Origin of the sequence: Streptomyces sp. NBC_00237, assembly GCF_026342435.1 — a bacterium.
Classification (GTDB): Bacteria; Actinomycetota; Actinomycetes; order Streptomycetales; family Streptomycetaceae; genus Streptomyces.
The window spans coordinates 2,130,807-2,246,149 of record NZ_JAPEMT010000002.1 but is presented as its reverse complement, the minus strand read 5'-3'; the positions used below and the strand labels follow the sequence as shown (position 1 = coordinate 2,246,149).

The following is a 115,343-nucleotide window of genomic DNA, read 5'->3' as shown; positions in this document are numbered from 1 at the left end:
CGGACACACCTCCGTGCAGCACTTCGTGATGTTGCAGAACCCGAGTCCGTGGTCCTCCTGCGCGCTCCGCTTGCGGTCCAGCCCGCTCTCCGCCGCCGCGTCCAGCGGATGCATGTCCAGCTCCGCGACCCGCATCAGGAAGCGCGGCCCGGCGAAGGCGGTCTTGTTCTCCTCGTGGTCCCGCACCACGTGGCACGTGTCCTGGCACAGGAAGCACTCGATGCACTTGCGGAACTCCTGCGACCGCTCCACGTCCACCTGCTGCATCCGGTACTCGCCCGCCGCGACCCCCTCCGGCGGCACGAAGGCGGGCACCTCCCGCGCCTTCTCGTAGTTGAAGGACACGTCCGTCACCAGATCCCGTACGACGGGGAAGGCGCGCAGCGGCGTCACGGTGATCGTGTCGGACGGCGTGAAGGTCGACATGCGGGTCATGCACATCAGCCGGGGCCGCCCGTTGACCTCCGCACTGCACGAACCGCACTTGCCCGCCTTGCAGTTCCAGCGCACGGCGAGGTCGGGCGCCTGGGTGGCCTGGAGGCGGTGGATGATGTCGAGGACGACCTCGCCCTCGTTCACGGCGACCTTGAAGTCCTCCAGCTCACCGCCTTCCGAATTCCCGCGCCACACACGGAAGTTGGCCACGTATTTGGCAGATGGGCTCGTGGTCACTCGTACAGCTCCTCTTCGGCGAGGTACTTGACCAGCTCCTCCTTCTCGAAGAGGGCGAGCAGGTCCGGACGGATGGGCTCGGTCGTGGTCCGTACGAGCTCGATCTGACCCCGTACGGGGTCGGTGGCGGCCAGCCCCCCGGTCGGATCGGCGGGACGGCACAGCAGGTTCACGGCCCGCCAGGCGCGGTCCATGGCGGGGAAGTCCTCGCGGGTGTGCCCGCCACGGCTCTCGGTCCGCTCCAGCGCGGCACGCGCGACGCACTCGCTCACCAGCAGCATGTTCCGCAGGTCGAGCGCGAGGTGCCACCCCGGGTTGAACTGCCGGTGCCCCTCCACCCCGGCCCGCCGCGCCCGCACCCGCAGCTCGGCCAGCTTCTCCAGCGCCTGCTCCATTTCCCCCTCCCGCCGGATGATGCCGACGAGATCGTTCATGGTCTGCTGGAGTTCCTGGTGGAGCGTGTACGGATTCTCCGGCGGCCGCCCCGGCTCGTCGGACCCCGCCTCGGGACCCTCCGCGCTGAACGGGCGCAGTGCCTCGGCCGCCGCCGCGTCGATCTGGGCCTCGTCGATGGACGGCCGGGCGGCCCCCAGGTGCTCGGCGGCGTGCTGTGCCGCGTACAGCCCGGCCCGCCGCCCGAAGACGAGCAGGTCGGACAGCGAATTGCCGCCGAGCCGGTTCGACCCGTGCATGCCACCGGCGACCTCGCCGGCGGCGAAGAGCCCCGGCACGCCGCGCGTGGCGGCGGTGTCGGAGTCGACGGCGATGCCCCCCATCACGTAGTGGCAGGTCGGCCCGACCTCCATCGCCTCGGCCGTGATGTCGACATCGGCCAGCTCCTTGAACTGGTGGTACATCGACGGCAGCCGCCGCCGGATCGTTTCGGCGGGCATGCGCGTCGACACGTCGAGATACACCCCGCCGTGCGGGGTGCCGCGCCCCGCCTTCACCTCGGAGTTGATGGCACGCGCGACCTCGTCGCGAGGAAGCAGCTCGGGCGGACGCCGGTTGTTGTCGGGGTCCTCGTACCAGCGGTCCCCCTCCGCCTCCGACTCCGCGTACTTCTCCTTGAAGACGTCCGGCACGTAGTCGAACATGAACCGCTTGCCGTCCGAGTTCCGCAGCACGCCGCCGTCACCGCGCACGGACTCGGTGACCAGGATCCCCTTCACGGACGGCGGCCAGACCATCCCCGTCGGGTGGAACTGCACGAACTCCATGTTCAGCAGCGGTGCCCCCGCGAGCAGCGCCAGCGCGTGCCCGTCCCCCGTGTACTCCCACGAATTGGACGTCACCTTGAAGGACTTGCCGATGCCACCGGTGGCGAGCACGACGCTGGGGGCCTCCAGCACGAAGAAGCGCCCGGACTCCCGCTCGTAACAGAACGTCCCGGAAACCCGCTCCCCGTCCTTGAGCACTCGGGTCACGGTGCACTCCTGGAACACCTTCAGCCGGGACTCGTAGTCCCCCGTCAGCCGGAAGTCCTCCTGCTGAAGCTGGACGATCTTCTGCTGAAGGGTCCGGATCAGCTCAAGCCCGGTCCGGTCGCCGACATGGGCCAGCCGTGGGTATTCGTGCCCGCCGAAGTTCCGCTGCGAGATCCGCCCGTCCGCCGTGCGGTCGAAGAGCGCCCCCCAGGTCTCCAACTCCCATACCCGGTCCGGCGCTTCCCTGGCATGCAGCTCCGCCATCCGCCACTGATTGAGGAACTTCCCGCCCCTCATGGTGTCCCGGAAGTGCACCTGCCAGTTGTCCCCGGAGTTGACGTTCCCCATGGACGCGGCGATGCCGCCCTCGGCCATCACGGTGTGCGCCTTGCCGAACAGGGACTTGCAGATCACCGCCGTACGCGCGCCCTGCTCGCGCGCCTCGATGGCGGCCCGGAGCCCGGCCCCGCCGGCGCCGACCACGACGACGTCCCACTCCTGCCGTTCCAACTGAGTCATCTTTAGAAGAACCTCGGATCCTCGAAGGCGCCGGAAGCGACGAGATAGACGTAGAAGTCGGCGAGGGCGACGCTGATCAACGAGGCCCAGGCCAGCAGCATGTGACGGTCATTCAGCTTTCCGACCCACCCCCACAGCCGGTACCGCACCGGATGCTTGGAGAAGTGCTTCAGCCGGCCGCCGACGATGTGCCGACAGGAGTGGCAGGAGAAGGTGTACGCCCAGATGAGGACGATGTTGACGAGGAAGACCAGGGTCCCGAGACCCATGTGCCCCCACTCGTAGTGCGCGTCGCGGAAGGCGAGCACGGTGTCGTACGTCAGGATCCCGGCGACGGGGACGGCGGCGTAGAAGAAGTACCGGTGGATGTTCTGGAGGACCAGCGGGAAGCGGGTCTCCCCGGAGTACTTCTTGTGGGGCTCGGCGACGGCGCAGGCGGGGGGCGAGGCCCAGAAGCCGCGGTAGTACGCCTTCCGGTAGTAGTAGCAGGTCAGCCGGAAGCCGAGCGGGAAGATCAGGATCAGCAGCGCGGGGGAGAGGCCCCACCAGCTCCCGAAGATCTCCCAGTTGGGGCCGCCCTTCATGGGGATGCAGTTCTCGGCGAGGCAGGGGGAGTAGAAGGGGGAGACGTACGGGGCCGCGTAGTAGTCGCTGTTGGCGAAGGCGCGCCAGGTGGAGTAGACGACGAAGGCGAGGAGACCGGCGGCGGTGATCGCGGGGGCGAGCCACCAGGTGTCGGTGCGGAGGTGGCGGGCGGAGATCCTGGCCCGGGTCGGGCCGTGAACTCCGCTCTCCGTAGGGGTTCGAGGGTCGGTGCCTGTGGCCAACGGAGGCTCCAGGGGAGTCTGGACGGATGGTCGGGCCGAGCGGTAGCGGAGCGGCTGGGCGGTACCGGGGTGGGCCGGGGGAGGCTGCGAAGCAGTCCTCCAGGGGCGCGGGGCTGTGTCGATGTGCGGCTCCGCCGCGTGAGCGCGACCGGCCGCGACGCGCCCGCGGGGTTGCGGGACTGCCGCGCGGCGAGCGCTTGAGGTGAAGGGGCGGGACAGGGGCACACAGCCCGCCGGAGGCGGGCCCTGGGGTCCGGGGGCTGAGCCCCTGGACCCCAGGGCCCACCCGTCCGCACCCTGCCCCGCGCCCCCTCAGGGAGCCCGCCGATCCCTCGCCCCCAACCCCTCGTCATCCGAATCCGTCCACAACGCACTGTCGTACGGCGCATCCGGAATCGTGATCAGCTCAGGCCGGGGCGACGGCGACGGCGGCGACGACGAAGAGGAAGAGGCCCCCCTCCCCACCGCCGAAGCGCTCAGCATCGCCACGCTCTCCCTCAAATGCGCCGCATCCGTCCGCACCCGCCGCACATCCAGCGCATGGCTCTCCCCGAGCCGCCCCGTCATCCGCAGCACGGACCTCTCCAGACGGTCAAGACAGTCCTGAAGCTCCGTCAATTCCTCGTGCAGGGACATGAATTGCCCTCACTTCCGCCGAGCGGTCAGTAACGCGCTCACGCAACGCCCATGCGCCTGGAGTGTCGCGCGTCACATCCCCCCTTGTGAAGGGTGCGTGCGCCGGTGCGCGGAGCGCGCCCGCCCCGCGCGCCCCGTCCGCCCCCATCGGATTGGGCCGCACGGGTGCCCTTCCCCGAATGCCCGACGTGTCGTCACCACCCCCCGCGCGAGGTCCCTTTCAGTGACCCGGCAAGGACAACAAGTGTGATCACCTCAATAAGCCCCCAAATGTGAATCTAACGGCCCATTCCGGCAGGAATGGTCCGGGTCAGCCTGGAGGTACCAGCCATGTCCGACGTCGGCGTCCCCAACGGACACCCCCACGGGCTCCCCGGCCGGGAGCCAACTCGGCGGTCCCGGCGCGCCCTGCGCCCGGCGACCCTCCTGGTGTGCGGAGTGCTCGCACTGCCTTCGCTGACCGGCTGCGGCGGAGCCTCCGAGGAGGAGGCGGCGACGGGCGGAGCGGTCCCCGTCGCCGCCGACCTCAACGCCACCCACCGCGAGCAGGTGGCCGACGGCGGCACCCTCAACTGGGCCGTCGACTCCCTCCCCGCGACCTTCAACGCCTTCCAGGCGGACGCCGACACCACCACCGCACGCATCGCGGGCGCGGTGCTGCCCTCCCTCTTCGTACTGGACACGGCGGGCAAGCCGCAGCGCAACCCCGACTACCTGGAAGACGCCTCGATCGTCGAGCGCGAGCCCAAGCAAGTGGTCCTCTACAAGATCAACCAGCAGGCCGTCTGGGGCGACGGCCGCGAGATCGGGGCCGCCGACTTCGTCGCCCAGTGGCGGGCCCTGCGCGGCAGGGACTCCGCGTACTGGACCGCCCGCAACGCGGGCTACGAACGCATCGAGAAGATCGAACGCGGCGCCAACGACCTTGAGGTGAAGGTCACTTACGCCAAGCCGTACGCCGACTGGCGCTCCCTGTTCACGCCCCTGTACCCCAAGGAGGTCATGGGCACGCCCGACGCCTTCAACGAGGGCGCCCGTACGAAGCTGAAGTCGACGGCGGGCCCCTTCCGCCCGATGAAGCTGGACCGGGCGGAGGGATCGGTCCTCCTGGAGCGCAATCCGCGCTGGTGGGGCGAGGCCCCCAAGCTGGACAGGATGGTCCTGCGCGCCGTGCCGCGCGGTGAGCGCGCCGCCGCCCTCGCCTCGGGCCGGGTCGACATCGCCGAGATCGACCGGCAGGCCGCCGACCGCATCGCGCTGGCGGTCAAGGACGCGGGCAGGCCCCCCGTCGCGCACGGCCCCGGCTCCGCCACCTCCGCATCCGAGGCCCTCCGCTCCTGGGCGCGGGCGCACGGCGCGGTCGACGAGGAGACCGCCGAGGCCGAGACGCAGGCCCGCGAGAAGGTGCGGGCCGAGGTCCAGTCGTACGCCAAGGAGCAGCGCGCCCTCGGCGGTTTCACCGTACGGAAGTCACTGGAGCCCGCCTACACGCAGCTCGCGCTGAACGGGACCTCCGGGCCGCTCGCCGACGAGCGGGTGCGCCGCGCGGTGGCCCGTGCGCTGAACCGCCAGGAGCTCGCCGAGTCCGTGCTCGCCCCGCTCGGCCTGCCCGCGGCGCCGCTCGGCAGCCACCTGGCGCTCGCCGGGCAGGAGGCGTACACCGACGGCAGCGACGCGCTCGGCTCCCAGGACACCCAGGCCGCGCAGGCGCTGCTCGCCGACGCGGGCTTCACGCCGGGCGGCGCGGGCAGCCGCACGGCGGGCAGCAGCTCGCAGCGGAAGGCCAAGGACAGTGACAAGAAGAAGGACAAGGACGAGGCGTCCGACGACGGGATGTACATCGTCGGCGACGACAAGCCCGGCGACGGCCGGCCCGCCGCCGCGAAGCCCGGCGACGTCCGGCCCGCCGAGTACCGGGACCACAAGGACCGGGCCGACGGCAAGCGGAACGCCAAGACCGAGGCCCAGGAGAAGAAGAAGGGCGGCATGGCCGGGGCGTACGCCCCGCGCGGCACCGCCGCCCCCGTCGCCGCCGGGGCGGCCACCGCTCCCCGCCTGGTCGGCAAGAACGGCAAGCCGCTGACCCTGCGCTTCGTCCTGCCCTCCGACCCCGGCTCGGCGGCCCTGCGCACGGTGGGCGAGCGGATCTCGCGGATGCTGGAGTCCATCGGCGTACGCACCGAGATCACCAAGGTCGAGGACGAGAGCTACTTCAAGGACCACATCGCCTCCGGCGACTACGACCTGGCGCTCTACTCCTGGCCCGGCACCGCCTACCCCGCCACCGACGACCGGCCGATCTTCGCCAAGCCGGAACCCGCCGCCGACGGCTCCCTGTTCGTCGAGCAGAACTACACCCGGGTCGGCACCGACCACATCGACCAGCTCTTCGACCGGGCGGCGGCCGAGCTGGACGAGGAGGCGGCCCGCGAGCTGGTGAAGCAGGCCGACGAGCGGATCTGGGCGGCTGCCGGATCGATTCCGCTCTACCAGCGTCCCGAGCTGGTCGCGGTCAGGCCGGGGCTGGTGAACGCGGGCGCGTTCGGCTTCTCCGCACCCCGTTACCAGGACATCGGATTCAAGAAGCCCGATTCGGCCAAAGATGAGCGCAAGTAACGGGAAATAAGCGCTGCACCGCAGGTCAGAGGGCATCTCGCGATCTGAGAACCCAGCCCGATTCGGCCCCGATTCCTTGCCCGCCGAGCCCTCGGCGGGCAAGGTCGTTCCCGACTCCTTGACCCGGAATCAAGCGCTCCCACCACCCCGTTCCCCCGGTCCGCGCAGGTCGCCCCCCACCGTCGCGCGGGCCCGCTGAAGCGCACACACGATCGGCCCGGGAAGCCCGTCCCGGCTCCGCCCCGTACCATGGGGTAAGCCGTGGCGCGTCCGCCCGGTGGGCGTACGAGGAACGAGACGCCGCATCCCACGATCGAGAGAAGCGTTTAGCAACCCATGCCCACGCGCCACGACATCCGTAACGTAGCCATCGTCGCCCACGTCGACCACGGCAAGACGACCATCGTCGACGCCATGCTGAAGCAGGCCGGCTCCTTCGCCGCGCACGCCTCTGAGTCGCTCGACGACCGCATGATGGACTCGAATGACCTGGAGCGTGAGAAGGGCATCACGATCCTGGCCAAGAACACCGCGGTGAAGTACCACCCGAAGGATGGCGGCGACGTCATCACCATCAACATCATCGACACCCCGGGTCACGCCGACTTCGGCGGTGAGGTCGAGCGCGGCCTGTCGATGGTGGACGCGGTCGTCCTGCTCGTCGACGCCTCCGAGGGCCCGCTGCCGCAGACGCGCTTCGTGCTCCGCAAGGCCCTCCAGCAGCGCCTGCCCGTCATCCTGTGCATCAACAAGACGGACCGCCCCGACTCCCGGATCGACGAGGTCGTCAACGAGACGTACGACCTGTTCCTGGACCTGGACGCGGACGAGGACCAGATCGAGTTCCCGATCGTCTACGCCTGCGGCCGTGACGGCGTCGCCTCGCTGACCAAGCCCCAGGACGGCACCGTCCCCGCGGACAGCGACAGCCTGGAGCCGTTCTTCTCCGCCATCCTGGAGCACGTCCCGGCCCCCGAGTACGACGAGGCCGCCCCGCTCCAGGCGCACGTCACCAACCTGGACGCCGACAACTTCCTCGGCCGCATCGCGCTGCTCCGCGTCGAGCAGGGCGAGCTGCGCAAGGGCCAGACCGTCGCCTGGATCAAGCGTGACGGCACGGTCTCCAACGTCCGCATCTCCGAGCTGATGATGACCGAGGCGCTCACCCGCAAGCCCGCCGAGGTCGCGGGCCCCGGCGACATCTGCGCCGTGGCCGGTATCCCGGACATCACCATCGGTGAGACGCTGGCCGACCCGGAGAACCCGATCGCGCTGCCGCTGATCACGGTCGACGAGCCCGCGATCTCCATGACCATCGGCACCAACAACTCGCCGATGGTCGGCCGGGGCGGCACGGGCAAGGGCGCGGACGCCAAGTCCGCGGTCAAGGACCGCAAGGTCACCGCCCGCCAGGTCAAGGACCGCCTCGACCGCGAGCTGATCGGTAACGTCTCGCTGCGCGTCCTCGAGACCGAGCGCCCCGACGCCTGGGAGGTCCAGGGCCGAGGTGAGCTCGCGCTCGCCATCCTGGTCGAGCAGATGCGCCGCGAGGGCTTCGAGCTGACCATCGGCAAGCCGCAGGTCGTCACCCAGCTCGTCGACGGCAAGGTGCACGAGCCGGTCGAGCGCATGACGGTCGACGTCCCCGAGGAGCACATGGGCGCGGTCACGCAGCTCATGGGCGTCCGCAAGGGCCGGATGGACAACATGGCGAACCACGGCTCCGGCTGGGTCCGCATGGAGTTCGTCGTCCCGTCCCGCGGCCTCATCGGCTTCCGTACGGAGTTCCTGACGAACACCCGCGGCACCGGTATCGCCCACTCCATCCACGAGGGCCTGGAGCCGTGGTTCGGCCCGCTGGTGACCCGTAACAACGGTTCCCTGGTCGCCGACCGCGCCGGTACGGTCACGCCGTTCGCGATGATCAACCTCCAGGAGCGCGGTGTCCTGTTCACCGACCCCGGCACCGAGGTGTACGAGGGCATGATCGTCGGCGAGAACTCGCGCGCCGACGACATGGACGTGAACATCACCAAGGAGAAGAAGCTCACCAACATGCGTGCCGCTTCCGCCGACACCACGGAGAACGTGGTGCCGCCGCGCAAGCTGTCGCTGGAGCAGTCCCTGGAGTTCTGCCGCGACGACGAGTGCGTCGAGGTGACCCCGGAGGCCGTGCGCATCCGCAAGGTCGTCCTGGACGCCAAGGAGCGCGGTCGCACCGCTTCGCGCGCCAAGCGCTAAGCAGGCGAGCCCGGAGGCCCGACACTCGTCAGAGTGTCGGGCCTCCGGCATGTCCAGACAAGATCCAACTGCCGTGTACAGACCCGTCGGTCAAGTTGTTTTCATGGGCCATGTGTCCGGATATCGATCAACACTCTCCGGAAGTTGCGTTAACAGTCCGTTTCGGGCGTGTCTGTCTGGGCTCAGTTTGTCCGGATTTCGGTCAGTGGGTGGTAAGTGATGTTGTCAAAACGAGACCCTTTAAGTGTGGTTTACGGTCCGGACGTACTTAATAGTTGGCTCCATTGAGCTCGGGTCAATGGGTCATGCGCTGTGGGGAGCGCCGACTCACGAGCACACTGGGGCACCAGAACTTCTCGCCGTCAGGGGTGTCGGCGAGTGCACCTGTGCCCCCTCTTGCAGTTAACAAGTGGACTCATGAGGAGGAACCCATGCGCGGTGCCAAGAGCGCCAAGTGGGTCGCCATAGCAGGTGTCGTCGCTCTCACGGTGACGGCTTGTGGCGGCGGCAACAAGGATGGCGGAAGCGACAACGCGAACCGCACGGTCGACCCCAAGGGGATCGTCAGCTACGCCAATGGTGAGCCGCAGAACCCTCTGCAGCCGGCCAACACCATGGAGGCGTACGGCAGCGTCGTCATCAACTCCCTCTTCACGGGTCTCGTCAACTACGACAAGGCCGGCAACATCGTCAACGAGAACGCCGAGTCCGTCACGCCCGACGCGACGAACAAGGTGTGGACGGTCAAGCTGAAGGCGGGCTGGAAGTTCCACAACGGCGAGGCCGTCACGGCCAAGTCGTACGTCGACGCCTGGAACTGGGCCGCCAACCCGGCCAACGGCCAGCAGAACTCGGCCTGGTACCGCGACATCGTCGGCTACGACGCCGTGCACCCGGAGAAGGGCAAGGGCACCGGCACGACGATGTCCGGCCTGAAGGTCGTCGACGAGAACAGCTTCACCATCACGCTGAACAACGGCATCCCGTACTACGCCTACAAGCTGGTGTACTCGCCGTTCTTCCCGATGCCCTCCGAGGCGCTGAAGGACCCGAAGACGTACGGCGAGAAGCCGGTCGGCAACGGTCCCTACAAGTTCAAGTCCTGGGCGCACAAGAAGTCGATCCAGCTCGACGCCTGGGCGGACTACAAGGGCGAGGACAAGCCGAAGAACGGCGGCATCAACTTCAAGGCGTACACGACGCCGCAGTCGGCCTACAACGACCTGCGCTCGGACAACGTCGACACGATGCCGCTGGTCCCGGACAGCGAGCTGGCCAACTACAAGCAGGACTTCGGCAAGCGCGCCATCACGTCCGAGTTCTCGGCCATCAACACGATGAACCCGGCCTTCTACACCAAGCAGTGGAAGGACATCGACGTCCGGGTCCTCCAGGGCCTGTCGATGGCGATCGACCGCCCGACCATCGCCAAGACCACCTTCTACGGCAACCGCAAGCCGGCCACCGGCTGGGTCGCCAAGGGTGTGAAGGGCTACCAGGAGAACGCCTGCGGCGAGGTCTGCACGTTCAACCCGACCAAGGCCAAGGAGCTCATCACGGCCGGCGGCGGTGTCCCCGGTGGCGCGATGACCATCCAGTACAACGCCGACCAGCCTCACAAGGGCTGGGTCACGGCGGTCTGCAACGACATCACCAAGAACACCGGTGTCAAGTGCACCGGTGACCCGGTGACCGACTTCCAGGCCGACACCGAGATCCGGAACCAGAAGAAGGTCAAGTCCTTCTACCGCTCCGGCTGGACCCTGGACTACCCGTTCAACGGCAACTTCCTCGCCGACCTGTACGCCACGGGCGTCGACGGCAACAAGGGCGACTTCTCGGACAAGAAGTTCGACGAGCTCGCCAAGAAGGCCGACCAGGCCAAGACGATCGACGAGTCGGCGAAGCTGTACCAGGAAGCTGAGAAGCAGCTGGTCAACACGATGCCCGGCATCCCGCTCTTCTACAACCAGATCAACTCCGCGCACTCGAACAACGTGAAGGCAGTGGAGTTCGACCAGGCTGGTGACCCGATCCTGACGGACGTCGAGGTCTTCAAGAAGAAGTAGTCGTCGGAGAACCGTTCCCGAAGTGACGCCCGGCGATCCCGGGCGTCACTTCGGGCGGCTCCGAACACGGACGGAGGCACCAATGGGGCGCTACGTCGCTAGGCGACTGCTCCAGATGATCCCGGTTTTCATCGGGACAACCCTGCTCATCTTCCTCATGGTCAACGTGCTCCCGGGTGACCCGGTAGCGGCCCTCTGGGGAGACAAGCCGCCGGACCCGGCGCAGGTCGCGCAGATCAAGCACGACCGTGGCCTGGACCTCCCGCTGTGGCAGCAGTACCTGCACTACATGGGCGGGCTGTTCCAGGGGGACTTCGGCAAGACCATCTCGGGTGGCAGGCCCGTACTCGACGAGATCACGATGGCCTTCCCGACCTCGTTGCGTCTCGCCGCCATGGCGTGGAGCTTCGAGCTCGTCGTCGGCATCACCCTCGGCGTGATCGCGGGCATCCGCCGCGGCAAGATCATCGACACCGGCGTGACGCTGTTCACGCTGCTGGTGATCTCCGTCCCGATCTTCGTCGTCGGTCTCGGCATCCAGCTCTTCTTCGGCAACGAGCTCGGCTGGATCACTCCGTCCGTGCAGGACTCCGAGGACTGGGCACAGCTCGCGGTCCCGGCGCTGGTGCTCGGTCTGGTCGGTCTGGCGTACGTGGCGCGGCTCACCCGCACCTCGATCGCCGAGAACAAGTCGGCCGACTACATGCGTACGGCGGTTGCCAAGGGTCTGCCCAAGCAGCGGATCATCACCCGGCACCTGCTGCGCAACTCGCTGATTCCGGTGGTCACTTACCTGGGCACCGACATCGGCTCCCTGATGGGCGGCGCGGTCGTCACCGAGGGCATCTTCAACGTCACGGGCGTCGGCAACCTCATCTTCGAGGGCATCGCCCGCCGCGAGGGCCCGATCCTCGTCGGCGTCGTCACCGTGCTGGTGCTCGTGTACCTCCTCGCCAGCCTGCTCGTCGACCTGCTGTACGCGGTCCTGGACCCGAGGATTCGTTATGCCTGACCTCACCAAGACCGCTCATGAGGACGCGGCGAACGTCGTCAGCGGCACCCCCGTCTCCGTGGACCCGGCGGCGCCCAAGGGCGAGAAGCCGCGCAGTCTCGGCGCCGACGCCTGGCGCGACCTGCGGCGCAACCCGCTGTTCGTGGTCTCGGCGCTGCTGATCCTGCTGATGATCGTGATCTCGGCGTTCCCGAGCCTGTTCACCAACGCCAGCCCGACCATCGGCGACCAGGCGAACCACTTCCTGGGCAAGCCGGAGCTCGGCAGCCTCTTCCAGGCCGACTGGTGGGGCTACGACCGCACGGGCCGCAGCATCTACGCCCGTTCGATCTACGGCGCCCGCAACTCGATCATGGTCGGTGTCGGCGTCACGGTGCTCGTCACCGTCTTCGGCGGGCTGGCGGGCATGCTGGCCGGTTACTTCGGCGGGTTCTGGGACACCCTGATCTCGCGTCTCACCGACGTGTTCTTCGGCATCCCGTTCCTGCTCGGCGCGATGGTCGTCCTGAACGCCTTCACCGACCGCACCGTCTGGGTCGTCATGGGCGCACTGGCCTTCCTCGGCTGGACGTCGATCGCCCGCGTCATGCGCGGCGCGGTCATCACGACCAAGCACGCGGACTACGTGATGGCGGCCAAGGCGCTCGGCGCGGACACCAAGCGCATCCTGTTCAAGCACATCCTGCCGAACGCGATCGCACCGGTGATCGTCGTCGCGACCATCGCCCTCGGTACGTACATCGTCGCCGAGTCGACGCTGTCGTTCCTGGGCCTGGGTCTGGGCGGCGACTCCATCTCGTGGGGCGGCGACATCTCCGACGCCCTCTCGGACATCCGCAACAACCCGCACACCCTGATCTTCCCGGCCGGTCTGCTCAGCATCACCGTCCTGGCGTTCATCATGATGGGTGACGCCGTGCGCGAAGCCCTCGACCCGAAGCTGCGCTGAGGGAGGCGTACGTGACCATCATGGACAAACCAGCGAACGTGCCCGTCCTCTCCGGCGACGGTGAGAACGGCCCCCTGCTCGACGTGCGCGACCTGCACGTGGAGTTCCACACCCGCGACGGCGTGGCCAAGGCCGTCAACGGCGTCAACTACAGCGTCAACGCGGGCGAGACCCTCGCGGTGCTCGGCGAGTCGGGGTCCGGCAAGTCGGTGACCGCGCAGGCGATCATGGGCATCCTCGACATGCCGCCCGGCAAGATCCCCAAGGGAGAGATCCTCTTCCAGGGGCAGGACATGCTCAAGATGTCCAACGAGGAGCGGCGGAAGATCCGCGGCCGGAAGATCGCGATGATCTTCCAGGACGCGCTGTCCTCCCTCAACCCCGTGCTCTCGGTGGGCTACCAGCTCGGCGAGATGTACCGGGTGCACGAGGGCCTCAGCCGCAAGGACGCCAAGGCCAAGGCCATCGAGCTGATGGACAAGGTCAAGATCCCGGCGGCCAAGGAGCGGGTCAACGACTACCCGCACCAGTTCTCCGGCGGCATGCGCCAGCGCATCATGATCGCGATGGCGCTCGCCCTGGAGCCCGACCTGATCATCGCGGACGAGCCGACCACGGCTCTCGACGTGACCGTTCAGGCGCAGGTCATGGACCTGCTCGCGGAGCTCCAGCGCGAGTACAACATGGGGCTGATCCTGATCACCCACGACCTCGGCGTCGTCGCCGACGTCGCGGACAAGATCGCGGTCATGTACGCGGGCCGGATCGTCGAGACCGCTCCGGTCCACGAGATCTACAAGCGCCCCGCGCACCCGTACACCAAGGGCCTCCTCGAATCGATTCCGCGCCTGGACCAGAAGGGCCAGGAGCTGTACGCGATCAAGGGCCTGCCGCCGAACCTGCTGAAGATCCCGGCGGGTTGCGCGTTCAACCCGCGCTGCCCGCAGGCGCAGGACATCTGCCGCACCGACGTCCCCGCCCTGGTCCAGGTGACCGAGCGGGACGGCGCGGATCTGACCGGTCGCGGCAGCGCGTGCCACTTCTGGAAGGAGACGATCCATGGCTGAGCCGACCAAGAGCAGCAAGCCGGTGGACGCCACCCCGAACGTCTCCGAGGTCGAGGTCGTCGAGACGTCGTCCGAGACGCAGGCCGTCGCGGCACTCGACAAGACCGTCGAACGCGGCGAGCCGATCCTCCAGGTCCGCAACCTGGTGAAGCACTTCCCGCTCACCCAGGGCATCCTGATCAAGAAGCAGGTCGGCGCGGTCAAGGCCGTCGACGGCATCTCCTTCGACCTGTACCAGGGCGAGACGCTGGGCATCGTCGGCGAGTCCGGCTGTGGCAAGTCCACGGTCGCCAAGCTGCTGATGACGCTGGAGAAGGCGACCGCGGGCGAGGTCTTCTACAAGGGCCAGGACATCACCAAGCTGTCCGGGCGCGCGCTGAAGGCGGTCCGGCGCAACATCCAGATGGTCTTCCAGGACCCGTACACGTCGCTGAACCCGCGCATGACGGTCGGCGACATCATCGGGGAGCCGTACGAGATCCACCCCGAGGTGGCTCCCAAGGGCGACCGGCGTCGCAAGGTCCAGGAGCTCCTGGACGTCGTGGGCCTGAACCCGGAGTACATCAACCGCTACCCGCACCAGTTCTCCGGCGGTCAGCGCCAGCGCATCGGCATCGCCCGCGGCCTCGCGCTCAACCCGGAGATCATCATCTGCGACGAGCCGGTGTCGGCCCTGGACGTGTCCGTCCAGGCGCAGGTCATCAACCTGATGGAGAAGCTCCAGGACGAGTTCAACCTCTCCTACCTCTTCATCGCGCACGACCTGTCCATCGTCCGGCACATCTCCGACCGGGTCGGCGTGATGTACCTGGGCAAGATGGCCGAGATCGGTTCCGACGCGGCGATCTACGAGCACCCGACGCACCCGTACACGCAGGCACTGCTCTCCGCGGTGCCGGTGCCGGACCCGACCGCCCGCGACCACCGCGAGCGGATCATCCTCACCGGTGACGTCCCGTCGCCCGCCAACCCGCCGTCGGGCTGCCGCTTCCGCACCCGCTGCTGGAAGGCCGAGGACAAGTGCGCGACGGAGGAGCCGCTGCTGGCGATCCCGACGCGCTTCACCGGCCAGGACACTCCGGCCGCCCATGAATCGGCGTGCCACTTCGCCGAGGAGAAGGACGTGGTGGGCGCGGCCTGACCCTCCGCACCCTCGTTGCCACGTTCTTCGGCCCCGCCCCCGTCCCGAGACTCTCGGGACGGGGGCGGGGCCTTTTCACGTATGTGTTCCGTACGTACGGAGCCTAGGAGGTGCTCTTCGCGGCGGTGACGTCTCCGTCGTAGGTGGCCAGGCGGCCCAGCACCCAGGCGAGGGCGGTGGAATTGGCCTCCTGCACGGGCCTGTTGATGCTCGTGAGCACATCGCAGGTCTGGTGGTAGCAGGAGTCGAACATCTCCCCGGCCTGGCCGCCGTAACGAGCCTGCTGCTCCGGGGTCTTGATGTCGAGGTTCCCCCCGTCGACGCCCCCGACGGGTATGCCGATCGCCTGGAAGGCGAGGTGGTCGGAGCCGATCGTGTTGGGGTTCACCCGCTCGTACGGCAGGCCGCGGGAGTCGAAGTACCCGCCGAAGACGTCGGCGATGACGTGGCTGCCGCCGGTCTCCGGGTCCCAGACGAAGCGGGCGTAGTTGGAGGAGCCCAGCAGTTCGCCGTTGAGCACCGCTTTGACGCGCCCCCGCTCCGCTTCGCTCAGGCTGTCCACGTAGTACTGCGAGCCGACGTTGATCAGCTCTTCGGCGCCCCACCACACGAAGCGCACCTTGTTCTTCACCGCACGCTGATGGGGAGCGAGGCTGATCGCCGTTTCCAGCACCGCCGACGCCGAGGAGGCGTTGTCGTTGATCCCGGCCGACTCCGGCACGCTGTCGAGGTGGGCTCCCATGAGGACCACGTTGTCCGGGTCGCCGCCCCGCGTCTCCGCCACGAGGTTGACGGTCGTCCGCCGGATCTCGCGTCCGCGCAGCGTGAGGTCGACCTCGACCCCGCCCTTCCGGGCGGCGCGTTCGATGCGCTCTCCGACGCGCTGCGACACGACGGCATGGGAAATCGTGTACGCGGGCGGCGTGAAGCCGTAGAGGCGGGAGATGTTGTCCGGCTTGGGGCTGCGTTCGTAGAGGAGGACGGCGCGCGCACCGGCTTCGGCGGCGACCTGCTGTTGCAGCGCGTACTTGCAGGTGGAGCGGGCCAGGACCACGACCGCTCCCGCCACGTCGACGCCCGCGTAGTCGGCGGCCTTACAGCCGTCCCCGTTCGGCGTGACCAGGCGGGCCCGGGTGCCGTCGGGCCCGGTGGAGGGCGTGAAGCGGGTCATGAAGACCGGCACGTCGTGCAGGCCCTCTCCCGCTCCCTTCACGGACAGGGTCTCCGTATCGATGTCGAAGTCCGTGTAGGGGACTTTCTGCTCGAAGGCCCGATAGCCCGCCTTTTCCAGTTCGCCCTTCACATAGGAGACGGAACGATCAAATCCGATACGGTTGTAACCTCGGTTTCCGCCGCTGCTGTCGGCGATGCGCTGGAATTCGCGCAAGTGACGGAACGTGCCCCGCTTTTCCACTCCGGCGGCCAGCCGGTCGGCGAGCGGATAGCTCTGGGGCTTCGCCTTTTCGGTACCGGTGTTCTTGGATTCCGCAGCGCCGACCGTTTGCACGGACAGACATGCCAGCAAAGCGGCCCCGACTATTCCGGCCTTGCCCATGGTGACGGCTCGCACGTTACCTGTACTCCTTCTGCTTGCTCGGCCGGTGGTCCTGGTGGGTTCAGGAAACCGAAACAGTCAAATGCTGCAGACCTCTGAGTGTGGCTGTCTGCTCGTACACGGGGCTTTCCGCCAGGGAGAAGCGGAGCGCCGACTCGTTCAGAGCGGTCAGGACCGCTTTCAGCTGGAGAAGGGCGAATTGGGCACCCAGGCAGGCGTGCGCTCCTCTGCCGAATCCGAGGTGCGTTCCCCGCCGTCGGCCGAGGTCGATGTCGTCGGGCCGGGGGAACACCGCCGGGTCGCGGTTCGCGGCTCCGAGGAACAGCACGGCGATCTGGCCGCGCCGGATCTCCTGCCCGCCGACCAGTGTGTCCTGCACGCAGACCCTGGCGTCGGCCTGGACGGGTCCGTCGAGGCGGATCAGCTCGTCCGCCAGGCCGTCCGGATCCGCCGCGCAGTGCTGACGGAAGAGTTCCTGATCGGCGACGTAACGGGCTATGGCGTTTCCGAGCAGTCGGCTCACCGACTCGTATCCGGCGTGCAGAACGGCGCGCAGCGAGTTCTCCAGCACGCTCGACGAAACCGTCGGCTCGCGCAGGTTCGCCCTGCGCGCGGCCCCGATGAACCCCGATGCGTCGCCTTCCGCAAGCCACTGCGCGACCAGGCTGCTCAACTGCTGCCGTGCGACGATGCCCGGCTCCACGCGCTGCGGGTCGAGCCCGCCGTCCATGCTCCGCACGATGGCGTTCGACATCTCTTCGAACTTCTCGCCCTCCGGCGGCTCGACCCCGAGGAACGCGCACATGGTCTCCAGCGCGACGGGCCGGGCGAAGTCGGCGACGAGGTCGACGCGCCCCGGCCGGGGGAGACGTGACACGTGGGAGGAGCCGATGCGCGCCACCCGGTCCGCCATCGCGGCGGGGGGCTCGTCGTGCAGCGCCGCCACCAGGAGGTGCCGTACCGGTCCGTGCTCGGGCGGGTCCAGGGCCTGGATGTTCAGCGAGGAGTCGGGGACCTCTTCGCCGACCCGGCGGAAGTCGGACCCGAAGGCGGTGGTGTCGCCCAGCACCTGACGGCACTCGGCGTGCCCGGTGACCGCCCAGGCGTCCAGCGACGAGTGCCAGTGGACGTTCTGGTGCTCCCGCATTTTCCGGTAATGGGGATATGGATTGGCAATTGTCTCGGGAGCCAGTGGTTCGTAAAGAGGGTGCGGCACGCGGTTCACCCTTCCTGTGTGCGATTACCCGGTTCGACGCAGTATTCCCGGCCATGGGCATGCAGATGTGGCTGCGGGCACGAAGGCACCCGCAGCCACAATGTCTGTAAATCAGTGACGGTAGCTCATGGTATGTCTCCTTTCGATGAGGAAACCCTCATTCGTCAGGCGGGGAATACCGCCGTCGAATTCATACTCCCCGGCCGACTGCTCGCCGGGAATGCAGTAACCATCTGACGCCGACGGGCGGGGCGCAAGAGGTAGTTGAAGAACCGTGCCAAGTTTTCCCCCCACGGAAAACCCCGCCCCCAAACGCCGGAGTGGCTATTGCCCGTTTCGTACCGTTGCGCTGGAGCGGCATATGCGGAGACTGAGGCTTCAGAGCGGAGTGAGGGTCTCCCACGAAGAGAGCCGTGCTCCGCCCGTGACCTGGTGATCATGGCTAACACAAGGCGGATGACATGGGGTTGGTCGGTTTCGGCGCTCGGTCGTCGAGTGTTCTCGCGTGGGTGACGTTCGGTCATGAGGCGATATGAGCGCCGCCCGGGGGTTCGATCTGCTGACGGCGATGCTCGCCCTGGAGCGTGAGCATCCCGGCCCCCTGCGGCTGGCGGAGATCGCGGACCGCGCCGGGCTGAGCTCCTCGCAGGCCAACAAGCTGCTCGCCCAGGCCACGGCCCGCGGCCTTGTCGTACGCCCCAAGTACGGGATGTACCGGCTCGCCTCGACGGACGGAAGTCGCGCGGTCGTACCACCGTCCGCCACCGGCCCCCTCGTCCTGCGAACGACCAGGGAGGTTCTGCGGAACCTCCAGCGGCAGGCCGGTGCCTCCGCGGTGGCCCTGCACGTGCCACAGGTGCTCCCCGGTCCGAACCTCCTCTGCAATCTGGTCGACATCACAGGGCCTCCCGCCACCCTGGCACCCGTACTGGAGCAGCTGGCCCACCAGCAGCCGAAGAGGACGGCGGCGGGGCGGGCCATGCTCGCGCTCATGCCGGGGAAGGTGACGCCGCATCACTGGCTGCCGCCGGAACACCAGCTCTCGCCCCGTCACGTGGCGGCCATTCGCGGCGCGGGCGTGGCGAGTCACCGCTGCGGCGAGTGGGAATCGCTGGCGACCGTCATCAGGAGCGGCGCGCGCTTCGTGGGGGCGCTCACGATCATCGGCCCCCGGTCGGTCGTCGGTGAACTCTCGCGGTGGGCCGAGCCCCTGAAGCGTGCGGCCGCGCAGTGCGGTTTCGCCGAGGCGGGGCGAGGGGGCGTCCGGCCGGTGTGGTGAGGGGGCGCCCGGTCCGTGCGGTGAGGGAGCGCCCGGCGCGTGGGTTGGGGCGGCGTCCGGTCCGTGGGCAGATGGCCGCAGTGAAGATGCGACACCATGCCAAATGGGGTGATATGGGTCCCTAAGTCGTCTTTGGGACTCTAGGAGGCACTCCATGCGCGGAGCCAGGCACGCCAAGTGGGCCGCAGCCGCGGCCGCCGTCGCTCTCGCCGCGACCGCCTGCGGTGGCGGCGGCAGCAGCGGCAGCAGCGGGGAGGGCGTGCTCAGCGCCTGGTGGGGCGACCCGCAGAACCCCCTGGAGCCCGCGAACACCACCGAGGTGCAGGGCGGCAAGGTCCTCGACATGGTCACGCGCGGCCTCAAGCGGTACAACCCGAGGACGGGCGCCGCCGAGGACATGGTCGCCGAGAAGATCGAGACGACCGACGCGCAGAACTTCACCGTCAAGCTCAAGGACTGGAAGTTCTCCAACGGCGAGAAGGTCACCGCCGAGTCCTTCGTGAACGCCTGGAACTACGCCGCCCACCTCAAGAACAAGCAGAAGGGCGCGTACTTCTTCGGCTACATCGAGGGCTACGACAAGGTGCACCCGGAGCAGGGCAACGCCACCGCCGAGACCCTTTCCGGGCTCAAGGTCGTCGACGAGAAGACCTTCACGGTCAAGCTCAAGCAGAAGTTCTCCACCTGGCCCGAGACCCTCGGCTACGCCGCCTTCGCCCCGCTGCCCAAGGCGTTCTTCGACGACCGCGACGCCTGGCTGTCCAAGCCGGTCGGCAACGGCCCGTACACCGTGGACAACTACGCCAAGGGTTCGGTGATGAACCTCAAGAAGTGGGAGGAGTACCCGGGCGCGGACAAGGCGAAGAACAACGGCGTCGACCTGAAGGTCTACACCGAGAACGGCGTCGCCTACAACGACCTCGTCGCCGGGAACCTCGACCTCCTCGACGACGTCCCCGCCGCCCAGCTCCAGAACGTCAAGAACGACGTGAACGGCCGCTACGCCAGCCCGCCCGCCGGCATCATCCAGACCCTCGCGTTCCCCTTCTACAAGCCGGAGTGGAAGACCGAGGGCGCCGTCAAGGTCCGCAAGGGCCTCTCCATGGCGATCAACCGCAAGCAGATCACCGAGACGATCTTCCACAACACCCGCACCCCCGCCACCGACTGGACCTCCCCTGTCCTCAAGACGGAGGGCGGATACAAGGCCGGGCTGTGCGGCGCCTCCTGCGACTACAACGCGGCCGAGGCCAAGAAGCTCATCACCGAGGGCGGCGGCATCCCCGGCGGCCAGCTGAAGATCACGTACAACGCGGACAGCTCCCACAAGGAGTGGGTCGACGCGGTCTGCAACAGCATCAACAACGCACTCGGCAACAACACGGCGTGCGTCGGCAACCCCGTCGGCACCTTCGCCGACTACCGCAACAAGGTCTCCAAGCAGGAGATGGACGGCCCCTTCCGGGCGGGCTGGCAGATGGACTACCCGCTGATCCAGAACTTCCTGGAGCCGCTGTACTACACGGACGCCTCGTCCAACGACGGCAAGTGGTCCAACAAGGACTTCGACAAGCTCATGAACCAGGCCAACGGCGAGGTCGACACCGCCAAGGCCGTCGAGACGTACCAGAAGGCCGAACAGGTCGTCGCCGACGAGATGGCCGCCATCCCGCTCTGGTACCAGAACGGCAGCGTGGCCTACTCCGAGCGGGTCTCCGACGTGGCGCTGAACCCCTTCAGCATCCCCGTCTACAGCGAGATCAAGGTCAACTGACGCCCACCGCAGGCGAGTTCACCGCAACGACGAGTAACGACGACCTCAGGAGCCCCCAGTCATGGGACGTTATGTGATCCGGCGTCTGCTCCAGATGATCCCGGTCTTCTTCGGCGCCACCCTGCTGATCTTCCTGATGGTCAACGTCATGGGCGACCCCATCGCGGGCCTGTGCGGCGACCGCAAGTGCGACCCCGCGGTCGCCGCACAGCTCAAGGCGGACTTCGGCCTCGACAAGCCGGTCTGGCAGCAGTACCTCACCTACCTCGGCAACGTCTTCACCGGTGACTTCGGCCGCGCCTTCAACGGCCAGAAGGTCACCGAGCTGATGAGCACCGCCTTCCCGGTGACCGCCCGGCTCACCCTCGTCGCCATCGTCTTCGAGGTCGTCATCGGCATCAGCCTCGGCGTCCTCACCGGCCTGCGCCGGGGCCGCCCCGTCGACACCGGGGTCCTCCTGCTCACCCTGATCGTCATCTCGATCCCCACCTTCGTCACCGGTCTGCTGCTCCAGCTGCTGTTCGGCGTGAAGTGGGGCTGGGTGAAACCGGCGGTCTCCCCGTCGGCCACCTTCGACGAACTCCTGCTGCCGGGACTGGTGCTGGCGTCCGTCTCGCTGGCGTACGTCACCCGCCTGACCCGCACCTCCGTCGCGGAGAACGCCCGCGCCGACTACGTCCGCACCGCCGTCGCCAAGGGCCTGCCGCGCCGCCGGGTGATCTCCCGGCACCTGCTGCGCAACTCCCTGATCCCGGTGGTCACCTTCATCGGCACCGACGTCGGCGCCCTGATGGGCGGCGCGATCGTCACCGAGCGCATCTTCAACATCCACGGCGTCGGCTACCAGCTCTACCAGGGCATCCTGCGCCAGAGCTCACAGACCGTCGTCGGCTTCGTGACCATCCTGGTCCTCGTCTATCTGGTGGCCAACCTGATCGTCGACCTCTTGTACGCCGTTCTCGACCCGAGGATCCGGTATGCCTGAGCCCACTCCCCGCAAAGACGACCTCGCGATCTCCGGTGCCGGAGCGGGCGGCGCGATGGATCTCGCCGTCGCCGAGGGCACCAGCCTGGAACAGCCGCCAGGACCCGAGAAGGGCGGCGACAAGGCCCGCAGCCTGTGGTCCGACGCCTGGCACGACCTGCGCCGCAACCCCGTCTTCCTGCTCTCCGGGCTGATCATCGCCTTCCTGGTGTTCATCTCGCTGTGGCCCTCCGTCATCGCGTCGGGCGACCCGCTCGCCTGCGACCTGGCCAAGGCCCAGCAGGGCTCCCAGCCGGGCCACCCCTTCGGCTTCAACGGCCAGGGCTGCGACGTGTACACCCGTACCGTCTACGGAGCCAGGGCCTCGGTCACCGTCGGCGTCTGCGCCACCGTCGGCGTCGCCCTGATCGGCAGCCTCCTGGGCGGCCTCGCGGGCTTCTTCGGCGGCTGGTTCGACTCGCTGCTGTCGCGCATCACGGACGTCTTCTTCGCCATCCCCGTGGTCCTCGGCGGCCTGGTCTTCCTCTCGGTCGTCCCCGGCACCACCGTCTGGCCGGTGATCACCTTCATCGTGCTGCTCGGCTGGCCGCAGATCGCCCGCATCGCCCGGGGCTCGGTCATCACCGCCAAGCAGAACGACTACGTGCAGGCCGCCAGGGCACTCGGCGCGGGCAACCCGAGGATGCTGCTGCGCCACATCACCCCGAACGCCGTCGCGCCGGTGATCGTCGTCGCGACCATCGCCCTCGGTACGTACATCGCCCTCGAAGCGACGCTGTCCTACCTCGGCGTCGGCCTGAAGGCCCCGACCGTCTCCTGGGGCATCGACATCTCGTCGGCCTCGGCGTACGTCCGCAACGCGCCGCACATGCTGCTGTGGCCCGCCGGCGCGCTCGCCATCACGGTCCTCGCGTTCATCATGCTCGGCGACGCGGTGCGCGACGCCCTCGACCCCAAGCTGCGATAGAGGGTGTGCTGACCCATGCTGCTCGAAGTGCGTGACCTCCACGTGGAGTTCAAGACCCGCGACGGCGTCGCCAAGGCCGTCAACGGGGTCAACTACAGCGTCGACGAGGGCGAGACCCTCGCCGTGCTCGGCGAGTCCGGCTCCGGGAAGTCGGTGACCGCACAGGCCGTCATGGGCATTCTCGACATGCCGCCGGGACGCATCCCCCAGGGCGAGATCCTCTTCGAGGGACAGGACGTGCTGAAGCTCAAGGAGGAGCAGCGCAGGAAGATCCGGGGCGCGCAGATGGCCATGATCTTCCAGGACGCGCTGTCCTCCCTGAACCCGGTCCTCTCCGTCGGCGAGCAGCTCGGCGAGATGTTCGTGGTGCACCGGGGGATGTCGAAGAAGGACTCCCGGGCGAAGGCCGTCGAGCTGATGGACCGGGTGCGCATCCCGGCCGCGAAGGAGCGGGTCGGCCAGTACCCGCACCAGTTCTCCGGCGGCATGCGCCAGCGCATCATGATCGCGATGGCGCTCGCCCTCGAACCGAAGCTCATCATCGCGGACGAGCCGACGACGGCCCTCGACGTGACCGTGCAGGCCCAGGTCATGGACCTGCTCGCGGAGTTGCAGCGCGAGCTCAACATGGGGCTGATCCTCATCACCCACGACCTGGGCGTCGTCGCGGACGTCGCCGACAAGATCGCCGTCATGTACGCGGGCCGGATCGTCGAGACCGCCCCGGTCAAGGAGATCTACGCCAACCCCGCCCACCCGTACACCAAGGGCCTCCTCGAATCGATCCCGCGCCTGGACCAGAAGGGCCAGGAGCTGTACGCGATCAAGGGCCTGCCGCCGAACCTGCTCAGCATCCCGCCGGGCTGCGCCTTCAACCCGCGCTGCCCGATGGCGAGGGACGTGTGCCGCACCGACGTGCCGCCGCTGTTCGACGTGGCCGAGGGCCGTCAGAGCGCCTGCCACTTCTGGAAGGAGACGCTCGATGCCTGAGACGCCTGAGAGGATCCCCGGCCGCCAGAAGGCGGGCGCGACCGAGGCCAAGGACTGGGTGGGCCCCTCCTCCAAGACCGGCGACGCCATCCTGGAGGTACGGGACCTGGTCAAGCACTACCCCCTCACCCAGGGCATCGTCCGCAAGAAGCAGGTCGGCGCGGTCAAGGCCGTCGACGGGGTCTCCTTCGACCTCGGCGCGGGCGAGACCCTCGGCATCGTGGGCGAGTCCGGCTGCGGCAAGTCGACCGTCGCCAAGATGCTCGTCCAGCTGGAGAAGCCCACGTCGGGGGCCATCCGCTACAAGGGCGAGGACATCACCAAGCTGTCCGGGCGCGCGCTGAAGGCGGTCCGGCGCAACATCCAGATGGTCTTCCAGGACCCGTACACCTCGCTGAACCCGCGCATGACGGTCGGCGACATCATCGGCGAGCCGTACGAGATCCACCCCGAGGTCGCCCCCAAGGGCGACCGGCGCCGCAAGGTCCAGGAGCTGCTCGACGTCGTCGGCCTGAACCCCGAGTACATCAACCGCTACCCGCACCAGTTCTCCGGCGGTCAGCGCCAGCGCATCGGCATCGCCCGCGGCCTGGCCCTCAACCCGGAGATCATCGTCGCGGACGAGCCGGTCTCGGCGCTCGACGTCTCCGTCCAGGCGCAGGTCATCAACCTTCTGGAGAAGCTCCAGCAGGAGTTCAACCTCTCCTACCTCTTCATCGCCCACGACCTCTCGATCGTGCGGCACATCTCCGACCGGGTCGGTGTGATGTACCTGGGCCGGGTCGTCGAGATCGGCAGCGACGCCGAGATCTACGAGCACCCCACCCACCCGTACACCCAGGCGCTGCTCTCCGCCGTGCCCGTCCCCGACCCCACCGCCCGCGACCACCGCGACCGCATCATCCTCAGCGGCGACGTGCCGTCCCCGGCCAACCCGCCGTCGGGCTGCCGCTTCCGTACGCGCTGCTGGAAGGCGGAGGACCGGTGCGCGCAGGAGGTGCCCCTGCTGGCGGTCCCGGCGGTGTTCCGCGACGCGGACTCCCCGGCGGCGCACGACTCGGCGTGCCACTTCGCCGAGGAGCGGGTCGTGGTGCCGCGCTGACGGTTGTGCGCCGATGGTTTTTACGCGGGGGCAACGCGCGCGACACGCGGGCCCCTCAGGGTGGGAGACGTACGGCCGTGCGGGTGCCGTGGACCGGCCGGGGCGCTCTATGACGCCCCGGCCGGTCGCCTTCCGTTGACCCGTACGCCGCCCGGCGGTCGCTTTTCGTGGCCACCGGGTTACGCATCCGGACTTCGGCCCCTTGTTCAACTCCCTTACCAGGGTGGACCATTCAGCCATGGGAGCGACGGGGCAGCCACAGTCACTGGTACGCGGCGCACGATTCACCGGCAGCGGCGTCTGTCTCCTCCTGGCCCTCCTGACGGGGCTCTGGATCGTCCGTGACCTGCGCCTCGTCGACGACCCCGCCCGGCTGTGGTGGGCGTGGGCGGGCAGCGGCGCGGACCGCTTCCTGACCGCGAGCACCCGCTACGAACTGAGCCTCCTGCTCGTGTACGTCGTCGTGGCGGTCGTCGTGCCGCGCTCCCCGGTGGCCGCCTCGGCCCTCACCGTGACCGCCCTGGTCACCCTCGCCGTGCGCGCCCCCGCGCTGTGGGCCGAGGGCTTCGCCGAGGTCTACCCGCACGGGCTGCGGATGCGGGCCATGGTGTCGACCTTCCTCGCGCTCGGGCTCGCGGCGACGCTGCTGATCGTGGTCGCGGCGGGCCGCAGACCGGTGCGATCCGGCCAGGGAGCGCCGGGGTCGTACGGGCGTACGGACGCTCGCTCCGGCACCGTCCCGACGCGCCCGGGGCGGGTGACGGGCGTCGTCGGCGGACTGCTCCTGGCGGCGGTCGGGCTGGTGGCCGCGGCCTGGGAGGTCCACGAGTACGTCCGGCAGTCCGGCTCCTTCTCCCGCTATGCCGAACGCTTCACCGGCAGCGGCGGCGGACTCCAGCTCCTCGGGATGCCGGCGGGCTGGGCCTGTCTTGTTCTCGTCGCCCTCTCCCTGACGGCGGCGGTGGGCGCGCTGCTCGGCGCGGTCCACTCGCGGCCCCTCGGTCTGGTGGTGGCGGGGCTGGTGTGGACGAGCGGTGCGGCAGGGGTGTCCCTGTCCGTACGGGCGAACCTGTTCGCGGACTTCGGAACGCTGGACGCGATCGAACAACTCACCGTTTCCGGCTGGGTGTTCCAGCTGGTGGCCGGAACGGCTCTGGTCCTGATCCTCGGCCGCAGGGGAGTGCCGGGCGACCCCCCGCCGAGGCTCGCCCCGAACGTCTACGACGGCTACGGGCCCACGCCGCTCCCGGGTGGCGGCGGGTTCGGACCGCCGCCACCGAGTTCGCGCCCGCCGGGGTGGTAGAGGTCGCTCCGGAGGTCCTCGTGGGTCGTCAACTCCGGCTTCCGCAGGGGCGGTTTCCAGCCACGCTCCCCATGTGCCCGCCCCCCGTGCGCCCCTCGTGCTGCCGTGCACCGATCAATGCGTAGATGCGGATAGTTATGATCCGTAGCGCTAGGTGGGTATAGACCTGCTGGCACCTGTCGTGCTGCCGTAGATCCAACCGTCGTCCCGACCGTACTCAAGTGGAGGTGAACCGCCGTGGCACTCTCGATCTCACTGGTGGTGCTGCTGGCGATCGTCGTCTTCCTGCTGGTCCGGAAATCCGGACTGAAGGCCGGACACGCGGTGGTCTGCATGCTGCTCGGCTTCTACCTGGCCAGCTCCTCCATCGCACCCACGATCAAGGACGTCACCACGAACGTCGCCGGGGTACTGGGCGGCTTCCACTTCTGACGGCGCACGGGGGCGGCCGACGCGGGAGGTCGGCGCGGGCGACCGGAGCGGGCGGTCGGCGCGGAAGGTCGGCGCGGGAGGGCCGGGGCGCACGAGGGGCGCGCGCACGCCCACCTCGTAGGCTGTCCCCATGACCGAGCTCCCCACCCGTCGTCTGCTCCTGGTGCACGCTCACCCCGACGACGAGTCGATCAACAACGGCGCCACCATGGCCAAGTACGCGGCCGAGGGCGTGCGGGTCACCCTGGTGACCTGCACCCAGGGCGAGGAGGGCGAGATCATTCCGCCCTCCCTCGCCCACCTCGCCGCCGACCAGGACGACACGCTCGGCCCGTACCGGGCCGTCGAGCTGGCCGCCGCCATGAAGGAGCTGGGCGTCAGCGACCACCGCTTCCTCGGCGGCGCAGGCCACTTCCGCGACTCCGGCATGATGGGCGCCCCGCAGAACCACCGCGAGAACGCCTTCTGGCACGCCGACGTCGACGCGGCGGCCCCGTACCTCGTGCAGGTGATCCGCGAGGTGCGCCCCCAGGTCCTCGTGACGTACGACCCGGACGGCGGCTACGGCCACCCCGACCACATCCAGACGCACCGCGTCGCCATGCGCGCCGCCGAACTCGCCGCCGAACCCACCTACCGGCCGGACTTCGGCGTCCCGCACGCCGTCGAAAAGGTGTACTGGAACCGGGTCCCGCGCCCCGTCGCCGAGGACGCCTTCGCCCGGCTGCGCGCCGAGGACCCCGGCTTCCCGGGCATCGCCCCAGTCGACGACGTACCCGGTGTGGTCGACGAGGAGCACGTCACCACGGTGGTCGACGGCACCGCTTACACGGCGGCCAAGACGGCCGCGATGCGTGCGCACGCCACGCAGATCACCGTCCACGAGCCCTGGTTCCTGCTCTCCAACGAGCTCGCCCAGCCCGTCTTCACCACCGAGTACTACGAGCGGGTCTTCCCGCCCCGGGACCCCGAGGGCGACGAGCCGGTCGAGACGGACCTGTTCGCGGGGGTCGGCGCATGACGAAGGAACAGGGCGACACGCCTCCTCCCACGAAGGCATCCACCGGCAAGGCCCCCACCGGCAAGGCTTCCACCGCCCAGGGCTCCGCCGCGAAGCGCAGTGTCGCCAAGTCGACAGGACCGCGGCGCAGCGCCGCCGGGTCGACGTCCCCGGGCGGCTCCCAAGCCACCGTCGCGAGCCCCCCGCTCCTCATGACCCGGCCGGTCGATCCCCGCCGCATCCCCGTCTACCTCGGCCTCTTCGTCCTCGGCGTCCTCACCGGGCTCGCCGGGGCCCTGGTCGACGGGCTGCTCCAGCCGCTCGGACCGCTGCTCGCCCTGCTCGCCGCGGGCGGCCTCTTCTACGGCGGTACGTACGCACTCGGCACCCGGCTCGGTGCGGCCGTTCCCGGGCTCGGCTGGCTCCTCGCCGTACTGGTGTCGGCCTCGGGCCGCACCGAGGGGGACGTGCTCGTCGGCGGCGGAACCGGTGCGAGCGTCTTCCTGATCGGCGGCATCGTCCTCGCTGTGATCTGCGCCACCATGCCCAAGCTGGCAGCCCCCGCCGAGGGCGCCGTCCGGCCGGGGAAGTGACGCACCCCTTCCTTACCCCTTCCTTCTGTTTCCCTCCGCTTTTCCCCGCCCGATTCCCGTGACCGATCCCGCTTCGCCGCCCCCGCCCGCGCCACCCGGCCGGCAGTGCCCTTTCGGCGGGCGCGGGGCTCGGGTCGGCGGCGGCCAGTATGGTGGTGCGCGCCGCCGAGCCGCCCGCAGCACATGGTCAAGAGAACGAGCGGTGGAGCCAACCGGGAGAACCTGCCTTGAGTCGTGAAACTGACAGTTCGTCCTCCGGCGCGCAGGGGCGCGGTGGAACCGCGTACCCCTCCGGTACGACGCCGTACGGACAGAGCCCGTACCCCTCGCTCCATCAGGACGGCCAGGACGGCTTCGGTGCCGGGGCCAACGACGAGCCCGCCGAGGCTCCGGAGCCGGACGGGCCCAGGACCGAGACGACCCTGACCACCCGCATCCGCATCAACATCCCCGGATCGCGCCCCATTCCGCCCGTCGTCATGCGCAAGCCCATGGCGGACGGCGAAGGTGACGGGGCGTCGGCCGACGGGACGGCGAAGGGCGAGAGCACCGCCGAGACCGTGTGGCCGCCCTCGGAGCCGCTCTCTGCCGCACCGTCAGCGTCCTCCGGCGCCTCGGGGTACGCGGCGGCGTCCGCCTCCGACGGCGCACCGGCTCAGCCGCCGCTGCCGACCCGTGTGCAGGGGGCCACCGTGCGCGACAAGGGCGCTGAAGGTTCCGGGGGTTCCGCGCCGGGTTCCGCTTCCGGTGACGACAAGCCGACCAGCGACTGGTTCGCCCCTCGGAAGTCCCCGGTCGCACCGCAGCCCTCGCCGGACCGTCCGGCCGCACCCGACGCCTCCCAGGGCAACGGGCTGCCGTACTTCACCGACGGCACGGGCCTCGGGGACGGCGCGGGCAGCACCCCGCAGTCCGGCCCCGCCGGGCCCACCACCGGACCGGTGAGCGGCAGCAGCAGCCTGGCCCCCAAGGGGGCGGCGCCGTCCCGCGACCAGGGCCAGGACTTCGGCCCCGAGACGACGGGCCAGCACTTCATGCCGGGCCCGGAGACGACGGGCCAGCACTACGTGCCCGGCTCCGAGACGACCGGCCAGCACCAGATGCCCGGTTCCGGTTCGGGTTCCGGTTCCGCTCCCGGCGGGTGGACCCGGGCGCGCCCCGAGCAGGGCGGCGGCCCCGGAGCGCCGTCCGCTTCCTCCCCGTACGGTACGAACCCGGTCACCGGCCTGAACGGTGCGGGCGGCATGGGCGACGACACCGCCGTCCTCACCCCGCAGACCGACCCGCGCGACGACCTGCCCGGGACTCCCGCCCCGGGCCCCGGGCCGATGACGCCTCCCGGGTACGTCTCCGGCGACACCCTGACCAGCGGTGTCCCGGTGGTGCAGCCGGACGGACCGCGTCCGCAGTTCCCGTCGGGCCCCAACCTCACCCCCCGGCTGCCCGACCCGCCGGGCGCGTCCGACTTCGGCCGGACCGCTCCCGTACGCAACGAGCCCGCCCCGCCGCCCGCCCCCAAGCCCGCCGCTCCCGCGAAGAAGAAGGGCCGCTCCAAGCTGGTCCTGCTGGCGGTCGGGGTCGTCGTCATCGCCGGTGGCGTGTACGGCGCGGGCCTGCTGCTCAACCACTCCGACGTGCCCAAGGGCACCACGGTCCTCGGCCAGGACATCGGCGGCGGCACCAAGGACGAGGCCGTCGTCAAGCTGGACGCGGCGCTCGGCAAGCGGGCCACGCTGCCCCTCCAGCTCGTCGTCGACGGCAAGAAGACCGAACTGGCCCCCGGCAACGCGGGTCTGTCCCTGGACAGCCAGGAGACGGTGCGCGGCGCGTCCGGCAGCGACTACAACCCGGTGTCGGTGGTCGGCTCCCTGTTCGGTGGCGAGCGCGTCGCCGAGCCGGTGATCCCGGTCGACGAGGAGAAGCTGACGGTCGCCCTGACGTCGCTCGCGGGCACCTCGGGCACGGCGTCGGAAGGCACCGTCACCTTCGTTCCCGGCAAGGCGGTCGCCGTACCGGGCAAGCCGGGCAAGGCACTCGACGTCAAGGCGTCGATGGCGAAGGTGCGGGACGCCTACCTCGCGCAGGTGCGCAGCGGGAAGACCGTACCGGTCGACCTGCCCGTCGTCGCCAAGCAGCCGACCGTCACGCAGGCCGAACTCGACCGCGCCATGAAGGAGTTCGCCGAGCCGGCCATGTCCGCGAACGTCAAGATCACGGCGGGCCCGGGCGGTGCGGGCATCCCCCTCGGGCCCGGGAAGTCGCTGCCGAAGATCCTGTCGATGAAGGCGGTCGACGGGAAGCTGACGCCGGTCTACGACCTGAGGGTGCTGAAGGAGCTGGTCGGCAGCACCTTCGACGGCGTGCAGGTCAACGACCCTTCGGGCAAGCGCCCCGTGTCGATGGAGGACGTGCGCGACGCGATGCAGAAGGCCCTGGTCGGCAAGACGACCGCCGAACGGACGCAGGCCGTCAACCTGAACCCGTAGGCCCGTTCCACCGGAGCCCCCGTGCCGCCTCGGGCGCACGGGGGCTCCGGTGTGTCGCGGTCCTGACCGCGACGCCGGTCACCACCCCGCCCATGACATCTGTCATGCCGAACACCGGACACCCGTCTCTGCCGCGCGGGCCCTCCGGTTCGCCACCCTTGAGGCATGCAGACGACACCCGTCCACTTCGCCCAGGTGACCAAGGCGTACGGCCCCGTGAAGGCCGTCTCCGACCTCACCCTGACCCTCCGCCCCGGCGAGACCGTCGCCCTCCTCGGCCCCAACGGCGCGGGCAAGTCCACCACCCTCGACCTCCTCCTCGGACTGCGCCCCGCCGACACCGGAACCGTCACCCTCTTCGGCACCACCCCGCAGCGCGCCGTCGCCGACGGCCGGGTCGGCGCGATGCTCCAGAGCGGCGGCCTGATGGAGGAGGTCAAGGTCCGCGAGATCGTCCGGCTCGCCTGCGACCTGCACCCCAAGCCGTACCCCGTGCAGGAGGTGCTGGACCGGGCCGGGATCGCCGCCGTCGCGGACCGCATGGTCAACAAGCTCTCCGGCGGCCAGGAGCAGCGCGTCCGCTTCGCCCTCGCCACCGCGGGGGCCAACGACCTGATCGTGCTCGACGAGCCCACCACCGGCATGGACGTCACCTCCCGCCAGGCGTTCTGGGCGACCATGCGCGACCAGGCCGACCAGGGCCGCACCGTCCTGTTCGCCACGCACTACCTGGAGGAGGCCGACGCCATCGCCGACCGGGTCCTCGTCCTGCACAAGGGCCGCCTCCTCGCCGACGGCACCGCCGCCGAGATCAAGGCGAAGGCGGGCGCCCGCCGGATCGCCTTCGACCTGGAGGGCCCGATCGACGAGAGCGCGCTCGGCGCCCTCCCGTACCTCTCCCAGCTGGCCGTCTCCGGCCGCACCGTCCGCATGCAGTCGCACGACGCCGACGCGACCGTCCACGCGCTGTACGGGCTGGGCCTCTACCCCCGCAACCTCGAAGTCGCCGGACTGGGCCTTGAGCAGGCGTTCGTGGCGATCACCGAAGCCGAAGAGACCAAGGAGTCCCAGGCCGCATGAAGACCCTCGTCGCCCTCGAAATCCGCCGCACCCTGCGGAACAAGAAGTTCATGTTCTTCTCGGTGATCTACCCCTCCGCCCTCTTCCTGATGATCGCGGGCACCCAGGGCAACCAGAAGGTCCCGGACTCCGACCTCACCATGCCCCTGTTCGTCATGGTCGCCATGGCCTCCTTCGGCGCGCTGACGACCGTCCTGATGGGCAACAGCGAACGCATCGCCAAGGAGCGTGAGAAGGGCTGGGTCCGCCAGCTGCGCCTGACCAGCCTCCCCGGCCGGGGTTACGTCCTCGCCAAGATCGCGGGCTCGGCTGTCGTCACGCTGCCCGCCATCGTGATCGTGTTCGCCGTCGCGGCAGCCGCCAAGGGCGTACGCCTCGACGCCTGGCAGTGGATCGCGCTGACGGCCGTCATCTGGGCGGGCAGCATCGTCTTCGCCGCGCTGGGCGTGGCCCTCGGCTACGTCGTCAGCGGTGACGCCGTCCGCCCCGTCACGATGATCGTGTACTTCGGCCTGTCCATCCTGGGCGGTCTGTGGATGCCCGCCACCCTCTACCCTCAGTGGCTCCAGAACATCGCCGAATGGCTGCCCACGCACGCCTACGCGGCCCTCGGCCAGGCCATCGAGCTGGGTGGCGCCCCGCACGCCAAGGACGTCGCCATCCTCGCCGGATACTTCCTCCTGTTCGCGGGCGGCGCCGCCTGGCTGTACCGGAAGGACGCGCTGAAGGCATGAAAGAGGAGTCGGCGGGGGAGACCTTCGCCCCGATCGGGCGGCCTGCGGACAACCGCCGCCCGGTCGTGGCGAAGCTGCTGTGGATCGGCATCTGGCTCGCCTTCATGGGCGCCCCCGTGTCCGACCTCCTGGGCGACGCGCACACCGCCCCGGCCGTCGTCGGCGGCTGGCTGGGCCTGGCCGCCTTCGTCGCCGTCTACTTCGCCCTCGTGTTCCGGCACACCTCCAAGGCGCTGGCCCGCCGCCTCGTCTGGACCGCCCTGGGCACGCTGTACGTCCTCTCGTCCGTCCTCTCGCTCACCCTGGGCCGCCCCTGGCTGACCCTCTTCGTGTACGTGTCCGTGGCGTGCGGGGCCTGCCTGCCGATGCGGGCGGCGCGCTGGGCGATCCCCGCGGTGACCGCCACCCTGCTGCTGGCCGGCCTCGGCCACGAGGGTCCCGGCCAGATCCTGGGCGCGGTCGCGATCCCCGCGCTCCTCGGCGGCTTCGCCATGACGGGCGTACGCCAACTCGTCCGTACGACGGTGGAGTTGAGGGAGGCCCGCGCCACCGTCGCCCAGCTCGCCGCCAACGAGGAACGCCTGCGCCTCGCCCGCGACCTGCACGACCTCCTCGGCCACTCCCTCTCCCTGATCACCCTCAAGAGCGAGCTCGCGGGCCGGATGCTGCCCGGCCACCCGGAACAGGCCGCCCAGCAGGTCGCCGACATCGAGAAGGTCAGCCGCCAGGCCCTCGTCGACGTCCGGGAAGCCGTCACCGGCTACCGCCGCGCCACCCTCGCCGCCGAACTCGCCGGAGCCCGAACCGCGTTGGCCGCCGCGGGCGTCGCGGCGGACCTCCCCGCCGCACTCCCGCCCGATGCCCCTGACGTCCCTCCGGAACAGGAGGAGGCGCTCGCCTGGGCGCTGCGCGAAGCCGTCACCAATGTCGTACGGCACAGTGGCGCGCGGCGCTGCACGGTGCGCCTGCGCCGGACGCAGACCCTCGACGGAGCCTTCCTGGAGCTGACGGTCGAGGACGACGGCCGGGGCACACCGGGCACTCCCCGCGCGGGCAACGGCCTGACCGGCATGGGCGAGCGGCTCGCGCGGGCCGGCGGCACGGTCCACGCCGCCCCCGCACTCCCCGGCTTCGCCCTCAGGGCCACGGTGCCGCTGCCCACCGTCCCCGCCTAGGATCGCCCTCATGACCAGCACCGCCGGCATCCGGCTCCTGCTCGCCGAGGACCAGTCGATGGTCCGCGAGGCGCTCGCCGCGCTCCTCGGCCTGGAGCACGACTTCGAGGTCGTCGCCCAGGTGGCGCGCGGCGACGAGGTGCTGGCGGCGGCCCGTGCGACCCCCGTCGACGTGGCCCTCCTCGACATCGAGATGCCCGGCGCGACCGGCATCGAGGCCGCCGCCCAACTGACCGCGCAGCTCCCCGAGGTGAAGGTCGTCGTCCTCACCACCTTCGGCCGCCCCGGCCACCTGCGTACGGCCATGGAGGCGGGCGCGGTCGCGTTCCTGGTGAAGGACGCCCCGGCCGCCCAGCTCGCCGACGCGATCCGCAGGGTCCTCGCGGGGGAGCGGGTCATCGATCCCACCCTGGCCGCCGCCGCGCTCGCGGGCGGGGCCAACCCGCTCACCGACCGCGAACGCGAGGTGCTGCGCGCCGCCGCCGACGGGTCCACCAACGCGGAGATCGCCGCCGCCCTCCACCTCTCCCAGGGCACCGTGCGCAACTACCTCTCCACCGCCATCCAGAAGCTGGCCACCCGCAACCGGGCCGAAGCGGTCGGCGTGGCCCGCGAGAAGGGCTGGCTCTAGGGAGCCGGAATCCTCCTCCCGAAGATTCCTTCCGGGACCGGTCACACTTCCGTCGCGGGCTCCGTCATACGGGTGCGGGCGCAAGCGAGCGCCCCGCGAACCCCCAAGGAGCCCGTTGTGGAAGCCCGTATGGCCAACCCCGCCACGATCATCCCCGAGGCGTACCCCGCCATCCTCTCCGTCATGAAGGCGGCCCGTAAGGGCGGCGTCCCGGAGTCCACGATGGAGCTGATCCACCTGCGCATCAGCCAGATCAACGGGTGCGGCGTCTGCGTCGTCGGCGGCGCGGCGAGCGCCCGCAAGTCCGGGGAGACCGAGGAGCGCCTCGACTCCGTCGCCGTCTGGCGCGACGCCCCGTACTTCACCGACGCCGAGCGCGCCGCCCTGGACCTCGCCGAGTCCGCCACCCGCCTCGCCGACCGCCCCGATCCGGTGTCCGACGAGGTCTGGAACGAGGCCGCCAAGCACTACGACGAGAAGCAGCTCGCCGGGATCACCCTGTGGATCGGCGTCAGCAACCTCTTCAACCGGCTCAACGCCACCACCCGCCAGGTCGCCGGAGCCACGTGGTAGGTCCTGACGATCAGTTGAGGCGGGCCCGGGCCGCCCTGGCCCGCCCCCTGATCGCCTCCGCGGACATCGGCTCCACCGCCTCCACCACGTCCGCGTACTCCTCCAGCTCCGCCGCCCCGCCGAGGAAGTCACCCCGCTGGACCCGCAGTTGCGCCTTCTCGTAACGCAGTCGCGCCGGATGGGCGGGCAGCAGCAGCGCCAACTCCACCGCCCACAGCTGCACATCACTGCGCTCGGGCCGCGCCGCCGCCCACGCCCTGATGTTGTTCAGCATCCGCATCACGATGTCCAGCGGATCGGCCGCCCGCAGCATCGAAGCGTCCAGCGGCTCCCCGGTGGCCCCCGCCACCAGCAGCTCCGCATCCGCCCCGGTCAGCAGCCGCCCCCCGTTGAAGGGGTCCACCAGCACCTGCTCGCCCGGCTCCCCGAACGCCACCACGAAATGCCCCGGCAGCGCCACCCCGTACACCGGGGCCCCGGCCCGCCTGGCCACCTCCATCCACACCACCGACAGCAGGATCGGCAGCCCCCTGCGCCGCTTCAGCACCGCCGGGAGCAGCGAGGAGTCCAGCCGCTGATAGTCGCCGGGCGTGCCCTGGAACCCGCAGCGCGCGCCCAGCAGTTCCGCCAGCGCCGTCGCCCACGACCGGGGTCCGGCCGGGCGGAACGGCAACAGCCCCGCCAGCCGGTCCAGTTCGATCTGCGCCTCGTCGATCCCGGCCTGCCCGAGCGACGGATCCCCGACCGCGCCGATCAGGAGGCACAGCGTCGCCAGATCGGGCTGCCGCGCCCGCACCTCGTCGCGGAACTGCGCCTGCCAGTCCGGCAGTTCACCGCCGGAGTTCCTGCCTGCTGCCTCGTCCATGAAAGCCTCGTACCCGCTCTACGCGGTCCGGTAGTGGTGGTAGCTGTGATGGGTCGCGAACCCCATCCCGTCGTACAGCGCACGCGCCCCTTCGTTGTCGGCCTCCACCTGGAGCCACGCCGCCGACGCCCCCTCGTCCAGCGCCTTGCGCGCCAGTACGGCCATGACCGCCGAGGCCAGCCCCCGCCGCCGGTGCGCCGGATCGACCTCGACGGCCGCGAACCCGGCCCACCGCCCGTCGACCACGCACCGCCCGATCGCGGCGGGCGGCTGCCCCGCCTCTCCCGGCACGGTCGCGAACCACACCGAGGGCCCGCTCCCCAGCACCTTCTCCACCTCGGGACCCGGTGCCTCGAAGCGCTGGTAGCGCGACAGCCACGCCGCGTCCGCATGCCGCGCCAGCACCACGTCCGCCTCCGCCGGGCCCGCGTCCAGGTCGCCGACCGGGGCGAGCGCCGCGATCCGCACCTGCGCGGACACGTCCAACTGCCAGCCGTACGAAGCCAGTTCCGCTCCCAGGGCCTCCTGCGTACCCTCGGCCCCGGTGGCCACCTGGACGTACGCCGGAAGTCCCCGCCGCGCATACCAGTCGCGTACGTACGCCAGCGCATCGCCCGTCGGAACCCCGGGTTCCCCGAGCGGCAGCACCGAATTGGCCCGCCGCGTAAAGCCGTTCGAGGCCCGCAGCGTCCACCCGCCCAGCCGCTCGCTCTCCACCGGCTGCCACGCCCGCGCCGTCACCGCCGCGAGTTCGGCGAAGGTCGCGGCGGGGCCGCGCCGCCTGGCCGGGGCGGCGGGCACGACCTTCGCGGCCACCAGTTCCGCCGCGTCGACCCGTACCGTCTCACCATTCTTTCGTGTGATCGACAGCACACCGTCGTGCCAGGACGTGAGCACCCCGACCACGTCCGCGAACCGGGCGCCGGGTGCAGAGTCCCCGGTCAGACGCCGGACTGATACCCGTTTGCCCACGTCACCCGGTGTCAGCCGTACCTCAAGTTGTCCGCCGGCAGTGAATTCCACAGCTCTGTCCACCCCTCCTGTTCGGATCGTGCCCGGGAACGGAGATACTAGGTGCGGGCATCGCACGACGCCGCGCTCCCGCGCGCCCGTGGACGGAGCCGGAGAAGCTCGGCCCGCCGCGCCCTATCGAGGAGGAACGACAGCGTGACCTACGTCATCGCGCAGCCTTGTGTCGACGTCAAGGACAAGGCGTGCATCGAGGAGTGCCCGGTCGACTGCATCTACGAGGGCTCCCGGTCCTTGTACATCCACCCGGACGAATGCGTCGACTGTGGTGCCTGTGAGCCGGTCTGCCCGGTCGAGGCGATCTTCTACGAGGACGACACTCCGGAGGAGTGGAAGGACTACTACAAGGCGAACGTCGAGTTCTTCGACGAGCTCGGTTCGCCCGGTGGTGCCTCCAAGCTGGGCCTGATCGAGCGCGACCACGCGTTCATCGCCGCCCTGCCGCCGCAGAACCAGTAGGCGGTCAGGCGGCCATTGAGCGTCGCCCCCGGTCCCGTACGGCCTTCGCTGCCGTACGGGACCGAGGCGTTTCCCGGCACCGCCCGATCCGTCCGTGTACGTACGAGAAAGTGATCCGCATCGTGTCCACAGTCACCGACCGGCTCCCCACCTTTCCCTGGGACAAGCTGGAGCCGTACAAGCAGACGGCCCAGGCGCACCCCGACGGCATCGTGGACCTCTCCGTCGGCACCCCCGTCGACCCGGTTCCCGAGCTGATCCAGAAGGCGCTGGTCGCCGCCGCCGACTCGCCCGGCTATCCGACGGTGTGGGGCACGGTCGCGCTGCGCGACGCGCTGGTGGAGTGGGTGGAGCGACGCCTGGGCGCCCGCGGCGTCCAGCACACCAACGTCCTCCCGGTGGTCGGCTCCAAGGAACTCGTCGCCTGGCTGCCCACCCAGCTGGGTCTGGGCCCCGGCGACCAGGTCGCCTTCCCCCGCCTCGCCTACCCGACGTACGAGGTCGGCGCGCGCCTGGCCCGCGCCGAGGCCGTCGTCTACGACGACCCGACCACGGACCTGGACCCGGCCCGCGTCAAGCTCCTGTGGCTCAACTCGCCGTCCAACCCGACCGGCAGGGTCATCGGCAAGGGCGAGCTGACCCGGATCGTCACCTGGGCGCGCGAGCACGACATCCTCGTCGTCGCCGACGAGTGCTACCTGGAGCTGGGCTGGGAGGCCGACCCGGTCTCCGTCCTGCACGCGGACGTCTGCGGCGGCCCGCTCACCGGGCTCGTCGCGGTCCACTCCCTCTCCAAGCGCTCCAACCTGGCGGGCTACCGGGCCGCCTTCGTCGCGGGCGACGAGGCCGTACTCGGCGACCTGCTCCAGATCCGCAAGCACGGCGGCATGATGACCGCCGCCCCGGTGCAGGCCGCCACGGTCGCCGCCCTCGGCGACGACGCGCACGTGGCCGAGCAGCGGGAGCGCTACGCGGCCCGCCGCACGGCCCTGCGCACGGCCCTTCTCGCGCACGGCTTCCGCGTCGAGCACAGCGAGGCCAGCCTCTACCTGTGGGTCACCCGCGACGAGGACTGCTGGCGGACCGTCGCCCACCTCGCCGAGCTGGGCATCCTGGTCGCGCCGGGCGACTTCTACGGGGAGGCGGGCGCGGAGTTCGTCCGCGTCGCCTTCACGGCCACGGACGAGCGGGTCGCCGCAGCGGTGGCACGGCTGACCGCCTGAGGTCCTTCCCCGCGCAGACGAAGGGGCCCCGGGAGTTCGTGACTCCCGGGGCCCCTTCGCGTACAGCGGGACGTGTCGCGGTGTGCTCAGCCGAGGGGCAGGCCCTGGACGGGCAGGGTGCCGGCGCCCGGCAGGCCGCCACCGGTGGGCAGACCGCCGGTGGGCAGGCCACCGGTCGGCAGGCCGCCGTCCGTGGCGGTCTTGGCGGTCTCGCCGAGCACCTCGCCGGCGCTTCCTGCGACGTCACCGGCGGCCTTCTGGGCGGCGGGGGTGGCGGTCTTGCCCGCCTTGCCGACGGTCTTTCCGGCGGCCGGGACGGCCTTCTTGACGGCAGCGCTGCTGGTGTCGCCCGCCACGTTGGACGCCTTCTGCGACGCGCCGTCGACGGTGTCGCCGAGACCGGCGCCGTCCAGCGCGGTCAGGCCACCGAGGTTCGGGGCGGCCGGGAGGTCGACCGCGCTGGCGGAGCCGGTCGCACCGATCACGGAGGCGGCGCCTGCGGCACTGATGAGAGCGGCGCGGGCGATCCGGCGAGCCAGGGGGAGGGACATGGTGCTCCTTAGCGGGAGAAGACGTTGAGACGCTGTCTGTCCGGCGATCGGACGCCATGACAACCGCTCGGAGGGCGGGGGAGGTTGCGGTGGGCCAAGGTAAAGAGTTCGCAAGGCGGTACATGGTCCGGTATGGATATAAACGGGCAAACGAGAAGCATCCGGCAGCCGCCGAAGACGCCCACTTCCCTTGATTCCCAAGGGAATTCACGGACGGATCCCGAGGTGGGGACGGGTGCCCCGCCATCCGGGTGCGAGAGGCCCGGGCAGCCCCCTTCGAGGGACGGGGTGGACGCGTGATCGCCCGATGTTCGATCGGTGACCCGGCCTTGACCTGGGAGTGATCTGCCCGTTATCGGTTGTTCGTCCGGTGAGGGGCGCGTTACGGGGACGTGGTGATCCGCACGTCGTCCGCCCCCGCCCGGCCCTCCGGAACGCGCTGCCACCCCTTCGCCGCCTCCGTGGTGCGCCACTCGCGGCCCGCGTACGTGATGCGGGCGACGCGCAGTTCGGCGGAGTGCGCCATCGCCCAGTGGGCCAGCGTCCAACCCCGCTGCCGAGGCGCGGATTCGGCGGCCGGGGCACCTGCGGATGCGGGCGCGGACGGAGCGGGGGACACGGGCACGACGAGGGTGCGCGCGTCCTGCGCCCCCGCCCCGGCGGTGGCCCCCCGGTCCCGGGCGCCCCGCGCTTCCCGGGGGAGGACCCCGGCGCCGAAGTCCCGCACGAGGCGCTCCCGTACCTTCGCGGGATCGCCCGGCGTGCCATCGTCGCCGCCCCGGCGGGTCTCGCACGTCAGGGACGCGGGCGTCCGGCCGGTGAGGGCCGAGGCCAGCAGGGCGGCGTCCGGCTCGTGCTTGGCGTACGCCTGCGGGAACCCGCTCTTCTGCACGCGCTGGGCGGCCACGGTCAGCGGCAGCCGCGAGTACCCGGGCACCTCGGTGAGGTGCTGGTAGAAGCGCCCGGCCGAGTACGCGGGGTCGAGGATCTGCTTCTCCGTGCCCCACCCCTGCGAGGGCCGCTGCTGGAACAGCCCGAGCGAATCCCGGTCGCCGTGCCGGATGTTGCGCAGCGCCGACTCCTGGAGGGCGGTGGCGAGCGCGATGGTCACGGCGCGCTCGGGCATGCCGCGCGCGGTACCCACGGAGGAGATGGTCGCCGCGTTGACGGCCTGCTCGGCGGTCAGGTCGTACCGGGAACCGTTCGCACCGCTGACGTCCTGGCCCCGTACGGAACAGCGCGTGGAGCCCTGGTCTCCGGCGAAGAACTGCACCGTCACGTACCCGGCCACCGCCACGAGCACGGCGACGCCCGCACCGATGCGGACGGCGCGGCGGCGGAACGGGGAGGAGGGGGAGGACGCGGCGGAAGCGGAGTGCTGGGACACAGCCCCAAGGTACTGGAGCCCGCATGCCCGGCCCACCGCCCCGTTAGGGTCGACGGCATGCCCGACACCTCCCTCGACCTCACCGTTGACGCCGCCGCCGTCACCGCCCAGCTCGTCGACTTCCGCTCCGAAAGCGGCGACGAGAAGCCCCTCGCCGACGCCATCGAGCAGGCCCTCCGCGCCCTCCCCCACCTCACGGTCGACCGCCACGGCAACAACGTCGTCGCCCGTACGCACCTCGGCCGCGCCGAACGCGTCGTCCTCGCCGGACACATCGACACCGTCCCCATCGCCGACAACGTCCCCTCCCGCCTGGACGAGGACGGCGTCCTGTGGGGCTGCGGCACCAGCGACATGAAGGCGGGCGTCGCGCTCCAGCTGCGCATCGCGGCCACCGTCCCCGCCCCCAACCGCGACCTGACCTTCGTCTTCTACGACAACGAAGAGGTGGCCGCCCACCTCAACGGCCTCGGCCACGTCGCCGAGGCCCACCCCGACTGGCTCGCCGCCGACTTCGCGGTCCTCCTCGAACCCTCCTACGGCGAGGTCGAGGGCGGCTGCCAGGGCACCCTGCGCGTCATCCTGCACACCACGGGCGAGCGCGCCCACTCCGCACGCAGCTGGATGGGCTCCAACGCCATCCACAAGATCGCGCCGATTCTGACCACGCTGGCCGCCTACGAACCGCGCCGCCCGGTGATCGACGGCCTGGAGTACCACGAGGGCCTCAACGCGGTCCGCGTCGAGGCGGGCGTCGCCAACAACGTCATCCCCGACGCCTGTTCGGTCACGGTCAACTACCGCTACGCCCCCGACCTTTCCCCGGAAGAGGCCCTCGCGCACGTCCGCGAGACCTTCGCCGACTGCGACATCGCCTCCCTCGTCGTCGACGACCACTCCCCGGCGGCCCTCCCCGGCCTCTCGCACCCGGCGGCCCGGGCGTTCATGGAGGCCGTCGGCGGCAAGGCCAACCCGAAGTTCGGCTGGACGGACGTCGCCCGCTTCAGCGCGCTGGGCGTCCCCGCCGTGAACTACGGCCCCGGCGACCCGCTCCTCGCCCACAAGCGGGACGAGCGCGTCGAGGTGGCCAGGATCCTTCAGGGCGAAGAACGACTCCACGCCTGGCTGACGGACTGAATTTCATCATTCGTCACATCTGTGGACCTACCCTGACCGGACAACGTACGGCAGCGAAGGGAGCACGGCATGACGCATCCTGAAGAGGGACGGACGCCCGAGGAGCAGCGGCTCGGCCCGGTCCTGCGCCGCCGGGACCAGGTCCAGCCCGGCACCACGGACCAGCGCCTCCTGGACACGGAGGGCGACTCGGAGTGGGTCCACACGGACCCCTGGCGGGTCATGCGCATCCAGTCGGAGTTCGTCGAGGGCTTCGGCGCGCTCGCCGAACTCCCCAGCGCCATCAGCGTCTTCGGTTCCGCCCGCACTCCCGAGGGCACTCCCGAGTACGAAGCGGGCGTCCGCCTCGGCAGTGCCCTGGTCGACGCGGGCTTCGCGGTGATCACGGGCGGCGGCCCGGGGGCGATGGAGGCGGCCAACAAGGGCGCCCGCGAGGCGAAGGGCGTCTCGGTCGGCCTCGGCATCGAGCTGCCCTTCGAGCAGGGCCTCAACCCGCACGTCGACATCGGGGTCAACTTCCGCTACTTCTTCGTCCGCAAGACGATGTTCGTCAAGTACGCCGAAGGCTTCGTGGTGCTCCCCGGTGGCTTCGGCACCCTCGACGAGCTCTTCGAGGCGCTCACCCTGGTCCAGACCCAGAAGGTGACCCGCTTCCCGATCGTGCTCTTCGGGACGGAGTACTGGGGCGGTCTGGTGGACTGGCTCCGCGACACGGTGATCGCGCAGGGCAAGGCGTCCGAGAAGGACCTCCTCCTCTTCCACGTCACGGACGACGTGGACGAGGCGGTGGCCCTGGTGTCGAAGGAGACGGGCAAGTAGGTCCGGGGCGGGGGCCCGTCACGGCGCGGGCCCCCCGCCTTCGCGCCCCGGGTGCTACGCCAGGCCCCGGCGGGCGACCGCCGGGGGCCGGTGGCCCGCGATCGAGGCCACCATGTCCAGCACCTGCTTCGTCTCCGCCACCTCGTGCACCCGGTACACCTGCGCCCCCAGCCACGCCGACACCGCCGTCGTCGCCAGCGTCCCGATGATCCGCTCCTTGACCGGCCGGTCCAGCGTCTCCCCGACGAAGTCCTTGTTGGACAGGGACACGAGCACGGGCCACCCGGTGTCCGCCATCTCCCCGAGCCGCCGCGTCGCCTCCAGGCTGTGCCGGGTGTTCTTCCCGAAGTCGTGCCCCGGATCGATCATGATCGCGTCCCGCCGCACCCCCAGTTCCACGGCCCGCTCCGCCAGCCCCACCGTGACGTCCAGAATGTCCGCCATGACGTCGTCGTACGTCACCCGGTGCGGTCGCGTACGAGGCTCGGCCCCGCCCGCGTGCGTGCACACCAGCCCGACGTCGTACCGCGCCGCGACCTCTGCCAGCTTCGGATCGACGCCGCCCCAGGCGTCGTTGAGCAGATCCGCCCCGACCTCGCACACGGCCTCGCCGACTTCGTGCCGCCAGGTGTCGACACTGATCACGACATCGGGATACCTCGTGCGCACCTCTGCCACGAACCCGACGGTCCGCCGCGCCTCCTCCTCGGCGCTCACGTGCTCGCCCGGCCCCGCCTTGACCCCGCCGATGTCGATGATGGCGGCGCCCTCGGACACCGCCTGCTCGACGCGGGCGAGCGCGGGCTCGTCGCGGAAGGTGGCTCCCTGGTCGTAGAAGGAGTCCGGGGTGCGGTTCACGATCGCCATGATCACCGGCTCGTGGGTCCCGAAAACACGCCGTCCCAGCCGCAGCATCTGCAAGTTCCTCCTCGTCACGGACCTGTGGCGGCCCTGATGAGGCCGTCTGCGACCTTACGGCCTCGGGAGCAATAGCGCGTGGGCTCCCGGCGCCCTGCGACTCCGCCTCCGGCGTTGTCGTCAGTCGCGATGGCTCCGCCATCCCTCCCTCCTTCGCCTTGGATTCGAAGCCACATGACGCCGCTCGCTGATCCACGCCCTATTGCTCCCGAGGCCGTGGACTGTCACACCCGCATGGCACGATCAGGACCGCAAGGTTTCCGTACTGTTCAGGTCCGTGCCCGGGGAGACGCTGGTGTTCTGGTTCTTGCTCTTGGCGATGGTGGTGGTGGTCGCCGCCGTGACGCTCGCCGTCGTCGGCGGCGGCGGCGAGGGGCCGCTGCCGGAGGCCGCCCCCGACCACCTGGTGGACCCGCTGCCCCTGACCCGTCCGATCGGCCGCGCGGACATCGAGTCGCTGCGGCTGCCGCTGGCCGCCCGGGGCTACCGGATGGCGGACGTCGACGACGTACTGGGCCGGGTCGGTGCGGAACTGGCGGAGCGGGACTCCCGCATCGCCGAGCTGGAGTCCGCGCTCGCGGGCGCGCAGGCCGCCACGGCGGGCGGCCCGAACCCCTTCACGAAGCGGGCGGAACCCCCGGCGCCCGAGGCGCGGCAGCCGCAGCAGAAGCCTCAGGAGACACCGCAGCCGCAGCAGGTGCCTCAGGAGACACCTCAGCCCCAGGAACCACCGCAGCCGCACCAGTCCCAGGAACCCCAGGACGCGCCCCCCGCCCCCGAGGAGCCCCGCTCATGACCTCCGCCGCACCCGGAGCCGTTCCCGGCGCGGACGGCGCCCTCCGCTGTCCCTGGGGCCTGGCCACCGAGGACTACACGGCGTACCACGACACGGAGTGGGGCCGCCCGGTCCACGGCGACGACGCACTGTACGAGCGCCTCTGCCTGGAGGCGTTCCAGTCCGGCCTGTCCTGGCTGACGATCCTGCGCCGCCGCGAGGGCTTCCGTACGGCCTTCTCCGGCTTCGAGATCGCGAAGGTGGCCGAGTTCACCGACGCCGACGCGGCCCGCCTCCTCGCCGACCCCGGCATCATCCGCAACCGCGCGAAGATCGAGGCCACCCTCGCGAACGCACGCGTCCTCGCCGAGTGGCCCGACGGCGACCTCGACCGCCTCGTCTGGTCGCACGCCCCGGACCCGGCGGGCCGCCCCGCGCCCCGCACGCTCGCGGACCTGCCCGCCGTCACCCCGGAGTCGACGGCACTCGCCAAGGACCTCAAGAAGCGCGGCATCCGCTTCGTCGGCCCGACCACGGCGTACGCCCTGATGCAGGCGTGCGGCCTGGTCGACGACCACCTCGTCGACTGCGTCGCCCGGGGCGGCGGCTCGTAACCCCGCCCGAGCCGTGTCACCGCGCCCGACCGGAGGGGAGGGTTCAGCGACCCAGGTACTTCGGCCGCGCCTTGTCGATGAACGCCTGCACCGCGATCGCGTGGTCCTCCGACGCGCCCGCCCGCGTCTGGAGCTCGTCCTCCTTCTCCAGCGTCTCCAAGAGGCCGTGCGACGACCCGTACGCCAGCGACGCCTTCAGCGCGGCGTACGCGACCGTCGGCCCCTCCGCGAGCGAGCGCGCGACGGCCGTCGCCTCGGCGGCGAGAGCGGGGGCGGCCACCACCCGGTTCGCGATGCCCAGCTCGAACGCCTCCTGCGCGCTGATCGAGCGCGGGAAGAGCAGCAGGTCGGCGGCCCGTCCGTGCCCGATCAGCCGGGGCAGCGTCCAGGACACGCCCGAGTCCGCGGTCAGCGCGACCCCGGCGAAGGACGTGTTGAAGACGGCGCCCTCCGAGACGATCCGGTAGTCGGCGGCGAGCGCGAAACCGAGGCCCGCACCCGCCGCGGCCCCGTTGACCGCCGCGACGACCGGCTTCGGCATCTCGGTGAGGTCCCGGATCACCGGGTTGTAGTGCTCCCGCACGGTGCTCATGGTGGTGCCGGTACCGGCCTCGCGGTCCGCGGTCAGCGAGGAGATGTGCTCCTTGAGGTCCTGGCCGACGCAGAACGCCCGCCCGGTGGCCGTCAGCAGCACCGCCCGCACCGCCGGGTCCGAGGCCGAGGCCCGCACCGCTTCCCGCAGGGCGACCTTGGCCTCGGTGTTCATCGCGTTCATGGCGTCGGGACGATTGAGCGTGATCGTCGCGAGTCCGTCGGTCACCTCGTAGAGCACGGTGTCGGCCATCGTCGGTCCCCTCGTGAAAGATCTCGGAACTTCTGTGAAGTCTGCGCAGCTCCCAGGAGCGCTGAGCAGCTCCCGACAGCGGAAAATCGGCATGCACAGGCCAGCATGGCGGAGATCTCGGACGCTGCACATGTGACCTGCGTCAAACAAAAAGACGTCCGGGAGAGGTGCGAAGCGGCGAAGTATCGCAGTTGGATCGCCGAATTGAGTGGTTTTGCGGCTGCGCGTTGCGCAAGCGATGCGAACCGATGTTGGTCATTGGGTCCTGCGATGCGGGATAATGGCCTGGAAGCAGTGTGTTCGATGCCGGTGACACCTGGGTTGTCGGCTGCGTGAGCTGGTTTCAGGAAGGGGAACGAGCATGGCGGCCATGAAGCCGCGGACGGGCGACGGCCCGCTCGAGGTGACCAAGGAGGGGCGGGGCATCGTCATGCGCGTTCCGCTCGAAGGCGGCGGACGACTTGTCGTCGAGCTGACTCCGGACGAGGCCGATGCACTCGGCGACGCCCTGAAGAAGGTCGTCGGCTAACGCCTGAAGGCGGAATAGCGCTCTACATCTCTCCACTGCCCCGGCCACGCGCGAGCGTGTCACCGGGGCAGTGGTGCGTTCCGGGGCCGGAGCGGGGCCCGTCAGCCCCTGCGCACCGCGCACAGCAGACCGTCGCCCACCGGCAGCAGCGAGGACGTCAGCTCCGTCGACTCGCGCACCGTGCGCAGCAGCTCGCGCAGCCGCAGCACCTCGGCGGGCTGGGCGGCGGAGTCCACCGTGCGGCCGTCCGCGAAGACGCCCTCGAAGCACACCAGACCGCCAGGTCGCAGCAGCCGCAACGATTCAGCGAGATAGTCCAGGGACTCCAGCCGGTCGCCGTCGCAGAAGACGAGGTCGTACCCGCCGTCCGCGAGGCGGGGCAGTACGTCCAGGGCGCGGCCGGGGATGAAGCGGGCCCGGTTCCCGGCGAAGCCCGCCGAGCGGAACGCCTGCTTGGCGAAACCCTGCCGCTCGGGCTCCAGGTCGACGGTGGTCAGCACGCCGTCCGGACGCATCCCGTGCAGCAGGTAGATGCCGGACACGCCCGTGCCCGTACCGATTTCGGCGACGGCCTTGGCGTCCGCCGTCCCGGCCAGCAGGCGCAGCGCTGCACCGGTGCCCGGGGACACCGAGGGGACGCCCGCGTCCCGGGCCCGGTCCCGGGCCCAGCGCAGAGTGTCGTCCTCGGCGACGTAGGCGTCGGCGAACGCCCAGCTCGTCTGCCGGTTGGCGGTAATGACCCTCTCCTGTCCCCGTAGTTGGCGCAACGGTGACTGTATCCGCTGGAGTCGGGAACTCGCAGATGGGACCGGTCGTTAGGAGGGCACAGGGGGAACAGATGGATCACGGTGAGCGGGACCGGCAAGGGTCCCAAAATTCACGCAAAGACTCTTATCCGGAGCTAACGGGCGAGGTGGTTATGGTAGGGGCTCCACTGGACACCACCAGAGCCGACAGGGGAGGTGCGGCTGCGGCCGGTGATCGGGGAGGAGTGCTGAAGCGCTTCTTCAGGTCTGCGGGCGAGCCGAAATCCGTGACCGACACCGCTGACCGTTCGACCTCCACCTCCGTGGCCCCCACGGCGACCTTCGCTGACTTCTCGGACGCGGAGGAGACGTGGACGCCTCCCACCTGGGAGGAGATCGTCAGCACGCACAGCACCCGCGTCTACCGGCTGGCCTACCGTCTGACGGGCAACCAGCACGACGCGGAGGACCTGACCCAGGAAGTCTTCGTCCGGGTCTTCCGCTCGCTGTCGACGTACACGCCCGGCACCTTCGAGGGCTGGCTGCACCGGATCACGACCAACCTCTTCCTGGACATGGTGCGCCGCAAGCAGCGCATCCGCTTCGACTCGCTCGGCGACGACGCGGCGGAGCGGCTGCCCAGCCGCGATCCGTCGCCCCAGCAGGCGTTCCAGGACACCCACTTCGACGCGGACGTGCAGCAGGCGCTGGACACCCTCGCGCCCGAGTTCCGTGCCGCCGTCGTGCTCTGCGACATCGAGGGACTGTCGTACGAGGAGATCGCCGCCACCCTCGGCGTCAAGCTCGGTACGGTCCGCAGCCGCATCCACCGCGGCCGCTCCCACCTGCGCAAGGCGCTCAAGCACCGCTCCCCCCAGGCCCGTGCGGAGCAGCGTGCGCTGGCCTCCGTGGGCGCCGGGCTGCCGATCGTGCCCGCTCCGGCCGGAGAGGGGGGGCTCGGGTGAGCGGATCCCGGCCCACCCCGGCGGAGCAGCACCTCGGGGACCGGCTCGCCGCCCTGGTGGACGGCGAACTCGGGCACGACTCGCGCGAGCGGGTCCTGGCCCACCTGGCGACCTGCGCGAAGTGCAAGGCCGAGGCCGACGCACAGCGCAGGCTGAAGGACGTCTTCGCGCACAGCGCCCCCCCTGCGCCCTCAGCGGGCTTCCTGGCCAGGCTCCAGGGCCTGTCCGACGGCACCGATGACGACGACGGGCAGGGCGGCGGACCGCCGGGGCGCAGAAGATTCGGCGAGGGCGCGGCCTTCGGCGTTTTCTCTGCCGACCAGCCGCTCGGCTTCGGCAGCCGGATCGGGTACGAGCCCGAGGGCGCGCACCCGGGTGTCCTGCCCGAGCCCTCCCGTGACCGGGGCTTCCGCATCCACGAGGTCGGCAGACCGGAGAGCGAGCGTACGGGGCGCAGGCCGCGCAGGTTCGCGTTCGCCGCGGCGAGCGCGGTGTCCCTGGCCGCCATCGCACTCGGCGGAGCGCTTCCCGCGGAGACCACCAACAACCCCACCGCCAGGGGCGAGCGGGCGGGCGGGTTCGTCCCGACCCGGGCCGCGACCCCGGCGAGCGGCACGGACAGCAGCCGCCGCCAGGGCGGCGCGACCAGCGTCGGCTCGGGCAGCAGCTTCACCGGTGCGGGCAGCGCGACACTGCTGTCCGCCACCTCGGGCAACCGTGCGGGCACCGCCGCCGCACCCCCCGTTCCGCACGGCACGGGACTGGCGGCGCATCCGCCCGGCGCCCAGCCGAACCGGCCGCAGGGTTCGCTGCGCGGTCAGGGCCGGTGGGACCGGGGGCTGCGGGTCTTCCCCGTCCCGCTCACGGACGCCTCGTACGCGCTCCCGCTGATACGCCAGGCGCCGACGCCTTCGCCCTCGGCGACGCCGTCGACGCCCTCCGCTCCCGGCCAGCTGGCCGCACCGCCGACGCCCGAGCTCTCCGTTTCGCGCAGTCGCTGACCCGCGAGCCGACCGCACTCTGCGCGCGCCCTCGCAAACCTGGTTGAATCCAGGGAAGGGGTGCCCGCCACGGGCGCGGAGACGGGTTCCCGTCGCGGTTCGGCACGGATCGCGGTACGGGCCATGGGCAGTTGCGGGGAGAGCATGGACGAGGGCAAGCCCGCCGGACCACGGGCGAAGTGGTGGAGCCGCCCCGCGCAGGGGAGGCCCGACCCCGTGGCGGACCCGGAAGCGGGCCCGGCCGAGCCGGAGTTCCGGGACCCGGCCCCTGCGGCGCCGGAGCACGGCCCCGGTACGCGGCCGGACGCGGAGGCCCCGCAGCCGGACGCCGCCGCGCCCCCGGGCGGGCCGGGCCTCCCGGCGGACGAACCGCAGGACCGGATACCGGAGTCGGAGACGGGGGAGCGGTCGGCCGCCTTGCCGGACCCGACGCCGGAAAACCCCTTCGAGACGCCCGGCACCGGCCGGTCCGCCGCCGGACAGGGCGACCCCGAGCCTGCCGAAGCACCCCAGGGTGGCGGTTTCGGCGAAGGACGGGCGAAGCCCCTGCACGACCCCGATCCGTACGGCACACCTCCGTACGGCGGTCCTGGGCCCTGGGCGCCCGCACCCCCGGTGCAGCGGCCGACTCCCGCCGAGGACCTCCACGTACCGCCGGGGTTCGGCGACGAGCGGGGACCGCTCCCCACATCGCAGACCGCACAGGTCCCCCAGGCCCCTCAGGCCCCGCAGGCTCCACCGGTGCCGCATCGGGCGCCGCCCGTGCCCCACCCCGCCCCACCGGCGGCGCGCCCGCCCGTACCGCAGCAGCCCGCCGCGCAGCCGCAGCCGCACCCACACCCACACCCGTACGCCGGGCCCGCCCAGCACCCCGGTGCCCCGCAGCCCGCGTCGAGTCCCGGTGCTCCGCCGACGTACCCGGAGTCGCAGTGGCTCCAGTACGACCCGTGGAGCGCCGCTCCGCCGCAGGCGCTGACGTACGCGGGCGAGCCGCCCAGGAAGCGGCGGCGCGGCGGAATGTTCGTCGGGGCGCTGGTGATCGCCCTGGTGGCGGGCGGGATCGGCGGCGGCGTGGGGGCGTACGTCGAACGCAACGACGGCTTCGGCGGCGGTTCCGTACGGCTGCCGCAGTCCGGCAAGGCACCCACCGACCGCGCCCCCGACACCGTCGCGGGCATCGCGGCCAGTGCCCTGCCCAGCGTCGTCACCCTGCACGTCAGCGGCAGCAGCGGCAAGGGCACCGGCACCGGGTTCGTGCTCGACAGCAAGGGCCACATCCTCACCAACAACCACGTCGTGGATCCCGCCGGTACCAACGGCGTCATCTCCCTCACCTTCAGCAGCGGCGAGACCGCCAGGGCCAAGCTGGTCGGCAAGGACAGCGGCTACGACCTCGCCGTCGTGAAGGTCACCGGTGTCTCCGGGATGAAGCCGCTGCCGCTCGGCAACTCGGACAACGTCCGCGTGGGTGACCCCGTGGTGGCGATCGGCGCGCCCTTCGACCTCCAGAACACGGTCACCGCGGGCATCATCAGCGCCAAGCAGCGGCCCATCACGGCGGGCGGCGAGAAGGGCGACGGCAGCGACGTCAGCTACGTCGACGCCCTCCAGACCGACGCCCCGATCAACCCCGGCAACTCCGGCGGGCCGCTCGTCGACTCGCAGGCCCGGGTGATCGGCGTCAACAGCGCCATCCGGGGCTCCGACAACGGCGGCCTCGACGGCGGCCAGGCCGGGAGCATCGGCCTCGGCTTCGCGATCCCGATCAACCAGGCGAAGCGCGTCGCCGAGGAACTGATCAGCACGGGCAAGGCCACCCACCCGGTGATCGGCGTCTCGCTCGACATGAAGTTCACGGGCGACGGCGCGAAGGTCGGTGCGAAGGGGGCCGACGACGCCCCGGCGGTCACGCCGAACGGCCCCGGCGCCAAGGCCGGGATCAAGCCGGGCGACGTCATCACCAAGATCGACGGGCAGCGGGTGCACAGCGGCGAGGAACTGATCGTCAAGATCCGGTCGCGTCGGCCGGGGGAGCGGATGGGGCTGACCGTGGAACGCGACGGCAAGGAGCGGGACGTGACGCTGGTGCTGGGCTCCGCGGGGGATTCCTGACATACGCCGCAGCACGGGTCCGCCGCCCGGGAGCCCCGGGGCGGCGGGGCCGTGCGAAGCCGAACGGCCCTGTGGGCGGCAGATGGGTGTCACCTGAAGGTACCGTCCGGACAGCTGGGGCGGGTACCGTGGAACGCGCCCGGAGAATCCAAGGAGCTGCAAGGTGTTCACAGACATAGGCGGACTGGAGCTGTTGACGCTCGCGGTGCTCGCCGTGCTCATCTTCGGCCCGGACAAGCTGCCCAAGCTGATCCAGGACGCCACCCGCTTCATCCGCAAGATCCGGGAGTTCTCGGAGAGCGCGAAGCACGACATCCGCAGCGAGCTGGGGCCGGAGTTCAAGGACTTCGAGTTCGAGGACCTCAACCCGAAGAACTTCGTACGCAAGCAGCTGGCGGAGCACGGGGGCGACGATCTCGGGCTGAAGGAGATCCGCGAGAGCTTCGACCTGCGCGGGGAGCTTCAGGAAGTCACGGACGTGGTGAACGGCAAGGCGCGGCCGACGTCGCGGACGCCTTCCGACGGGCCGGAGGCGTCGGAGACGCCCAAGGCGGACCTGACGAAGAAGCCCGAGGCCCCGGCCCCGGCGAACCTCCGCAAGGAGGCACGCCCGGTGTTCGACCCCGACACGACCTGAGCATCCGCAGGGGTTGGCTATTCTCCATCTGGTCCGGTAGCAGGACGCCCGAGGGGGGCGGGCCGCACCGGCGTTGACGATCGAGGAGGCGGCCGGGCAGATGGAGACGACGAGTCGGGCAGGGGCGCAGGGGAATTCCGGTGCGCCCGGTGGATCCACCACGGAAGGGGTTCCGGCAGCCCGGCGTACGGTCGACGGCTATCTGCGCGCCCCCTTCCCCTGGTACGGGCTGGACGATGCCTTCACGGGACCGCGCTGGCTGATGCAGGTCGGCACGGCCGCCGACGGCACCGTGCAGCACGGCGCGCTGGGCCACGGCGACGAGCCGACGATAAAGACCTCCGGCGAGGAGGGCCCCGACAAGGAGCGGTTCGCGGTCGTGGTGACCGTCGCCGCCTCCCCGGTGCGCCGCAGCGGCGACGGCACGGGCACGCTGGAGGCCACCTCGGTGTCCTCCGCCGCCTGGCTGGCCGGGGCCGGGCTGCTGTCGCAGACCTGGCCCGCGCAGCTCGACCACTCGATGCGGGACAACTGGCTCGACCAGCAGACCGAGGTCTCCTTCGAGCTGGCCGACGACCTGGAGGGTCCCGACTGGTCGGCGCTCTCGCTGCCGGTCGACGGGGTGCCGACGCCGTTCCACTACCGCGAGTCCGAGTACGGCTGGGTGCTCGCCGGGTCCACCGGGTCCGGCGTCCACATCGGTGCGTACGGGCGGGGCATGAGCGCGTACGGCCTGGGCTTCTCCGTGGTCAAGGACGTCACCACGTACGAGGGCTGAGCACACATGGGTAAGGGGCGGCCTCAAGGAGGCCGCCCCTTACCCATGCGTCTGTGACTGTGTCAGAACTTGTTGCGCGGCGTGATTCCCAGCGACATCCCCGACAGCCCGCGCGCCCGGCCGCCCAGCTTCCCCGCGATGGCCCGCAGCGCGGACCCGGCGGGCGACTCGGGGTCGGTCAGGACGACGGGACGGCCGTCGTCGCCGCCCTCCCGCAGACGTACGTCGATCGGGATGGAGCCCAGCACGGGGACGGTCGCGCCGGTGGTCTTGGTGAGCCCCTCGGCGACGCGCTCGCCGCCGCCGGTGCCGAACACGTCGACGATCTCGTCGCAGTGCGGGCACGGCATGCCCGACATGTTCTCGACGACACCGACGATCTTCTGGTGCGTCTGTACGGCGATGGACCCGGCCCGCTCGGCGACCTCGGCGGCGGCCTGCTGCGGTGTGGTGACGACGAGGATCTCGGCGTTCGGGACGAGCTGCGCGACGGAGATCGCGATGTCGCCCGTGCCCGGCGGGAGGTCCAGCAGGAGCACGTCCAGGTCGCCCCAGTACACGTCCGCGAGGAACTGCTGGAGCGCGCGGTGCAGCATCGGGCCGCGCCACACGACCGGGGCGTTGCCCGGGGTGAACATGCCGATGGAGATGACCTTCACGCCGTTCGCCGACGGCGGCATGATCATGTTCTCGACCTGGGTGGGGCGTCCCTCCACGCCCAGCATGCGGGGCACGCTGTGACCGTAGATGTCCGCGTCGACGACGCCGACCTTGAGCCCGTCGGCCGCCATCGCCGCCGCCAGGTTGACCGTCACCGAGGACTTGCCGACGCCGCCCTTGCCGGAGGCCACCGCGTACACGCGGGTCAGCGAACCGGGCTGGGCGAAGGGCACTTCGCGCTCGGCGGTGCCGCCGCGCAGCGCGCCCGCCAGCTCCTTGCGCTGCTCGTCGCTCATCACGTCGAGCTCGACGGTGACGGCGGTGACGCCTTCCACCCGCTCGACGGCCTCGCGCACGTTGTTGGTGATGGTCTCGCGCATCGGGCAGCCGGAGACGGTCAGATAGACCGCGACGGCGACCGTTCCGTCCGCACCGATCTCGACCGATTTGACCATGCCGAGCTCAGTGATCGGTCGGTGGATCTCGGGGTCGTTCACCGTCGCCAGTGCTTCGCGCACCGCGTCTTCCGTAACCATGACTCGATAGTACGGCGGCACGGCCGTGCGGCGGGAAGCCCGGTCAACGGTCGTCTTCGTCACTCCGGTTCACGGGCTCCACCGGGAATACGGTCCGCCGGTCCTCCAACTCCTTCACCAGGTCCTGGAGTTCGGAGCGGATCCAGTCGCGGGTCGCGACCTCGCCGAGGCCCATCCGCAGGGCCGCGATCTCCCGTGTGAGGTATTCGGTGTCGGCGATGGAACGCTCGTTCTGCTTGCGGTCCTGCTCGTGCGTGACCCGGTCGCGGTCGTCCTGCCGGTTCTGCGCGAGGAGGATCAGCGGAGCCGCGTACGACGCCTGGAGGGAGAGCGCCAGCGTCAGGAAGATGAAGGGGAACTCGTCGAAGCGCAGGTCCTTGGGTGCGAAGACGTTCCACAGCACCCAGAGGATGATCACCGCGGTCATCCAGACGATGAACCGCCCCGTCCCGAGGAACCGGGCGATTCTCTCCGAAACCCGTCCGAAAGCCTCCGGATCCCACTCGGGCAGCAGTCGGGTACGGGGCGCTTTCGGCTGATCCAGACGCACACGTGAGGCGCGCGTCACCGCGCTCGCGCCCGTCGTGGACCGCGCGCGCTCCTTGCCCTCACCACCCCGGGCCTCACCGCCCTGCTTGGCGGTCCTGACCGGCCTGCCCTGCTTGCTCGTCCTGTTCGGCCTGCCCGGCATGCCCGGCCTGTCCGGCTTAGTGGCCACCGACGACACCCCCCGGATTGAACTCCGTCTCCCGCCAGTCGTCCGGCAGCAGGTGGTCCAGTACGTCATCGACGGTCACCGCGCCCAGCAGCGAGCCGCCCTCGTCGACGACGGGCGCGGCCACCATGTTGTACGCGGCGAGATAGCTGGTCACGGCGGGCAGCGAGGTGTCCGGCGACAGCGGCGGCAGATCGGACTCCACCACCGACGACACCAGCGTCCCGGGCGGCTCCCGCAGCAGCCGCTGGAAGTGCACCGTGCCCAGGTACTTGCCCGTCGGCGTCTCGTCCGGTGGCCGGCACACGTACACCTGCGCCGCCAGCGCGGGCGACAGATCCTGCTGCCGTACGCGCGCGAGGGCGTCGGCCACCGTCGCGTCGGGCCGCAGCACGATCGGCTCGGTCGTCATCAGACCGCCCGCCGTCCGCTCCTCGTACGACAGCAGCCTGCGCACATCGGCCGCGTCGTCCGGCTGCATCAGCGTCAGCAGCCGCTCCTTGTCCTCCTCGGGCAGCTCGGAGAGCAGGTCGGCCGCGTCGTCCGGGTCCATCGCCTCCAGGACGTCGGCGGCCCGCTCCTCCTTCAGCTTGCCGAGGATCTCGATCGAGTCGTCCTCCGGCAGCTCTTCGAGTACGTCGGCCAGCCGGTCGTCGTCCAGGGCCGAGGCGACCTCGGCACGGCGCTTGGGGGTGAGGTGGTGCAGGGCGTTGGCGAGGTCGGTGGGCCGGAGCTGCTCGTACGCGGCGATCAGGCTCTCGGCGCCCTGCCCGTGCTCCTCCAGCGAGAACCCGGTGACCGCCGACCACTCGACGGTCAACGTCTCGCCCTTCCTCCGCAGCGCCCCGATCTTCCCCTTGCGTACGAAGACCTTGTCGATCTCCCAGTCGCGGCGGGCCGGGAGCTGCGCGATGGCCACGTCGAGGACGGTGACCTCCTCGTCGCCCTCCACCAGCCGCACCCGCCGGTCGAGCAGTTCGCCCAGGACGAGCCGCTCGGTGGGGCGCTGCTCGAAGCGCCGCATGTTCACGACGCCGGTCGTGATGACCTGGCCGGACTCCACGCCCGTCACCCGGGTCATCGGCAGGAAGATGCGGCGTCGGCTGACGACCTCCACGACCAGCCCCAGCAGCCGAGGGGGCCTGCGCCCCACCCGCAGCATCGCCACCAGGTCGCGCACCCGTCCCACCTGGTCGCCGTTCGGGTCGAAGACCGGCACTCCGGCCAGGTGCGAGACGAAGACGCGGGGTGCCCCTGCTGCCATGCCGACCGCCTCCTCGCTGCTTCCCGACGTGCGCTTGAGTATTTGTCTGTAAATACGCCGGACACCGGCTTCAGGCTAGCCCGTGACGATCAACGACGCTCCGCCGGGCATCCGTACGGCTGCCTGCCTGTGGGCCGGGGCGACCCGGGTACGCTGCCCTCTGCCAACCGGACCCCGGACCCGGAACCCCGGATCCCCCAAGGAGAGGCAGTGCCGACCGTGACCGCATTCCCCCCGGCAGCCCGAGCACGCAGGGCCGTACTCGCCGGTGCGGTGTGCGCCGGTCTCGCGGCCGGTCTCACGGGCTGCGGCGAGGACCCCGACGAGGGGACGAACGGGGTCGGCAAGCTCTCCGCCGCCGAGATCGAGGGCAAGGCCCGGGCCACCGCCAAGGCGGCGGGCGCGGTACGCCTCACCGGCACGTTCGTCAGCCGTGGTGGCACGTACAAGCTGAACATGCGCCTGAAGAACACCGGCGGCACGGGCTCCGTCTCCACCAAGGACGGCACCTTCGAGCTGCTGCGCATCGACGACGAGCTCTTCATGAAGGCGGGCGCCGACTTCTGGCGGCACGACGCCACCAAGCCGGGCGCCGAGTTCAAGAAGGAGGACGCGGAGGCGGCGGACAAGCTGGAGGACAGGTACGTCAAGGTGCCCAAGGGCGACCCGGCGTACGACCAGTTCCGCGGCTTCACCGACAAGTCCTTCCTCCTCGACGGCCTCCTCGGCCTCAACGGCACCCTCGGCAAGGGCGACCGCGAGCGGATCGCGGGCATGCGCACCATCAAGGTCGTCGGCGGCGAGGACGGCCAGGGCGGCGCCCTCGACGTCTCCCTCGAAAAGAAGCCCTACCCCCTGCGCCTGGCCCGCGCGGGCGGCGCGGGCGTCGTCCAGCTCACCGACTGGGAAAAGGACTTCCCCCTGACCCGCCCCCCGAAGGACCTGACGGTCGACTACGGCCGCCAGCTCCCGAAGACGAGCGACTAGCCCTTCCTGCCCTTGCTCTCGCCCTTGTTCTCGCCCTTGCTCTTCCGCTTGAGCAGCAGCTTGGGCAGTCCGGCCGGGATCGGCCGACGCGTCGTCGCCGACGAGGGCAGCGGTACGGCGGCCAGATCGCCCTCCGGCAGCGCTTCGGTTCCGCCCTGCGGGGTGAGCCGCAGGACCCGGCACTCGCGTGCCCAACGCTCCGTCAGCTGCTCGGCGTCGGGGGCGTTCAGCCGCTTGCCCTTGAGCTCGGCGACGGCGGCCTCCCACTCCTCGGTCCCGGCGGCCAGCTCCCTGACGACGGCGGTCCAGGCAACCAGTCGGCCGCCCTTGTCCTTGCTGCGTACGGTCACCTGCGCGACGGAGCCGTCGTCGAGTCCGGGGAACGGCTGCTCGCCCGGCCCGTCGCCGACGAGGTGCACGGCACCGTCCAGCCACACGTGCCAGAGGGCCCTGGCGGGCCCGGTGCCCCGGACCCAGACGAGCCCGGACTTCTTGGTGGCCTCTTCGACGAGGGCCTGGTCGACGAGGGCCTGGTCGAGGAGGGCCTGGGCGGAGAGCGCTTGGCCGGGGAGCGGGGGCTGCGACATGGCCCCACCTTATGGGCTGAGCCGCTTCCGGGTCCGCCTGCGGCGGGCACCCCGACCCCGTCCCCCTCGCGCCCCCGGCCACCCGCCACCCGCGCCGACCCCCCTACAGCCACCCGTTCCGCTTCAGCGCCCGGTGAATCCCCAGACACACCACCGCGATCCCCCCGAGCACCATCGCGTACCCGTACTTCCAGTGCAGCTCCGGCATGTGGTCGAAGTTCATGCCGTACACACCGCAGATCATCGTCGGCACGGCCACGATCGCCGCCCACGACGTGATCTTCCGCATGTCCTCGTTCTGTGCCACCGTCGCCTGCGCCAGGTTCGCCTGGAGGATCGAGTTCAGCAGCTCGTCGAACCCCACCACCTGCTCGTGCACTCGCGCCAGGTGGTCCGCCACGTCGCGGAAGTACTTCTGGATGTCGGGGTCGACCAACCGCATCGGCCGCTCGCTGAGCTGCTGCATGGGGCGCAGGAGCGGAGCGACGGCCCGCTTGAACTCCAGCACCTCGCGCTTCAGCTGGTAGATCCGCCCCGCGTCCGCCCCTCGCGAACTCCCCTTCGCCGGGGCCGAGAACACGTCGATCTCCACCTCGTCGATGTCGTCCTGGACGGCCGAGGCGACCGCGATGTACCCGTCGACGACGTGGTCCGCGATCGAGTGCAGAACTGCCGAAGGCCCCTTCGCCAGCAGCTCCGGATCGTCCTGGAGCCGGTGCCGCAGCGCCCGCAGCGAGCCCTGGCCCCCGTGCCGGACGGTGATCACGAAGTCCCGGCCGGTGAAGCACATCACCTCGCCGGTCTCCACGACCTGGCTGGTCGCGGTCAGTTCGGTGTGCTCCACGTAGTGAATGGTCTTGAAGACGGTGAAGAGGGTGTCGTCGTACCGCTCCAGCTTCGGCCGCTGGTGCGCGTGCACCGCGTCCTCGACCGCCAGCGGGTGCAGCCCGAACTCGGCCGCGATGCCCGCGAACTCCGCCTCGGTCGGCTCGTGCAGGCCGATCCAGGCGAAACCGCCGGACTCCCGTACGCGGATCATCGCCTCGTGCGGGGTCGCGCACTCCTTCGTGCGGCGGCCGTCGCGGTAGACGGCGCAGTCGACGACGGCACTGCTCGCGGAGTGGTCGCGGGTGGCGTCGTAGTTGGCGTAGACGGTGGGGCTCTTGCGCAGGGACGGGCGTACCACTGCGCGCAGGTCACGGATCATCGACATGACGGGCTCCTTCACGGAGAAGCCGTCGGCGGGTGCGTGGCACTGCCCGGAATGGAGACGTGCGGCGCCACGGCGCTGTGGCAGGTGCGTGCACGTCGGCAAAGCGGGCGGCACCGCGAGGTCGCGGTGACGGCGTTCGCTCAGACACGGATCAGGCAAATCAGGTGAGGGTGAAGTGCTCTTCCGTCGTGCCCGCCGGGTTCTGCGGAACCTCGCGTGAAACCCCTGGAACCGTGGAGGTCACGGTGTTTCGGTGCTCCGGGGGCCGGGCACGAAGCCTCGGACCGCGTGCGTCGGATTCAGACCGCGTGTGTCAGAGGGGGTACGGAAGAGCGGTTGGTACTACCGGGTCGACTTCGATCCACCGCAGCCCCACCTCCTCCGGCCGGTCCCCCGTGGGGGACGACGTCTCCTCGGGACTGGAAAGCAACGCTTCTGCGTGCTGTCCCGATTCAGCGGCCCAGGCTACCAGCCGTCCCCGGTGTCAAGCCCCGCCACGGCCCGCCTTTGCCCGTTCCATACGCGGCCTATGCTCGCGGACCATGGGAGATGTTCTTGCGCTGGTAGAAGCCCGACTGCGGACCGCCTTGGGCGAACCGGACGCGCGCGCCGCCGTCACGTTCCTCGGTACGGACCGGATCGAGGTCCTGCGTTTCCTGGACGGCGACATCGTCCGGTACGCCACCCTCGGCATGTCCGCGGCCCCGATGACCGACCCCACCGCCGCCCTCGCCGACCCGGTGAAGGGCCCGCGCGCGGAGCTGGTCCTGTCGGTGCGGGCCGGGCTCGCGGACACCGACAAGGCGCTCCGCCCGCTCGCCGTACTGGCGGCTTCACCGCAGGTGGAGGGCCTGGTCGTGGCACCGGGTGCGTCCCTTGAGGTGGGCGAACCGCTGTGGCCCGCCGCGCCCTTCCAGTCCGTACTCGTGGCGGAGGGCGGCGGTCTCGTGGAGGACCTGGAGCTGGACGGCCCGATGGACCCGGTCCGCTTCCTGCCGCTCCTGCCGATGACGCCGAACGAGGCCGCCTGGAAGCGCGTGAAGGGCGCGCAGGAACTCCAGGAGCGCTGGCTCTCGTACGGCACCGACCTGCGCGATCCGCTGCGCGCGGGCGTCACTCTGGACTGAGGCCGCGCCGCCGGGGCCCTGCGCAGAAGGGCCTGAATTCGCTGCTGAGTTCGACTGCGGTACGGGGCGGGGCGCGGTCGGCACGCGAAGGGGCTCGGCGCGCGAAGGGACTCGGCACGCGAAGGGGCCGACACGCGAAGGGGCCGATGCGCGAAGGGCCCGGCCGGTGGTCACTCCGGCCGGGCCCCGCCCCCGTGAACCCCGTGCTAACTCCGCAGCGCCGCCCAGGTGTTCACCCCCACCTTGCCGTCGACGGCCAGCCCGCCGTACCAGCCCTGGAACTGGCGCACGGCTCCCTCGGTGTTCGTGCCGAACTTTCCGTCCACCCCCGTCGGGCCGACGTTGAAGCCCCAGTGCTCCAGCAGGCACTGCACCTCGCGGACCCGGTCGCCGGAGTGGCCTCGGACGGTGAGTTCGGTGCCGTAGTACCAGCCGCAGTTGTAGGCGGCGGCCTGTGGCGCCGCGGCGGGTGCGGTGGCCTCCGCGGTGCCGATGCCGAGCCCGAGGGCCAGGGTGGCCGCGGCCAGGGCGGTGAACAGCTTCTTCATGCGCTTCCCCTTCGTACGGTGTCCTGCGTGACGACAGTGGGGTGCGCGCCGCGTCCCCGGCCAGACCCCCGCTGTCGCCCGGCGGAACGGGAAACGGGCAACACCCCGGGGAAACAGCTGGAAGCCCCGCCGCACGGCGGGGAGGGGGATGCCGTGGGGCGGGGCGGTTCGCGGGGTGGGGGAGCGGGAGGTCAGTTGGCGAAGACCGTCACGCCGTCCTCGGTGGCGTGCACCGGCCGGAGTTCCTCGGCCTCGTGGGTGAGGGCCTTGCGGCGGACCAGGACGACGACCGCGCCGAGCACCGCCGTGACGGAGGCGACGACGAACGGGATGTGGATGTCGCTCCACTCCTCGATCTTCGGGGCGAGGAAGGGGGCGGCAGCCGCGGCGAACCAGCGGACGAAGTTGTAGCCCGCGCTGGCCACCGGCCGGGGAGCGTCCGAGACGCCGAGCGCCAGCTCCGTGTAGACGGTGTTGTTCACGCCGATGAACGCGCCGGAGACGATCGTGCAGACGACGGCCATGGTGTGGTTGCCGTAGCCCAGGACCAGCAGGTCGACGGCGAGCAGGAGCAACGAGCCGCCCAGCACCTTCAGGGAGCCGAACCGCTTCTGCATCCGGGGGGCGACCAGCACCGAGAAGACCGCGAGCAGCAGGCCCCAGGCGAAGAAGACCGCACCCGACGTGTACGGCGTCATGTCCAGCACGAACGGGGTGAAGGCCAGCACGGTGAAGAACGCGTAGTTGTAGAAGAAGGCCGAAGCGGCGACGGAGGCCAGACCGCCGTGGCCCAGCGCCTTGACCGGGTCCAGCAACGAGGTCTTCTTCGCGGGCTTCGGCTGCTCCTTCAGGAACGCGGTGATGCAGAGGAAGCCGACGGCCATCAGGGCGGCGGTGCCGAAGAACGGGTAGCGCCAGCTCGCGTTGCCGAGGGCCGCGCCGAGCAGCGGGCCGCACGCCATGCCCAGGCCCAGCGCCGATTCGTACAGCAGGATCGCGGCGGCGCTGCCGCCGGCCGCGGCTCCGACGATCACGGCGAGCGACGTCGACACGAAGAGCGCGTTGCCCAGGCCCCACCCGGCGCGGAAGCCGACCAGCTCGCCGACCGATCCCGAGGTGCCGGAGAGCGCGGCGAAGACGACGACCAGGGCGAGTCCGGCGAGCAAGGTCTTCCGGCCGCCGATCCGGCTGGAGACGAAGCCGGTGACCAGCATCGCGACGGCGGTGATCAGGAAGTACGAGGTGAAGAGCAGCGACACCTGGCTGGGGGACGCGCTCAGGCCCTCGGCTATGGACGGGAGGATCGGGTCGACGAGCCCGATGCCCATGAAGGCGACGACGGACGCTCCGGCCGTCGCCCAGACCGCCTTCGGCTGGCGCAGGATGTTGCCCGCGCCTTCGGCGAATGAGTCGCTGGGGGCGGCTTCGGGGGCTTCTCCCTCGCCCTCACCCTGCTGCATGGCTGCTCTCGCTCTCCGCTAGATCGTTGCGATATACAAACAATAAGTTAGGAGACCTAAAGAATGCAAGTTACATCTAGTTTTGGCTGGTGGGAGGGCGGGGAGACATCGAGGGAGCGCGGCAGGACGGGCGTCGGGAAGCGGCGTACGGCGGACGGGTGATCGTCCTTGACGCGGCGACGACCGGGGAGGACTGTTGGGCGCTATGAGGGGCGAACCCAGTTGCCCGAAGTGCGGAGGCCGGGTCAGGGCGCCCGGTCTCTTCGCCGACACCTGGCAGTGTTCCGCGCACGGGGTGGTGCATCCGCTCCAGCCGGTGCTGCCGCCCAGCGTCGAAGCGCTCTCCGTCGCGGTCAGCCGCGCGGAGGTGCCCGTCTGGATGCCGTGGCCCCTGCCGGTCGGCTGGCTCTTCAGCGGGATCGCGTACGCGGGCGACGACCGCAGCGGCGGACGGGCGACGGCGGTGGCCTGCTCGGGCCCCGGGCCGCTCGGCGGATTCGGCGAACTCCTGCTGGTGGCCGAGGAACTGGGCGTCGGCCTCGGGGCGAGATACGCGGGCATCGACGGCCCGGACCCCGGCGCGCACATCGCCATGGAGAAGCCTCCGCAGACCAAGGTCCTCGCCGCCGGACGCCCCACCCCGCTCTGGCACGTCACCGGCACGCCCGCCGACCGTGCGGTCTTCGCGGGCGAGGCGCGCGGACTGTGGCTGTGGGCGATCGTCTGGCCGGAGCAGTCCGGGCTGCTGATGTACGACGAACTGGTGCTGACCGATCTGCGGGATGCCGGGGCCGAGGTGGAGCTGCTGCCGTGCGGGGCGCTGTCGCCGAGGATCCTGTCGTAAGACACCGGATATGGCCTGGGATTCCCAGGGTCTGGCCGGGAGGGCCAGGGGATTGGCCGGGGAGTCGCGGCGCGTGACCTGGGAGTGTGCGAATCCCAGTTACCCTTGAACGTCCCCTCTGTCCGTCCTGCCCCCTGGAGCCAAGCGCGTGCGCATCGACCTGCACACCCACTCCACGGCATCCGACGGCACGGACACCCCCGCCGAACTCGTCCGCAACGCGGCGCTCGCGGGGCTCGACGTCGTCGCCCTCACCGACCACGACTCGGTACGCGGCCACGCGGAGGCCGTCGCGCACCTCCCCGAGGGTCTGACCCTCGTCACCGGCGCCGAGATCTCCTGCCGCCTCGACGGCACCGGCATGCACCTGCTGGCCTACCTCTTCGACCCCGAGGAGCCCGAGTTCGCCCGCGAACGCGAGCTCGTGCGCGACGACCGGGTGCCGCGCGCCCGGGGCATGGTCGCCAAGCTCCAGGGGCTGGGCGTCCCGATCACCTGGGAGCAGGTCGCCCGCATCGCAGGCGACGCCTCCCTCGGCCGCCCGCACATCGCCGAGGCGCTCGTCGAGCTGGGCGTGGTCGAGGACGTCTCCGCCGCCTTCACCTCCCACTGGCTGGCCAACGACGGCCGGGCCTACGTCGACAAGCACGAGCTCGACCCCTTCACCGCCATCCGCCTGGTCAAGGCGGCGGGCGGCGTCACCGTCTTCGCGCACCCCGGCGCCGCCAAGCGCGGCGACACGGTGCCGCTGACCTCGATCGCCGAGCTGGCCGCCGCCGGTCTCGACGGCATCGAGGTCGACCACATGGACCACGACGAGTCCGACCGGGCCCGCCTGCGTGCGTTCGCCGCCGAGCACGACCTCCTGGTCACCGGCTCCAGCGACTACCACGGCTCCCGCAAGACCGTCCGGCTCGGGGACTACACCACCCACCCCGACGTCTACGGCGAGATCACCCGCCGTGCGACCGGCGCCTTCCCGGTGCCGGGCGCGGGCGGACGCCCGCGCGCGTAGGGCGGCGCGTCCCGGTTCCCGGGACGCCGATTTCGCCGGGGCACCCGTTCGCCCCGAGCGCGCCTGCCGACGCCGGGCTCCCCGGTGTCGTACGACAAACACCTCACCCCCTCATGTTCCGTACGGAGCCGTGCCCGCGTGCGCCCGCACCCGCCTGCACGGCCCTGACTCGCAAGGCTCTCCTGTGCTCGACTTCGCCGTCTTCGGCTCCCTGTTCCTCACGCTCTTCGTGATCATGGACCCCCCGGGAATCACCCCGATCTTCCTCGGGCTGACCTCCGGCCGCCCCGCCAAGGTGCAGCGCCGGATGGCCTGGCAGGCCGTCGCCGTCGCCTTCGGCGTGATCACCGTCTTCGGGATCATCGGCCAGCAGATCCTGGACTACCTGCACATCTCCATCCCCGCGCTGATGATCGCGGGCGGACTGCTCCTGCTGCTCATCGCGCTCGACCTGCTCACCGGCAAGAACGAGGAGCCCACCCAGACCAAGGACGTCAACATCGCCCTCGTGCCGCTGGGCATGCCGCTGCTCGCCGGGCCCGGCGCGATCGTCTCGGTCATCCTCGCCGTGCAGCACAACAGCACCGTCACCGGTCAGATCTCGGTCTGGGCGGCCATCATCGCGATGCACCTGGTGCTGTGGCTGGCGATGCGCTTCTCGCTGGTGATCATCCGCGTGATCAAGGAGGGCGGTGTGGTGCTCGTGACCCGGCTCGCGGGCATGATGCTCTCCGCGCTGGCCGTGCAGCAGATCATCAACGGCGTCACGCAGGTCATCCGGGGCGGCTGAGGCCCGTCGTCGCGGACGCGGCCGAGAGGTCCGTACGCGCGGATACGGAAAGCGCCCCCGTGCGACTACTGCACAGGGGCGCTTTCTCGCGTCAATCCACTACGTCGTCTTGCGTCGTCTTACGTGTTACGAGGCCGAGGTGTCGGCCGGGCGGATGTAGATGCGCTGGCCGATCGCTGCGGCCTGCTGCACGATCCGGTTGACGGAGGCGGCGTCCACGACGGTGCTGTCGACGGCGGAGCCGTCCACATCGTCCAGGCGCATGATTTCGAAGCGCATGCGCTTCTCCCTTCGTCTGATCCTCCTGCTGGAGAACTGGGGTGAATGTAAGGGGCACGCGTGAGCGGTGTCGCTGTTGCGTTCCAAGGGGTACAACGAGCCTCTCCCCGAAAAGATTCCCTACACTAAGGAAAATTTTCGTGAGGCTAACTACCCATCGGTAGAGCGGTGGTACGACCGGGACGCGACACCGGTTGTGCGGCGGTCGAGGAGCCCCGGACAATGGGACCCGTATGGACGACGCACAGCCTTCGGGCTCCCAAGACCCCACCGACCTCGCCAGGATCTCCGCCCGCCTGGACCGCACCAACGAGCTGCTCACCCGCATGCTCGCCGAGGTCGCCAAGACACCCTCCACCCACGCGATCTTCGTGGACGCGGGCTACGTCTACGCGGCGGCCGGACTGCTGGTCACCGGCACCGAGGACCGGCGTTCCTTCGACCTGGACGCCGAGGGCCTGATCGAGGCATTCATCGACAAGGCGCGCACCATCTTCGCGGACAGCCGACTGCTGCGCGTGTACTGGTACGACGGTGCGCGGCGCCGCATCCACACCACCGAGCAGCAGTCCATCGCCGAACTCCCCGACGTCAAGGTCCGCCTCGGCAACCTCAACGCCAACAACCAGCAGAAGGGCGTCGACTCCCTGATCCGCACGGACCTCGAATCCCTCGCCAGACACCGCGCGATCAGTGACGCGGCGCTGGTCGGTGGCGACGAGGACCTCGTCTCGGCGGTCGAGGCGGCGCAGGGCTACGGGGCGCGCGTCCACCTCTGGGGCATCGAGGCCGGTGACGGCCGCAACCAGGCCGAGCCGCTGCTCTGGGAGGTCGACAGCCAGCGCACCTTCGACCTCGACTTCTGCAAGCCGTACGTCACGCGCCGCCCGGTCTCCACGTACGAGCAGGAGAACGGCCCCACGCCCAAGCGCGAGGAGGTCCGCTTCCTGGGCGCCCAGATCGCCGCGAAGTGGCTGTCCGAGCGGGGGCGGCAGGAGCTGGGCGAACTCCTGCCGGGGCGGCCCTACCTTCCCGGCCCGGTCGACCAAGAGCTGCTGGTCGAGGCCGAGCGCATGCTCCAGCGCTCCCTGCGGGGCCACTCCGACCTGCGGCGTTCGCTGCGGGACGGGTTCTGGCAGCACCTCCAGTCGCAGTACTAGCACCGCGACCAGAAGTCGACGAGGGCTTGAGCCGTCTCCCCCGGGTTGTCGGTGTTGGGGGAGTGGCCCGAGTCCTTGATCACGGTGCGGTGCGCGTCGAGGCGTACGGCCATGTCGTCGAGGAGCGGGACCGGCCAGGTGTCGTCCACCGTCCCGGACACGACGTGCAGGGGCAGCCCGGTGGCGCGCAGCTCGGCGACCCGGTCGGGCTCCCGGGTGAGCGCGCGCCCGGTCGCGGTCAACTGGGCCGGGCTGTGCATCAGCCAGCGACGTCGCAGCGCGGCCTCCAGCTCCGTGTCGTGCGACTCCGCCGCCGCCTCCTTCGCCTCCTCCGGGGCCGGGGCTTCCATGGCCTGCATGGCGTCCCAGACCTCGCCCATGCCCATGAAGCCGAGGGCCTCGGAGAGCAGTGCGATCTTCTGCTGCTGCACCGGGTCGACCTCGGCGGGGCCCGACGACATGAGCGTCAGCGAGCGGAACGGGGCCGGATCGAGGATCGCGGCGGCGCGGGCGATCTGGCCGCCGAGGGAGTGGCCGAGGAGGTGGAGGGGGCCTCCGCCGCCCAGGGCTTCGGCCTGCGCGAGGACGTCGAGTGCCAACTCCCCTTGCGCGTAAGGGGATTCGTCCTCTCGTGGACCTTCGGACTCGTACTGTCCTCGGCCGTCCACGGCGACGGCGCGGTGACCGGCCTCGGCGAGGGGGCGCAGAACGGCGATGAAGTCCTCCTTGCTCCCGGTGAACCCCGGCAGCAGCAGGACGGTGCCGCGCGGCGTCCCGGTGTCCGGTACGGCTTCCAGTACGGCGAAGGTGCCGCGCTCCGTGCGGAGGGGGGTGGCGTGGACGCCGGGGGGCGGCGTGAAACTCGACGGCCTACTCATCCCCCGAGGCTACCGCCGCCCCTCCCCGGCCCTCCGGCGCCCCGCACCCCGGTTCGCCTGCGACGGGGCCGTCCCGCCCCTCCCGCGGACACGCCGGTGGCCCCGCCCCCCTGCGAGGGGAACGGGGCCACCAGGACGTACTTCGGATCAGCTCTCCGCGGGCTTGCGCGGGGCGCGTCGCCGCCTCGGCTTCGCCTCCGCGCCATCGGCGGAAGCCGTAGCCTTCTCCACCTTCGGCTTCGCCGACGACGAACGCGTCGACGCCGTCCGGCGGAGCGGGCGCGTCGGCTCGGGCTCCGGCATCGGGGCCATCTGGAAGTCGACCTCCGGCTCCGCCGACACCCGCGCCCGCACCGGACGCTTCAGTCGCGGACGTACCGGCGCCTCGACCACCTGCGTCGCCTCGGCGACCGGTGCGGACTTGGCGCGCGGCGCGCGGGTCCGGGTGGGGCGCTTCGCCGGGAGCTCGTCGGCCTCCGGCGCCGGAGCGGTGACCTTGACGGTCCGCTTCCGTACGGCCTTCTTCGCGGGAGCGGCCTCGACGGCCTTCGCCACCTCCACGGTCGTGACGGCCTCGGAGACCTCGGTCGCCTTCGCGGCCCGGCTGCGCGTACGGGTACGCGCCTTCGGGGCCTCGACGGCCTCGGACACCTCTACCGCCTCGGCGACGACGGGAGCCTCCGCCACCGCGGTGGCGGTCGAAGCGGCGGTCGAAGGGACCACCGCCCGCGTCCGGCGACGACGACGCGGCGTCCGCGCCTCGGCACCCTCGACGGCGTCCGGAGTCTCGGCCGGAGTGACCGGAGCTTCGGTCACGGGCGTCTCGACGGCGTCCGCCCCGAGGTCCGAGCCGCCGCGCGTCCTGCGCCGCTGGCGCGGGGTGCGCGTACGGGCCGGGCGGTCCTCGACGACAGCGGCGGCCGCGGCGGCCGGAGCCGACTTGCGGCCTCGGCCGCCCGTCTCGCCCAGGTCCTCGACCTCTTCCGCGCGCAGTCCGGCGCGGGTGCGGTCGGCCCGGGGCAGTATGCCCTTCGTGCCGCTGGGGATGGAGAGGATCTCGTAGAGGTGGGGAGACGTGGAGTACGTCTCCTCCGGCTCGTCGAAGGGCAGGTCCAGCGCCTTGTTGATGAGCTTCCAGCGCGGGATGTCGTCCCAGTCCACGAGGGTGACGGCGATGCCCTTGTTGCCCGCGCGGCCGGTGCGGCCCACGCGGTGCAGGTAGGTCTTCTCGTCCTCGGGGGTCTGGTAGTTGATGACGTGCGTCACGCCCTCGACGTCGATGCCGCGAGCGGCGACGTCGGTGCAGACCAGCACGTCGACCTTGCCGTTGCGGAAGGCGCGCAGCGCCTGCTCGCGGGCGCCCTGGCCGAGGTCGCCGTGCACGGCGCCGGACGCGAAGCCGCGCTTCTCCAGCTGCTCGGCGATGTCCGCGGCGGTCCGCTTCGTACGGCAGAAGATCATCGCGAGGCCGCGGCCGTCGGCCTGGAGGATGCGGGAGACGAGCTCCGGCTTGTCCATGTTGTGGGCGCGGAAGACGTGCTGCGCGATGTTCTTGACGGTCGCGCCCTCGTCGTCCGGCGAGGTGGCGCTGATGTGCGTGGGCTGCGACATGTAGCGACGGGCCAGGCCGATGACGGCGCCGGGCATGGTCGCGGAGAAGAGCATGGTCTGCCGCTTGGGCGGCAGCATGTTCATGATGCGCTCGACGTCCGGCAGGAAGCCGAGGTCCAGCATCTCGTCGGCCTCGTCGAGGACGAGGGCGCGGATGTGGGACAGATCGAGCTTCTTCTGTCCTGCCAGGTCGAGCAGGCGGCCCGGGGTGCCGACGATGATGTCGACGCCCTTCTTGAGGGCCTCGACCTGCGGCTCGTACGCACGGCCGCCGTAGATCGCGAGGACGCGCACGTTGCGCGCCTTGCCCGCGGTGAGGAGGTCGTTGGTGACCTGCTGGCACAGCTCGCGGGTCGGTACGACGACGAGGGCCTGCGGGGCGTCGGTGAGCTGCTCGGGCTTGGCCCGGCCCGCCTCGACGTCTGCGGGAACGGTGACGCGCTCAAGGAGCGGCAGACCGAAACCGAGGGTCTTGCCCGTACCGGTCTTGGCCTGGCCGATGACGTCGCTGCCCGAAAGCGCGACGGGGAGCGTCATCTCCTGGATGGGGAAGGGGGACGTGATGCCGACTGCCTCAAGGGCTTCGGCCGTCTCGGAGAGAATGCCGAGGTCACGGAACGTAGTCAGGGTGCTGCCTCTTCTGTGAGACGCGACTCAAGGCGAACAACGGGGGTCGTACCGTGCCTGGGTCTCATCCGGCCTTGGGAGGACCGGGTGGCGCGGGACCACTGCCATTGCTCTAGCGCTCGTGTCGCTGAGGGTTCCCTCGTCTGCGGTGGTGCTTGTGCACCGCCCGCACGGAGGGCTGTCGGGTCGGAGCCGATCGGGCCACCGACCGGGCATCCTCATTCGGATGGCCTGCACAGAGCGCGCGCACCAGTGGTGCGTACGCGGGGAATGCTCAGCAGGCGCATTACCACTGTACCCCGGATTCGCGCATGTGTGTTGGGTGAATTCGTAGGAATGGTGGGGCGGCGGTGCAGACCCGATCCCGGTGCACTCCGCGACCCCTCGTGGCACCTGCTGCGCTGACCAGGCCCTTACGCCCCCCTGTGCGCGGGCTATTGTGCGTTTTATGGAGACGCCTGACACCCCGCCGGACACCCCCGCCGAACCGACCGCCGCCGAAGCCCCCGCACCCACCGGAATCGCCGCCCAGGACTGGGCGACGGCCTCCGTCGAGCCGACCTACCGCGACGCCGTGGTCGACCTCCTCGGCGCCCTCGCGTACGGCGAACTGGCGGCCTTCGAGCGGCTCGCCGAGGACGCCAAGCTGGCGCCGACGCTGGGCGACAAGGCGGAGCTGGCGAAGATGGCCTCCGCCGAGTTCCACCACTTCGAGCGCCTGCGCGACCGCCTCTCGGCGATCGACACCGAGCCGACCGCCGCCATGGAGCCCTTCGCCAAGGCGCTGGACGACTTCCACCGGCTGACCGCCCCGTCGGACTGGCTGGAGGGCCTGGTCAAGGCGTATGTCGGCGACTCGATCGCCAGTGACTTCTACCGCGAGGTCGCCGCCCGCCTGGACACCGACACCCGCTCCCTGGTGCTCGCCGTCCTCGACGACACCGGGCACGGCAACTTCGCCGTCGAGAAGGTGCGCGCCGCCATCGAGGCCGACCCCCGCGTCGGCGGGCGGCTCGCACTGTGGGCGCGCCGTCTGATGGGCGAGGCCCTGTCGCAGGCGCAGCGCGTGGTCGCCGAGCGCGACTCGCTGTCGACCATGCTGGTGGGCGGTGTGGCGGACGGCTTCGACCTCGCGGAGGTCGGCCGGATGTTCTCCCGCATCACCGAGGCGCACACCAAGCGGATGGCCGCACTGGGGCTCGCCGCCTGAGGCGCGTTCTCCGTACGTGAACAACGTGCTGAGTACGGGAAAGCCGAATACGTGAAAGTGCGTGAAAGTACGTGAAAAAGCGCCGTCGGCCCGGGCCGGCGGCGCAGCAAGGTGCGGGGCCCGTCCGATGCCGGGCGGGCCCCGTTCGCTACGCCGCGGCCGATCGGCGGCGCATGCCTCCCGTGGGGCGCAGCAGCAGCGAGAGCGACACCGCTCCCACCGTGCCCGCACCGATCAGGGTCGCGAACGGGTGGCCGGGGCCGACGGCCGCATGCGTCAGCCAGCCGCCGAACAGGGCGCCGAGAAGGCCCGCGGTGAGGACCAGCGGACGGGACGGCAGGCGTTCGGGCAGCCGTGAGAGGGCGGCCAGGGCGAGGGCGAGTCCGAGGACGACGGAGCCGAGAGCTTCCAGGATCAACGCGGTTCCCTCCTGCACTGCAACGGGGACTGCAACGTGGGCAAACTGGGTCGTAGCCCGTCTTACCCGGAGGGCGCGGAATGCAACCCTCCCCACGCGCCCCGGACCACGAACGGCCCTTCACGAACGCAGACGTGCGTACGGCCCGGCGGGTTGATCCCGCCGGGCCGTACGCACTTGGGTGACGCGTTCTGGCTGGTGTGACGCGTTCTAGAGGGCGCCGAAGCCCACGCGACGCTGCGCCTGCTCGCCGATCTCCACGTAGGCGATCCGGTCCGCGGGCACCAGGACCTTGCGGCCCTTTTCGTCGTTCAGGCTGAGCAGCTGTGCCTTGCCGGCCAGCGCGTCGGCCACCGCGCGCTCGACCTCCTCGGCAGACTGCCCGCTCTCCAGAACGATCTCCCGGGGTGCGTGCTGCACGCCGATCTTGACCTCCACGGCTATGTCCCTCCGACGATCTGGGTCGGCGCGGTCCACCGCGCCGTACGTTCAGACACATTAGCCCGGCGAGGCGACGTCATCCGCTTTCCGGGCCACGCCGGGAGCGAACACGCGCCCCCGCCGGTGCCGATCGCGTCAGTGCTGGTCGGTGCCGTGCAACGGGAAGCCCGCGATGCCGCGCCAGGCCAGCGAGGTGAGGAGCTGCACCGCCTGGTCCCGGGGGATGGTGCTGCCGCTGGAGAGCCAGTAGCGCGCCACCACCTGGGAGACTCCGCCCAGACCGACGGCCAGCAGCATCGACTCGTCCTTGGACAGGCCGGTGTCCTCCGCGATGACCTCGCTGATCGCCTCCGCGCACTGGAGCGAGACCCGGTCCACACGCTCGCGCACGGCGGGCTCGTTCGTCAGGTCCGACTCGAAGACGAGCCGGAAGGCGCCGCCCTCGTCCTGGACGTACGCGAAGTAGGCGTCCATCGTCGCGGCGACGCGCAGCTTGTTGTCGGACGTCGAGGCCAGGGCCGTGCGCACCGCCTGAAGCAGTGACTCGCAGTGCTGGTCCAACAGCGCCAGGTAGAGATCCAGCTTGCCGGGGAAGTGCTGGTAGAGCACCGGCTTGCTGACTCCGGCGCGCTCGGCGATGTCGTCCATCGCGGCCGCGTGGTAACCCTGCGCCACGAAGACTTCCTGGGCAGCGCCCAGGAGCTGGTTGCGTCGGGCTCGGCGTGGCAGGCGGGTGCCCCGCGGGCGTGCCGCCTCTGTCTGCTCGGTGGCTGTCACGCCGCCTCCCAATGTCTTTCCATTTCACGGACCTCTCACCGCACGGCTGTTCCGTGTGATGTGCGCCGCAGCGGCCATCGTACTTTTGGGTAACCGCCCTGTGCGCGGTGCGGACGCAGAATTTCACGGAGCGGACACCGCGTGAAGGGCGATCACGCTGCCGAAATGCGGACATGGGCGCACGCTCAGCGGTGGGCGCACCCCGCGAGCACCTTTTTGAGGGCGCACCCTCAGCGGTAGTCGTCCTCGTCGAGGGCCACCACGCGCGCCTGTTCAGCGACGTCCGCCGCGTTCGCGGAGGCCGGGTCGTCGGTGGGCAGGGGGTCGTCGGTGAGCTGGGTGAGGTCCGTGTGCTGCTCGGCGGCGTCCGCCTCCGGGGTCTCGGGGGTGAGGTCCGGCGTCGTGTCGTCGTCCTCGCGGAAGTCGTCCGGGTCGGTGGGGTCCACAGTCATGGTGTTCCGCCTTTCCGGTGCGCGGCCCGGCATGTACGGGCACGCGTCCTCTTTCGAGCGTAGGAGTGCGCGGGGGAGTGCGCCATGCGGTCCGGGGTGCACACGAGCACGTCTGTGACTGCGAACACATGAGCCCCTGCGTGATCGTCTCGTAACATTGGCGCCATGTCCTCGACCGATCTGCCGGAATCCAGCACCGCGGCCGCTCCGCTGCCGATGGTCAGTGCCGTCAGGGTCGCCGAAGGGGAGGAGCTGCGCTCCGTCGCCCTGCCGGGGCTGACGCTGACCGTCCGCTCCAGGCCCCCGGCGCGGCCGGGCCTGCCGCCCGCCCTGTACGTCCACGGGCTCGGCGGTTCCTCGCAGAACTGGTCGGCGCTGATGCCGCTGCTCGACGGCGTCGTCGACAGCGAGGCCCTGGACCTGCCGGGATTCGGTGACTCCCCGCCGCCCGACGACGGTAACTACTCGATCACCGGGCACGCGCGCGCCGTCATCCGCTACCTCGACGCGAGCGGACGCGGCCCCGTCCACCTCCTCGGCAACTCCATGGGCGGCGCGGTGTCGACACGTGTCGCCGCCGTCCGCCCCGACCTGGTGCGCACGCTGACCCTGGTGTCGCCCGCGCTGCCGGAGCTGCGGGTGCAGAAGACCGCCGTCCCCACCGGGCTGCTCGCGGTGCCGGGCGTGGCCCGGCTCTTCGCGAAGCTCAGCAGCGACTGGACGGCGGAGCAGCGCACCCGGGGAGTGACGGGGCTCTGTTACGGAGATCCCACGAGGGTGTCCGAGGAGGGCTTCCGCGCCGCCGTCGCCGAGATGGAGAGGCGGCTGGAGCTGCCGTACTTCTGGGACGCCATGACCCGTTCCGCGCGGGGCATCGTGGACGCTTACACCCTCGGTGGCCAGCACGGACTGTGGAAGCAGGCACAGAGGGTGCTCGCACCGACCCTGCTGGTGTACGGCGGGCGCGACCGGCTGGTGTCCTTCCGCATGGCGCGTAAGGCCGCGAACGCGTTCCGTGATTCCCGGCTCCTGGCTCTTCCGGATGCCGGGCATGTAGCGATGATGGAGTACCCCGAGGCGGTCGCAGAGGCGTTCCTGGGGCTCGTACAGACAGAAACTAGGAGCTGATCCGCCGCGTGGGACGTCACAGTCGCCGAGGTGCCGCACCGAAGGGTGCCGACGAGACACCCGGCATACCCGGCGGCGGTGCCGCCTCCAGAGGTGCGACGGGTCCGACCGCCGCATCCGGCTCGGGGCGACGCCGCCGCGGCGACACGGGAGCGATACCGAGGGTCCAGGGTGCTGGACACTCCGGAGCCGGTGTCCGGGACACCGGGGCGGCACCGCGTTTCCAGCCGCGCCACCTCGCGGGAGGCCCGCAGCCGCAGGTACGGCAGCCGCAGGGACGGGACCCGCAGGTGCGGGGCGGGCACCCCGAGCAGCGTGAGCCGGGGGGCGGCTGGGGCGTCACCGGCACCGGCACCGACATCGACACCGACACCGGCAGCGGACGGTACGGCGACTGGGTCGGCGGGCCGCAGGGTGTCACGGCGTACGCGCCGCAGCAGCGGCTCCAGGAGCAGGAGCAGGAGCAGGAGCAGGAGCGGCCGAGGCCGCCCGCCGGTGTCGGCGTCGGGGCGCGCGTTCCGTTGCAGCGGGGTCCCGGACAGCGTGCCGCAGGCCCGCGCAGGGACTTCGTGGAGGCGTTCGAGGCACCGAGGGTGCACCCGACGGCGCCCCGTGACGTACGCGACCCCTACGCGGCCGTCACGGACTGGGACGAGGCCGAGGCCCTCGTGGAGGGTGCCGACGATTCCGACGGCACCGCACCCCGCGCGGGCCGCTGGCTGGCCCGCACGGTCATCGGCGTGTCCGCCGCCGCGGTGACGGCCGCCCTCGCGGTCATGGTGACCGGTCCGCAGGCGGAGTCCGGGGACAAGAGCGAGGCGGCCGGTCCGCACGTCGCCGACCGCGACCTCGCCGGCGGGTCCTCGCGCGACCAGGACCGCACCGCACCGCAGGGCAGCGAGGTGAAGAACGCCCCCGCCACTGTGCTGACGTACGAACAGCGCATGGCGCAGAAGCTGCCGATGGACGCCGACGCGAAGGGGCCGAACGCCTTCGACGTCGTGCCGGGCGAGGACAAGGCGCCCGGCAAGGGGATCAAGAAGACGTACCGCGTGGAGGTCGAGAAGAACCTCGGGCTCGACGGGAAGTTCTTCGCGGAGGCCGTCCAGAAGACGCTGAACGACAAGCGGAGCTGGGCCGGGAAGGGCGACATGACGTTCGAGCGGGTGTCCGACGCGCGCGCCGACTTCGTGGTGACGCTCGCCTCCCCGGTCACCACCAACATCTGGTGCCAGAAGTCGGACCTGGAGACGCTCTCCGGAAACGTCTCCTGCGACTCCGCGCGCACCGAACGCGTGATGATCAACGCCTTCCGGTGGGCCGGGGGCTCCCCGACCTTCGGCGACGCGCTGCTCCTCCCGTACCGGCAGATGCTCATCAACCACGAGGTCGGCCACCGGCTCAGGCACAACCACGAGTACTGCGGCAAGGACGGCGCGTTGGCGCCCGTCATGATGCAGCAGACGAAGACGCTGAAGACCGGCGACAAGGTGTGCAGGCCCAACCCGTGGGTGCATCCCGAGAACTGACCGCCGACGCCCCCTGGGGCATGTGACCCCTCGGGGCGCGTGGCTCCTCGGGGCATGCGGCCCCTTGAGGCGCGTGCGCACTCCTCTGTAGCGCGACTAAACGCGACCCGCGCGTGAAAGTTACGACTCTTCACCCCTTCCGGTGGTGCGATGGACAACCGTCCGTCGCTCCCCGGTCATGTCCGCATACGGTCGGTCCCGCTGCGAGTCGCCGGATCAACGGCGGCTGCCCACAAGGGAGATCGGGGGTGTACACGTGCGGATCGGACTGCTTACGGAAGGTGGTTACCCGTATGCGACGGGTGAATCCAGGTTCTGGTGCGACCGGCTTGTGCGCGGGCTCGCGCGGCACGAATTCGACCTCTACGCCCTGAGCCGCAGCGCGGACCAGGAGGAGCAGGGATGGCTGGAGCTGCCGCCGCAGGTGCAGCGGGTGCGGACCGCCCCTCTGTGGGCCCCGGAGGCCGACTTCAGGACCTCGCACGGACGGCTCGGCGCACGCGCCTACGGGCGGCGTGAACGACGCCGCTTCGACGAGCACTTCGGGGAGCTCGTCTCGGCCGTCTGTGTGGGGGAGGCCGTCGGCGGGGGGCCTTCCGGCGAGGGCCCTTCGGCGGCGGAGCGTTTCTCCACAGGGCTGTACGGACTGGCCGAACTCGCCCGTGAGAAAGGCGGGTTGCACACCGCGCTGCGTTCCGAACGCGCGGTGCGTGCGCTGGAGCGCGCCTGTCGTGCGCCGGGCGCACCCCGGGTCGTGCAGATCGCGAAGGTGCCCGACTACCTGGCCTTCGCGGACTTCCTGGAGCGTGCCCTGCGACCGCTGTCGCTCGACTGGTACGACACCGGGGAGGGCGGGCTCGGCGCCGTCGACCTGTGCCACGCGGCCTCGGGCGGGACGGCCGCGCTGCCGGGGCTGCTGGCCAAGCGCTTCTTCGGAGTGCCCCTGCTGGTCACCGAGTACGGAGTGCAGCTGCGGGCGCACTACCTGGCCGCGCAGGAGGCCGAGTTGAGTGCCTCCGTACGGACGCTGCTCGCTGCCTTCCAGGGACTGCTGGCGGCCGAGGTGTACGCCCAGGCCGCCGTGATCACCCCGGGCAACACGCACGCCAGGCGCTGGCAGGAGCGCTGTGGCGCGGACCGGGCCAAGCTGCGCACGGTGTACCCGGGGATGGAGGCGGGGCGGTTCGCGGCGGTCGGGGAGGCCGCTTCCCGCGGTGGGCCGCAGGAGGCCGGGGACGGCACGCTGGTCTGGGTGGGCCGGGTCGACCCCGCCAAGGACCTGGTGGCACTGCTGCACGCCTTCGCGGCCGTCCACAGGGCCGAGCCGGACACCCGGCTGCGGATCGTCGCCGCGCCGGTCGGGGACGACGACAGGACGGGCCGGGGCTACCTCGCGCACTGTCGGGCGCTGGCCGCCCAGCTCTTCCCCGACGAGGCGGCCGACGCCTTCGCGGTGGGGGAGTGCCCGGTCACCTTCGAGGAGCTCGGCGGGCCGGGGGTGGCGGAGCTGGCGGACGCGTACGCGGCGGGCTCCGTGGTCGTGCTCTCCAGCGTCGTCGAGGGATTCCCGATCGGCCTCGTCGAGGCGATGTTCTGCGGGCGGGCGACCGTCTCCACGGACGTCGGCGCGGTGGTCGAAGTCATCGGCGGTACGGGCCTGGTGGTGCCTCCGCGCAACCCCCGCGCCCTCGCGGACGCCTGCCTGGCACTGCTGCGCGACCCGGAGCGAAGGGCGCGCCTGGGCGCCGCCGGGCGTGCGCGGGCGCTCGAACTCTTCACCGTCGAGCAGAATCTCGCGGCATTTCGCGGCATTTACCTGGAGCTGGTTTCGCACTGCCCGGTGCGCAGGGAGACACAGGACGCGGATCCGCTGCCGTTCGAGTTCCCGGCGGAGGCGTACGTGCCGGGGACGTGGGCGGGCGGGAGCGGGGGGCCTCTCGACCTGGGGAGCTGCGCGCCCCTCGCCGTCGGGCGGGCACCGGACCGGCACGGGGAGCCGCTCGCCGCGGTGGCCGTCCTGGCCGAACCCGATCCGCTGTTCGCGGACCACCTGACCGACACCACAGGACCCGTACGGGAGGCAGGCTCATGACCACGCAGACGGCAGACCCGAAGGGCATGGCGGAGACCCCGGCCCACGGCACGGACGTGTCCGCGATGCTGTCCGCGGCGGCATCGGTGCCCGTGCAGCCGGTGGCACCCGGGGTTCCCCCAAGCGGGCGTCCGAGCATCTCTGCCGGTGCGCGTTCGAGCGTCCCCGCCGGTGCGCGTTCGGATGTCCCCGTCGATGTGCGGGCGAGCACCACCGCAGGTGCTCGTGCGAGCACCACCGCAGGTGCGCGGAAGGGTGTTTCCCGCAGCGGCCCCGTCGACCCCGTCAGGGTGCTCATGCACCGCCACCGCGAACTGTGCGAGCGGGCCGTCGACCCCCTGGAGATCGCCGCCGGACTCGAAGCGCACGGCGTCACCGACCGCACCGCCGCCCGCTTCCGGCACCGGGACGTCTTCTCGCTCGCCGAGGAGCTCTACGCGCGCGTGCCGCGCGCCGACGAGGACGCAGCCCCGGCGCACGCCCCCGGACCACCGGCGCGCGACGCTTCCCTGCCGACCGCCTGGGCGGCGTACGCACTCATGCCGGGAGCCCTGTGCGCCCTCACCCTGCTCGGGACCGCCGACCTGAGCGGCGGGGCCCGGATCGTGGCGGCCACCGCCGGGGCACTGGCCACGCTCGCCGCCGTCGTCCTGTGCCTGCGGCGCGGACCGCTGCGCGCCGACGGATACCTGCCGTGGACGCGCACCGCCTGGCTGCTGCTGTACGCGGTCCTCGGCGACGGCGTACTGACCCGGCTGCTCGGCGAAGGCCCGCTCTGGGCACCCGAACCGGCCACCCTCGTCGGGCTCACCGCCGCCCTCGCGCCCGCCGCCTGGTGCGCCCGGCTGCTGACCGTCCAGGCGCGCCGCAGGCTCAGCGTGAGCCGTGGCACCGAGGACTTCGGAGCGGCGGTGCGGCCGCTGCTGTTCGGGGTGTTCGGCCTCTACGCGGTGACGCTGACGGTCCTGTTGTACGGGGCGGCCAGGCTCGGCTTCGGCGGCACGTTCGCGGTGTCCGCGCTCGCGGTCGGGTCCCTGCTCTTCCTGGCCAGACTGCTCGCCGTGCACGGGCTGCCCGGAGTGGGGAAGGCCGGGCTCACGGTGGCGTGCGCCGTCGAATGCGTGGCCGTCGCCTCGCTGTTGGCCGCCCGGCTGCCGGGGTGCGAGGCCCTGGCGGAACCCGTGCGGGCCGTCGCCCGGGAGTGGGGGACGGGAGCCGTCCCCGCCGCGGCCTGCGGAGCCGCCGCACTCGGCCTCCTCGCCCACGCCGCCGTCGCGCTGTCGCGTGCCTCCGCCCATGCGGGGCGGCGCGACTGACCACTCGGCGCGGGCCGCCCCAGCCCCCTCGGGCGGCCCGCGCTGCGGGCAGGACCCCGCCCCGGCACACCCGTGCCGCCCCCGCGTACGTCCTGACGAAGCCACCCCCTGGCCGCCCCGGAGCCGACGCCGAGGCAGCCGCAGCACCACACCGGTCACACCCGTAGTACCTGCCCAACACCCACAAGGAGAACGTCACATGACCCCCCAAGCCCCCCCGTCCGTGCAGTCCGTGGTCGCCCGTCGGCACCGAGGGGAGGAAGCGCGATGAGGGTTCTCCTGCTCGGTGCCAACGGCTACCTCGGCCGCTTCGTCGCGGACCGGCTCCTCGCCGACCCCGCAGTCCAGCTCACCGCCCTCGGCCGGGGCGACGACGCCGACGTCCGCTTCGACCTCGCCACCGGCAGCCCCGGAGCCCTGACCCGGTTCCTGGACGCCGTGCACCCCGGCGTCGTCGTCAACTGCGCCGGAGCCACCCGGGGCGGCGCACGCGACCTCACCCGGCACAACACCGTCGCCGTCGCCACGGTCTGCGAGGCCCTCCGCCGCAGCGGCTGCGGGGCCCGCCTCGTCCAGCTCGGCTGTGCCGCCGAGTACGGGCCGTCCCAGCCTGGCTCCTCCACCGCCGAGGACGCCGTACCGCGCCCCGGAGGACCGTACGGAGTCAGCAAACTGGCGGCCACCGAGCTGGTCCTCGGCTCGGGGCTGGACGCCGTCGTGCTGCGCGTGTTCTCACCGGTAGGGCCCGGCACGCCCGCCGGATCGCCGCTCGGCCGCCTCGCCGAAGCGATGCGCAGGGCCATGCAGTCCGGCGACGGCGAGCTGAAGCTCTCCGGCCTCGGCGTGCAGCGCGACTTCGTCGACGTACGGGACGTGGCGCGCGCCGTGCACGCCGCTTCCCTGTCCGCCGCGCAGGGCGTCGTGAACATCGGCACCGGGCGCGCGGTACGGCTGCGCGACGCCGCCGCCGTCCTCGCCCGGGTCGCCGGATACGGCGGCGCCCTGCACGAACTGGACGCCCCCAGCGGGTACTCCAGCTCCGCCGCCGCCAGCGCGGCCGTCCGTAACGGAGGGGTACCGACCATCGGGGCTCCCCGTTCGTCGGACGCCCTCACCGAGCACCTCGGGGCGGCCCCGTACCCGTACCCCGACGGCTGCGGCAGCTGGCAGCAGGCCGACGTGCGCACCGCCCGCGACCGGCTGGGCTGGCGGCCCCGGATCAACCTGGAGGAATCGCTCGCGGACATCTGGATGGAGGCGGCGTGCCGCATCTGAGCACCTCCGGCGCCGTCCGCCCCGCCATAGGGGCGGACCGGCTCGGGATCGGCGTCCCCGGCTACGCGCACCCGCTCCTCGCGCCGGTGGAATGGGCCGAACTCCTGCGCTTCTCCCGGCTGCACGCGGCCGGGGACAGCCGGGCGGCGCCCCTGCACTGGACGGTGCTCAACGTCGCCGACGGGCCCGGTGCGCGCCCCGACCCGCACTGCCTCGAAGCCTCGGGACGGCTGCGCAACGCGGGGCTGCGGGTGCTCGGACACCTCGACATGACGTACGGGGCGCGGGCGTTCGGCGAGCTGGTCGCGGACGCCCAGCGCTTCCTGGACTGGTACCGGGTCGACGGCTTCTATCTCGACCGCTGTCCCACAGAGCGGGACGAACTGTCCGAAACCCGGCGGCTGACCGCCACTCTGCGCTCGATGCTGGAGGGGACGAACGCCCTCGAAGGCGGCCGTCTCGTCCTCGGTCACGGCACCCATCCGTACGCCGGATACGCCGAGACCGCCGACCAGTTGGTGACCTTCTCCGGGCCGTGGACCGACTACCGGTGGTCCCAGGCGGCCCAGTGGACGGCCGCCTACCCGGCCTCCCGCTTCTGCCACCTGGTGCACGGGGTGCCCCGCACGCACCTGGACGAGGCGCTGCGGATCGCCCGCTGGCAGGGCGCGGGCACCATCTGGTTCACCGACCGGACCGAGCGGGCGGGGGCCGACGACCCGGTCGGCAGCCCCTGGGAGGCCCTGCCCGGTTACTGGGACGAAATCGTCTCGCGCATCGGACCGGGTGTCTCGGAATGAGAAGGGGCGTGGCAGTGTTACACGACGAACAACCGTATTGATTGACCGACCACCGGAGTTCCCGTGTCGCTGCCACCCCTGGTCGAGCCCGCTGCCGAGCTCACCGTCGACGAGGTCCGTCGGTACTCCCGCCACCTGATCATCCCGGACGTCGGGATGGACGGGCAGAAGCGCCTGAAGAACGCCAAGGTGCTCGCTGTGGGCGCCGGCGGCCTCGGCTCTCCCGCCCTGATGTACCTGGCCGCCGCCGGAGTCGGCACGCTCGGCATCGTCGAGTTCGACGAGGTCGACGAATCGAATCTGCAGCGCCAGATCATCCACAGCCAGGCCGACATCGGCCGTTCGAAGGCGGAGTCCGCGAAGGACTCCGTCCTCGGCATCAACCCGTACGTGAACGTCGTCCTGCACGAAGAGCGGCTCGAAGCCGAGAACGTGATGGAGATCTTCTCCCAGTACGACCTGATCGTCGACGGCACGGACAACTTCGCGACGCGCTACCTGGTCAACGACGCGTGCGTGCTGCTGAACAAGCCGTACGTATGGGGCTCCATCTACCGCTTCGACGGCCAGGCATCGGTCTTCTGGTCCGAGCACGGTCCCTGCTACCGCTGCCTGTACCCGGAGCCCCCGCCGCCGGGCATGGTCCCCAGCTGCGCCGAGGGCGGCGTGCTCGGCGTGCTCTGCGCGTCCATCGGCTCCATCCAGGTCACCGAGGCCATCAAGGTCCTGACCGGCGTGGGCGACTCGCTGGTCGGCCGCCTGATGATCTACGACGCCCTGGAGATGCAGTACCGCCAGGTGAAGGTCCGCAAGGACCCCGACTGCGCGGTCTGCGGCCCGAACGCGACCGTCACCGAACTCATCGACTACGAGGCTTTCTGCGGCGTCGTGTCCGAGGAGGCCCAGGAGGCCGCCGCCGGTTCGACGATCACTCCCAAGCAGCTCAAGGAGTGGATCGACGCCGACGAGAAGATCGAGATCATCGACGTCCGCGAGCCGAACGAGTACGAGATCGTCTCGATCCCCGGCGCGAAGCTGATCCCCAAGGGCGAGTTCCTGATGGGCACCGCCCTGGAGAACCTGCCGCAGGACAAGAAGATCGTCCTGCACTGCAAGACGGGTGTCCGCAGTGCGGAGGTCCTCGCCGTGCTGAAGTCGGCGGGCTTCGCCGACGCCGTGCACGTCGGCGGCGGCGTGATCGGCTGGGTCCACCAGATCGAGCCGGAGAAGCCGGTCTACTAGACCTGCGGAGTGTGACGAGGGGCCGGGCGGCCGTGGGCTGCCCGGCCCCTTCGGCTTGCCCCGAACGAGTGAGCGGGCGGAGCGGCAGCCGGGTGTCGTGGCAGGTGACGGCGATAAGTAGGGATGTCCGCTCATGTCCTTCGCGCCCCGAGAGGTCCCGCCTTCATGACTCACCTTTCCGGGCGGCGGCGGCAGGCACTGCTGCTGTCCTCGATGCTCGTCGCCACCCCGTTGCTGTCCCTGACGTCCGTCCTGCCCGCGTCCGCGCACGCCCGCGCGCTCGCGGCCTGCACCCCCTCTGCGGGGTTCACGAACTGCGTGCGGTTCGAGCACACCGGCGCCGACCAGACCTTCACCGTCCCGGCGGGTGTCACCAGCCTGGACGTACGCATGTGGGGCGCCGGCGGCGGCGGAGTGGACACGTCGCGCTCCGAGGGCAGCCTCGCGGGCGCGGGCGGCGGCTTCACCAAGGGAACCCTCGCCGTCTCGGCCGGTGCGGCGCTGACGGTCACCGCGGGCGGCGGCGGCGAGGTCAACTCGACGATCGCCCCCTACGGCGGCGGCGGCGCGGGCGGCAGCACCGCCACCGACATGGCCATGGGCGGTGCGGGCGGCGGAATGAGCGCCCTGTGGAGCGGCCCCTACGGCGGTACGCCCCTGCTGATCGCGGGCGGCGGCGGAGGAGCCTCGCCCGGCTCCGCCCCGGGCCCCTACGGCGGCCCCGGCGGCGGCGCGTCGGGCGGCCAGGACGGCGACGGCACCACGTCCGGCAGGGGCGGCACCCAGTCGGCGGGCGGCGCGGCGGCGGCCGGGGGCAGCGGTGTTCCCTGCACCATCGCTCCGGGGCCGGGAAGAAAGTTCCAGGGCGGGGGCGGTGCGGACATCGCGGGCGACGGCGAAGGCGGCGGCGGGGGCGGCGGCGGGTACTTCGGCGGCGGGGGCGGTGCCTGCCAGATCAGCAACGGCGGCACTCCCAACGGCGCCGGTGGCGGCGGCTCCGGCTTCACCGGCGGTACGGGCGTCAGCGGGGCCGCCACCGAGGCGGGCGCGCCCAGTACGGCCCCCGGCACCGGCGGCGCGGCGGCCCGCAGCGGTGACGACCAGTACGTCGCGGGCAAGGGCGGCGGAGGCGGGGCGGGCAACGGCGGCGACGGCCTGGTCGTCCTCCAGTGGGTCACCGCGCCCCGGTCCGCGCTCACCATCGCCAAGAGCGTCACCCCCAACCCGTACCTGCCGGGCAAGCCGCTGACGTACACCGTGAAGGTGGGCAACTCCGGTCCCGCCGCGGCCAGCGGGGCCCGGGTGAAGGACGAACTGCCGGGTGCGCTGAAGGACTTCACCTGGACCTGCGCCCCCACCGGCGGTGGTGTCTGCGCCACACCCTCCGGCACCGGGAACATCGACGCCGCCGTCGACCTGCCCCCGGGCGCGGAGGCCGTCTTCACCGTCACCGGCACCGCCCCGGCCGGAACCGCGGGGACCCTCGACAACACGGCCACCGTCACCGCGGCGGGCCAGGACGCCAACTGCGGCCCGACCTGCTCCAGCGGCGCGAAGACCGAGGCGGAGTCCCAGGCCGACCTCGCCATCCGCAAGGAGACCGTGACGCCGGGCGGCAAGGCGGTCAAGCCGGGCCAGACCTTCGGCTACCGGGTCACCGTCGACAACCGGGGCCCCGCCCCGGCCCCCGACGTCAAGGTCACCGACCCGCTGCCCGCCGCCCTGTCCTTCGCGTCCTCGCCGGACGGCTGCTGGTCCGTCGGGCAGGAGGTCGACTGCGGCCCCAAGGGCCCCCTGGCCAACGGGGATTCGCTGACCTGGACCTTCCAGGTGACGCTGGCCCCCGGATACCAGGGCGACGGCTCGGACATCGACAACCAGGCCACCGTCACCTCCGGAGCCCCCGACCCGGACCTCGGCAACAACACCAGCGCATCCGGTGCGGCGGTCGTCAAGGTCGTCCCCCCGGTGAAGCTCGTGAAGCCGGTGAAGCCGGTGAAGCCCGTGAGGCCGGTGGAGCCCGTGAAGCCCGTGAAGCCCACCGGCCACGGCAAGAAGCCGACCGGCCACGGCAAGCCCGGCCACGGCAAGCCCCGCAGCCGCCCCACGGTCCACCTCGCGTCCGCCGGTACCGAGTCCGGCCCCCTGTGGGTCGCGGGCGGCTTCGGCCTGGTCTTCCTCGGCGGCCTGAGCATGTTCGCCGCGCGCAGGATCCCCCAGGACTGACGGCGTCCGACAGCGGCCCGCGACGGGCCCCGAGCGGCACCACCGGCGGCGGGCACTAGGAACAGACGGTGCCCGTCGCCGGTATTTTCCCGTCCAGCAGATACGCGTCCACCGTGCGCACCACGCAGGCGTCGCGCGTCATGTAGGCCCCGTGCCCCTCGCCCTTGAACGTGACGTGCACACCGACGCCCTTGCCCAGTTCCTCGGCCATCCGTACCGACCCCTCGAACGGGGTCGCGGGGTCTCCGGTGCCGCCGACCACCAGGATCGGGCCGGACCCGGGGGCCGACACGTCCGTGTCCTCGTGCGCGCCCTTCACCGGCCAGGAGGCGCACCAGCCCGCCAGGTCCCAGGCCAGGAACGGGCCGAAGGCGGGGGATACCTTGCGGAAGTCCCCCAGGTGCGTGGTGCGGACCTGCTCGGCGGTCGGACGTCCCGAGGCGTCGGCGCAGGAGATGGCGCGCTGCGAGTGGTGCGCCGTGCTGTAGTGCCCCTGCGAGTCACGGTCGTTGTAGGAGTCGGCCAGCAGGAGCAGCAGCGTCCCGTCGCCGTTCTCAGCGGCCCTCAGCGCCCGGGTGAGGGTGGGCCAGGCGTCCTTGCTGTAGAGCGGGGCGATGATGCCGGTCAGGGCGAGGCTCTGGGTGAGCCTGCGGCCTCCGCCCGCCGGGAGCGGTTCGCGGTCCAGGCGCTCCAGCAGGCGCACCACCCGGTCGGTGCCCGCCCTGGCGGTCGAACCGGTGCCCTTGGAGTAGTTCTCCAGGGCCCGCTGGAAGCCGAGCGCCTGGTTGCGGGAGCCGCCCACGGCGTCGGCCGCCGGGTCGACGACCGCGTCCATCACCAGCCGCCCCACGTTCTTGGGGAACAAGTGGGCGTAGGTGCCGCCCAGTTCGGTGCCGTACGAGAAGCCGAAGTAGTGCAGCTTGCGGTCGCCCAGGACCTGGCGCAGGACGTCGAGGTCGCGGGCGGCGTTCTCCGTGCCGACGTGCGGGATGAGCTTGCCGGAGCGCCGGGCGCAGCCCTCGCCGAACGCCTTGGCGTCCGCGAAGTACGCCTTCTCCTCGGCGGGGGTGTCCGGGGTGGAGTCCAGGGCGAGGGAGGTCTCGGTCTCCTTGTCGTCCCGGCACACGACCTCGGAACTCTCCGCCACGCCCCGTGGGTCAAAGCCCACCAGGTCGTACCGCCCGCGCAGGGACCCGAACAGGTCGCCCATCAGCGGCAGCGACGCCACCCCGGACCCGCCGGGACCACCGAAGTTGAACAGGAGTGATCCGATCCGCTTGCCGTCGCCGCCCGACGTGCGGGCCCGGACCAGGGCGATGCCGAGGGTCTCGCCCCGGGGTTTGCCGTAGTCCAGCGGGACCTTCGCGGTGGCGCACTGCCACTCCGCACCCGGCCGCTGCGCCTCGTTGCCCTGGGCCTTCGTCGGAGCCTCGCACGCCTTCCAGACCAGCTTCTGGCCGGTGAGGGCCGCCGGGAGTGCGGACGTGGGATCGGGGGCGGGTGGCCGCGCGGTCCCCGCCGGTGGGGCGGCAGCGCCCGACCGGCCCGGTTCCGGCCGGGTCGGCTCCGTACCCGTACCGCATCCACTGGCGGCGACGGCGACCAGAACCGCCGCCACCGCCAGGGCACTTGCCCTGCCCCGCCCTGCTCCGTGCCGTGCCATGACCGATCCCCCCGCCGTGCGCCGTGACGCACTCGCTCCGACACCTGCCCCGAGATCGAAAGCAAGTGCCAACATCCTAGGGTCGGCCACTGACAGTGACGGAAATCCCTTGTGCCGCCTACTCGCAGACCGTCCCTGACGCCGGAACCTTCCCCTCCAGCAGGTAGTCGTCGACGGTCGTCTTCACACACCCGCTGCCGCCGTTGTACGCCCCGTGACCCTCGCCCTTGTACGTCAGCTCGACGCCGACGCCCTTGCCGAGCTGCTCGGCCATCTTCCGCGCGCCCTCGTAAGGCGTCGCCGGGTCACCGGTGTTGCCGATCACGACGATCGGCGCCGCGCCCGGGGCGCTCACGTCCGGGGTCTCCCACTGGCCGGGCACCGGCCACGACGAGCAGCCGGACAGGCCCCAGGCGAGGAAGTCGCCGAAGACGGGCGACGCGGCCCGGAACTCGGGGACCTTCGACTTGGCGTACGCCAGGTCGTAACGCTCCTTGGAGTCCACGCAGTTGATGGCGGCGTTGGCCGCGCCGATGTTGCTGTACGTGCCGTTCTCGTTGCGGCCGTTCATGGAGTCGGCGAGGACCAGGAGCAGGGCGCCGTTGCCGCCGTCCGCCTCGTCGAGGCCCTGCTCCAGGTAGGGCCAGAACTCCTTCGAGTACAGGGTCTGGACGATGCCGTTGGTGGCCTGGCTCTGCGTCAGCCGACGGCCGCCCACCCCGGGGATCGGCTTCTTGTCGAGGCGATCCAGGAGCGCGACGATGCCGTCCTCGATCTCCTTGGGCGTGCTGCCCTGGAGCTTGCAGTCGTCGCCGCGCGCCACGCAGTCCTTGGCGAAGTTGTTCAGCGCGAGCTGGAAGCCCTTGGCCTGGCCCAGCGAACTCTGCTCGGTCTTCTGGGTGGGGTCCACCACCGCGTCGAAGACGGCCCGGCCGACCTTCTGCGGGTAGAGGTGGGCGTAGACGCCGCCGAGCTCGGTGCCGTACGAGATGCCGAAGTAGTGCAGCTTCTCGTCGCCGAGGACCTGGCGCATCAGGTCGAGGTCCTTGGCCGCGTTGGTGGTGCCGACGTACGGGAGTTCCTTGCCCGAGTTCTTCTCGCAGGCCGCCGCGTACGCCTTGACGCCGTCCGCGTACGTCTTCTCCTCGGCGGCGTCGTCCGGGGTGGCGTCCTCGGCGTAGTACGCGTCGAGGGCCTTGTCGTCCTGGCACTTCACGGGGGCGCTGCGGCCCACTCCGCGAGGGTCGAAGCTCACCAGGTCGTACCGGGTGCGGAGCTTCTCGTAGTCCTTGGCGGCGCTCGGCAGGGTGGCCACACCGGAGCCGCCGGGCCCGCCGAAGTTGAAGATGAGCGAGCCGATGCGCTTGTCCTTGTCGGCCGCCTCCGCCCGGATCAGGGCGAGTTCGATGCGGTCGCCGTCCGGCTTGGCGTAGTCGCGCGGGGCCTGCAGGGTGGCGCACTTCCACGGGGTGCCGCCGGGCAGCGGCGACGGCTTCGTGCCCTCGCCCTCGGCAGGAGTGGGAGCCGGGCACTCCGTCCACGTCAACTCCTGCGTGGCGAGGTCCTGCTTGGTGTCGCCGTCCTTCTTCCCGTCGCCTCCGTCGGAGCATCCGGCGAGGGACAGCAGGACGGCGGCGGACACGACCAGAGCGGGAGCGCGCAGAGCGGAGGGGGTAGCCATACCCACCATCGTGCGCCGAGGGGTGCCGGACCGCGCGCGCCGGGGTCCAAGCGGGTGCCGCCTGTCACCTTCTTCGAGGCGACAGGGGAGCGCGTGACGACAGTGCTAAGGCGAGAGGGCTACAGGGCGCCCTTGCGTGTCAGCGAGTTGAAGCAGAGCCAGCCCGGCAGTACCGGCAGCCAGAACGTCAGCAGTCGGTAGAGGAGCACTGCGGGAGTCGCGATGGACGGCGGCAGCCCCGCGACGGTCAGCGCGGTGATCAGAGCGCCCTCGACCGCGCCGACACCGCCCGGGGTCGGCACCGCCGAACCCACCGCGTTGGCCGTCAGGAACACCACCGCGACAGTGGCGTAGCTGAGGTGATCGCCGTCACTCTGCCCGAAGGCGCGGATCGAGGCGTCCAGGCACATCACGAACACGACCGTCAGCAGGACCATGCCGCCGATGCCGGTGACGAGTTTCTTCGGCCGCTGGAGCACGTCCAGCATGCGCGGGATCACACCGGCGAACAGCGACCGGACCCGGGTGACGACGAACTTCCGCAGGAACGGCACGGCGGTCACGATCATTGCCAGGACCGCTGCCGTCAGCAGGCCAGCGATCACCGTTCGGGAGGGATTCTCCCAGGAGGTGCTCTCCGTACCCGTCACGTAACCGAAGATCATCAGCAGTCCGATGTGACTGCCCAGGCCGAACAGCTGGGCCGCACCGACACTGGCCACGGCCAGTCCCGGGCGCACCCCCGACCGCTGCAGGAAGCGGGTGTTGAGTGCCACGCCACCGATCGCCGCCGGTGCCACCAGCTTGACGAACGACCCTGCCACCTGTGCCTTGACGGTCTGCCAGAACGACACCTTCTCCGGCACGAAGCCCAGCAGGCTCATCGCCGCCGCCACGTAGCTGAGCGCGGAGAACGCCGCCGCCACCGCCACCCAGCCCCACTTCATCTGGGCGAAAGCGTCGGTGACCGGATTCTTGAGGACGTACGAGATCAGGATGTACGCGGCGAAGGCGCCCGCCAGCATGGTGACGAGCGTGCGCGGCTTGATGCGCTCCAGCCTGGCCGCCTCGACCGGGGCCTGCGGTCGGATCAGCAGCACCTGGTGGCGGATCTGCGTCAGCAGGTCCTCCTCCCTGGCGTCCTCGATCGCCACGTCGATGGCTTCCTTCTCGGCCTTCTTCTCCGCGCGCAGGGCCTTGCGGTCGGGCGTGTTCGCCTCCTCGCCCTTCTCCCGCGCCTTGGCCTCCTTGGCGGCCTGCGACGCGGCGAGAACGGCTTCGCGCTGCCGCTGCGAGCGTTCGCGCCCCAGCTTGCGCAGCGTCGCGCGCGTGGAGCGGCTCAGCGCGATCGGCTGGAGCAGCGGAAGGCTGTCGGCGACCGTGTCCGGGCCCAGGACGTCCACAGCGGCGGACACGGCCCGCTCGGCGCCCGTACGCAGGCCCAGGGTGGTCAGGAGCTGCGCCACGTCCATCCGCAGCACGATGTCGCCCGCGGCGATCTCGCCGCCCCGCAGATCGGTCAGTATCACCGTGCCGGAACGATCCACCAGGATCGCGTCACCGGCCAGCCTGCGGTGCGCGATGCGCCGCGACTGGAGGGCCTCCACCTGACGCCACGCGTCCCGCAGCAGCTCGTCGGTGATCTCCTCGTCGGGCAGCGAATCCAGGGTCCGGCCGCCCAGGTGCTCGTACACGAGCATCACGGCATCCGGACCGAGCTCCGAGGTGGCGATCAGCTTCGGGGCGTTCGCACCGGCCGCGATGGCCGCGTACGCCAGCAGTGCCTCCTGCTCCAGCGCCTGTCGCAGGGACTGGATGGACCGGCGCTGGGTGATGCCGCGCAGGGTGACCCGTCGCCACACCCGGTAGAAGAATCCGTGCGCCTGCTGTTCACGGTCGACGACCGTGATGTCGAGGGGCGGACCGTCCTCCAGGGTGACGATGTAGCGCCTGCCCCGGTCGCCCTGGTCGGAGACGTCCGGGGACTCCTCGGCGCGCATCGCGGTCACCGGGCGGAAGCCCACGTGCCGCAGCCCCGCGAGGAGCGTCTGACCGGTGGGGCGCACATTGGGGGAGCCCACCGCGTAGAGGGTGGCGTACGCCACCGTCCAGCCGATGAGCACCGTGACGATGATCGACAGGGGCGTCGTCTGCCCGCCCACCAGCACGGCGAACGCGTTGAGCAGCAGCACCGCCCACAGCGCCACCCGCCAGCGCGGCCTGCGGGCCATCCCGACGGCCGTCATGTACGCGATCACCGGGGCGAGGTAGCCGTGCACCGGGTCGGTGGTCAGGCCGTCGCTCGCGGTCCGGGTGAGGGCTTCGCGGATGGACTCGGGGGCCGGTCCCGACACCCACAGGTCGGTGGCGAGGGCGACACCGTGCGCGAGCACGGCCGCCAGTACGCCGTCGGCGATCCGCAGCCCGTCCCGTTTGATCAGTCGCTCAATGGCGAAGCCCACCGGGAGGATCAGTACGGCGATGCTGGAGATCAGCCCCGCAAGACGTACGAAGACGACCGGGGTCTTCTCCGTGCCGTCGATGATGTCCTGTTCGAGACCCGACGCGGTGCCGTGGGCGAACGCCGCCAGGGCGATCACACAGACGATGCCGAACAGGCCCGCCAGCAGCCGCACCAGGTCGGCGGGACGGTGCACCCGGGCGGCGAGCAGCGGCTCGTCGCCCGACACCCGCTCCGCGTGGCCCTCCTCGGCCAGGACGACCGTCGCACCCTCGGCGACCCCGTCCGTCCGTGGCGGGCCGTCGTCGGCCTGCACGGCGCCGCTCCGCGCGGTGTCCGTGTCGGAGAGTGGGACGGCGTCAGGAGCGCCCGCCGCCGGTCGAGGCTGCACGTCCTGCTCCTTCATCGTCGTCTCTTCTTGCTTTCGTCTCACCGGTCACCGTCCGGATGATGGTGGCATGACCGGATGGTGACGCCCGGCGTCAGGGTGCCGAGCCCCCGATTGTCTCGTGCACCGTACGCGTGCGCGCCCGCGCAGGCCCACTGGTTACCGCGCGGGGCGCGAGCACCGGCCGACTGTCGGTGGTGTGGTGCAGGATGGGCCGGATGAGCGACGAGCTGCCCGCGGGCGACGAACTCCCCGAGTACGCGGAACGGGTCCTGGCGGTCGCCGAGGAGGTCCCTCCCGGCCGGGTCATGACGTACGGGGACGTGGCCGAGTGGCTTCGAAGCGAGGCGGAGCACGAAGTGCTCTCCGCCGAGGGCGGCGGTGGGCGACGGGAGGGCGGAGGACCCCGCCAGGTCGGCCGGGTGATGGCCCTGTACGGCGGCGCGGTCCCCTGGTGGCGCGTGGTGCGCTCCGACGGCCGCCTGCTGCCGGGGCACGAGCTGCGCGCCCTGGAGCACTACCGGGCCGAGGGCACCCCGCTGCGCACGGCCCCGCGCACTGCCGAGGGGCACCTGCCGCGCCTCGACATGAGGCGTGCACGGTGGGACGGCGGCGCGGGCGCGCAGGACGGCCCCCGGAGCGCCGGAGGGGGCGGCTCCTGAGACCGGGGCCGACGCGCGGCGGATCGTACGGGTCACACAGCCCAGCTTCCGCCATCCGGCGCGGTCACGGGCTGTCCGGAGACCGTACGGAGTACGCCGTACCGCACTCCGGTGCGAATCCGGACGTACCGGAGGCGCTGCGTCCAGTGCGTTCACTGGCGTAGCGTCGACAGCACGCGGTACGTCGGACGCGCACGGCACGTCGGCCCCGTACGGCACAGTCACCCCTTACGGCCGCAAGGCGGTCGGCACATCACCCACCAGGACCGGCGATCCACGTGAGCACCTCCACTTCCTCGGACCACCCGGGTCACCCGGGCTCCCCGGGGACCTTCCGGAACCAGCCGTACCGGCACCACGCCCGGTCACGGCGGCGGACTCCCGGCGCCTATCGCCTGGTCCGTACGGCACCGGGACGGGTGGACCCTCCTCTGCTGGACGCACAACAGCGTGCGGTGGTTGACCACGGCGAAGGCCCGCTGCTCGTCCTCGCGGGCCCCGGCACGGGCAAGACGACCACCCTCGTCGAGGCGGTCGCCGCCAAGATCGCCGACGGGGTGCGCCCCGAGCGGATCCTCGTCCTGACCTTCAGCCGCAAGGCGGCCGTCGAACTGCGCGACCGGATGGCGCTGCGCCTCGGCTCCCGGCAGGCGCCGCAGGCGACCACCTTCCACTCGTTCTGCTACGCCCTGGTCCGCGCGCACCAGGACAGCGACCTGTTCAGCGAGCCGCTGCGGCTGCTCTCGGGCCCGGAGCAGGACGTGGCGGTGCGCGAGCTGCTCGCCGGTGAGATCGACCTGGAGAAGACCGGCCTGGCGCACGTGCGCTGGCCCGACGAACTGCGGGCCTGCCTCACCACCCGCGGCTTCGCCGACGAGGTGCGCGCCGTCATCGCCCGCAGCCGCGAACTGGGGCTCGGGCCCACCGCTCTGCGCGACTTCGCGGACCGGATCGGCCGCCCCGACTGGAAGGCCGCGGCGACCTTCCTCGCCGAGTACCTCGACGTCCTCGACATGCAGGGCGTCCTCGACTACGCCGAACTGGTGCACCGCGCGGTGCTGCTCGCCGAGCGCGAGGCGACGACCGGACGGCTCGCCTCCGCCTACGACGCGGTGTTCGTCGACGAGTACCAGGACACCGACCCCGCCCAGGTCCGGCTGCTGCACGCGCTCGCCGGGCAGGGGCGCACCCTGGTGGCCTTCGGCGACCCCGACCAGTCGATCTACGCCTTCCGGGGGGCCGACGTCGGCGGCATCCTCGACTTCCCGCACACCTTCGTGCGTACGGACGGCCGCCCCGCCCGGGTGGAGGTCCTCACCACCTCCCGCAGGTCCGGGGCCGACCTGCTGGCCGCCACCCGGCTGCTGACCCGCCGGATGCCCCTCAACCGGCTTCCCGCCGCTGCCGTACGGGCACACCGGGACCTCGCCCCCGTGCGCGAGGGGGGACGCGTCGAGGTCAACACGTACCCGACGGCGGGCGCCGAGCTGGACAACGTCGCGGACATCCTGCGCCGGGCACACCTGGAGGAGGGCGTGCCGTGGAGCGAGATGGCGGTCTTGGTGCGCGCGGGCGGGCGGACCATACCGTCGGTGCGGCGGGCGCTGACGTCGGCGGGGGTGCCGCTGGAGATCGACGGCGACGACCTGCCGCTGCGGCACGAGCCCGCGGTGACGCCGTTGCTGACGGCGCTGCGGGCGGTGGCGAGGGCGGCGCTGGCACAGACGCCGGTGACGGCATTCACGCACGAGGAGAGCGGCGGGGGAGAGGCGCCTGCTGCGGTGGGCCTGCCTGTCACTGTCGTGGAGGACGTGCCTGCCATTGTCGTGGGCGACGTGCCTGCCACTGTCGTGGACGACGCGCCTGTCACTGTCGTGGAGGCTCCCGGCGGAGCCCCGGACCCCACCTCCGCCCTTCCCTCCGCCCTCTCCTGGCTCGGCACCGAGACCGCAGCCGAGCTGCTCGCCTCCCCCCTCGCGGGCATGGACGCCGCCGACCTGCGCCGCCTCGGGCGCGCCCTGCGCGACGAGGAGCGGGCCGCGGGCAACAAGGTGCCGCCGCCCTCCGACGTCCTCCTCGCACGGGCCCTCGCGGAGCCCGAGCGCCTCGTCGCCCACGACCCCGCCTACGCACGCGGCGCCCAGCGCCTGGGCGCACTGCTGCGCAAGGCGCGCGAGCTCCTCGAAGGAGGCGGCACCGCCGAGGAGGCCCTGTGGGCCCTGTGGGAAGGCACCCCCTGGCCGGGCCGCCTGGAGCGGGCCGCCCTGCGCGGCGGCGCGGCGGGACGCAACGCGGACCGCGACCTGGACGCCGTGTGCGCCCTGTTCGACACGGCCGCCCGCGCCGAGGAGCGCTCCGGCGGCCGGGGCGCGCTCAACTTCCTGGAGGAGCTGGACGCCCAGGACATCGCCGCCGACACCCTCAGCAAGCGCACCGTACGGCCCGAAGCCGTACGGCTGATGACCGCGCACCGCTCCAAGGGCCTGGAGTGGCGGCTCGTCGTCGTCACCGGTGTGCAGGAAGGACTCTGGCCCGACCTGCGCCGCCGGGGCTCCCTCCTGGAGGCCGACCGGATCGGCCGCGACGGGCTCGCCGAACCCCTCACCCCCGGCGCCCTCCTCGCCGAGGAACGCAGGCTCTTCTACGTCGCCGCCACGCGTGCGCGGGAGCGCCTGGTCGTGACCGCCGTGAAGACCCCCGCCGACGACGGCGACCAGCCGTCCCGCTTCCTCACCGAACTCGGCGTCGAGCCCAAGGACGTCACCGGCCGCCCCCGCCGCCCGCTCGCCGTCTCCACGCTCGTCGCGGAACTCCGCGCCACCACCGTCGACCCGGACGCCACCGAGGCCCTGCGCGACGCCGCCGCCCGCCGCCTCGCCCGCCTCGCCGCGCTCAGCGACGACGACGGACAGCCGATGGTGCCCGCGGCCCACCCGGACCGTTGGTGGGGTCTGTACGAGCCGACGCACAGTGCCGTGCCGCTGCGCGACCGGGACCAGCCGGTCGCCCTGTCCGGCAGCGCGCTGGACCAGCTCGCCAACACCTGCTCCCTCCAGTGGTTCCTGGGCCGCGAGGTCAAGGCCGACGCCCCCGCCACCGCCGCCCAGGGTTTCGGCAACGTCGTCCACGTCCTCGCCGACGAGGTCGCCTCCGGGCGCACCCCCGCCGACCTGGCCGTCCTCATGGAGCGGCTCGACTCGGTGTGGGACGCGCTCGCCTTCGACGCGCCCTGGAAGTCCCGGCAGGAGAAGGAGAACGCGCGCGTCGCACTGGAGCGCTTCCTGGCGTGGCACGTCACCGACCGGGGCGGGCGCACCGCCGTCGCCACCGAACACGGCTTCGACGTGACCCTGGAGGCGGGCGGCGAGTACGAGGTGCGCATCCGGGGCTCCATGGACCGCGTCGAGACCGACGGACAGGGCCGGGCGTACGTCGTCGACTTCAAGACCGGCAAGTCCGCGCCGACCCGCGACGAGGTCGCCCACCACCCGCAGCTCGCCGTCTACCAGCTGGCCGTCCGCGAGGGCGCGGTCGACGACGTCTTCGGCGACCGCCGTCCGGAGGCGGGCGGCGCGGAACTCGTCCAGCTGCGGCAGGGCGCGGCCAAGAAGGACGGCGGCGAGACCCTGCCCAAGATCCAGGCGCAGGAGCCCCTCGCGGGCGAATGGGTGGGCGACCTGCTGGCCACGGCGGCGGGCCGGGTACTGGACGAACGATTCGCCCCGAACACGGGCACCCAGTGCACCCACTGCGCCTTCCGCGCCTCGTGCAGCGCCCAGCCGGAGGGAAAGCACGTGGTCGAGTAGCCGAAAGCGCAGGTGGGAGGTGGTGTGGCGGTCGTTGTCAGTGGTGCCGGATAGCCTTTTCGAGGTGACCACCAGAATCACCGACCCCGAGCAGCTCAAGCGGCTCCTCGGCATCCCGTTCACCCCGGAGCAGCTGGCGTGCATCACGGCACCCACCGCCCCGCAGGTCATCGTGGCCGGGGCCGGGTCGGGCAAGACGACGGTGATGGCCGCCCGCGTGGTGTGGCTGGTGGGCACCGGTCAGGTCGCCCCCGAGCAGGTCCTCGGCCTCACCTTCACCAACAAGGCCGCCGCCGAGCTCGCCGAGCGCGTCCGCAAGGCCCTGATCGCCGCCGGAATCACCGACCCGGACGCCATCGACCCCGACAACCCTCCCGGCGAGCCCCGGATCTCCACCTACCACGCCTTCGCCGGGCAGCTCCTCACCGACCACGGCCTGCGCATCGGCCTGGAGCCCACCGCCCGGCTCCTCGCCGACGCCACCCGCTACCAGCTCGCCGCCCGCGTGCTGCGCGAGGCCCCCGGCCCGTACCCCGCCCTCACCCGCTCCTTCGCCACCCTGGTCAGCGACCTCCTCGCCCTGGACGCGGAGCTCGCCGAGCACCTCGTACGACCGGCGACCCTCCGCTCGTACGACACCGGACTGCTCCGTAGCCTCGACGGCGTCAAGCTCTCCAACGCCGACCTGCGCAAGGTCCCCGAGGCCGCCGAAGCCCGCCGGGAACTGCTGGAGCTGACCGTCCGTTACCAGGACCAGAAGCGCAGCCGGGACCTCCTGGACTTCGGCGACCAGATCGCGCTCTCCGCACGGCTCGCCGCCCTGCCCGAGGTGAGCGAGATCCTGCGCGGCGAGTTCCGGGTCGTCCTCCTCGACGAGTACCAGGACACCTCCGTCGCCCAACGGCTGCTGCTGTCGGGCCTGTTCGGCGGCGGCACCGGCCACCCCGTCACCGCCGTCGGCGACCCCTGCCAGGCGATCTACGGCTGGCGCGGCGCGTCCGTCGCCAACCTCGACGACTTCCCCGAGCACTTCCCGTACGCCGACGGACGCCCCGCCGACCGGTACGCGCTCAGTGAGAACCGCCGCAGCGGCGGCCGCCTCCTCGACCTCGCCAACACCCTCGCCGTCCCCCTGCGCGCCATGCACCAGGGCGTCGAGGCCCTGCGCGCCGCCCCGGGCGAGGAACGAGCCGGTGTCGTCCGCTGCGCCCTGCTGCGCACCCACGAGGAGGAGATCGCCTGGATCGCCGACTCCCTCGCCCACCAGGTGCGCACCGGCACCGCCCCCGGGGACATCGCCGTCCTGTGCCGTACGGCGGGCGACTTCCCCGAGATCCAGGCGGCCCTCGTCGCCCGTGACGTCCCCGTCGAGGTCGTCGGCCTGTCCGGGCTGCTGCACCTGCCCGAGGTCGCCGACCTCGTCGCGGTCTGCGAGGTCCTCCAGGACCCGGGCGCGAACGCCTCCCTCGTGCGTCTCCTGACCGGCCCGCGCTGGCGCATCGGCCCCCGCGACCTGGCCCTCCTCGGCCGCCGCGCCCGCCACCTCGTGCACCGGGGGAGCGGCGCGGACGACGACCCCGACCGCAGGCTCGCCGAGGCCGTCGAAGGGGTCGACCCGTCCGAGGTGATATCGCTCGCCGACGCCCTCGACACCTTCCTGGAGTCACCGGACGCCGAGGACGACGGGCTGCCGTTCTCGGCGGACGCCCGGGTCCGGTTCGCCCACCTCGCCCGGGAACTGCGCGACCTGCGCCGCTCGCTCGCCGACCCCCTGATGGACGTACTGCACCGCGTCCTGCACACCACAGGGCTTGAGGTCGAACTCTCCGCGTCCCCGCACGCGCTGGCCGCCCGCCGCCGCGAGACCCTGAACAACTTCCTCGACACAGCGGCCGGTTTCGCCTCCCTCGACGGGGAGGCCACCCTGCTCGCCTTCCTCGGCTTCCTGCGGACGGCCGCCCAGTACGAGAAGGGACTCGACAACGCCCTCCCCGGCGGGGAGAACACCGTGAAGGTGCTCACCGCGCACAAGTCCAAGGGCCTGGAGTGGAAGGTCGTCGCCGCCCCGGGACTGGTCAAGGGCGCCTTCCCGAGCGACCGCGCCCGCGAGTCCTGGACCTCCCAGCCGCAGGTCCTCCCGCACGCCCTGCGCGGCGACGCGCAGACGCTGCCCGACGTGCAGGAGTGGGACGGCAAGGGCATCAAGCGGTTCAAGGACGCGATGAAGGACCACCAGCACACCGAGGAACTGCGCCTCGGCTACGTCACCTTCACCCGCCCCAAGGAACTGCTGCTCGGCTCCGGCCACTGGTGGGGCCCGAACCAGAAGAAGACGCGCGGCCCCTCGGACTTCCTCACCGCGCTGTACGAGCACTGCGCGGCCGGATCCGGCGAGATCGAGGTCTGGGCGGACGCACCGCAGGAGGGCGAGGAGAACCCCGCCCTCCAGGAGCCCACCACCGACCGCGCCTGGCCACTGCCGCTCGACGACGACGCCCTGGCCCGCCGCCGCCGCGCCCGCGCCACGGTGCTGGCCCACCTGGACGCCCTGCGCGACGCCCCCGAGCCCCCTCCCGTACCGGAACCGACGGCGTGGGACTACTGGATCCCGGAGGAGGCACCGGAGGCACCAGAGGACCCGGAGGAATGGGCCACGCCGGACGAGGAGGAGGCCGCCGACTGGGACGCCCTGGCGACCCGCCGCCCGGCCCTGGACGCGACCCGTCGCCGGGACCCGGAAGCGCCCCGCCGCCCGGACGCCGGGGCGCCCCGCCGCCCGGACCCCGAGGCCACCCAGCACGACACCCCGGTGCCGGGCCACGCGGCCGTACGGGCACGCCCTCACCCGGACCCGCACGAGCCCGACGTCGCCGCACCGCCCCCGGCGCACACCGGCCCCGCTCCCGCCCCGACGCACACCGGCCCCGTTCCCGCCCCGGCGCACACCGGCCCCGCTCCCGCCCCGCCCTCCCTGTCCCCTGAGGAGGCCCGCACCGTCGACTCCTGGGACCGCGACCTCGACGCCCTCGCCGACGAACTGCGGCGTTCCCGCGCCACCACCCGTGACGTTCCCGTGCCCGCGTCCCTGTCCGCGACCCAGCTCATGCGCCTCGCCGCCGACCCGGACGGCTTCGCCCAGGAGCTGGCCCGTCCCATGCCCCAACCGCCGCAGCCCGCCGCCCGCCGAGGCACCCGCTTCCACGCCTGGGTGGAGTCCCGCTTCGAGGAGCTTCCGCTCCCGATGCTCGGCCCGGAGGAGCTGCCCGGCGGCGACGAGGACGACACCGAGATCGCCGACGAGCGCGACCTGGCCGCCCTCAAGGAAGCCTTCGAGCGCACGGAGTACTCCCGCCGCACCCCGTACCGCACGGAGACCCCCTTCCACCTCACCCTCGCGGGCCGCGTCATCCGGGGCCGCATCGACGCCGTCTACTACGACGAGGCGTCCGGGACGTACGAGATCGTCGACTGGAAGACCAGCCGCAACCGCGCCGCCGACCACCTCCAGCTCGCCATCTACCGACTCGCCTGGGCCGAGCTGCACGGACTGCCGCCCGAAGAGGTCCTCGCCACATTCCTCTACGTCCGCAGCGGCGAGAGCGTCCGCCCCCGGCACCTCCCCGGCCGCCGTGAGCTGGAGCGCATCCTCTCCGGGGAGCCGGAGGGCGCGCCGGGGGCCACACCGGGGGCCGAGGAGTCCGCGGCCTGGGCACCGGACGCCGCACCTCCCCCGGAGAGTTAGGCTCAAGGTCATGAGCGACACCCCGGACAGCGCCGTCCGTACGTACATCGAAGAGCACCGCGCCGCCTTCCTGGCCGACCTGGCCGAGTGGCTGCGCATCCCCTCCGTCTCGGCCCAGCCCGAGCACGCCGAGGACGTACGGCGCAGTGCCGAATGGCTGGCCGCCAAGCTCCGGGAGACCGGCTTCCCGGTCGTCGAGATCTGGCCCACCGACGGCGCACCGGCGGTCTTCGCCGAGTGGCCCTCCGGAGAGCCGGACGCCCCCACGGTCCTGGTCTACGGACACCACGACGTGCAGCCCGCCGCCCGCGAGGACGGCTGGCACACGGAGCCCTTCGAGCCGACGACGATCGACGGCCGGATGTACGCGCGCGGGGCAGCCGACGACAAGGGCCAGGTGTTCTTCCACACGCTGGGCGTGCGCGCGCACCTCGCCGCCACCGGCCGCACCGCCCCCGCCGTGAACCTCAAGCTGCTCATCGAGGGCGAGGAGGAGTCCGGCTCGCCGCACTTCCGCGCCCTCGTCGAGTCCCGCCGCGAGCGCCTGGCCGCCGACGCCGTGATCGTCTCCGACACCGGCATGTGGTCCGAGGACACCCCGACCGTGTGCACGGGCATGCGCGGCGTCGCCGACTGCGAGATCACCTTCCGAGGCCCCGACCAGGACATCCACTCCGGTTCCTTCGGCGGCGCGGTCCCCAACCCCGCCACCGTCGCCGCCCGTGTGGTCGCCGCCCTGCACGACGAGGACGGCCGCATCACCGTCCCCGGCTTCTACGACGGCATCGTCCCGCTCACCGACCAGGAGCGCGCGCTCTTCGCCGAGCTCCCCTTCGACGAGGCGACGTGGCTGCGCACCGCCACGTCGTACGCCACCCACGGCGAGGCCGGGTACTCCACCCTGGAGCGCATCTGGGCCCGCCCGACCGCCGAAGTCAACGGCATCGGCGGCGGCTACCAGGGCCCCGGCGGAAAGACCATCGTCCCCGCGTCCGCCGAGCTGAAGCTGTCGTTCCGCCTCGTCGCCGGCCAGGACCCCGACACGATCGAGCAGGCCGTACGGGACTGGATCGCGACCCGCGTCCCGGCCGGAATCCGCTACGACATCACCTTCGGCGCGGCCACCCGCCCCTGCCTGACCCCGCTCGACCACCCCGCCCTGAAGTCCGTCGTACGGGCCATGGGCCGGGCCTTCGAGCAGCCGATCCGCTTCACCCGCGAAGGAGGCTCCGGCCCTGCCGCCGACCTCCAGGACGTCCTCGGCGCACCCGTGCTCTTCCTGGGCATCTCCGTGCCGTCCGACGGCTGGCACGCGCCCAACGAGAAGGTCGAGCTGGACCTGCTGCTCAAGGGCGTCGAGACCACCGCGTACCTGTGGGGCGACCTCGCCGCGCAGCCCCTTCGCTGACCGAACCGCTGAGCAGAACAGAATCCCGATCCATCCGGGGGAGTTGGAAGCACCTGTGAGCACCAGCACCGACAACGGCGTCACCACGAGCACCACCAGCACCGGCGGCACAAACACCGGCGGCACCAGCACTGGCGTCAACAGCACCACGGCCGCCGACCGGCCCCTCGCCCTCTCCGCCGCCAGCGGCATCGACCGGGCAGCGCACCACCGCATGGACGAGGCATGGCTGGCCGCCGCCTGGAGCCACCCCTCGACCCGCGTCTTCGTCGTCTCCGGCGGCCAGGCGCTGATCGACGACACCCCCGACGGCCGCACCGAACTGGTCATGACCCCGGCCTTCGAGGCCCCCGTCACCGAGACCCACCGCTACTTCCTGGGCACCGACGACGACGGCGTCAGCTACTTCGCCCTCCAGAAGGACGCCCTGCCCGGCCGCATGGACCAGTCCGCGCGCCCGGCCGGACTGCGCGAGGCGGGCCTGCTGCTGTCCCCCCGGGACGCGGGCCTCATGGTGCACGCGGTGGCCCTGGAGAACTGGCAGCGCCTGCACCGCTTCTGCTCCCGCTGCGGCGAGCGCACCGTCATCGCCGCCGCCGGGCACATCCGCCGCTGCCAGGCTTGCGGCGCCGAGCACTACCCGCGCACCGACCCCGCCGTGATCATGCTGGTCACCGACGACCAGGACCGTGCTCTCCTCGGCCGCCAGGTGCACTGGCCCGAGGGCCGCTTCTCCACCCTCGCGGGCTTCGTCGAGCCCGGCGAGTCCATCGAGCAGTCGGTGGCCCGCGAGGTCTTCGAGGAGGCGGGCGTCACGGTCGGCGAGGTCGAGTACCTGGCCAGCCAGCCCTGGCCGTTCCCCTCCAGCCTGATGCTCGGCTTCATGGCCCGCGCCACCAGCTCCGAGATCAACGTGGACGGCGAGGAGATCGAGGAGGCCCGCTGGTTCTCCCGGGACGACCTGACCGCCGCGTTCGCGTCCGGCGAGGTGCTGCCGCCGTTCGGCATCTCGATCGCGGCCCGCCTGATCGAGCTCTGGTACGGCAGGCCCCTGCCGAAGCCGGGCCGCGCGGCCTGATCCGTTGCGTACGTACGAGAGAGCCGCCGCCCGAAGTCATCCGGGCGGCGGCTCTCTCGTACGTGCAGAAACGATCAGGCGGCGGAAACGATCAGGCGGCGGCCAGCGCCTGCTTGACCTGCGCCAGCGACGGGTTCGTCATGACGGACTCGGAGCCCGCCTCGGAGACCACGAGCAGCGTCGGGACGGTCTGGTTGCCGCCGTTCGCCTTCTCCACGAACGCGGCCGAGTCGGCGTCGTGCTCGATGTTGATCTCGTTGTACGCGATGCCTTCGCGGTCCATCTGGCTCTTCAGACGGCGGCAGTAGCCGCACCAGGTGGTGCTGTACATCGTTACGGTGCCCGACATGTCCCTCTTGCTCCTCTGCTTCGCTGGGGCGAATCCTTCATCGGTCCGTACTCCCAGATCCGTACTCCCAGTGACTCGAACGTACGCGACCCCTCCGTCATTCCCGTCACCACTCCCGCATAAGTACGACCACAGCCCGCCCCCTGTGGACAACCGCCGCAGCAGTCCCGGGTGACCTGGCAGCATGGCAGGGTGACAGCAGCAACGCACTCCTCCCCTTTCCCGCAGGTACCGGAGACGGCCGACGCGGTGCTCGACGGGCTCGACCCCGAGCAGCGCGAGGTCGCGACCAGCGCCCTGCGCGGCCCGGTGTGCGTCCTCGCCGGAGCCGGTACGGGAAAGACCCGCGCGATCACCCACCGGATCGCCTACGGGGTGCGCCTGGGCGCCTACGAGCCGAAGAGCGTCCTGGCCGTGACCTTCACCGTCCGCGCCGCGGGCGAGATGCGCGGCAGGCTCCGCCAGCTCGGCGCGGGCGGCGTCCAGGTCCGCACCTTCCACGCCGCGGCCCTGCGCCAGCTCCGCTACTTCTGGCCCAAGGTCGTCGGCGGCGACCTGCCCCGGCTCATCGAGCGCAAGGTGCAGCTGGTCTCCGAGGCCGCCGGACGCCTCGGCATCCGCCTCGACCGGGGCGAGCTGCGCGACGTCACCAGCGAGATCGAATGGGCCAAGGTCACGCAGACCGTCCCCGACGACTACCCCGCCGCCATCGCCAAGGCGCACCGCGTAGCCCCCCGTAGTGCGGCGGAAATCAGCCAGGTCTACACGACGTACGAGCAGCTCAAGCGGGAGCGCGGGCTCATCGACTTCGAGGACGTGCTGCTGCTCACCGTCGGCATCCTCCAGGACCAGCACCTCATCGCGGACGAGTTCCGCCGCCAGTACCAGCACTTCGTCGTCGACGAGTACCAGGACGTCAGCCCGCTCCAGCAGCGGCTGCTCGACCTGTGGCTGGGCGACCGCGACAGCCTCTGTGTCGTCGGCGACGCCAACCAGACGATCTACTCCTTCACCGGAGCCACCCCCGACCACCTGCTGAACTTCCGCACCCGCCACCCCGAGGCGACCGTCGTCAAACTGGTCCGCGACTACCGCTCCACCCCCCAGGTCGTGCACCTCGCCAACGGCGTCCTCGCCCCGGCCACCGGCCGCGCCGCCGAGAACCGGCTGGAGCTCATCTCCCAGCGCGAGCAGGGCCCCGCCCCCGTCTTCCGCGAGTACGGCGACGAGCCCGCCGAGGCGGAAGGCACCGCCCGGCGCATCCGCGACCTGATCGCCGCGGGCGTCCCGGCCGGTGAGATCGCCGTGCTCTACCGCATCAACGCCCAGTCCGAGGTGTACGAGCAGGCGCTCGCCGACGCCGGAGTGCCCTACCAGCTGCGCGGGGCCGAGCGCTTCTTCGAGCGGCCGGAGGTGAACGAGGCGATCCACGCCCTGCGCAGCGCGGCCCGCTTCGGCGGCAACGACTCCCTCCTCGACGGCGTCGACGGACTGCCCGCCCAGGTCCGCGCCATCCTCAGCGGCAACGGCTGGAAACCGACCCCACCGGCAGGGTCGGGCGTGGTCCGCGACCGCTGGGAGTCCCTCGCCGCCCTGGCCCGCCTCGCCGAGGACTTCGCCAGAGCCGCACCGCAGGCCACCCTCGCCGCCCTGGTCCACGAACTGGAGGAGCGCAAGGCCGCCCAGCACGCGCCCACCGTCCAGGGCGTCACCCTCGCCTCGCTGCACGCCGCCAAGGGCCTGGAGTGGGACGCCGTGTTCCTGGTCGGCCTCACCGAGGGCATGGTGCCGATCACGTACGCCAAGACGGAGGAGCAGCTGGAGGAGGAGCGCCGGCTGCTGTACGTCGGCGTCACCCGGGCCCGCGTCCACCTCAGCCTGTCCTGGGCCCTGGCCCGCTCGCCCGGCGGACGCCCCTCCCGGATCGCCAGCCGCTTCCTGAAGGGCCTGCGCCCCGGCTCGGGCAATCAGGTCTCCCGGGCCGCCGCGGGCGGCTCCACGGGGGCGAAGGGCGCCGCTCCCGGCACCACGGTGCGCACCTTCCGGGGCCCCGTCCGCTGCCGGGTGTGCGGCAAGACGCTCATCGACGGCGGCGAGATGAAGCTGATGCGCTGCGAGGACTGCCCCTCCGACATGGACGAGGGACTGTACGAGCGGTTGCACGGCTGGCGCGGGCGGCAGGCGGCGAAGGTGGGGCTGCCGGGGTACTGCGTCTTCACCGACAAGACCCTGATGGCGATCGCCGAGGCCCGCCCCGAGGACGAGGGCGACCTCACCAGGATCGCCGGGGTCGGCCTCCGCAAGACGAAGCTGTACGGAACCGAGGTTCTGGCCCTCTGCGCAGGTCAGGAACTCGACGCGGGGGAGCAGGAGGAGTGAGGGGGACCGACGGGGGTGTGAGAAGAACTCGTCGAAAAAATAGTTTGCGCTTCTCCCGGGGAGCCCCATAGGTTCTTAACCACGGGAACAGCGGCTCTTCTCTGAAGCCCTGTCTCTGTGCTGTACTTATCCGAATACGTGTGTGTCGGCCTCGGCCGGGACCCCTAGACGCCGAGAGGAGGCGATTCCAGTGACCAGCTTCATTAACTTCACCAAAATGACCGATCGCTCTGTCGCCTCCACCTGCACCCTCGGCTCTTCGTCGCTCATCCTCGCTGCTTCCGCCGTCTCCCTGCGTGGCACCGGTCTGTCGGGCTTCACCGCCCTCAGCCCGGCGTCCCTGGTGAGCTTCCCCGTCCGGGGAACCGTCGAAGGCGGCAATGAGCGACCGACCAAGGCACCGGAAGCAGCAGTAGCGAAGGCACAGGCGCAGACCTATGCGTTCGCGGCGACCGGTGCCGGTTCGAAGACGCAGACGACGCAGCAGCACCACCACCAGATGTGGGCCTTCCGTGGGCTCGAACCCTGGAGCGATCCAGCCTGACGACGATCAGGCCGGCGCCTTCAGGGCCGCGGAACCCCACCCGGGTTTCGCGGCCCTTCTGTTTTCCCCGAACGGGGAGGACGGACTGAAGGCGCCTCGGGACCAAGCAACACCGGTACCAGCCACCCACCGGCCCACCGGCCGGAACGAACAGACGAGGAATCCACCACCGTGCACATCGACACGCACGCCCCGTCCGTACCGACTTCCCACCCGATCCCGCCGCCCGGCTCCACGGAGGACCCGACCTTGACCCCCCTCACCGCGCTCACCGCGCTCGACGACGCCATCGAGAACCTCGGCGTGCCCGTCCCCTGCCGTTCGTACGACCCGGAGGTCTTCTTCGCCGAGACCCCCGCCGACGTCGAGTACGCCAAGTCGCTCTGCCGCACCTGCCCGCTGGTCGAGGCGTGCCTCGCCGGTGCCAAGGAGCGTCGCGAGCCCTGGGGCGTCTGGGGTGGCGAGCTGTTCGTCCAGGGCGTTGTCGTCGCCCGGAAGCGTCCGCGTGGCCGTCCGCGCAAGAACCCGGTCGCAGCATGAACATCACCGGCACAGGACCGATTGACCGCCCCCATACGCACGATCCCCAGAAGCAGGACCCGATGACCCCCACGACGTACGAGCCGTCCGGCTCAGCGACTTCCACCGCAAGCACCATCGGCGCGAACGCCTCGCGTCAGAACAGGACCCGCGAGATGCAACTCATCCCAGAAGCCCTCGCTCGTGCCCATATGCAAGAGCGTCGGCGGGAAGCCGACGCCGAGCGCCAGGCCCTGCGCCTGGTCGCGGCCCGGCGCATGCAGCGTCGCGCGGAGCGCGTGTCGCTCCGTGCCCGCCGTGCGCTGGCCATGGCGGTCATGCAGTAGCAGACCGCCGAAGGGCACGCAGTACCGAGAGACAGTGAGCACGACCCCGTGGGGCCGGTCCGTCAGGACCGGCCCCACGGCGCGCGTGCAACTCCCGCGTGCGGGGGAGACACCGCCCGGTGCCGCGGCTATCGTCGCGACGTGGACCCGCAGAAACCCGGCCCCGTGCAATCCGGCCCCGTGCAATCCGAGCCCGCCCAGCCCCAGCCCCAGTCCGCGCGGCCCGGCCCCGTGCGGCCCGCGTCCGACGACGGCGGCGCGGCCGTCGTCTGCGCCCAGTGCGGTGCGCGTGCCCAGGGCCCCCCGCCGACCTGGACCTTCTCCGTCGAAGACGGCAACCGCCAGTACTTCTGTGTCGACTGCGCCCGCGCCAACCTCCGTGCCATCGAAGGCCGCCTCGACTCCTCCTGGTGGTGACCCGGGCCCCGGGCCGGCCCGCTACTCCGCTTTGGACTGCTCGACCCGCTCCTCCTCTTCCGGAAGGAAGCCCGGCAGCCAGGACTCCAGCTCCTCCCGCAGCCGCACCGTCGCACCCAACTGACAGAGCACCCCGATGGTGCTCAGCGTGACCCGGTGAATCAGCAGGTACGCGGGCGGCAGGTTGAGCTGCTTGCCCAACTGGTGGGCGGGGGAGCGGACATCGGCTATGCGGCCCGCCTGCTGCCGCAGCCAGCCCCGGCTGAACGTGAACTCGTCGACCTGGACCGGTTCGATGATGGGCAGCAGGTAGTCCAGCACCGCTCCCGGGTCCAGCTCGATGTCCTCCTTCACGAATCCGTCGCGGCGCAACATGTCGTACACCCCGTCCGCGTCGCCCTCCAGCGTCATCCGCAGTGCCTCGCCGATCGTGCCCGGCAGCCCGCCCGGCAGCCGGTCCACGGTCCCGAAGTCCAGCACCCCGAGCCGCCACGGCCCCTCGTCCTCCGTGGAACCGTCGTCCGCCGAGCCGGAAGCCGTACCCGAACCCGAACCCGCGGGCAGCAGACGGAAGTTGCCCGGATGCGGGTCCGCGTGCAGCAGTCCCGTGCGGGCCGGACCCGAGAACAGGAACCGCGCCAGCAACTGCCCCGCCCGGTCGCGCTGCTCCTGCGTCCCGTCCGCTATCACGTCGGCGAGCGGTATGCCGTCCATCCACTCGGTCACCAGCACCTGGTCGCACTGGTGCACCACGCCCGGCACCACTACGTCGGGGTCGGCCGCGAACTCCGCCGCGTGCTCCCGCTGGGCCCGGGCCTCCAGCTCGTAGTCCAGCTCCTCCGTCACCCGGTCGCGCAGTTCGGCGATCAGCGGCTTGATGTCCATGCCGGGGATGAGCGGGCCCAACATCCGGGCGAACCTGGCCAGTTGATTGAGGTCCGACAGCAGTGCCTCACCGGCCCCCGGGTACTGCACCTTGACGGCCACCGCCCGCCCGTCGTGCCACACCGCCCGGTGCACCTGCCCGATCGACGCGGCGGCCGACGGCTTGTCCTCGAACTTCTGGAACAGCTCCCGCCAGTCCTCGCCCAGCCGCTCCACCAGCACTTTGTGCACCGTGCTCGTCGGCATCGGCGGGGCCGCTTCCTGGAGCTTCGTCAGGGCCGCCCGGTACGGTCCGGCGATCTCCTCCGGCAGCGCGGACTCGAAGACGGACAGTGCCTGGCCCAGCTTCATCGCGCCCCCCTTCAGCTCCCCGAGGGTCTTGAAGAGCTGCTCCGCCGTGCGCTGTTGCAGTTCCCGTCCGACGATCTCCGCCGACTTCCCGCCGATCCGTTTCCCGATGCCCCAGGCGGTCCGGCCTGCGAAGCCCAGTGGCAACGCGGCCAGCTTGGCGGTACGGGTGACCGCCTTCCGGGGAAGATCAGACATGAGCCCCTCCAATTCCCAGACAGCCGCGCCGCACCGGCCCCGGAGTCTCCGCTTCCGCGGCCTTCTCCCCGGCACTTCCGACGGCGCCTACGGTGCCATTGTGTCGTGCCCCCTCAAGTCCCCCGAGGGGGCGTCCCCTTCTCCCCTCCGACCTGCACCGCAGGGGCACTCCGGGTGCGCGGCGAGCTGCTCGGCCCGCCAGTCGAGGAGCGGCAGGGCCACCTCCCACCGCGCTCCCGCACTCGACGGCAGCTCCCCGTCCAGGAGGGCCAGCGCGTGGGCGGCCGCCAGCCCCGCCACCGCGGTGGCCAACGCGACGTCGCACGCCGGTACGCCCTCCCGCCGCCCCGAACGCCACTGTGCCTGCATCCTCGGCCACCCCGGATCGCGCTCCGCCCGCGTCCGCGTCAGGCATCCGGCGCACGCCGTCCCGCCCGGCAGCACGAGCGGCCCCACCACCCCCGTGGCCTCCACCACCCCCGCGTACAGATGCGGAATCCCGGACGTCACCCAGGGCTCGGCCACCGCGGGGTCGGGGACATAGGCATCCAGCCCGTCCCTCGGCGCCACCACGACCAGCGAGAGAACGGGCTCCCCGTCCGGGTCCTGATCCGTCCGGCGCCGGGGCGCACGTCCGGGAGCGCAGTCGTGCACCGCCCGACGGGCGACGGCGTCCCGGCGCGAACCCACCGCTCCGGCCGCCGCCCCGCCCGGAGCGACGTCCCACGGCTCCACGCATCCGCCGTCCAGTACGTCGACCCGCCCGACCCCCGCCGCGGACAGCACCGCGGCGAGCGTCGTGCCGACCCGGCCCGCGCCCCGGACCTGCACCCGGGCCGCCCGCCGGGCCGCCAGCCGCCGGGCCCCGCCGCCCGGCTCCGGATGCACCACGCTCAGCGAGGCCAGATCGGGCCGCAGCCGGTCGAACTCCGCGGACCTCCCCAGCAGGGCCACCGCCCCGGGTCCGCCCGCGGTCACGTCGTCGATCAGCCCCGCCGCCGCGAGCCGCCCCACCAGCCGGTCCGCCTGCTCCTCCGGCAGACCCCGGGCCCGTGCCTCCTCGCGCAGCAGCGGCATGCCGCGCGTCCCGTCCAGCAGCCCCAGCAGTGTGCCGGTCGCCGTGTCCACCGGGCCGACCAGTACCGCGTGCGCGGACGTCACGCCGAACTGCACGCTCTGCCGGTCCCGCCAGGCCCGCCGCAGTGCGGGCTTCACCCTCGGATGCATCGCACCCACCCCCGTCCCGTCGTCTCCGCTCCCTCGGCGTGATCGACTGGTCCCAGAATGCGCGGCGGCGGAAATCCGTGCCGAAAGTTGTCCACAGGGTCGGGCATTAGTCCGACAAGCTGGCCTGCGGGCAGCGCGTCCGGCGCGTGGATCAGCGGGGTTCCGGCCGTAACCCCGCCAAGGCAGGACGTCCGCCAGGCGCAGCGGGTAACGTCGGGGCGTGTCCGTCGACCCGTCCCCCCGCCTCGCCGTCGAGGTCCGCAGAAGCGCCCGGCGCAGCCGCACCGTATCCGCCTACCGCGAGGGCGACCGCACGATCGTGCTGATCCCCGCCCGCATGTCGGAGGCGGAGGAACAGCGCTGGGTGAGTGTGATGCTCGACAAGCTGGCCGCCCAGGAGAGCAAGCGCACCCTCGGCGATGACGACCTCTCCGAGCACGCCGCGCGCCTCTCCGACCAGTACTTCGACGGCCGTGCGCAGCCCGCCTCGGTGCGCTGGGTGACCAACCAGAACACCCGCTGGGGCTCCTGCACCCCCTCCGAGGGCAGCATCCGGCTCTCGCACCGGCTCCAGGGAATGCCGGAGTACGTCATCGACTACGTGCTCCTCCACGAGCTGGCTCACCTCCTCGTCCCCGGGCACGGTGCCCCTTTCTGGGAGCTCCTGGAGGCATACCCCCGCACCGAAAGGGCTCGCGGCTACCTCGAAGGGGTGGTGGCCGCCGACCGGCTGCCGCACCTCCCCAAAGCACGCGAGCAGTAACACCCCTTCGGGCCCGCCCCACCACGCCCCCGGTCCCGGACGCCGCACGTGCGGTGATCTGTACCGACTGTGTACCGGCTTGCCGCACTGTCAGAGATTGCGGTTAGCCTGACGCGACGTATCCATATCCGGGACGGGGGACGGTCGTTACGTATGGCCAGGGAATTCCAGCGCGGCCACAAGGCCAAGATCAGTGACCTCACAGCGGGGACGGACCTGTACGTAGGCGTGCAGATCGGCGCTCCCGGGCTGACCTTCGACATCAGTTGCTTCGGCCTCGACGCGGGCGAGCAGCTCACCGACGACCGGTATTTCATCTTCTTCAACCAGCCGAAGTCGCCCGAGGAGTCGATCCAGCTCCTGGGCGCCCAGGCCGGTGACACGGAGTCGTTCCGGGTCACTCTCGACCGCATCCCGGCACACATCCACAAGCTGTCCTTCACCGCGACCATCGACGGTGCGGGACAGATGTCACAGGTGTCTCCCGGATACATCAGGGTCGTGGCGGGCGGCGAGGAAGTCGCCCGGTACTCCTTCAACGGCTCCGAGTTCAGCACCGAGCGCGCCGTGATGCTCGGTGACTTCTACCTCAAGGACGTGTGGCGCTTCGCCGCCGTCGGCCAGGGCTTCGACGGCGGCCTGGAAGCGCTGCTGAAGAACTTCGGCGGCGAGGTCGAGGAGGAGCAGCAGCCTGCGGCCCCCGCGCCCCAGCCGGGTGCGACGCCCGGATTCGCCCCGCCGGGACAGTCCGGCCCGCCCCAGCCCGTACCGCAGCAGCAGCCAGCTCCGTCCTTCGGCGCACCGGCCCAGCAGCCCGCACCGCAGGCCCCGGCCCCGCAGCAGCCCGCTCCGGCCGCGCACTACACCCCGCCGCAGGGCAGCACCCCGCCCCCGGCACCCGCGCCCGCCGTCCCTCCGGTGCACGCCGCGCAGACCATCGCCGCACCGCTGCACACCCAGCAGCCATACGGACAGCCGCCGCACGCACCCCAGGCGCCGCAACCGCCCCAGGGGTACGGGCAGCAGGTCCCGGGCCAGAGCCAGGGCGGCCAGTACGGCTACCCGCAGGGCGCACCGGCGGCCCCCGGTCCGTACGGACAGCCGGGACAGCAGCCCCCGCCGCAGCAGGGGCAGTACCCGCCGCAACAGCACCACCAGCCGTACGGCCAGCAGGGCATGCCGCCCCAAGGTATCCCGCAGGGCATGCCGCCCCAGGGCATGCCGCCCCAGGGCATGCCGCCGCAGGGCATTCCTCCCCAGGGCATTCCTCCCCAGGGTGCGCCGCAGACCGCGCCCGGTCTCCAGGCCGCCCTCCAGAAGTTCCGCGAGACGCCCACCGGCCAGCGCTGGACCCCGCAGAACGAACAGCTGATGCGGGTCGACCTCGGCAACAACGGCACCCCCGTACTCGCCCGCCAGGGCAGCATGGTGATGTACCAGGGCAAGGTCGACTTCAGCTACAAGGGCGCCGGATTCAAGGGCCGGGTGATCGGCAACGCCACCGGCCAGGAGATGCAGCTGATGCGCTGCTCCGGGCAGGGCCAGGTCTTCTTCGCGGAGAACGCCGCCCACCTGCACCCCATCGAGCTCCAGGGCGACGGCATCTGCGTCTCCGCCGAGAACGTCCTCGCCTTCGACGAGACCCTCACCCACGAGGTCCGCCGCATCGAGGGCCACGGCATCCCCGGCGGCGCGCTCTTCACGATGATGTTCCACGGCACGGGCACCGTCATCGTGAAGACCCAGGGCATCCCTGTCGTCCTCCCGGTCACGCCCACCACCTTCGCCGACAGCAACGCCATCGTGGCCTGGTCGGCCGCGTCCCAGGTGATCCTTTCCAGCCAGGTCAGGCTGCGCCGCCAGGCGTTCCCCGGCCACAGCGGAGAGACCGTGAACCTCCAGTTCCGGGGAGCCCCCGGCAACTTCATCGTCGTCCAGCCGTACGAGGTCTGAGGGAGCCCGAAGAAATGAACCAGCAACTCGCGGGCTTCGCCCCGACACCCGTCGCCGCCCGCATGGAGAACCACGGCCGCTCCATGCTCAAGGTCGCCATGGTCGGCGGCCAGGACCTGTTCGCGCGCACCGGCTCGATGGTCGCCTACGAGGGCTTCGTCCAGTACGAGCCCAACCCGCCCGCCGTGCGCCAGATCGCCTCGCAGTGGATCACCGGCGAGGGCGCGCCCCTCATGAAGTGCTCCGGCGACGGCTTGCTCTACCTCGCCGACTACGGCGCGGACGTCGTCGTCATCAACCTCACCAACGACGCCCTCTCCGTCAACGGCACCAACCTGCTCGCCTTCGACGCGTCCCTCCAGTGGGGCGTCGAGCGGGTCAAGGGCCTCGCCAAGTTCGCCGGACAGGGCCTGTGGAACGTGAAGGTCACCGGCACCGGCTGGGTCGCCCTCACCTCGCGCGGCACCCCCGTCGTCGTCGACTGCGGACGCGGCGAGGACGAGACGTACGTCGACCCGGACGCCCTGGTCGCCTGGTCCCCGAACCTCAAGGTCAAGGGCAAGCGCAGCTTCAAGGCGTCCTCGCTGATCGGGCGCGGCAGTGGCGAGGCGTACCAGATGGCCTTCTCGGGCCAGGGCGTCGTCGTCGTACAGCCCAGCGAGGACAGCTCGGACCGCCTGCGGACCAGGCACTGAGGGGGATACGGAACATCATGCAGAGCCCGCTTTTCGGCCACACCGAAGTGCAGTCCACCGAGCGCTACACCGCGCAGAACCCGCAGCTCCTGCGCGTCGCCCTCACCGGCCACGACGACGTCCTCGCCCGCAAGGGCAGCATGGTCGCCTACCAGGGGCTGATGGAGTTCGACGGCGAGTACGTCTCGCAGCAGCAACAGCGTGCCCGCGCCAACACCGGCGAGGGCCTGGACCTGATGCGCTGCTCCGGGCAGGGCACCGTCTTCCTGGCCAACCTCGCCCAGTACATCCACGTCGTGGACATCGACCAGGACGGCCTCACCGTCGACAGCAGCTACGTCCTGGCCATGGACTCGGCGCTGCACACCGAGGTCGTCGCCGTCGACAGCCAGTACGGGATCTCCGGCTCCGGCAAGTACCAGATGAACATCTCCGGCCGGGGCAAGGCCGCCCTGATGACCTCGGGGCAGCCTCTGCTGATGCAGGTCACGCCCGACCGGTACATCAGCGCCGACGCGGACGCGGTGGTCGCCTGGTCGGCGTCGCTGCGGGTGCAGATGCAGGCCCAGACGCACTCCTCGGGGATCCGGCGCAGACGCGGCAACACGGGCGAGGGCTGGGAACTCAGCTTCCTCGGCCAGGGCATCGTCCTGGTCCAGCCCAGCGAGGTCATGCCGCCGCAGAACGCGGTGATCGGCCAGGGCATGGCCGCCCAGTACGGCGTGGGCCAGCAGGGCGCGCACGCCCAGAACCAGAACAACGCCTGGAACTAGCAACCCGGCACGAAGTAAGGGGCGGCCTCCGGGAGGCCGCCCCTTACTCATGTGCTCCCGGCACTACAGCACCGCGCGCACCCGTTCCACCAGGCGTACGACCGACTCGTCGGCCACGGCAGCGACCTCGTCGTACGCGAACCAGCGCAGGTCGTCCGACTCGTCGCTGATCGCCTCGACCGCGCCCGCCGGGGCGATCGCCGCGTACTGCACGTCCAGGTGCCAGTGGCACGGCGCCGGAATCGGATGCCGGTCCAGGCGCACGGGACCCACGGGGAGCAGCGTCAGGCCCGCGATGCCGGACTCCTCCGTCGCCTCGCGCAGGGCCGCGTCCGCCACGGTCGCGTCACCGCTCTCGCAGTGACCGCCCATCTGGAGCCACATCCGCAGCTTCTTGTGCAGCGTCAGCAGCACCCGGCCGCGCTCCGGGTCCACCACCAGCGCACTGGCCGTGAGGTGACCGGCCGTGCACGCCTTCCACATCCCGTCCGGGTGCGCCGCCAGGTGGTCCAGATACTGCTGGCGCAGTTCGGCCTGGTCCGCGTACCCCTTGAGTACGAGGACCGCGTCGTCGTGCAGTGTCACTTGCCGCCCTCGTCGCCTTCGTCGTCCTTCTTGAGGTTCGGCTTGCCGTCGGCCGAACCGCTCGCGGCCTCGCCGAGCATCTTGTCGAGCTCGGAGAAGTCCATCTGCTCGCGGTGCACGAACCCGTCCGGGTCGTCCAGGTCGGCGGCCGTCGGCAGCATGTCGGGGTGCTCCCACAGCCCGTCGCGGCCCTCGTGGCCCCGCGCGTCCGTGAGCGAGGCCCACAGCCGGGCGGCGTCCCGCAGGCGGCGCGGACGCAGCTGCATGCCCACCAGCGTCGCGAACGTCTGCTCGGCGGGACCGCCCGAGGCACGCCGCCTGCGCAGCGTCTCCCGAAGCGCGTCCGCCGACGTCAGACGCGGCTTCGCGGCCTCGTGCACGACGGCGTCCACCCAGCCCTCGACGAGCGCGAGCGCCGTCTCCAGACGGGCCAGGGCGGCCTTCTGCGCCGGGGTCTCCTCCGGCTGGAACATGCCCTGCTGGAGCGCCTCCTGAAGCTGCTCGGGGTTGGACGGGTCGAGACCGCCGACCGCCTCCTCCAGCTTCGAGGTGTCCACGGTGATCCCGCGCGCATAGCCCTCGACCGCGCCGAACAGGTGCGAGCGCAGCCACGGCACGTGTGCGAAGAGCCGCTGGTGGGCGGCCTCGCGCAGCGCCAGGTACAGCCGCACCTCGTTCTCGTCGACGCTCAGGTCCTTGCCGAACGCCGCCACGTTCAGCGGCAGCAGCGCGGCCTTGCCGACCGGACCGAGCGGCAGACCGATGTCGGTCGACCCGGTCACCTCGCCCGCGAGCACGCCGACGGCCTGCCCGATCTGCTGGCCGAACATGGCGCCGCCCATGGAGCGCATCATGCCGATCAGCGGGCCCGCCATGGCCTGCATCTCCTCGGGCAGCACGTCGCCCATGGCCGCGCCGACGCGCTCCGCCACCGGGTCCACCAGCTGCTTCCACGCGGGCAGGGTCGCCTCGACCCACTCCGCACGGCTCCACGCCACGGCCGTGGTCGCCCCGGAGGGCAGCGAGGTGACGCCGTCCAGCCAGTGGTCGGCCAGGCGCACGGCCTCCTCGACGGCGGAGCGCTCGCCCGCGCTGACGCTGGCGTCCTTGGTGCCGTCGGATGTGCCCTGCGCGACGGTCTGCCGGGCGACGTCCTTGGCCATGTCCCAGTTCACGGGACCGCCCTCGTAGCTCAGCATCTGGCCGAGCTGCTGGAAGGCGGCGCCCAGGTCGTTCGGGTTCATCGAACCGAACATCGCGGCGAACGGATTGTCACCGCCCATCCCGCCCATGCCGGGCAGCCCGCCGAACCCGAAGGGGTTCTGCGGGTCACCGGAACCCTGCCCACCACCGGCAGGGTCCTTCTTCTTGCCGTCGCCGTCCTCCGGCTCCTCCGGCGGAAGGCCGAATCCGAATGGGGTGTCACTCACGGGTTTCCTCGGCTCGTTAGGCCGCCGGAGTTGGCCGGCGGCGGCTGCCCGGCTTCAGCACCCAGCGTAGACACCCGAACAGGTTCCGGGCTCGGTGCTCCGCCGACTCATGGCCTGCGGCAGGATGGACGCCACCTGGTCCGTACGCGCCAACTCGCGTACGTACTGAAGACAACCGCTGGAGACGCCCGGTGAGTTCCCCAGATCCGCAGGTTCGCGCAACAGAATCGACAGTTCGCGCAGCGCGAAACCCGTCAACCCCCTCTTCGTCGTCCGCCGCCTCCCCGGCCCCGTCCCGCGGCTCCGTGCGCGGCCCGGTCGTCGCGGTCACCGGTGCCGCGTCCGGCGTCGGCGCCCACCTGACCCGGCGACTGGCCGAGTCCGAGGAGATCAAGCAGGTCGTCGCGATCGACGAGAGGCGCGGCGACGTCTCCGAGGCGCAGTGGCACATCCTCGACGTCCGCGACCCCGCCATCGCCGAGAAGCTGCGCGGCGCGGACGTCGTCGTGCACCTGGCGCTCGACCTCGACCTGGAGACCGACCCCGCGGCCCGTACGGCGTACAACGTGCGCGGCACCCAGACGGTGCTCACGGCAGCCGCCGCCGCAGGGGTGCACCGGGTCGTCCTGTGCACCAGCGCGATGGTCTACGGCGCCCTCCCCGACAACGACATCCCCCTGTCCGAGGACGCCGAGCTGCGCGCCACCGCCGAGGCCACGGGCGTCGGCGACCTCCTGGAGGTCGAGCGCCTGGGCCGCCGCGCCCCGCGCGCCCACCCCGGCCTCAACGTCACCGTCGTCCGCCCCGCCGTCCTCGTCGGTGGTACGGACACGGCGCTGACCCGCTACTTCGAGTCGCCCCGCCTCCTGGTGGCCGCCGGGTCCCGCCCCACCTGGCAGTTCTGCCACGTGGACGACCTGGTGAGCGCCCTGGAGTACGCCGTCCTGGAGAAGGTCGAGGGCGAGCTCGCGGTGGGCTGCGACGGCTGGCTGGAGCAGGAGGAGGTCGAAGAGCTCAGCGGCATCCGCCGCATGGAGCTGCCCTCCGCCGTCGCCCTGGGAGCCGCCGCACGCCTGCACCGGATCGGGCTCACCCCGTCCCCGGCGGGCGACCTGGCGTACACCATGCACCCCTGGGTGGTCAGCGTCTCCCGGCTGCACGACGCGGGCTGGCGGCCGCAGTGGACCAACGAGGAGGTGCTCGCCGAACTCCTCAAGGAGGTGGAAGGGCGGCACACCGTCGCAGGACGCAGGCTCGGCCGCAAGGACGCCACCGCCGCAGGAGCCGCCGGTGCCACCGTCGCGCTGCTCGGTACGGCGGCACTGGTGCGCCGCGCCCGCAAGGCGCGCCGCCGCATCTGAGGCGGCCCGGCGAGCACCACCCCTGGTGCCCGCT

Annotated in this window: 100 protein-coding genes (1 of these 100 only partly in view); 65 read left to right on the top strand and 35 right to left on the bottom strand. The window is 71.4% G+C overall.

Annotated elements, in window-relative coordinates:
* The 4 genes from OG897_RS23705 to OG897_RS23690 all read right to left on the bottom strand — a co-directional run.
* Positions 1-672: the 5' portion of a succinate dehydrogenase/fumarate reductase iron-sulfur subunit gene (locus OG897_RS23705; protein WP_266659208.1), read on the bottom strand. The gene continues 114 nt to the left of window position 1, outside the view; the window shows 672 of its 786 coding nt (coding positions 1-672); its start codon is at positions 670-672; its stop codon lies off the left edge, out of view.
* Entirely contained in the window at positions 669-2,618 is a 1,950-nt protein-coding gene (locus OG897_RS23700) for a fumarate reductase/succinate dehydrogenase flavoprotein subunit (RefSeq protein WP_266659207.1), read from the bottom strand. Before OG897_RS23700 ends, OG897_RS23705 begins: the two co-directional genes overlap by 4 nt.
* 2 nt (positions 2,619-2,620) lie before the next feature.
* Complete coding sequence (locus OG897_RS23695; protein ID WP_266659206.1) at positions 2,621-3,445, bottom strand: hypothetical protein; 825 nt, start codon at positions 3,443-3,445, stop codon at positions 2,621-2,623.
* A gap of 312 nt (positions 3,446-3,757) precedes the next feature.
* Positions 3,758-4,081, bottom strand: coding sequence for a hypothetical protein (locus OG897_RS23690; RefSeq protein ID WP_266659205.1), 324 nt, complete (start codon positions 4,079-4,081; stop codon positions 3,758-3,760).
* Positions 4,082-4,411: 330 nt separating this feature from the next.
* On the opposite strand from OG897_RS23690, the gene OG897_RS23685 reads away from it, so the two are divergent.
* The 7 genes from OG897_RS23685 (at position 4,412) to OG897_RS23655 (ending at position 15,176) form a co-directional block, all read left to right on the top strand.
* Positions 4,412-6,697 carry an ABC transporter family substrate-binding protein gene (locus OG897_RS23685; protein WP_266659204.1) on the top strand — a complete coding sequence of 762 codons (2,286 nt, stop codon included), beginning with the start codon at positions 4,412-4,414 and terminating at the stop codon, positions 6,695-6,697.
* 336 nt (positions 6,698-7,033) lie between these two features.
* Positions 7,034-8,938 carry a translational GTPase TypA gene (typA, locus tag OG897_RS23680; RefSeq protein ID WP_266659203.1) on the top strand — a complete coding sequence of 635 codons (1,905 nt, stop codon included), beginning with the start codon at positions 7,034-7,036 and terminating at the stop codon, positions 8,936-8,938.
* A gap of 431 nt (positions 8,939-9,369) precedes the next feature.
* The gene (locus OG897_RS23675) at positions 9,370-11,007 is read left to right on the top strand and encodes an ABC transporter substrate-binding protein (protein ID WP_266659202.1); all 1,638 of its coding nucleotides are present in this window, start codon (positions 9,370-9,372) and stop codon (positions 11,005-11,007) included.
* 82 nt (positions 11,008-11,089) lie between these two features.
* Entirely contained in the window at positions 11,090-12,019 is a 930-nt protein-coding gene (locus OG897_RS23670; protein ID WP_266659201.1) for an ABC transporter permease, read from the top strand.
* Positions 12,012-12,968, top strand: coding sequence for an ABC transporter permease (locus OG897_RS23665; RefSeq protein ID WP_266659200.1), 957 nt, complete (start codon positions 12,012-12,014; stop codon positions 12,966-12,968). Before OG897_RS23670 ends, OG897_RS23665 begins: the two co-directional genes overlap by 8 nt.
* 20 nt (positions 12,969-12,988) lie before the next feature.
* A complete protein-coding gene (locus OG897_RS23660) occupies positions 12,989-14,035 on the top strand; it encodes an ABC transporter ATP-binding protein (RefSeq protein ID WP_266660437.1) in 1,047 nt (348 codons plus the stop codon).
* Positions 14,028-15,176: an ABC transporter ATP-binding protein gene (locus tag OG897_RS23655; RefSeq protein WP_266659199.1), complete on the top strand. Its 1,149-nt coding sequence runs from the start codon at positions 14,028-14,030 to the stop codon at positions 15,174-15,176. The genes OG897_RS23660 and OG897_RS23655 overlap by 8 nt, the downstream gene beginning before the upstream one ends.
* Before the next feature lie 103 nt (positions 15,177-15,279).
* On the opposite strand, the gene OG897_RS23650 is transcribed toward OG897_RS23655, so the two are convergent.
* Together OG897_RS23650 and OG897_RS23645 are read right to left on the bottom strand one after the other, a co-directional pair.
* Positions 15,280-16,746: a M28 family peptidase gene (locus OG897_RS23650; protein WP_266659198.1), complete on the bottom strand. Its 1,467-nt coding sequence runs from the start codon at positions 16,744-16,746 to the stop codon at positions 15,280-15,282.
* Between the two features lie 46 nt (positions 16,747-16,792).
* Positions 16,793-17,878, bottom strand: coding sequence for a cytochrome P450 (locus tag OG897_RS23645; protein WP_266659197.1), 1,086 nt, complete (start codon positions 17,876-17,878; stop codon positions 16,793-16,795).
* A gap of 601 nt (positions 17,879-18,479) precedes the next feature.
* Between OG897_RS23645 and OG897_RS23640 the strand changes: the two genes are divergently transcribed.
* From OG897_RS23640 to OG897_RS23565, 16 genes are all read left to right on the top strand, one after another.
* The gene (locus tag OG897_RS23640) at positions 18,480-19,226 is read left to right on the top strand and encodes a helix-turn-helix domain-containing protein (RefSeq protein ID WP_266659196.1); all 747 of its coding nucleotides are present in this window, start codon (positions 18,480-18,482) and stop codon (positions 19,224-19,226) included.
* A gap of 154 nt (positions 19,227-19,380) precedes the next feature.
* Positions 19,381-21,000, top strand: a complete 1,620-nt coding sequence (locus OG897_RS23635) for an ABC transporter substrate-binding protein (RefSeq protein ID WP_266659195.1) — start codon at positions 19,381-19,383, stop codon at positions 20,998-21,000.
* Positions 21,001-21,061: 61 nt separating this feature from the next.
* The gene (locus tag OG897_RS23630) at positions 21,062-21,985 is read left to right on the top strand and encodes an ABC transporter permease (protein ID WP_266659194.1); all 924 of its coding nucleotides are present in this window, start codon (positions 21,062-21,064) and stop codon (positions 21,983-21,985) included.
* On the top strand, positions 21,978-22,952 hold the full coding sequence (locus OG897_RS23625; RefSeq protein ID WP_266659193.1) for an ABC transporter permease: 975 nt from the start codon (positions 21,978-21,980) through the stop codon (positions 22,950-22,952). Before OG897_RS23630 ends, OG897_RS23625 begins: the two co-directional genes overlap by 8 nt.
* Before the next feature lie 15 nt (positions 22,953-22,967).
* Entirely contained in the window at positions 22,968-23,942 is a 975-nt protein-coding gene (locus tag OG897_RS23620) for an ABC transporter ATP-binding protein (protein ID WP_266659192.1), read from the top strand.
* Positions 23,935-25,044, top strand: a complete 1,110-nt coding sequence (locus OG897_RS23615) for an ABC transporter ATP-binding protein (protein ID WP_266659191.1) — start codon at positions 23,935-23,937, stop codon at positions 25,042-25,044. Before OG897_RS23620 ends, OG897_RS23615 begins: the two co-directional genes overlap by 8 nt.
* A gap of 238 nt (positions 25,045-25,282) precedes the next feature.
* Positions 25,283-26,347 carry a hypothetical protein gene (locus OG897_RS23610; RefSeq protein WP_266659190.1) on the top strand — a complete coding sequence of 355 codons (1,065 nt, stop codon included), beginning with the start codon at positions 25,283-25,285 and terminating at the stop codon, positions 26,345-26,347.
* A 237-nt stretch (positions 26,348-26,584) separates the two neighbouring features.
* Positions 26,585-26,779, top strand: coding sequence for a DUF2304 family protein (locus OG897_RS23605; protein ID WP_266659189.1), 195 nt, complete (start codon positions 26,585-26,587; stop codon positions 26,777-26,779).
* Positions 26,780-26,909: 130 nt separating this feature from the next.
* Positions 26,910-27,800 (top strand): N-acetyl-1-D-myo-inositol-2-amino-2-deoxy-alpha-D-glucopyranoside deacetylase, encoded by an 891-nt coding sequence (mshB, locus tag OG897_RS23600; protein ID WP_266659188.1) that lies wholly within the window; start codon positions 26,910-26,912, stop codon positions 27,798-27,800.
* Positions 27,797-28,372: a DUF6113 family protein gene (locus OG897_RS23595; RefSeq protein WP_266659187.1), complete on the top strand. Its 576-nt coding sequence runs from the start codon at positions 27,797-27,799 to the stop codon at positions 28,370-28,372. The genes mshB and OG897_RS23595 overlap by 4 nt, the downstream gene beginning before the upstream one ends.
* Positions 28,373-28,599: 227 nt before the next feature.
* Positions 28,600-30,858, top strand: a complete 2,259-nt coding sequence (locus OG897_RS23590; RefSeq protein ID WP_266659186.1) for a hypothetical protein — start codon at positions 28,600-28,602, stop codon at positions 30,856-30,858.
* Positions 30,859-31,023: 165 nt separating this feature from the next.
* Positions 31,024-31,938, top strand: coding sequence for an ABC transporter ATP-binding protein (locus OG897_RS23585; RefSeq protein WP_266659185.1), 915 nt, complete (start codon positions 31,024-31,026; stop codon positions 31,936-31,938).
* Positions 31,935-32,672, top strand: coding sequence for an ABC transporter permease (locus OG897_RS23580; RefSeq protein WP_266659184.1), 738 nt, complete (start codon positions 31,935-31,937; stop codon positions 32,670-32,672). The genes OG897_RS23585 and OG897_RS23580 overlap by 4 nt, the downstream gene beginning before the upstream one ends.
* Positions 32,669-33,847 carry a sensor histidine kinase gene (locus OG897_RS23575; protein ID WP_266659183.1) on the top strand — a complete coding sequence of 393 codons (1,179 nt, stop codon included), beginning with the start codon at positions 32,669-32,671 and terminating at the stop codon, positions 33,845-33,847. Before OG897_RS23580 ends, OG897_RS23575 begins: the two co-directional genes overlap by 4 nt.
* A gap of 10 nt (positions 33,848-33,857) precedes the next feature.
* The gene (locus OG897_RS23570) at positions 33,858-34,478 is read left to right on the top strand and encodes a response regulator transcription factor (RefSeq protein ID WP_266659182.1); all 621 of its coding nucleotides are present in this window, start codon (positions 33,858-33,860) and stop codon (positions 34,476-34,478) included.
* 117 nt (positions 34,479-34,595) lie between these two features.
* Positions 34,596-35,051 (top strand): carboxymuconolactone decarboxylase family protein, encoded by a 456-nt coding sequence (locus OG897_RS23565; RefSeq protein WP_266659181.1) that lies wholly within the window; start codon positions 34,596-34,598, stop codon positions 35,049-35,051.
* 10 nt (positions 35,052-35,061) lie between these two features.
* Here the strand turns inward: OG897_RS23565 and OG897_RS23560 are convergent, their stop codons facing one another.
* Positions 35,062-35,916, bottom strand: coding sequence for a transglutaminase-like domain-containing protein (locus OG897_RS23560; RefSeq protein WP_266659180.1), 855 nt, complete (start codon positions 35,914-35,916; stop codon positions 35,062-35,064).
* 18 nt (positions 35,917-35,934) lie between these two features.
* A complete protein-coding gene (locus tag OG897_RS23555) occupies positions 35,935-36,939 on the bottom strand; it encodes a GNAT family N-acetyltransferase (RefSeq protein WP_266659179.1) in 1,005 nt (334 codons plus the stop codon).
* 144 nt (positions 36,940-37,083) lie between these two features.
* On the opposite strand from OG897_RS23555, the gene fdxA reads away from it, so the two are divergent.
* Both fdxA and dapC read left to right on the top strand, forming a co-directional pair.
* Positions 37,084-37,404, top strand: coding sequence for a ferredoxin (gene fdxA, locus OG897_RS23550; RefSeq protein ID WP_030573070.1), 321 nt, complete (start codon positions 37,084-37,086; stop codon positions 37,402-37,404).
* 122 nt (positions 37,405-37,526) lie between these two features.
* Positions 37,527-38,627, top strand: coding sequence for a succinyldiaminopimelate transaminase (gene dapC, locus OG897_RS23545; RefSeq protein ID WP_266659178.1), 1,101 nt, complete (start codon positions 37,527-37,529; stop codon positions 38,625-38,627).
* Positions 38,628-38,713: 86 nt separating this feature from the next.
* Here dapC and OG897_RS23540 read toward each other — a convergent pair whose 3' ends face one another.
* Together OG897_RS23540 and OG897_RS23535 are read right to left on the bottom strand one after the other, a co-directional pair.
* A complete protein-coding gene (locus OG897_RS23540) occupies positions 38,714-39,178 on the bottom strand; it encodes an ATP-binding protein (protein ID WP_266659177.1) in 465 nt (154 codons plus the stop codon).
* 382 nt (positions 39,179-39,560) lie between these two features.
* Positions 39,561-40,565, bottom strand: a complete 1,005-nt coding sequence (locus OG897_RS23535; RefSeq protein WP_266659176.1) for a hypothetical protein — start codon at positions 40,563-40,565, stop codon at positions 39,561-39,563.
* Between the two features lie 57 nt (positions 40,566-40,622).
* Here OG897_RS23535 and dapE point away from each other — a divergent pair, with 57 nt between their 5' ends.
* Together dapE and OG897_RS23525 are read left to right on the top strand one after the other, a co-directional pair.
* Positions 40,623-41,702: a succinyl-diaminopimelate desuccinylase gene (dapE, locus tag OG897_RS23530; RefSeq protein WP_266659175.1), complete on the top strand. Its 1,080-nt coding sequence runs from the start codon at positions 40,623-40,625 to the stop codon at positions 41,700-41,702.
* Between the two features lie 69 nt (positions 41,703-41,771).
* Positions 41,772-42,521: a TIGR00730 family Rossman fold protein gene (locus OG897_RS23525; RefSeq protein WP_266659174.1), complete on the top strand. Its 750-nt coding sequence runs from the start codon at positions 41,772-41,774 to the stop codon at positions 42,519-42,521.
* Between the two features lie 54 nt (positions 42,522-42,575).
* On the opposite strand, the gene folP is transcribed toward OG897_RS23525, so the two are convergent.
* Positions 42,576-43,436, bottom strand: a complete 861-nt coding sequence (folP, locus tag OG897_RS23520; RefSeq protein ID WP_266659173.1) for a dihydropteroate synthase — start codon at positions 43,434-43,436, stop codon at positions 42,576-42,578.
* Between the two features lie 298 nt (positions 43,437-43,734).
* On the opposite strand from folP, the gene OG897_RS23515 reads away from it, so the two are divergent.
* Together OG897_RS23515 and OG897_RS23510 are read left to right on the top strand one after the other, a co-directional pair.
* On the top strand, positions 43,735-44,235 hold the full coding sequence (locus OG897_RS23515; protein ID WP_266660436.1) for a DivIVA domain-containing protein: 501 nt from the start codon (positions 43,735-43,737) through the stop codon (positions 44,233-44,235).
* Positions 44,232-44,828 (top strand): DNA-3-methyladenine glycosylase I, encoded by a 597-nt coding sequence (locus tag OG897_RS23510; RefSeq protein ID WP_266659172.1) that lies wholly within the window; start codon positions 44,232-44,234, stop codon positions 44,826-44,828. The genes OG897_RS23515 and OG897_RS23510 overlap by 4 nt, the downstream gene beginning before the upstream one ends.
* Before the next feature lie 43 nt (positions 44,829-44,871).
* Here OG897_RS23510 and OG897_RS23505 read toward each other — a convergent pair whose 3' ends face one another.
* Complete coding sequence (locus OG897_RS23505; protein ID WP_266659171.1) at positions 44,872-45,672, bottom strand: enoyl-CoA hydratase/isomerase family protein; 801 nt, start codon at positions 45,670-45,672, stop codon at positions 44,872-44,874.
* Between the two features lie 361 nt (positions 45,673-46,033).
* On the opposite strand from OG897_RS23505, the gene OG897_RS23500 reads away from it, so the two are divergent.
* Positions 46,034-46,201, top strand: coding sequence for a DUF3117 domain-containing protein (locus tag OG897_RS23500; RefSeq protein WP_003966491.1), 168 nt, complete (start codon positions 46,034-46,036; stop codon positions 46,199-46,201).
* A 101-nt stretch (positions 46,202-46,302) separates the two neighbouring features.
* On the opposite strand, the gene OG897_RS23495 is transcribed toward OG897_RS23500, so the two are convergent.
* Entirely contained in the window at positions 46,303-46,968 is a 666-nt protein-coding gene (locus OG897_RS23495) for an O-methyltransferase (protein ID WP_266659170.1), read from the bottom strand.
* 152 nt (positions 46,969-47,120) lie between these two features.
* On the opposite strand from OG897_RS23495, the gene sigE reads away from it, so the two are divergent.
* The 5 genes from sigE to OG897_RS23470 all read left to right on the top strand — a co-directional run bounded on the left by sigE (position 47,121) and on the right by OG897_RS23470 (position 52,440).
* Positions 47,121-47,912, top strand: coding sequence for an RNA polymerase sigma factor SigE (gene sigE / locus OG897_RS23490; protein WP_266659169.1), 792 nt, complete (start codon positions 47,121-47,123; stop codon positions 47,910-47,912).
* Positions 47,909-48,913 carry an anti-sigma factor gene (locus OG897_RS23485; RefSeq protein ID WP_266659168.1) on the top strand — a complete coding sequence of 335 codons (1,005 nt, stop codon included), beginning with the start codon at positions 47,909-47,911 and terminating at the stop codon, positions 48,911-48,913. Before sigE ends, OG897_RS23485 begins: the two co-directional genes overlap by 4 nt.
* A gap of 144 nt (positions 48,914-49,057) precedes the next feature.
* Positions 49,058-51,025 carry a S1C family serine protease gene (locus OG897_RS23480; protein ID WP_266660435.1) on the top strand — a complete coding sequence of 656 codons (1,968 nt, stop codon included), beginning with the start codon at positions 49,058-49,060 and terminating at the stop codon, positions 51,023-51,025.
* A gap of 163 nt (positions 51,026-51,188) precedes the next feature.
* Entirely contained in the window at positions 51,189-51,662 is a 474-nt protein-coding gene (locus OG897_RS23475; RefSeq protein WP_266659167.1) for a sec-independent translocase, read from the top strand.
* Between the two features lie 100 nt (positions 51,663-51,762).
* Positions 51,763-52,440 (top strand): hypothetical protein, encoded by a 678-nt coding sequence (locus tag OG897_RS23470; RefSeq protein WP_266659166.1) that lies wholly within the window; start codon positions 51,763-51,765, stop codon positions 52,438-52,440.
* 62 nt (positions 52,441-52,502) lie between these two features.
* On the opposite strand, the gene OG897_RS23465 is transcribed toward OG897_RS23470, so the two are convergent.
* The 3 genes from OG897_RS23465 to OG897_RS23455 are packed head-to-tail and all read right to left on the bottom strand — an operon-like array spanning position 52,503 to position 55,615.
* Complete coding sequence (locus tag OG897_RS23465) at positions 52,503-53,636, bottom strand: Mrp/NBP35 family ATP-binding protein (protein WP_266659165.1); 1,134 nt, start codon at positions 53,634-53,636, stop codon at positions 52,503-52,505.
* A 43-nt stretch (positions 53,637-53,679) separates the two neighbouring features.
* Positions 53,680-54,354: a DUF1003 domain-containing protein gene (locus OG897_RS23460; protein WP_266659164.1), complete on the bottom strand. Its 675-nt coding sequence runs from the start codon at positions 54,352-54,354 to the stop codon at positions 53,680-53,682.
* Entirely contained in the window at positions 54,344-55,615 is a 1,272-nt protein-coding gene (locus OG897_RS23455; protein WP_266659163.1) for a CBS domain-containing protein, read from the bottom strand. The genes OG897_RS23460 and OG897_RS23455 overlap by 11 nt, the downstream gene beginning before the upstream one ends.
* A 219-nt stretch (positions 55,616-55,834) precedes the next feature.
* Here OG897_RS23455 and OG897_RS23450 point away from each other — a divergent pair, with 219 nt between their 5' ends.
* Positions 55,835-56,602 (top strand): hypothetical protein, encoded by a 768-nt coding sequence (locus tag OG897_RS23450; protein WP_266659162.1) that lies wholly within the window; start codon positions 55,835-55,837, stop codon positions 56,600-56,602.
* Here OG897_RS23450 and OG897_RS23445 read toward each other — a convergent pair.
* Positions 56,599-57,189: a hypothetical protein gene (locus tag OG897_RS23445; protein WP_266659161.1), complete on the bottom strand. Its 591-nt coding sequence runs from the start codon at positions 57,187-57,189 to the stop codon at positions 56,599-56,601. The two genes, OG897_RS23450 and OG897_RS23445, sit on opposite strands and share 4 nt — an antisense overlap.
* A 103-nt stretch (positions 57,190-57,292) precedes the next feature.
* Positions 57,293-58,402, bottom strand: a complete 1,110-nt coding sequence (locus OG897_RS23440; protein WP_266659160.1) for a magnesium and cobalt transport protein CorA — start codon at positions 58,400-58,402, stop codon at positions 57,293-57,295.
* Positions 58,403-58,944: 542 nt separating this feature from the next.
* Between OG897_RS23440 and OG897_RS23435 the strand changes: the two genes are divergently transcribed.
* The gene (locus OG897_RS23435; protein ID WP_266659159.1) at positions 58,945-59,529 is read left to right on the top strand and encodes a suppressor of fused domain protein; all 585 of its coding nucleotides are present in this window, start codon (positions 58,945-58,947) and stop codon (positions 59,527-59,529) included.
* 206 nt (positions 59,530-59,735) lie between these two features.
* Here OG897_RS23435 and OG897_RS23430 read toward each other — a convergent pair whose 3' ends face one another.
* On the bottom strand, positions 59,736-60,077 hold the full coding sequence (locus tag OG897_RS23430; RefSeq protein WP_266659158.1) for a peptidoglycan-binding protein: 342 nt from the start codon (positions 60,075-60,077) through the stop codon (positions 59,736-59,738).
* A 191-nt stretch (positions 60,078-60,268) separates the two neighbouring features.
* Positions 60,269-61,537 carry an MFS transporter gene (locus OG897_RS23425; protein WP_266659157.1) on the bottom strand — a complete coding sequence of 423 codons (1,269 nt, stop codon included), beginning with the start codon at positions 61,535-61,537 and terminating at the stop codon, positions 60,269-60,271.
* A 205-nt stretch (positions 61,538-61,742) separates the two neighbouring features.
* Between OG897_RS23425 and OG897_RS23420 the strand changes: the two genes are divergently transcribed.
* The 3 genes from OG897_RS23420 to OG897_RS23410 all read left to right on the top strand — a co-directional run bounded on the left by OG897_RS23420 (position 61,743) and on the right by OG897_RS23410 (position 64,186).
* Entirely contained in the window at positions 61,743-62,381 is a 639-nt protein-coding gene (locus tag OG897_RS23420) for a DUF6758 family protein (protein ID WP_266659156.1), read from the top strand.
* 148 nt (positions 62,382-62,529) lie between these two features.
* Positions 62,530-63,396 (top strand): PHP domain-containing protein, encoded by an 867-nt coding sequence (locus OG897_RS23415; RefSeq protein ID WP_266659155.1) that lies wholly within the window; start codon positions 62,530-62,532, stop codon positions 63,394-63,396.
* 184 nt (positions 63,397-63,580) lie between these two features.
* Complete coding sequence (locus tag OG897_RS23410) at positions 63,581-64,186, top strand: MarC family protein (RefSeq protein WP_266659154.1); 606 nt, start codon at positions 63,581-63,583, stop codon at positions 64,184-64,186.
* A gap of 126 nt (positions 64,187-64,312) precedes the next feature.
* On the opposite strand, the gene OG897_RS23405 is transcribed toward OG897_RS23410, so the two are convergent.
* Positions 64,313-64,465 (bottom strand): hypothetical protein, encoded by a 153-nt coding sequence (locus tag OG897_RS23405; protein WP_266659153.1) that lies wholly within the window; start codon positions 64,463-64,465, stop codon positions 64,313-64,315.
* Between the two features lie 233 nt (positions 64,466-64,698).
* Here OG897_RS23405 and OG897_RS23400 point away from each other — a divergent pair, with 233 nt between their 5' ends.
* Positions 64,699-65,625, top strand: a complete 927-nt coding sequence (locus tag OG897_RS23400) for an NYN domain-containing protein (RefSeq protein WP_266659152.1) — start codon at positions 64,699-64,701, stop codon at positions 65,623-65,625.
* On the opposite strand, the gene OG897_RS23395 is transcribed toward OG897_RS23400, so the two are convergent.
* Complete coding sequence (locus OG897_RS23395) at positions 65,622-66,503, bottom strand: alpha/beta fold hydrolase (protein WP_266659151.1); 882 nt, start codon at positions 66,501-66,503, stop codon at positions 65,622-65,624. The two genes, OG897_RS23400 and OG897_RS23395, sit on opposite strands and share 4 nt — an antisense overlap.
* 147 nt (positions 66,504-66,650) lie before the next feature.
* The gene (locus tag OG897_RS23390) at positions 66,651-68,651 is read right to left on the bottom strand and encodes a DEAD/DEAH box helicase (RefSeq protein ID WP_266659150.1); all 2,001 of its coding nucleotides are present in this window, start codon (positions 68,649-68,651) and stop codon (positions 66,651-66,653) included.
* A gap of 538 nt (positions 68,652-69,189) precedes the next feature.
* Here OG897_RS23390 and OG897_RS23385 point away from each other — a divergent pair.
* Positions 69,190-69,951: a ferritin-like fold-containing protein gene (locus OG897_RS23385; protein ID WP_266659149.1), complete on the top strand. Its 762-nt coding sequence runs from the start codon at positions 69,190-69,192 to the stop codon at positions 69,949-69,951.
* A 148-nt stretch (positions 69,952-70,099) separates the two neighbouring features.
* Here the strand turns inward: OG897_RS23385 and OG897_RS23380 are convergent, their stop codons facing one another.
* The 4 genes from OG897_RS23380 to OG897_RS23365 form a co-directional block, all read right to left on the bottom strand.
* Positions 70,100-70,369, bottom strand: a complete 270-nt coding sequence (locus OG897_RS23380) for a hypothetical protein (RefSeq protein WP_266659148.1) — start codon at positions 70,367-70,369, stop codon at positions 70,100-70,102.
* Between the two features lie 210 nt (positions 70,370-70,579).
* Positions 70,580-70,807: a DUF3107 domain-containing protein gene (locus OG897_RS23375; RefSeq protein WP_266659147.1), complete on the bottom strand. Its 228-nt coding sequence runs from the start codon at positions 70,805-70,807 to the stop codon at positions 70,580-70,582.
* A gap of 138 nt (positions 70,808-70,945) precedes the next feature.
* Positions 70,946-71,587, bottom strand: a complete 642-nt coding sequence (locus tag OG897_RS23370; protein ID WP_266659146.1) for a TetR/AcrR family transcriptional regulator — start codon at positions 71,585-71,587, stop codon at positions 70,946-70,948.
* A gap of 230 nt (positions 71,588-71,817) precedes the next feature.
* Positions 71,818-72,039, bottom strand: coding sequence for a hypothetical protein (locus tag OG897_RS23365; RefSeq protein WP_266659145.1), 222 nt, complete (start codon positions 72,037-72,039; stop codon positions 71,818-71,820).
* A 165-nt stretch (positions 72,040-72,204) separates the two neighbouring features.
* Here OG897_RS23365 and OG897_RS23360 point away from each other — a divergent pair, with 165 nt between their 5' ends.
* The 8 genes from OG897_RS23360 to OG897_RS23325 all read left to right on the top strand — a co-directional run bounded on the left by OG897_RS23360 (position 72,205) and on the right by OG897_RS23325 (position 83,647).
* Positions 72,205-73,167: an alpha/beta fold hydrolase gene (locus tag OG897_RS23360; RefSeq protein WP_266659144.1), complete on the top strand. Its 963-nt coding sequence runs from the start codon at positions 72,205-72,207 to the stop codon at positions 73,165-73,167.
* 8 nt (positions 73,168-73,175) lie between these two features.
* Positions 73,176-74,696 carry a DUF3152 domain-containing protein gene (locus OG897_RS23355; protein ID WP_266659143.1) on the top strand — a complete coding sequence of 507 codons (1,521 nt, stop codon included), beginning with the start codon at positions 73,176-73,178 and terminating at the stop codon, positions 74,694-74,696.
* Between the two features lie 256 nt (positions 74,697-74,952).
* Complete coding sequence (locus tag OG897_RS23350; protein WP_266659142.1) at positions 74,953-76,788, top strand: DUF3492 domain-containing protein; 1,836 nt, start codon at positions 74,953-74,955, stop codon at positions 76,786-76,788.
* Positions 76,785-78,104: a hypothetical protein gene (locus OG897_RS23345; protein ID WP_266659141.1), complete on the top strand. Its 1,320-nt coding sequence runs from the start codon at positions 76,785-76,787 to the stop codon at positions 78,102-78,104. The genes OG897_RS23350 and OG897_RS23345 overlap by 4 nt, the downstream gene beginning before the upstream one ends.
* Before the next feature lie 267 nt (positions 78,105-78,371).
* Positions 78,372-79,379: an NAD-dependent epimerase/dehydratase family protein gene (locus OG897_RS23340; RefSeq protein ID WP_266659140.1), complete on the top strand. Its 1,008-nt coding sequence runs from the start codon at positions 78,372-78,374 to the stop codon at positions 79,377-79,379.
* Entirely contained in the window at positions 79,367-80,179 is an 813-nt protein-coding gene (locus OG897_RS23335; protein ID WP_266659139.1) for a spherulation-specific family 4 protein, read from the top strand. Before OG897_RS23340 ends, OG897_RS23335 begins: the two co-directional genes overlap by 13 nt.
* Positions 80,180-80,242: 63 nt before the next feature.
* A complete protein-coding gene (gene moeZ / locus OG897_RS23330; protein ID WP_266659138.1) occupies positions 80,243-81,421 on the top strand; it encodes an adenylyltransferase/sulfurtransferase MoeZ in 1,179 nt (392 codons plus the stop codon).
* Positions 81,422-81,586: 165 nt separating this feature from the next.
* Positions 81,587-83,647 (top strand): DUF11 domain-containing protein, encoded by a 2,061-nt coding sequence (locus OG897_RS23325; protein ID WP_266659137.1) that lies wholly within the window; start codon positions 81,587-81,589, stop codon positions 83,645-83,647.
* Between the two features lie 55 nt (positions 83,648-83,702).
* Here OG897_RS23325 and OG897_RS23320 read toward each other — a convergent pair whose 3' ends face one another.
* The 3 genes from OG897_RS23320 to OG897_RS23310 form a co-directional block, all read right to left on the bottom strand.
* Entirely contained in the window at positions 83,703-85,310 is a 1,608-nt protein-coding gene (locus OG897_RS23320) for an alpha/beta hydrolase (RefSeq protein ID WP_266659136.1), read from the bottom strand.
* 118 nt (positions 85,311-85,428) lie between these two features.
* The gene (locus OG897_RS23315; protein WP_266659135.1) at positions 85,429-86,991 is read right to left on the bottom strand and encodes an alpha/beta hydrolase; all 1,563 of its coding nucleotides are present in this window, start codon (positions 86,989-86,991) and stop codon (positions 85,429-85,431) included.
* A 119-nt stretch (positions 86,992-87,110) separates the two neighbouring features.
* Positions 87,111-89,858, bottom strand: a complete 2,748-nt coding sequence (locus OG897_RS23310) for a lysylphosphatidylglycerol synthase transmembrane domain-containing protein (protein ID WP_266659134.1) — start codon at positions 89,856-89,858, stop codon at positions 87,111-87,113.
* A gap of 200 nt (positions 89,859-90,058) precedes the next feature.
* Between OG897_RS23310 and OG897_RS23305 the strand changes: the two genes are divergently transcribed.
* The 5 genes from OG897_RS23305 to nudC all read left to right on the top strand — a co-directional run bounded on the left by OG897_RS23305 (position 90,059) and on the right by nudC (position 100,536).
* Positions 90,059-90,502, top strand: a complete 444-nt coding sequence (locus OG897_RS23305) for an MGMT family protein (RefSeq protein ID WP_323188090.1) — start codon at positions 90,059-90,061, stop codon at positions 90,500-90,502.
* Positions 90,503-90,897: 395 nt separating this feature from the next.
* Positions 90,898-94,308 carry an ATP-dependent DNA helicase gene (locus OG897_RS23300; RefSeq protein ID WP_266660434.1) on the top strand — a complete coding sequence of 1,137 codons (3,411 nt, stop codon included), beginning with the start codon at positions 90,898-90,900 and terminating at the stop codon, positions 94,306-94,308.
* A gap of 64 nt (positions 94,309-94,372) precedes the next feature.
* Complete coding sequence (locus OG897_RS23295; RefSeq protein WP_266659132.1) at positions 94,373-98,050, top strand: UvrD-helicase domain-containing protein; 3,678 nt, start codon at positions 94,373-94,375, stop codon at positions 98,048-98,050.
* A gap of 10 nt (positions 98,051-98,060) precedes the next feature.
* Complete coding sequence (locus OG897_RS23290) at positions 98,061-99,458, top strand: dipeptidase (RefSeq protein ID WP_266659131.1); 1,398 nt, start codon at positions 98,061-98,063, stop codon at positions 99,456-99,458.
* Positions 99,459-99,648: 190 nt separating this feature from the next.
* Positions 99,649-100,536, top strand: coding sequence for an NAD(+) diphosphatase (nudC, locus tag OG897_RS23285; RefSeq protein WP_266660433.1), 888 nt, complete (start codon positions 99,649-99,651; stop codon positions 100,534-100,536).
* Between the two features lie 91 nt (positions 100,537-100,627).
* Here the strand turns inward: nudC and OG897_RS23280 are convergent, their stop codons facing one another.
* Entirely contained in the window at positions 100,628-100,885 is a 258-nt protein-coding gene (locus tag OG897_RS23280; RefSeq protein WP_266659130.1) for a glutaredoxin domain-containing protein, read from the bottom strand.
* 192 nt (positions 100,886-101,077) lie between these two features.
* Here OG897_RS23280 and OG897_RS23275 point away from each other — a divergent pair, with 192 nt between their 5' ends.
* The 5 genes from OG897_RS23275 (at position 101,078) to OG897_RS23255 (ending at position 105,091) form a co-directional block, all read left to right on the top strand.
* Positions 101,078-103,264, top strand: a complete 2,187-nt coding sequence (locus OG897_RS23275; protein WP_266659129.1) for an ATP-dependent DNA helicase UvrD2 — start codon at positions 101,078-101,080, stop codon at positions 103,262-103,264.
* A gap of 217 nt (positions 103,265-103,481) precedes the next feature.
* Positions 103,482-103,808: a hypothetical protein gene (locus OG897_RS23270; RefSeq protein ID WP_266659128.1), complete on the top strand. Its 327-nt coding sequence runs from the start codon at positions 103,482-103,484 to the stop codon at positions 103,806-103,808.
* Between the two features lie 171 nt (positions 103,809-103,979).
* Entirely contained in the window at positions 103,980-104,348 is a 369-nt protein-coding gene (locus OG897_RS23265) for a WhiB family transcriptional regulator (RefSeq protein WP_266659127.1), read from the top strand.
* Positions 104,345-104,674 (top strand): hypothetical protein, encoded by a 330-nt coding sequence (locus OG897_RS23260; protein ID WP_266659126.1) that lies wholly within the window; start codon positions 104,345-104,347, stop codon positions 104,672-104,674. The genes OG897_RS23265 and OG897_RS23260 overlap by 4 nt, the downstream gene beginning before the upstream one ends.
* Positions 104,675-104,905: 231 nt before the next feature.
* Positions 104,906-105,091 (top strand): hypothetical protein, encoded by a 186-nt coding sequence (locus tag OG897_RS23255; RefSeq protein WP_266660431.1) that lies wholly within the window; start codon positions 104,906-104,908, stop codon positions 105,089-105,091.
* A gap of 21 nt (positions 105,092-105,112) precedes the next feature.
* Here the strand turns inward: OG897_RS23255 and OG897_RS23250 are convergent, their stop codons facing one another.
* Both OG897_RS23250 and OG897_RS23245 read right to left on the bottom strand, forming a co-directional pair.
* Positions 105,113-106,522: an AarF/ABC1/UbiB kinase family protein gene (locus OG897_RS23250; protein WP_266659125.1), complete on the bottom strand. Its 1,410-nt coding sequence runs from the start codon at positions 106,520-106,522 to the stop codon at positions 105,113-105,115.
* Between the two features lie 87 nt (positions 106,523-106,609).
* Positions 106,610-107,749: a TOMM precursor leader peptide-binding protein gene (locus OG897_RS23245; protein WP_266659124.1), complete on the bottom strand. Its 1,140-nt coding sequence runs from the start codon at positions 107,747-107,749 to the stop codon at positions 106,610-106,612.
* Between the two features lie 220 nt (positions 107,750-107,969).
* Between OG897_RS23245 and OG897_RS23240 the strand changes: the two genes are divergently transcribed.
* The 4 genes from OG897_RS23240 (at position 107,970) to OG897_RS23225 (ending at position 111,933) form a co-directional block, all read left to right on the top strand.
* Positions 107,970-108,512 (top strand): M48 family metallopeptidase, encoded by a 543-nt coding sequence (locus tag OG897_RS23240; RefSeq protein ID WP_266659123.1) that lies wholly within the window; start codon positions 107,970-107,972, stop codon positions 108,510-108,512.
* 153 nt (positions 108,513-108,665) lie between these two features.
* Positions 108,666-110,465 carry a TerD family protein gene (locus OG897_RS23235; RefSeq protein WP_266659122.1) on the top strand — a complete coding sequence of 600 codons (1,800 nt, stop codon included), beginning with the start codon at positions 108,666-108,668 and terminating at the stop codon, positions 110,463-110,465.
* Between the two features lie 14 nt (positions 110,466-110,479).
* A complete protein-coding gene (locus OG897_RS23230) occupies positions 110,480-111,160 on the top strand; it encodes an AIM24 family protein (protein WP_266659121.1) in 681 nt (226 codons plus the stop codon).
* A 17-nt stretch (positions 111,161-111,177) separates the two neighbouring features.
* Positions 111,178-111,933, top strand: a complete 756-nt coding sequence (locus tag OG897_RS23225) for an AIM24 family protein (protein WP_266659120.1) — start codon at positions 111,178-111,180, stop codon at positions 111,931-111,933.
* A 63-nt stretch (positions 111,934-111,996) separates the two neighbouring features.
* On the opposite strand, the gene OG897_RS23220 is transcribed toward OG897_RS23225, so the two are convergent.
* Positions 111,997-112,518: an NUDIX hydrolase gene (locus OG897_RS23220; RefSeq protein ID WP_266659119.1), complete on the bottom strand. Its 522-nt coding sequence runs from the start codon at positions 112,516-112,518 to the stop codon at positions 111,997-111,999.
* Positions 112,515-113,948, bottom strand: a complete 1,434-nt coding sequence (locus OG897_RS23215) for a zinc-dependent metalloprotease (RefSeq protein WP_266659118.1) — start codon at positions 113,946-113,948, stop codon at positions 112,515-112,517. Before OG897_RS23215 ends, OG897_RS23220 begins: the two co-directional genes overlap by 4 nt.
* Positions 113,949-114,139: 191 nt before the next feature.
* On the opposite strand from OG897_RS23215, the gene OG897_RS23210 reads away from it, so the two are divergent.
* Positions 114,140-115,309: an SDR family oxidoreductase gene (locus OG897_RS23210; protein WP_266659117.1), complete on the top strand. Its 1,170-nt coding sequence runs from the start codon at positions 114,140-114,142 to the stop codon at positions 115,307-115,309.
* Positions 115,310-115,343: the final 34 nt, after the last annotated feature.

What these genes read in the sequence shown, in the direction of transcription:
- OG897_RS23700 (WP_266659207.1), bottom strand. Translation starts at nt 2,618, where the DNA reads ATGACTCAGTTGGAACGGCAGGAGTGGGACGTCGTCGTGGTCGGCGCC.
- OG897_RS23690 (WP_266659205.1), bottom strand. Translation starts at nt 4,081, where the DNA reads ATGTCCCTGCACGAGGAATTGACGGAGCTTCAGGACTGTCTTGACCGT.
- OG897_RS23685 (WP_266659204.1), top strand. Translation starts at nt 4,412, where the DNA reads ATGTCCGACGTCGGCGTCCCCAACGGACACCCCCACGGGCTCCCCGGC.
- typA (WP_266659203.1), top strand. Translation starts at nt 7,034, where the DNA reads ATGCCCACGCGCCACGACATCCGTAACGTAGCCATCGTCGCCCACGTC.
- OG897_RS23675 (WP_266659202.1), top strand. Translation starts at nt 9,370, where the DNA reads ATGCGCGGTGCCAAGAGCGCCAAGTGGGTCGCCATAGCAGGTGTCGTC.
- OG897_RS23670 (WP_266659201.1), top strand. Translation starts at nt 11,090, where the DNA reads ATGGGGCGCTACGTCGCTAGGCGACTGCTCCAGATGATCCCGGTTTTC.
- OG897_RS23665 (WP_266659200.1), top strand. Translation starts at nt 12,012, where the DNA reads ATGCCTGACCTCACCAAGACCGCTCATGAGGACGCGGCGAACGTCGTC.
- OG897_RS23660 (WP_266660437.1), top strand. Translation starts at nt 12,989, where the DNA reads ATGGACAAACCAGCGAACGTGCCCGTCCTCTCCGGCGACGGTGAGAAC.
- OG897_RS23655 (WP_266659199.1), top strand. Translation starts at nt 14,028, where the DNA reads ATGGCTGAGCCGACCAAGAGCAGCAAGCCGGTGGACGCCACCCCGAAC.
- OG897_RS23645 (WP_266659197.1), bottom strand. Translation starts at nt 17,878, where the DNA reads ATGCGGGAGCACCAGAACGTCCACTGGCACTCGTCGCTGGACGCCTGG.
- OG897_RS23640 (WP_266659196.1), top strand. Translation starts at nt 18,480, where the DNA reads ATGAGCGCCGCCCGGGGGTTCGATCTGCTGACGGCGATGCTCGCCCTG.
- OG897_RS23635 (WP_266659195.1), top strand. Translation starts at nt 19,381, where the DNA reads ATGCGCGGAGCCAGGCACGCCAAGTGGGCCGCAGCCGCGGCCGCCGTC.
- OG897_RS23630 (WP_266659194.1), top strand. Translation starts at nt 21,062, where the DNA reads ATGGGACGTTATGTGATCCGGCGTCTGCTCCAGATGATCCCGGTCTTC.
- OG897_RS23625 (WP_266659193.1), top strand. Translation starts at nt 21,978, where the DNA reads ATGCCTGAGCCCACTCCCCGCAAAGACGACCTCGCGATCTCCGGTGCC.
- OG897_RS23620 (WP_266659192.1), top strand. Translation starts at nt 22,968, where the DNA reads ATGCTGCTCGAAGTGCGTGACCTCCACGTGGAGTTCAAGACCCGCGAC.
- OG897_RS23615 (WP_266659191.1), top strand. Translation starts at nt 23,935, where the DNA reads ATGCCTGAGACGCCTGAGAGGATCCCCGGCCGCCAGAAGGCGGGCGCG.
- OG897_RS23610 (WP_266659190.1), top strand. Translation starts at nt 25,283, where the DNA reads ATGGGAGCGACGGGGCAGCCACAGTCACTGGTACGCGGCGCACGATTC.
- mshB (WP_266659188.1), top strand. Translation starts at nt 26,910, where the DNA reads ATGACCGAGCTCCCCACCCGTCGTCTGCTCCTGGTGCACGCTCACCCC.
- OG897_RS23595 (WP_266659187.1), top strand. Translation starts at nt 27,797, where the DNA reads ATGACGAAGGAACAGGGCGACACGCCTCCTCCCACGAAGGCATCCACC.
- OG897_RS23585 (WP_266659185.1), top strand. Translation starts at nt 31,024, where the DNA reads ATGCAGACGACACCCGTCCACTTCGCCCAGGTGACCAAGGCGTACGGC.
- OG897_RS23580 (WP_266659184.1), top strand. Translation starts at nt 31,935, where the DNA reads ATGAAGACCCTCGTCGCCCTCGAAATCCGCCGCACCCTGCGGAACAAG.
- OG897_RS23575 (WP_266659183.1), top strand. Translation starts at nt 32,669, where the DNA reads ATGAAAGAGGAGTCGGCGGGGGAGACCTTCGCCCCGATCGGGCGGCCT.
- OG897_RS23570 (WP_266659182.1), top strand. Translation starts at nt 33,858, where the DNA reads ATGACCAGCACCGCCGGCATCCGGCTCCTGCTCGCCGAGGACCAGTCG.
- OG897_RS23560 (WP_266659180.1), bottom strand. Translation starts at nt 35,916, where the DNA reads ATGGACGAGGCAGCAGGCAGGAACTCCGGCGGTGAACTGCCGGACTGG.
- OG897_RS23540 (WP_266659177.1), bottom strand. Translation starts at nt 39,178, where the DNA reads ATGTCCCTCCCCCTGGCTCGCCGGATCGCCCGCGCCGCTCTCATCAGT.
- dapE (WP_266659175.1), top strand. Translation starts at nt 40,623, where the DNA reads ATGCCCGACACCTCCCTCGACCTCACCGTTGACGCCGCCGCCGTCACC.
- OG897_RS23525 (WP_266659174.1), top strand. Translation starts at nt 41,772, where the DNA reads ATGACGCATCCTGAAGAGGGACGGACGCCCGAGGAGCAGCGGCTCGGC.
- folP (WP_266659173.1), bottom strand. Translation starts at nt 43,436, where the DNA reads ATGCTGCGGCTGGGACGGCGTGTTTTCGGGACCCACGAGCCGGTGATC.
- OG897_RS23510 (WP_266659172.1), top strand. Translation starts at nt 44,232, where the DNA reads ATGACCTCCGCCGCACCCGGAGCCGTTCCCGGCGCGGACGGCGCCCTC.
- OG897_RS23505 (WP_266659171.1), bottom strand. Translation starts at nt 45,672, where the DNA reads ATGGCCGACACCGTGCTCTACGAGGTGACCGACGGACTCGCGACGATC.
- OG897_RS23500 (WP_003966491.1), top strand. Translation starts at nt 46,034, where the DNA reads ATGGCGGCCATGAAGCCGCGGACGGGCGACGGCCCGCTCGAGGTGACC.
- sigE (WP_266659169.1), top strand. Translation starts at nt 47,121, where the DNA reads ATGGTAGGGGCTCCACTGGACACCACCAGAGCCGACAGGGGAGGTGCG.
- OG897_RS23480 (WP_266660435.1), top strand. Translation starts at nt 49,058, where the DNA reads ATGGACGAGGGCAAGCCCGCCGGACCACGGGCGAAGTGGTGGAGCCGC.
- OG897_RS23470 (WP_266659166.1), top strand. Translation starts at nt 51,763, where the DNA reads ATGGAGACGACGAGTCGGGCAGGGGCGCAGGGGAATTCCGGTGCGCCC.
- OG897_RS23465 (WP_266659165.1), bottom strand. Translation starts at nt 53,636, where the DNA reads ATGGTTACGGAAGACGCGGTGCGCGAAGCACTGGCGACGGTGAACGAC.
- OG897_RS23455 (WP_266659163.1), bottom strand. Translation starts at nt 55,615, where the DNA reads ATGGCAGCAGGGGCACCCCGCGTCTTCGTCTCGCACCTGGCCGGAGTG.
- OG897_RS23445 (WP_266659161.1), bottom strand. Translation starts at nt 57,189, where the DNA reads ATGTCGCAGCCCCCGCTCCCCGGCCAAGCGCTCTCCGCCCAGGCCCTC.
- OG897_RS23440 (WP_266659160.1), bottom strand. Translation starts at nt 58,402, where the DNA reads ATGTCGATGATCCGTGACCTGCGCGCAGTGGTACGCCCGTCCCTGCGC.
- OG897_RS23435 (WP_266659159.1), top strand. Translation starts at nt 58,945, where the DNA reads ATGGGAGATGTTCTTGCGCTGGTAGAAGCCCGACTGCGGACCGCCTTG.
- OG897_RS23430 (WP_266659158.1), bottom strand. Translation starts at nt 60,077, where the DNA reads ATGAAGAAGCTGTTCACCGCCCTGGCCGCGGCCACCCTGGCCCTCGGG.
- OG897_RS23425 (WP_266659157.1), bottom strand. Translation starts at nt 61,537, where the DNA reads ATGCAGCAGGGTGAGGGCGAGGGAGAAGCCCCCGAAGCCGCCCCCAGC.
- OG897_RS23420 (WP_266659156.1), top strand. Translation starts at nt 61,743, where the DNA reads ATGAGGGGCGAACCCAGTTGCCCGAAGTGCGGAGGCCGGGTCAGGGCG.
- OG897_RS23405 (WP_266659153.1), bottom strand. Translation starts at nt 64,465, where the DNA reads ATGCGCTTCGAAATCATGCGCCTGGACGATGTGGACGGCTCCGCCGTC.
- OG897_RS23400 (WP_266659152.1), top strand. Translation starts at nt 64,699, where the DNA reads ATGGACGACGCACAGCCTTCGGGCTCCCAAGACCCCACCGACCTCGCC.
- OG897_RS23395 (WP_266659151.1), bottom strand. Translation starts at nt 66,503, where the DNA reads ATGAGTAGGCCGTCGAGTTTCACGCCGCCCCCCGGCGTCCACGCCACC.
- OG897_RS23390 (WP_266659150.1), bottom strand. Translation starts at nt 68,651, where the DNA reads ATGACGCTCCCCGTCGCGCTTTCGGGCAGCGACGTCATCGGCCAGGCC.
- OG897_RS23385 (WP_266659149.1), top strand. Translation starts at nt 69,190, where the DNA reads ATGGAGACGCCTGACACCCCGCCGGACACCCCCGCCGAACCGACCGCC.
- OG897_RS23365 (WP_266659145.1), bottom strand. Translation starts at nt 72,039, where the DNA reads ATGACTGTGGACCCCACCGACCCGGACGACTTCCGCGAGGACGACGAC.
- OG897_RS23360 (WP_266659144.1), top strand. Translation starts at nt 72,205, where the DNA reads ATGTCCTCGACCGATCTGCCGGAATCCAGCACCGCGGCCGCTCCGCTG.
- OG897_RS23345 (WP_266659141.1), top strand. Translation starts at nt 76,785, where the DNA reads ATGACCACGCAGACGGCAGACCCGAAGGGCATGGCGGAGACCCCGGCC.
- OG897_RS23340 (WP_266659140.1), top strand. Translation starts at nt 78,372, where the DNA reads ATGAGGGTTCTCCTGCTCGGTGCCAACGGCTACCTCGGCCGCTTCGTC.
- OG897_RS23325 (WP_266659137.1), top strand. Translation starts at nt 81,587, where the DNA reads ATGACTCACCTTTCCGGGCGGCGGCGGCAGGCACTGCTGCTGTCCTCG.
- OG897_RS23320 (WP_266659136.1), bottom strand. Translation starts at nt 85,310, where the DNA reads ATGGCACGGCACGGAGCAGGGCGGGGCAGGGCAAGTGCCCTGGCGGTG.
- OG897_RS23315 (WP_266659135.1), bottom strand. Translation starts at nt 86,991, where the DNA reads ATGGCTACCCCCTCCGCTCTGCGCGCTCCCGCTCTGGTCGTGTCCGCC.
- OG897_RS23310 (WP_266659134.1), bottom strand. Translation starts at nt 89,858, where the DNA reads ATGAAGGAGCAGGACGTGCAGCCTCGACCGGCGGCGGGCGCTCCTGAC.
- OG897_RS23305 (WP_323188090.1), top strand. Translation starts at nt 90,059, where the DNA reads ATGAGCGACGAGCTGCCCGCGGGCGACGAACTCCCCGAGTACGCGGAA.
- OG897_RS23290 (WP_266659131.1), top strand. Translation starts at nt 98,061, where the DNA reads ATGAGCGACACCCCGGACAGCGCCGTCCGTACGTACATCGAAGAGCAC.
- OG897_RS23280 (WP_266659130.1), bottom strand. Translation starts at nt 100,885, where the DNA reads ATGTCGGGCACCGTAACGATGTACAGCACCACCTGGTGCGGCTACTGC.
- OG897_RS23270 (WP_266659128.1), top strand. Translation starts at nt 103,482, where the DNA reads ATGACCGATCGCTCTGTCGCCTCCACCTGCACCCTCGGCTCTTCGTCG.
- OG897_RS23260 (WP_266659126.1), top strand. Translation starts at nt 104,345, where the DNA reads ATGAACATCACCGGCACAGGACCGATTGACCGCCCCCATACGCACGAT.
- OG897_RS23250 (WP_266659125.1), bottom strand. Translation starts at nt 106,522, where the DNA reads ATGTCTGATCTTCCCCGGAAGGCGGTCACCCGTACCGCCAAGCTGGCC.
- OG897_RS23245 (WP_266659124.1), bottom strand. Translation starts at nt 107,749, where the DNA reads ATGCATCCGAGGGTGAAGCCCGCACTGCGGCGGGCCTGGCGGGACCGG.
- OG897_RS23235 (WP_266659122.1), top strand. Translation starts at nt 108,666, where the DNA reads ATGGCCAGGGAATTCCAGCGCGGCCACAAGGCCAAGATCAGTGACCTC.
- OG897_RS23230 (WP_266659121.1), top strand. Translation starts at nt 110,480, where the DNA reads ATGAACCAGCAACTCGCGGGCTTCGCCCCGACACCCGTCGCCGCCCGC.
- OG897_RS23225 (WP_266659120.1), top strand. Translation starts at nt 111,178, where the DNA reads ATGCAGAGCCCGCTTTTCGGCCACACCGAAGTGCAGTCCACCGAGCGC.